This window comes from Polaribacter sp. Z022, assembly GCF_023555495.1.
GTDB lineage: Bacteria > Bacteroidota > Bacteroidia > Flavobacteriales > Flavobacteriaceae > Polaribacter.
Genome location: NZ_JALCZO010000001.1, coordinates 691,937 through 807,279 on the forward strand (window position 1 = coordinate 691,937; position 115,343 = coordinate 807,279).

The window sequence follows — 115,343 nt, forward strand, 5'->3', positions numbered from 1 at the left end:
TTACAAAATGTTCCAATTTTTGATGAAAATCAAAATCAAGTATCATCAATCTCTCTTCCTATTAAAGGTTTAAGAGTATCAGATGCTGCTCAAACAACTGCTGCTTTAGGTATGTTATATAAATTTTGGGATAAAACAAGTATTACTGTAGATTATAACTATTTTGCAGACTTATATGCTCAAATAGATGTATTAGATTATGCTAATGCTTCTACAAGACCTTCAGATTCTTGGAAAGCACCTAACTATAGTACTGTAGATGCTAGTTTACGTCATGGTTTTAACCTTGGAGAATTTGATACAACTGTTACTGCTCGTGTAAATAACTTATTTAACACAGAATATGTAGCTGATGCTTTAGATGCTGCTGACCCATTAGTATGGTTTGGATATGGTAGAACATTTAGTTTAAGTGCAAAAATTAAATTTTAAAAACATTAAAAAATGAAAAAAATATTTTATTCTTTCGCAATTCTTTCGTTGTTGTTTACAGCATGTAACCCAATGGAAGATATTTATGAAGAAATTGACGCTATAGAAACAGTAATTTCTGGTGAAGCAAAAATAACGCTTTCAGAAACTGACTATACAGATGATGTAGAAGATGGTGGTTTAGGATTAAGCTTTCCTAACTTTAGTAGTTTAGATGATGCAAAATCTATGTTACCAGCATTTTTAAAAGCTAAATATCCAGCTTGGGGTAAAGAATCTTTAGCAGAAGTAACTTTTCAGTTATACAACAAAAAAAATGACGAAAAAAGTTTAGCTATTTATGAAGTAACTGATGCAGATTATACAGATAATGGTCATACATATGGAAACTTTGATAGCTTTTCTGATATTTCAGACTTTTTAAATGTAAAATATCCTACTGCAGAACCAAGATTATTAGTTTCTTTAACTTACAAATATTATTCAGGAGGTACTACTTATACTCTTAATAATGGTTTTATAAACAATTATGGAACTTGGGAAATGTCTACAGGAATTTCTGATGACGAATATGCTGCAATGGGTGAAGGTAGAGCTCAGTTTTCTTACGAAGATGAAGCTTATGAAAAAATACCAACTTTCTTATTAGATAAATTTAAGTATGATGGTAAAGAAGCTGGAGATATTGAAGGTGTAATGTATAAATTATATGTTACAGATACTCAAGATATTGATGGAGATGGTAGAACAGATGATAGTGCTGTTTATAGTTTTGTAGCTTTCTTTATTTATGATGGTGCTACTTGGACTAAGTATAACAACGTAATAGATGAAACTATTAAATTTGGTCATGATGGTGCAAACTGGGTTCCAGATAATACTATTAAATATACTTTAACTGCAGCAGATTATGCTTTAGTTGGTAATGATAGATATGGAAACTTTGATGTAAGATCTGGTAAAGATGAAGAGTTAGAGTCTGTTCGTGTAGAAAAAATTAGTACAATTTTATTAAACAACTTCCCTTCTGATGCAGAAGGACAAAAATACATTGTTTCTTATAATATTTATAATGGAGCAAATGGAGTTTGGAGTTTAGCTGTAATCAAAGAAGGATCAGCTTACGTTAAGCAATAATTTCTTTTTAATAGAAAATTTTAAAAACCACCTCATTTGAGGTGGTTTTTTTGTTTTTAAAATTAGTAACTTTACAGCCTAACTAAACTAACTAAAAGCATGAAAGATATACACTCATATTGGGCATACATTGTTTTAGCAATTTTAATTTTTACAGTTATTAATGCAATTATTGGTCTAAGTCAAAAAAAGAAATTTACAGACAAAGATTTAAGACTAGGGTTATTTACACTTATAGTATCTCATATACAGTTGTTAATAGGCTTGGGTTGGTATTTTATGTCTCCTTGGTATAAAGCACTTAAAGATAGTGGTGCAGAAGTTATGGCAGATAAAGGAGCTAGATTATTAGCTGTAGAACACCCACTTATGATGATTATTGCTATTGTTTTAATTACAATGGGATGGTCAAAACACAAAAAAAAGACAGAAGATACTGCAAAATTTAAAACTTTTGCTATTTTCTATGGTCTAGCATTATTGTTAATTCTTTCAAGAATCCCTTGGACTAACTGGTTTTAATAAATGAAAATTTTAAGCTATATATTATCACCAATCTTTGTAGTGGTGTATTTTTTATTTTTGATTATTTTTCACCCATTACAATGGTTAGCTTTAAATATTTTTAATCAAAAAACTCAAGGAAAAGTAGTTGATGTATTAAATTTCTTCTTGGTAAAAGCCATGTTAATACTAGGAATTTCTGTTCGTTTAAAAAATGAACATAAAATACCAGAAAATACATCAATAGTTTTTGTTTCAAATCATCAATCTACATTTGATGTTGCTCCCTTAGGATGGTTTTTTAGAAAACATTACCCTAAATTTGTAGCAAAAAAAGAATTAGGAAAAGGATTGCCAAGTGTTTCATTTAATTTAAAACATGGAGGAGCAGCCTTAATAGATAGAAAAGATCCTAAACAAGCAATAGGAGCTTTAATAGAATATTCTAAAAGAATTAAAGCAAATAAATGGGCTGCAGTAATTTTTCCAGAAGGAACTAGAAGTAGAAATGGAAAACCTAAAAGGTTTGCTACAAACGGTTTAAAAGTAATTTCAAAATTTAATAAAGAAGGGTATGTAGTACCTGTAACTATAAATAATTCTTGGAAAGTTTTTAAATACGGAAAATTTCCTCTAGGTTTAGGTAGTCCAATTACAATTGAAGCTCATAAACCAATTAAAATAAATTCATTACCTTTTGATGAATTGATGGAACAGACAGAATCTGTTATAAAAGAACACATAAAATAATACTATGTCTATATACAATGTTAGAAAAGAAGTAATGCTAACTTTAGAAAAAAGCATGCAAACCTTTGTGGACAAATTTTTAATTCCTGCAGAAAAAATTTGGCAACCTACAGATTTCTTACCAAATTCTCAAAAAGATTCTTTTATTACTGAAGTAGAAGAAATTAGAGAGTTATCTAAAGAATTACACGATGATTTTTGGGTAGTTTTAGTAGGAGATACAATTACTGAAGAAGCATTACCAACATACGAATCTTGGTTATTAGATTTAGATGGAGTTTCTCAAGACCCAGATAATAGTTGGGCAAAATGGGTAAGAACTTGGACAGCCGAAGAAAACAGACATGGAGATGTGTTAAACAAATATTTATATTTATCAGGTCGTGTTAACATGCGTGAAGTAGAAATTACAACACAACATTTAATTACAGATGGTTTTGATATAGGAACATCTACAGATCCGTATAAAAACTTTGTTTATACAAGTTTTCAAGAATTAGCAACCTATATTTCTCATAATAATGTGGCTAAAATTGCACGTAAAAAAGGGCACAAAGCGTTAGCAAAAATGTCTAAAATTATTGCAGGAGATGAAATGCGTCATCACCAAGCATATGCACATTTTGTTAAAGAAATTTTTAAAATAGACCCTAGTGAAATGATGTTGGCTTTTCAACATATGATGAAACATAAAATTGTAATGCCTGCAATGCATTTAAGAGAGTCTTATGGAGAAAAAGGAAGTTTATTCGATGATTTTTCTACAGTAGCTCAAAGAGTAGGAGTATACACAGGTTTTGATTATGTAGATATAATTAAGAAATTAAATACAATGTGGGAAATAGATAAGATTACAAATCTTACTCCAGAAGCAGAAAAAGCTAGAGATTATCTTATGAAGTTACCAGACAGAATGTACAGAATTACAGAAAGAATTGTGGTTCCAGACACAAAGTTTAACTTTAAATGGATGTTACCAGCATAAACAAATTAAAAACCCTTCAAATTTAAATTTTGAAGGGTTTTTATTTAAAATTAATGTTTAAGTATTCTGTTTTAAGATGTAATAAAAGTCTTTATAAATCAATTTTAAAAGAATCTCTATCATTTAAAAAGCCTAATTTTTTACGAATTAAATCTTGTGCTGTTTTATTTAAAGTAGCACTTAAAATATTTGTTTCATTTTTTTCTAAACTAGATATCTCTTCACCCAAACAATCAATTATTAAAGAGTTTCCAGAATATTCATAATTATTAGCATCTTTTCCTGTTCTATTTACACCAATAACATAACTTATATTTTCTATTGCTCGTGCTTTTAAAAGAGTGTCCCAAGCTTTAATTCTTGTAACAGGCCAATTAGCCATAAAAATTAAAAGGTCGTAATTATCTGTATTTCTTGTCCAAACAGGAAAACGTAAATCATAACAAATTAAGGGTTTAATTTTCCATCCTTTAAAATTGACAATTACTTGTTTTTTGCCAGAAGTATACACTTTATCTTCTCCAGCCAATGTAAAAGAATGTCTTTTATTATAAGTTTCAATTTTACCAGAAGGATGCACAAAAACTAAACGATTACAATATGTATTATTCTCTTTAATAACCAAACTACCAACAAGCGCAATTTTATTAATGGTTGCCATTTTTTGCATCCATAAAACTGAGTTTCCATTCATTTGTTCAGCAATATTTTCAGGATTCATGGTAAAACCTGTTGTAAACATTTCTGGAAGTACAACTAAATCTGTATTTTTAGGTAAAGAACCAATTTGTTCTTCAAAATAAGCAAGATTTTTTTCTGGGTTTTCCCAAACTAAATCTGCCTGAATACCCACAACATTTAATTCATTTTGCATTAAAAAATAATTTAATGATTAAAGATGTATAAATGTAAGTTTTTGTAATTTAGAAAACCAAAAAAAAGCTATGCAATCTTTTATTTCTAATACTTTAGATGATATTTTAAAAACTACTAAATCTTTTCAAGATGTTGTTTTTGTATTGCCATCTCAAAGGTCAAAAGTATTTGTAAAACAAACCTTTAAAGATAAAATTGCAGTTGGGTTTTTACCAGAAATTATAAATGTTGAGCAATTTATAAATGAAGTTTCTGGTATAGAAAAAGCAGATGGAGTACAATTACTTTTTCATTTTTATACAATTTATAAAGGTTTAGAAAAAGCACCTGTAACCTTTGATGTCTTTTCTTCTTGGGCATTTACCGTAATTCAAGATTTTAATGAAATAGACCAACATTTAATAGATACAAAACAAATATTTGTTTATTTAAGAGACATTCAACGTTTAAAAAAATGGTCTGTTAAAGGAGAGTTTAAAGAAACCGAATTAATGAAAGATCATTATTCGTTTTTAGAAAAATTAAACGTTTACTATGATGCGTTTTATCAATTTTTATTAGAAAATAATATTGGTTATCAAGGGTTGATTTATAGAGAATCTTGCAAAAAAATAGATCCTTATTTAGAGAAGAATTCTAATAAAAAATTCTTTTTTATAGGTTTTAATGCCCTAAATACTGCAGAAGAGTTTCTGTTTCAAAAAGTTTTAGAAAATAAGAAATCAGAAATATATTGGGATTTAGACGAAGCTTTTTTTAAAGGAAACCATCAAGCAGGTAGGTTTATTAGAAGGTATAAGAAAGAATGGAAATATTATGAGAAAAACGAAATAAAGACTTTAAGTAATAGTTTTTCTGAACTTAAAAATATTGAAGTTATAGGGGCTTCTAAAAACACAACTCAAATAAAATATGCTGGAGAAATTTTAGAAAATATTACCGATTTTAAAAATACAGCTTTAGTTTTAGCAGATGAAACTTTGTTACCAATAACATTAAATTCACTGCCTAAAAACATAAATGCAATTAATATAACAATGGGATATCCCTTAAAAGATGTTCCTACAACTAGTTTGTTGTTTTCAATATTTCAGTTATTTATTTCTCAAGAAAAATTACAAAAAGCAGCAGAAAATGAATTTTATTATAAAGATGTAATTCGCTTTTTAAAACATCAATCTGTATATAAATTAATTCCAGAAATAGATGTCTTTTCAAATGATGTTGCTAAGCATAATCAAACATTTATTAATATAAAACATATAGATAAATTATTAGAAAACAGTAATTTAAAATTAAAAAAAATTTTTGTAGCAATCTTTAATTCGTTTGCTTCAATAGAAGAATTTATAGATAGAATTTTAAATTTAATTGATTACTTAAAAGAAGATGTAACAGAATTAGAAAAAGAATACCTATTCAGATTTTATACAACCTTTAACCAATTAAAAACATTACAAAACGAGTTTAAATATTTTCCAGATTTAAAAACATTAGCATTATTTTTTAGACAATTAATAGCTTCAGAAAGTTTATCTTTTCAAGGAGAACCTTTAAGAGGTTTACAGTTAATGGGAATGTTAGAAACACGTGTTTTAGATTTTGAAAATATAATTTTAGTATCTACAAACGAAGGTGTTTTACCAGCAAGTAGCCAGCAAAATTCTTTTATTCCTTTCGATGTAAAAGTAGATTTTAAATTGCCTACTTACAGAGAAAAAGATGCTATTTTTTCATATCACTTTTTTAGATTAATGCAAAGAGCAAAGAATGTTTTTATAATTTATAACACAGAACACGATGTTTTTGGTAGTGGAGAAAAAAGCAGATTTGTTACGCAGTTAGAAATGATGAGAACAGATGTAATTCAAAAAACGGTTGCTCCAAAAGTAATAACTCAAAAAATTGAATTAAAAGAAATTAAAAAAGACGAATCTGTATTAAATAAATTAAAAGAATTGGCTCAAAAAGGAATATCTCCTTCTGCTTTAACCAATTATTTGTACAATCCAATATCGTTTTATAAACAGAAAATTCTAAAACTAAAAGAATTTGAAGATGTAGAAGAAACAGTAGCTTACAATACTTTAGGTACTGTTGTGCATGAAACTTTAGACGAATTATATACACCTTTTGTAGGTAAGTTTTTGCAAGTAGAAAATATAGATTCTATGAAAACAGAATCTAAGAAACTTGTTAATAAACATTTTAAAAAAGAGTTTAAAAACGGAGATCTTTCTACAGGTAGAAATCGATTAATTTTTGAAGTTGCAAATCGTTTTGTTCTTAATTTTTTAGACCAAGAAAAAGAATTATTAAAAGACAAAAACAATCAATTAAAAATTTTAGCAACAGAAGAAAATTTAGCTACTCAAATAGAAATAGAAGGAGTTGACTTTCCAATAAAAATTCATGGACAAGTAGATAGAGTAGATGTATTAAATGGTGTTTTAAGAATTATAGATTACAAAACAGGCATGGTAAGTAGTGCTAACTTAAAAGTGCTAGATTTTGAAAAGTTAAGAGAAAAAGAACAATACAAAGCAATTCAGGTATTGTTATATGCTTATTTGTATACAAAAAGTAAAAAATACGATTTTAAGAAACCTTTAGAAGCAGGAATTTACTCGTTTAAAAACCTAAATAGTGGCTTTTTGTCTGTCAATTTTTCATCAAATTACAGAAAACCAGATTTAGAAATTACAGAAGAAAGATTAGAAGAATTTATACAGACAATTAAAACCTACATCAAAGAAATTTATACACTTGATGTAGATTTTATTGAACCCGCAGATTTAAAATATTAATCTATTCTCCCTTTAATATCAATAAAGGAATAGGAGCATGAAATTCTTTTTTAAGAATAATATTCTTTTCCCATAATTTTTTAAAGAAACCTCTTTTTCTTTTAAATACACATAACATATTAGGGTTGTGAGTTTTAAAATGTTCTAAAACTCCCTGAAAAGTAGTAGCATTTTCTGTAGTTAAAAAAGAAGTTTGTAAAGCAGTCAAACCTTCATTTATTTCACCATCTTTTTCAGAAAAATCAGGAGTTTTAACCAACAGAGAATTTACTTCTGGTTTAAATTTTTCAACAATAAGTTTTAAAGGATTTAAAGCTGTGTTTCTATTAATAATTCCAGATTTAAAAGCCATTAAAACACTTTTAATTGGTGTATAAACATAATTTTCTGGTACAGCTAATACAGCTATATCAGTTAATTTTACTAAACCACCAGCAGTACTTCCTAAAAACGTACTTTCTTTAAAAGAGTTACTTTTAGCACCAACAATTATTAAATCTATTCCTATTTCTTTATCAATAGCTTCAACGCTTTCAATAACATTTCCTTTAGATGAAATTAATTTTACATCCACATTTTTTCTATCAACGCTATTCACCATTGTACGTAAGTATAAATTTGTTTCACGCTCAATAATTGCATTCATATTAACCATACTTCCTGCTTTAGATTTTGCTTTATAAGCTCTAAAAACAGATACATCAGCATTTATTTCTGATGCAAAATCTATTGCATATTGTAAGGTAGTATGTGCTGTTTCTGTAGATCCAATTGGTACTAAAATATGTTTCATAACTATGTTTTTAAGATTACAAAGTTACATATTTTTTTTGGGCGTTACCACAAAGGGCAGGTTTTACGTTGTAAGTCTTCGTTCATTCTTCACTGTGGGCTTATAATTTATCTTGAGCGTAATCTAAAGGCTACAAACCTTAATCAAATCTAGTTATCTTTGCAAAATTTAGAAATGAAGACAAATATTACTTTAAAATCCATTAATAAATTAGCAATTCCAGCTTTAATTGCAGGTATTGCAGAACCTTTATTGTCTATTACAGATACTGCTATTATTGGTAATATTAATGAAAACGCTACAGAAAGTTTAGCGGCTGTTGGTATTGTTGGTGCTTTTATTTCTATGTTAATTTGGGTTTTTGGTCAAATTAGAAGTGCAATTTCTTCAATTATTTCTCAATATGTAGGTGCCAATAAATTAGAAGAAGTTAAAACATTACCTGCGCAAGCAATTGCTATTGTGGTTTTAGGCAGTTTTATTGTTTTGGCTATTTCATATCCGTTTGCAAAACAAATTTTTCAATTTTACAATGCATCAGGAACTGTATTAGAATATTGTATTACCTATTTTAAAATCAGAATTTTTGGTTTTCCATTTTCGCTTTTTGTTTTTGCTGTTTTTGGTACATTTAGAGGCTTGCAAAACACATTTTATCCAATGATTATTGCCATTATTGGAGCATTGTTAAATATAGTATTAGATCTTGCTTTTGTTTACGGAATAGAAGGTTTTATTCCTGCAATGAATATAGAAGGAGCAGCTTACGCAAGTGTAATTGCACAAATAACAATGGCAATTATTGCAGTAGTTTTATTGTTGAAAAAAACAGATATTACTCTTAAAATAAGTTATCCTTTTCATAAAGAAATTCCACGTTTGTTAGGTATGATTGCAAATCTTTTTGTGAGAACAATTGCCTTAAATACTGCTTTGTATTTTGCAACTTCTTATGCTACAGACTATGGTAAAGAATACATTGCTGCTTATACCATTGGTATAAATATTTGGTTGTTAGGTGCATTTATGATTGATGGATATTCAAGTGCAGGAAATATTTTGTCAGGTAATTTTTTAGGAGCAAAAGATTATAACTCTTTAGTAACATTAAGTAATAAATTGTTTAAATACGGATTAATTACAGGAATAATTATTGCAATTATTGGAGCAGTTTTTTACAATTTCATTGGTCAAATTTTCACTAAAGATGCAGCTGTTTTAGAACAATTTTATCATGTTTTTTGGATTGTTCTTTTAACACAACCTATAAGTGCTATCACTTTTATTTTTGATGGAATGTTTAAAGGAATGGGAGAAATGAAATATCTTAGAAATTTGCTAATTCTTTCAACCGGATTTGTCTTTATTCCAACTTTATTAGTTTTTGATTATTACGATTTAAAACTAACTGCCATTTGGATTGCTTTTACACTTTGGATTATTGCAAGAGGATTACCATTGGTAATTAAATTTAGAAGACAATTTTTGCCTCTTGTAGAAAATAAATAATTTTACTTGTCATTGCGAGTTTACAAAGCAATCTCATATTAGATTTCTCAATCTACTAAAAAGTCTCATTTCGAAATGACATTCAGAATAAAATCTACTATTTTTACAAAAAGAAGATTCATTTATGACAACCACAAGAAAAAACGGTAGTTTATATACCAATATTCAAAATAGTATTGCAACTGTAGAATTCGGACATCCAGCAAGCAACTCTTTTCCTGCAGAATTATTAGATAGATTAACTAAAGAATTAGAATCTTTAGGAAATAATAATTTGGTTTCTGTAATTATTTTAAAATCTGAAGGAGAAAGAGCTTTTTGTGCAGGTGCTTCTTTTGATGAATTGGTGGCTGTTTCTAATTTAGAAGAAGGAAAACAATTTTTTACTGGTTTTGCCAATGTTATTAATGCAATGCGTACTTGTGGAAAACTAATTATAGGACGTGTTCAAGGAAAATCTGTTGGTGGAGGTGTTGGTTTAGCAGCTGCTTGCGATTATGTTTTGGCTACAGAAAATGCTTCTATAAAATTATCAGAATTTACAATAGGAATTGGTCCTTTTGTAATAGAACCTGCAGTAACTCGTAAAATTGGAGTAGCAGGAACTGCAGAATTAACTTTAGATGCGACCTCTTGGAAAAATGCTTATTGGGCAAAAGAAAAAGGACTGTTTGCAAAAGTTTTTGAAACTAAAAAAGAGTTAGATGATGAAGTAGTTCTTTTAGCAGAAAAATTAGCTTCTTATGATCCTGAGGCTTTAGCTGAAATGAAAAAAGTTTTATGGAAAGGAACTGAAAATTGGAATAATTTATTAGCAGAAAGAGCTACAATTTCAGGAAAGTTAGTTTTGTCTGATTTTACTAAAAAGGCGTTGTCAAAATTTAAAAAATAGTTTTATGAAAATTGTTTCAATCAATATTGGTGAAAAAAAAGAAATAAATTGGAAAGGAAAAATAGTAACAACAGGTATTTTTAAATATAGTGTTGATGAACCAATTTTTTTAGATACAGAAGATGTAAAAGGTGATGCTATTTGTAATAGAGAAAATCATGGTGGTATTTTACAAGCAGTATATGGTTACTCTTTAAAACATTATGCATATTTTAAAGATTTATACTCAAACTTAGCTTTTGAAATGGGCATATTTGGAGAAAACCTAACCATTGATGATTTAGATGAAACCAAATTACACCAAGGAGATACATTTAAAGTAGGAGAAACTATTTTAGAAGTTACTGTACAAAGAAACCCTTGTATGAAATTAGGTGTTCGTTTTAATGATATGAAAATTGTTAAACAATTTTGGAATACTACTTTTTGTGGTGTGTATTTTAAGGTATTACAAACGGGTTTTGTAAAAGCAGGTGATGTTTTTGAGCAAATTAAAAGTTGTCCAGAAAACCCAACCATTGCAGAATTGTACGTTGCTAAGAGAATTGCAAAAGGGATGTAAATTTTTATGTATTTGTCATTTTGACTCAATCTGTCATTTCGACCTTGTGGAGAAATCTAAAGATAACAATAATTTAGATTTCTCAATTCCACTACGTTTCATTCGAAATGACAAAGACATTGTTATTTTGACCTTGTGGAGAAATCTTATTGTAGAATTTATGTTTTTCGACTACATTTTATTTCGCTCAAAATGGCATTCAGTTTGTCATTTCTATTTTATGATGAAAATTCATAATATAAAAAGTTAAGATTTCTCAATTCCACTATGTTTCATTCGAAATGACAGAGACATTGTCATTTCGACCTTGTGGAGAAATCTTATTGTAGAATTTTGGTTTTTGACTAAATTTTATTTCGCTCAAAATGAGATTTAGTTTATCATTTCTATTTTATGATGAAAAATTCATAATATAAAAAGTTAAGATTTCTCAATTCCACTACGTTTCATTCGAAATGACATTCAGTTTGTATTTTTTTCCATTTGGAGAAACCTCAAAAAATAATTAAGAGATATAGTTTGTCCTAAAATAAATATACTGGCAAACAAGTTTAGCCCAGATTGAAACGGCATCCTTTTTTCTGTCAGTTCGAGTGAATTTTGAAGAATGAAAAATTTGTATCGAGAACAGAAGAAAAAAGATATAGTGAAAAGCTGGAAATAGCTTCTAAACAGTTTCTTCTTTTTTATGTAAAAAACGAGTTAATTTCATAGATAAATCTAACAAAATAATTTTTGCATTTCCATTTCTTTCTATGTGATAGATAGCTTCATTGAGCTCTTTTTCTATTTCTAAAATGTTTCCTCCATGTACAAAAGGAGCAAATTTAGAGATGTCAAACCCAGTTTTGGTTTCCATAAAAACTAAGTTTTCAGACTTATAATTAAGCAACATGGCTTGTCTAAAAAATTGCAAACAATAATCTAAAAAACGCTTTTGAGTTTCGCGTCCGGTTTTTGCAATAGAATCAGACCATTCTATTAATTGTTGCACAACAGCAGCATTTCCTTTGGCTCTAAAAGCTGTTCTTATCCAAGCAATAAACCATTCTTCAAAAATTAAATCTGAAGAATCGTTGTGTAAAAAATGCAATGCTTTGTTAAAATTACCTTCTGCTTGATGTGCTAATTTTGCAGCTTCATTATCTGAAACCTGATGATTTACAATTAATGCATTAGAAATATCTTGCTCGCTTAAAGCTGGAAAATGTAATGCCTGACAACGAGATTTTATAGTATTTATAATTTGTTCTTCGTTTTCTGTAATTAAAATGAAAACTGTTTTTTCTGGCGGTTCTTCAATTAGTTTTAATAATTTGTTGGCAGCAGCAATATTCATTTTTTCTGCCATCCAAATAATCATTACTTTAAAACCACCTTCGTAACTTTTAAGTTTTAGTTTTTTTACTACTTCTTCTGCTTCATCAACCCCAATAATTCCTTGTTTGTTTTCTACACCAATATGTTGCAGCCAATTAAACAAACTTCCATAAGGTTGTGTTTCAATAAAAGTTCTCCAATCTTCTAAAAACAAACTACTAATAGGGTGTTTTTTTACGTTTTCGTTAGAAGTAACAGGAAAAGCAAAATGCAAATCTGGATGTTGAAGTTTATCACACTTTAAATTACAGATATCAACATTATCAGAAAAATTACACAATAAAAATTGAGCGTAAGCAATTGCCATTGGTAATGTGCCACTACCTTCTTTACCTACAAATAATTGTGCATGAGGTATTCTGCCATTTTCAGCAGATACTTTTAAATGTTTTTTAATATGTTCTTGACCTATAATTTGGTTGAAAAGCATAAGCAAATATAAAATTTGTTTATCATTAATTCATTAATTTTAGATAGCAATCTTTTTATTTGTGTATTACTTACAAGAGATACATTTATCTTCGAAAACGTTGTATTGATTTTTAAGTTTTCTCCCTTAAAAAGAGCAAATAAAAAGGTATTTTTGTACAAAATAGATTTAATAAAAGATGAAAACACTAAAAGATTTTAATTTCAAGAATAAGAAAGCGTTAATTCGTGTAGATTTTAATGTGCCTTTAAATGATAAATTAGAAGTAACAGATGCTACAAGAATTCAAGCTGCAAAATCTACAATTATAGATATTTTAGAAGATGGTGGTAGCTGTATTTTAATGTCTCATTTAGGGCGTCCAAAAGGATTTCAAGATGAGTTTTCTTTAGGAAACATTGTAGAAAAAGCTACAGAAATTTTAGGAGTTAAAGTTAAGTTTGTTGCTGATTGTATTGGAGATAAAGTAGAAGAAGCTGTTGCAAACTTAGAATCTGGAGAAGTTTTATTATTAGAAAACTTACGTTTTTATGATGAAGAGAAAAAAGGTGATGTTGCTTTTGCAGAAAAACTAGCAAAATTAGGAGATATTTATGTAAACGATGCATTTGGTACTGCTCACAGAGCACATGCTTCTACTACAATTGTAGCTCAATTTTTCTCTGAAAGTAAATGTTTTGGAAACTTATTAGCTAAAGAAATAGTTAGTATAGATAAAGTATTAAACAATTCTGAAAAACCAGTATTGGCAATTTTAGGTGGTGCAAAAGTATCATCAAAAATTACAGTTATTGAAAATATTTTAGACAAAGTAGATCACTTAATTATTGGTGGTGGAATGAGTTTTACGTTTGTAAAAGCACAAGGAGGAAAAATTGGAAATTCAATTTGTGAAGACGATAAAATGGAATTGGCTTTAGAAATTTTAAAGCAAGCAGAATCTAAAGGAGTACAAGTTCATATTCCTGTAGATGTTATTGCTGCAGATGATTTTAGTAACGATGCAAATACACAAGTTTGTGATATTAATAACATTCCAGAAGGATGGGAAGGTGTAGATGCAGGTCCAAAATCTCAAGAAATTTTTGATAAAGTTGTAAAAGAATCTAAAACTATTCTTTGGAATGGTCCTTTAGGTGTTTTTGAAATGGAATCTTTTGCAGGTGGAACTATTGCTTTAGGTCATTCTATTGATGCATCAACTCAAAATGGAGCCTTTTCTTTAGTTGGAGGTGGAGATTCTGTTGCTGCTGTTAAACAATTTGGTTTTGCAGATAAAGTTAGTTACGTTTCTACTGGAGGTGGAGCAATGTTAGAAAGTTTAGAGGGTAAAACATTACCAGGTATAGAAGCTATTTTAAAATAGTATTCTTATAAATTTTATTGATAAGCGTGTAATTTTTTAAAATTACACGCTTATTGTTTTTACAACTTTAAGTTTTATTTTCGTTGAAAGTTTTTATAACTTTTTTCGATTAATATAAGGCACATATAAATTATAATATGAAGTACACAACATTACCACATACAGATATTAAAGTTTCTAAAATTTGTTTAGGAACCATGACTTGGGGAAAACAAAACACCCAACAAGAGGGTTTTGAACAAATGGATTATGCACTAGAACAAGGTGTAAATTTCTTTGATACTGCAGAGTTGTATTCAGTACCTGCAACACCAGATACATATGGTTCTACAGAAAAAATTATAGGTAACTGGTTTCAAAAAACAGGAAATAGAGATAAAGTTGTACTTACTAGTAAAATTTGTGGACCAGGACCTTATACTGCTCATATTAGAGAAAATGGTTTTGCCAAAGAAGCAATTATTGAAGCTGTAGAAGGAAGTTTAAGTAGACTGAAAACAGATTATATAGATTTGTACCAATTGCATTGGCCAGAACGTGGAGTAAATACTTTTGGTTTAAGAGATTATCCTTATAAAACATCTAGAAAAGAAGCAGAAAATCATGTTGAAATTTTAGAAACTTTAGATGCTTTAATAAAACAAGGAAAAATAAGACAAGTTGGTTTGTCTAATGAAACTCCTTGGGGAACTTTACAATATTTACAAGCTTCTAAAGAGTTAAACTTACCAAGAATGATTACCATGCAAAACTCTTATTCTTTAGTACATAGAAGTTATGAGTATGGAATGTCTGAAGTTTCTATGAGAGAAAATATAGGTTTATTAGCGTATTCTCCTTTAGCACAAGGAGTGTTAACTGGTAAATATTTAAGAGGTCAAAAACCTGCTGATGCAAGAGGAATTTTATTTCCTAATTATATTTTAAGATACCAATCTGATTTGGTACAAGAAGCAGTTTTAAAGTATGAAGCAATTGCAAAAAATGCAGGAATTACTTTAACAGAATTGTCTTTGGCTTACATAAACCAATTACCATTTGTAACTGCAAACATTATTGGAGCAACAAAAATGAGTCAGTTAAAAGAAAATATAAACTCTATAAATGTTGAATTATCTGAAGAAGTTTTGGCAAAAGTAGAAGCAGTTCATAAATTGATTCCTAATCCAGCTCCTTAAATAGAAGAAAGTTTATTTATAAAAAAAAATCCGAAGTAATTTACTTCGGATTTTTTAGTTTTATATAAATTAAAATTTTAATCTAATAAGTTAATTTTAGTAGCAACAAACTTTTCATTTTCAATAATTCCAGCAATTTCTCCTTTTCTAATTTTGTTACAAAGACCTTTTTTAAGATCATGAGCGTCACCAAAATCGTCAATTCCAAAACCATCAACATAATACGCTTTATCGTTTACACGAACTGCTAAATTGCAACCACCACCTTCTAAATCAAACTGACATTGTCCACAAGAAATTTTGGCTACTTGTTTAATCTCTTGTTTCTTGTTTGAACAAGAAAACCCTATAAATAAGATTGCTAATAATAATATTTTCTTCATAATTTTAAAAACTAATTACTTCTTTGCCCAAGAATCTCGTAATCCAACTGTTTTGTTGAACACTAAATTTTCTTTTGTAGAATCATTATCAACATTAAAATATCCTAAACGTTGAAACTGAAAACGTTCTCCAATTTCTGCAGTTTGTAAACTAGGTTCTAAATAAGCTTCTATAATTTCTAAAGAATTCGGATTTACAAATTCCATATAATCTTTGTCTTTATGCGCATCTGGAGCTTCATCTAAAAACAATCTGTCATAAGCTCTTACTTCAGCTTTAACAGCATGTTTTACAGAAACCCAGTGTAAAGTACCTTTAACTTTACGTTTGCTTTCTTCTGTTCCACTACCAGATTTTGTTAGCGGATCATAAGTACATTGTATTTCTGTAATATTTCCATCAGCATCTTTAGTACAACTATTAGCAGTAATAAAGTAAGCATTTTTTAAACGTACTTCTTTACCAAGTTTTAGTCTAAAAAATTTCTTATTTGCTTCTTCCCTAAAATCTTCACGCTCAATATAAATTTCTCTAGAAAAAGGTACTTTTCTACTTCCAAAACCTTCTTCATAATCGTTATAATTAGCGTCTAATAATTCTTCTTCTCCTTCAGGATAATTGGTAATTACCACCTTTACAGGATCTAAAACAGCCATTACTCTTTTGGCAGTTTTATTTAAATCTTCTCTAATTTTAAATTCTAAAAGAGCAACATCAATTACATTTTCACGTTTAGAAACCCCAACAGTTTCTACAAAACTTCTAATTGCAGCAGGTGTGTAACCACGTCTTCTTAAACCAGAAATTGTTGGCATTCTTGGGTCATCCCATCCAGATACAATTCCATCTTCAACCAACTTTAACAACTTACGTTTACTCATTATGGTATAACTTAAGTTTAAACGAGAAAACTCACGTTGTTTTGGTGGATTTGGGTATTCATTTCTACTATAATCAAGAACATTGTCACGAAACCAATTGTATAATTTTCTGTGAGGTTTAAATTCTAAAGAACACAAAGAATGCGATATTTGCTCAATATAATCACTCTCACCATGTGTCCAATCATACATTGGGTAAATACACCAATCATCACCAGTTCTGTGGTGAGATTTGTACATAATTCTGTACATTAAAGGATCACGCATTAACATATTGTCATCTGCCATATCAATCTTTGCACGCAAAGTATGTTCCCCTTCTTTAAATTTTCCATCTTTCATTCCTTGAAATAATTCCAAGTTTTCTTCAACAGATCTATTTCTAAAAGGACTATTTGTTCCAACTTGTGTTGGTGTACCTTTTTGCTCACGCATTTCTTCAGATGTTTGGCTATCTACATAAGCTTTACCATCTTTTATCAATAAAACAGCCCAATCATACAACTGCTGAAAATAATCTGAAGAATAACATTCGTTTGCCCATTGGTAACCCAACCAAGAAATATCTTCCTTAATTGCATCTACATACTCTTGCTCTTCTTTAGCAGGATTTGTATCGTCAAAACGTAAGTTAACAGGTGCGTTATAATCCAATCCTAAACCAAAACTTATACCAATAGCTTTAGTGTGCCCAATGTGTAAATAACCATTAGGTTCTGGTGGAAAACGAAAACGCAAATTTTCTTTTGGCATTCCATTTGCCAAATCTTCTTCTATAATGTGCTCTATAAAATTGAGCGATTTATTTTCTTCAGACATAATTTACATGAAAAATTAAGCCGCAAAATTACGGAAAATAACTCGTTTTTTATCCTTTTTTTGGTGTTCCTTTATACTGAAAGCATTCAGTATTAAAGTCGTGCTTTCCACTATATCTTTTTTCATTCTTCAAAAAGGATGCCGTTTTAATCACTAACACAGCCACATTTATCTACTAAAGTTTTTAAGAACCATTTTTGTACTTATTTATTATCGTATTTTTACAAAAAATTAAACAATAATGGCAACTTTTGCATTAGACCATATTGCAATTTCTGTAACAGATGTAGATGCTTCAGTTGCATTTTATAAAAAGGTTTTAAAACTTAAAGAAATAGAAAACACTGCATCAAATTCTAAAACTAGATGGATGAGATTAGGAGATAACAAGCAATTACATTTAATTCCTCGTCCAGATTTTGAAGTTATTACAAATAAAGCTGTACACTTTGCACTTTCTACTAACGATTTAGATGCTTTTTTAAAGCATTTAACAGAATTAGAAATAGAATATTCAGATTGGAAAGGCACACCAAACAAAGATTATGTAAGAAAAGATGGTGTAAATCAGTTTTATTTTCAAGATCCAAATGGTTATTGGATTGAAATTAACAATGCAGTTTAATTAAATTTAAAAAATAAAAATGGGTGTAATTCAAGTAAATAATATTAGACTATTTACAAATCATGGGTGTTTAGATGAAGAAGCTAAAATTGGTTCTGAGTACAGAGTAGATGTAGAGGTAAAAGCAGATTTAAAAAAATCGGCAAAGTCAGATAAGTTAGCAGATACTGTAGATTACGTTCATTTAAATCATATTGTAAAAGAAGAAATGGCCATTCGTTCTGAGTTATTAGAAGAAGTAGCACAACGTATTTTAGATCGTTTTTTTAAAGAAATTCCAATGATAAAAAAAGCCAAAGTTGCTGTTGCAAAAATTAATCCACCAATAGGTGGAAATGTAGCAGAAGTAGTAATTATTCTTACAAAAAAGCGATAAAGTTAAAAAAGGCTTGCAGAAATTGTAAATTTACTTAAATTTGCAGTCCTTAATACAATAAGGTGTCGTGGCCGAGTGGCTAGGCAGTGGTCTGCAACACCATCTACAGCGGTTCGAATCCGCTCGACACCTCAAAAAGTCTCAATAATAAATTGAGACTTTTTTTTCTTTAAAAAATAAAATAGGATAAAAATATCTTTTTTTCTTATTTATGATATTTGTCATGTTTCAAACTATTTGATGAAACTATTTTTGTTATATCTTTATGAGAACCAATTGGTGTAACAATTATAATTTGAAAAAAATATTTAACATATTACCAGAAGAAGCTAAATGGAGAAAGACGGCTTTATTTTTTATTGCCGTAATTATTGGTTTAGGTTTATTTATGGCTAAAGAGTCTAAAGTAATCTCTTATTTGTCAGATGATCCTCAGGCATGTGTAAATTGTCATGTTATGACACCTGTTTATAATAGTTGGATGCATAGTTCTCACAGAGAATGGGCTAAATGTAATGATTGTCATGTGCCACATGATAATGTGTTTAACAAATACTATTTTAAAGCAAAGGATGGTTTATATCACGCATCCGTGTTTACAGCTAGAGCTGAACCAGATGTGATAGAAATGAAAGAAGCTTCTCAGAAAGTTGTTCAAGATAACTGTATTAGATGTCATGTGCAGCAAGTTACGCAAACTAAATATGATGGTTTTTTAGAGGGGCATAAAGAGAGTAGAACAACAAGAAAATGTTGGAGTTGTCATAAACAAGTTCCTCATGGTAATATTCATGGATTAATGACAATTAAATTTAATGTTGCTCCATTACCAACAGATCAAGAAGAAGTTGTAATTCCTTCTTGGTTAGCAGATAAAGTTAAAAAATAAATTTATTAAAGATGAAAAATAAAGTACTATTTGTTATAACAATTTTAGTGGTATTTTTACTAGGCTTATTAGCTTCAAGTATTGTAAATAGAAAAACTGAAGCAAAGTATAAGTATGTTCCTCAGGTTAATATTTCTGAAAATGAACCAAGAAATGAAGTTTGGGGAGAAAATTTTCCTTTAGAATATCAATCTTCATTACAAACATTAGATACTACTTTTTCTTCGTTTCAAGGAGGTTCTGCTATGCGTGATGTTTTAGAAGAAGATCCTAATTTAGTAATTCTATTTGCTGGTTATGGTTTTTCTAAAGATTATAATCAAGGTAGAGGTCATGCATATGCTATAGAAGATATTCAAAATTCTTTAAGAACTGGTGGACCAAAAGGTAAAGGTGATGGGCCAATGCCTGCAACTTGTTGGACATGTAAAAGTCCTGATGTTCCTAGATTAATGAACGAGCATGGTGTAACTGAATTTTATTCTGGAAAATGGGCTGATAAAGGATCTGAAGTTGTAAATAATATTGGTTGTGCAGATTGTCATAATCCTAAGACTATGAAATTACAAATTTCTAGACCTGCTCTTGTAGAAGCTTTTGATTCTATGGGTAAAGATATAAACAAAGCAACTCATAATGAAATGAGATCTTTAGTGTGTGCTCAATGTCATGTTGAATATTATTTTGATAAGAAATTGCCAGGTAAAGAAGGAGTTCCATATTTAAAATTCCCTTGGAAAAATGGAATGACAGTAGAAGCTATGGAAGAATATTATGATAATTTAGAGTTTAAAGATTGGACTCATAAAATTAGTAAAGCTCCAATGTTAAAAGCACAACACCCTGGTTATGAAACATTTTTAACAGGAGTTCATGCAGATAGAGGCGTTTCTTGTGCAGATTGTCATATGCCTTATAAGAGTGAGGGAGGTCAGAAATTTACAGATCATCACATTCAATCTCCTTTAAATAATACTTCTAATGCTTGTCAAGTTTGTCATAGAGAAGATTCTAAAAAGTTAATTGCTAACGTATATGAAAGACAAAATAAAGCGAAAGAAAATAGATTAAAATTAGAAGACTTATTAGTTAGAGCTCATTTAGAAGCAAAAAAATGTTGGGATTTAGGAGCAACAGATGCACAAATGAAAGATATTTTGTTAGATATTAGACATGCTCAATGGAGATGGGATTATTCTGCTGCTGCACATGGTGCTTCTTTTCACTCTCCTGTAGAAACTGCTAGAGTAATTGGAGGAGGTTTAGTAAAAGCACAAGATGCTCGTTTAAAATTAGCTAGATTATTGGCTACATTAGGACATAACAAACCTGTTATAATGCCAGATATTTCTACAAAAGAATTAGCACAGAAATACATTGGTTTAGATATTAAGAAGTTAGAGAAAGAAAAGGCAGAATTTAAGAAAAATTTATTGCCAAAATGGTTAGAAGACGCTAAAAAAAGAGAAGATAAAATGGAGGTTAAAACAACTTCATCTATAGAAAAATAATAAGTTAGAATTAAAAATAAAAGATACCTTTTTTTATAGAAAGGTATCTTTTTTATTAATACCAATTACCAAATGAAAAGAATAATTAAAATATTTTCATCTTCTACATTAGCAGTATTATTATTGCTTGTTTTTGGATTTTCGATGGCAATAGCAACGTTTATAGAAAATGATTTTGGAACAGCAACTGCATGGAAAGTAATATACGATGCTTGGTGGTTTGAAATGGTAATGTTAGGTTTAGGTCTTAGTTTTATATTTAATACTTTTAAATATAACCTTTGGACATTTAAAAAATGGGCAATTTTATTATTTCATATTTCATTTATAATTATTTTAATTGGAGCTAGTATAACTCGTTATTCATCTTATGGAGGAATTATGAGAATTAGAGAAGGGGCATCATCTAATGTAATAATATCAAGTAATAAATATTTGCATATTCATTTATCTGATGGAGAAAAAACCAAATCTATTAGTAAACAAATAAGTTTTTCACCAATAAGCGATAATTACTTTAGTATAGAAGAAGAATTTAATAATATTCCTGTAAAAGTTTCTTATAATAACTTTATTGCAGATGCAGTTCCAGAAATTGTAGAAGATGATAAAAACGGAAAAGCTATTATTCAAATGGTGGTATCTGCAGGAAGTGGAAGAGAAACTGTATTCTTAGAAAAAGGAGAAGTTGAAGCTATTGGTGCTCATCAACACAAAGTTGGTTTTGAAGCTGAAGAAGAAGGCATAATCAACATTACTGAAAAAGATGGGGTTTTTAAGATTTTATCTCCAAGAAACTTAAGCTCTTTTGTAATGGCAACAGAAAAAGCTGGAACAATTTTAAAAGATAGTCTACATGATTTTCAATTAAGAACTTTATATAGAGATGGAGATGCTTCTTTTGTGCCTTTATCATATCATCCAAAAGGAAAAATTGATTTGGTTTCTGGAGCAGAGAAAGTAAAAGATAATGATGAGTTAAAAGATGATGCTTTAGTTGTAGATGTTTCTATCAATGGAGAGGTTAAAGAATCTACAATTCTTTATAGAGATGGATTTATACCAACAGAACATAAATTAGATTTTAATGCTATTAAAGTTTCAATTTCTTATGGATCAAAGGCAATACAAACGCCATTTTCAATTCATTTAGATGATTTTCAATTAGAGCGTTATCCAGGTTCAACAAGTCCATCTGCTTATGCAAGTGAAGTACAAGTTATAGACAATGGAGAGCGTTTTTTACATAGAATTTTCATGAATAATGTACTAGATTATAAAGGATATCGTTTTTTTCAGGCAAGTTATGATACAGATGAATTAGGTACAGTGTTAGCCGTAAATCATGATGCTTTAGGTACAAATGTTACTTATTTAGGATATTTATTAATGATAATTGGTATGTTTTTTACCTTATTTGGTAAAGCTTCTCGTTTTACTTTAATTAATAAAAAATTAAAAAAATTGAAAGAAAAAACAACAATGTTAGTGTTGTTGTTATTAATGATTTCTGGAACTGCTTTTTCGCAAAAAAAGAACCCTGATATTAATATTCAAACCATAAAACAACAAACTGTAGATGTTCAACATTCAGAATTGTTTGGGCGTTTAATGGTGCAAGATTTAGATGGAAGAATTAAACCATTAAATACATTAGCTTCAGAGTTTTTAAGAAAACTAACAGGTAAACCATATTTTAAATATGTAAAAGATGGAGAAAGTGCTAGGTTAGATGCTAATCAAACTTTTTTAGCAATGCAATCTGCAGCTAATGTTTGGCAATACATTCCGTTAATTAAAATTGATAAGAAAAAGGGAGGAGAATTATTTTCTGAATTAAAAATTAGCGAAAATAATATGATTTCTTTTATTGATTTATTAGATGAAAAAGGAGATTATAGGTTAGGAAAAGTTGTTGAATCTGCAAATAAAAAGAAACCAGCAGAAAGAAGTGAATTAGATAAAGAAGTTTTAAAAGTTGATGAAAGATTTAATATTTTGTTTAATGTTTTTTCTGGAAATTACTTAAAAATATTTCCTAATAGTAATGATGAAAATAACAAGTGGCATAGTCATTCTCATCATTTTGAAGATTTCCCTAAAGATGATGGCGATTTTGCTAAAACTATAATTCCTATTTATTTTAAAGATGTAAATGAAAAAAAATGGGTAGCAGCAAGTGAAAAATTAGAGTATATTAAAAAGTTTCAAGATGTTTTAGGAAAAGAAATTATACCAAACAGACAAAGAATAGAAGCAGAATTGTGGTACAATCAATTAAACTTAAATTTTTGGTTGTTTCAAGTGTTTTTTGTTCTAGGTTTAATTCTTTTAATATTGTCTTTAATTAAGATATTTACAAAAACAAAGCTTACAGAATTTGTTTGGAATTCAATAATCATTTTAACCTTAATAAGTTTTTTATTCTTTACAGGGAATATTATTTTAAGATGGTATGTTTCTCAACATGCACCTTGGAGTAATGGTTATGAAATGTTGGTTTTTGTAGCTTGGGTATTATTACTTTGTGGATTATTAACATTTAGAAAATCAGATTTTTCTTTACCACTATCTACTCTGTTTTCAGGCGCACTTTTATTTGTAAGTTATTTAGATTGGTTAAGTCCAGAAATTACCAATTTAATGCCTGTTTTAAAGTCTTTTTGGTTAAAAGTTCATGTGGCAACAATTGTTAGTAGTTATGCACCTTTAGCTTTATCTGCAATTTTAGGTTTTATGGCATTGTTATTAATGATTTTTAAAACTAAAAACACCAAAAAAGTTATAGATATAAGAATTAAAGAACTTACTTATATCAACGAAATTTCTATGACAATAGGGTTGTTTGTTTTAACAATTGGTACTTTCTTAGGAGGTGTTTGGGCAAATGAATCTTGGGGGCGTTATTGGGCTTGGGATCCAAAAGAAACTTGGGCTTTAATTAGTATTATTGTTTATACAATTGTTTTACACTTACGCTTAATACCTGCTTTAAAAGGAAATTATATTTTAAATATGGTAAGTGTTTTTGCTTTTGGATCTATTATTATGACCTCTTTTGGAGTAAATTATTATTTATCAGGATTGCATAGTTATGCAGCAGGAGACCCAGTTCCAATTCCAACATTTATTTATGTTTTAACGGCTATTGTAATTATTATTTCTGTTATTGCTTATTATAGAAATAAGAGATTTAAAAAATAAAGAGCACTTGTTTTTATAGTTTTTTACGAATTCTAAACATTTAGTTACGAATTCTATATTGATTAATTTAATGGTAATTAAATCGTTAAATTTGAGTTGTGAACTTAAATAGCGCAACTATGAAAACAAAATACCTTTTTTCTGCTCTTGTAATTTTTTTATTAATTTCTTCTTGTAAAAAAGAGGTTGTTAAAACAGACAATATATACAAGTTTAAAGAATATGTAAGTTATACAAGTTCTGGTATTGTATCAATCCAAGAAAAAATAAGAATAAATCTTGCAAAAGAAGTTAAAGGTTGGGAAGCTAATCAAGAAATTTCTGCGGATATTTTATCAATAAAACCATTTGTAAACGGAAAGATAAAAACAGTAAATAAACATGCATTTATGTTTATTCCTGATGAAGATTTAGATTCGGATACAGAATATACAGTTTCAATAAAACTGAATGAAATTTATAAAGAAATTCCCGAAAATTTTAAAAATTATACTTTTCAATTTAAAACAATAACACCAAATTTTAGGATTCAAACAGCATCTTTACAATCGTATTCTAAAGAATTTCAATATTTAGAAGGTGTTGTAAAATCTGCAGATGTAATTTCTTTAGAAAACGCTAAAAAACTTATAGAAGCTAATCAAAAAGGAGTTAAAAAAAATATTGTTTGGAACGAATCCTATGATAAAGGAAAAGTTTTTGAATTTAAAATTGATAGTATTCAACGTTTTATAGAAGATACAAAACTTAAAGTTTCTTGGTATGGAAAAGCTATAAAAGCTGAAGCTAAAGGTGAAAATGAAATTATAATTCCAGGTAAAAATAATTTTAAGGTTGTTAGTTTAGAAGTAAAAAACACAAATGAACAATACATTTCAATCAACTTTTCAGATGCGCTTAAAAAACAACAAAATTTTGATGGGTTGGTTGCCATTCAAAATGTAAAAAAACCAAGATTTATTGTAAATGGAAATGAATTAAAGGTTTTTTCAGAAAACAAATTTCAGGGTAATATTTTAGTTTCTGTTTTTCAAGGAATTAAAAACTCAGATGATTTTAAATTGAAAACATCATTTAAAGAAACTGTAACTTTTGAACAGAAAAAACCACAAATTAGAGCAATTAGTAGCGGAACTATTTTGCCAAACTCTAAAGATTTAAAATTCAATTTTGAAGCAATAAATGTTAAAGAAGTAGATGTTAGAATTATAAAAATTTATGAAGATAATGTGCTGCAATTTCTTCAAGAAAATAACATTAACAGTAATAATAGTTATGCTATTAAAAGGGTTGGACGTAGAGTTGCTAAAGAAACCATTACACTTATTAAAAATACAGAAAACAATACTCAAAAGTGGAAAGCATATAGTATTGATATTTCTAAAATGGTAGCAACAGAACCTGGAGCAATTTATAGAGTTGAGTTAAGTTTTAATAAAAAACAGACTTTATATAATTGTTCACAAGGAAATTTTGCATCTAAAAACACAGACAATTTAGAAGATTACCAAAGTTTTAATGAAGTTGAAGACGAAGATACAAGAGAAGAAATGTATTGGGATAATAAATTATATAGTTATAAAAATTATAGATATAATTGGCGCGAAAGAGAAAACCCTTGTCATGATGCTTATTATTATGAAAACAGAATGGTTGCTCAAAATTTATTGGCATCTAACCTTGGTGTAATTGCAAAAAAAGGGAATAATAATGAGTATTTCTTTGCTGTAACTAACATTATAAATACCAATGTAGAAGTAGGTGCAAGTATAAAACTATTTAATTTTCAGCAAAACGAAATTGCTTCTGGTGTTACAAATTCAGAAGGAATTGTTACTATTAATTCAGCTAAAGAAGCTGCATTTGCAATTATTTCTAAAGGAAAGAATGCTGCTTATATTAAATTGTTTGATGGTAATTCTTTGTCATTAAGTAAGTTTGATGTTTCTGGGAGCAAAACTCAAAAAGGTTTAAAAGGATATATTTATGGAGAACGTGGTGTTTGGAGACCTGGAGATGAAATGTATTTAACTTTTTTGTTGAATGATGCAGATAATAAATTGCCAAAAAATCATCCAATAAAATTGGAAGTTACAGATCCAAGTGGAAAATTGGTGTATAAAAAAGTAACATCAGAAAATCTTAACAACTTCTACAAGTTTACCGTTAAAACTACAACCGAATTTAAAACAGGAAACTATTCTGCTAAAATTTCTGTTGGTGGAGCAAAGTTTTATAAAAATTTAAAAGTTGAAACAGTAAAACCTAATCGTTTAAAAATTAAGGTAGATTTTAATGATAAAATTCTTACAAGTAAAAAACCTATTAATGGAGTTTTAGATGTAAAATGGTTGCATGGTACACCTGCAAAGAATTTAAAAGCAGAAATAAAAGCTAAAGTTTCAGTCACTAATTACGGGTTTAAAAATTACAAGAATTATATTTTTTCAGATCTATCAAGAAAATTTTCTTCAGAAGAAATAAACATTTTTGAAGGTAAATTAGATAAAAATGGAATGGCAAAAATCAATAGTAAATTAACTATTGGTAAAAATGCCCCAGGTATGTTAAATGTTCAGTTTTTGGTAAGAGCATTTGAAAACGGAGGAGATTTTTCAATAGATGCTTTTTCAAAAAAATACGCACCTTTTAATTCTTTTGTAGGTTTAAAATCGCCAAAAGGAAATAGATATGGATCTTTTTTTACAGATGAAAATCAAACATTTTCTGTTGTTTCTGTTGATGAAAATGGAAATCCTAAATCTAATAGAGAATTAGAAGTTGAAGTATATCAAATTCAATGGCGTTGGTGGTGGAGTTCCTCATCAGATAATTTATCTAGGTATACTTCTAGTAGTTACCATAACAAATATAAAACCATAAAAGTTAATACAAATTCTAAAGGAAAAGGGAGTTTTAAATTAAATATTCCAGAGAATGATAGAGGTCGTTTTTTAATTAGAGTATTAGATAAAAAAAGTGGTCATGCAACTGGAAGAACAGCTTATTTTTATAAAAATTGGTGGCAAAATGCTACTTCTGGAGACAAAGATGCTGCAAAAATGTTGGTTTTTTCTGCAGATAAAGAAAAGTACAATGTTGGTGAAACTGCAAAAATAACTTTTCCTTCAGGAAGTAAAGGAAGAGCTTTAATTAGTATAGAAAACGGAACAAAAGTTTTAGAAACAAAATGGGTAAAAACTAAGAAAGGAACAACCTCTTTAGAAATACCAATAACAAAAAACATGACACCAAATGTTTTTGTAAATATTTCTTTGTTACAGCCTCATCAAGTTTCAGAAAACGATTTACCAATTCGTTTATTTGGTGTAATTCCTATTTTGATTGAAGATAAAAACACCAAGTTAGAGCCTCAAATATCTATGTTAGATGAGTTGCAACCCGAAAAAGAATTTACGGTAAAGGTTACAGAAAAAAACAAAAAATCTATGACCTATACTTTGGCTGTTGTAGAAGAAGGTTTGTTAGATTTAACACGCTTTAAAACGCCAAATGCATATTCAGAATTTTACAAAAGAGAAGCTTTAGGTGTAAAAACTTGGGATATTTTTGATGATATAATTGGTGCTTATTCTGGTAGTGTAGATCAAGTTTTTGCAATTGGAGGAGATGGTACTTTATCAAAAGGAAAAAATAGAAAAGCAAATAGATTTAAGCCAGTTGTAAAATATTTAGGTCCATTTTATTTAGAAAAAGGGAAAACAAATTCGCATAAAATAACGCTGCCTAATTATATTGGTTCTGTTAGAACAATGGTAATTGCTGGCGATGTTACTAAAGAAGCTTTTGGTAATGCAGAAAAAGCAGTTCCAGTTAAAAAACCATTGATGGTTTTGGCTACTTTACCAAGAAAATTATCGCCTAAAGAAAAAGTTACGTTGCCAATTTCTGTTTTTGCAATGGATAGAAAAGTGAAAGATGTAAAAATTCAGGTTAAAACTTCAAATGGAATTACTGTTATCGGTAATAAAATTCAAAACATCAATTTTACAAAGCCAGATGAAAAAATGGTGTATTTTAAATTGGATGTTTTAAAAGCAAATGGTATTAATACTGTAGAGGTTATTGCTACAGGAAATGGAGAAAAATCTACTTATAAAGTAGAATTAGATGTTGTAAATCCAAACCCAATTACATCAAAAATAATAGATAAAAATATAGAAGGAAAACAAACACAAACTATTGCTTTAAACACGTTTGGTATAGCAGGTTCTAATTCTGCAATTTTAGAATTATCTACAATTCCGCAGATAAATTTTTCTGGTAGATTAGAGTACTTAATACAATATCCTCATGGTTGTGTAGAGCAAACTACATCTAGTGTTTTTCCTCAGTTGTTTTTAAATGATTTGTTTGATTTAACATCAGATAAGAAGCAAAAAATTCAGAATAATATAGAAAAAGGAATTGCACGTTTAGGAAATTTTCAGAAAGCAAATGGAGGTTTAAGTTATTGGATGGGAGAAGGAGTAATTAGTGATTGGGGAACAAGTTATGCAGGTCATTTTTTATTAGAAGCAGAGAAAAAAGGATTTGTTTTACCTCTAACTTTTAAAAGTAATTTTATTAGATATCAAAAACAAGCTGCAAGAAATTGGAGGCCAAATTATAGCTCTAATTATTCTAGAGATTTATCTCAAGCATACAGATTGTACACCTTAGCTTTAGCTGGAAGTGCAGATTTATCTGCAATGAATAGATTACGTGAGTTTAAACAAATATCTAATGAAGCAAAATGGCGTTTGGCTGCAGCTTATGCTTTAGTTGGTCAAAAAGAAGCTGCAGAAGAAATTATACAAAATGCAACTTTAACTTTTTCAGGTTATAATTATTACAATTATGGTTCTGTTGCTAGAAATAGAGCAATGGCTTTAGAAACAATGTTATTAACTAATAATATTAAAGCAAAAACTATGGCTAAAAAAATTGCTAAAGATTTATCTAGTGATAATTGGATGAGCACACAATCTACAGCCTTTAGTTTATTGTCTATTGGTAAAATGGTACTTAAAAACGGAGGAAAAGCTATTAATGTAAGTTATACAAATAATAGTAAAACAGAGAACTTAAAAACTACAAGTTCTATGATTCAAAGAAATTTAAAAATTAAGAAAGGCAAAAATGTCATTAAAATTAATAATAATGAAAGCAATATTGTTTTTGCAAGAATTATAAATTCTGGAAAATTACCATTAGGAGATGAAATTTCTGAAAGTAGAGGTTTAAGTGTTTCTCTGCAATACAGAGATTTAAAAGGAAAAATAATTGATGTAAATAATTTAAAACAAGGACAAGATTTTGTAGCTAAAATTACGGTTAGTAATCCTAAAAATGAAACTGTAAAAGACATTGCATTAACGCAGATTTTCCCTTCTGGATGGGAAATTGTAAATACTCGTTTTACAGATTTTGGGTCAACTACAAAAAGTGAAGCACGTTATACAGATATTAGAGACGATCGTGTAAATTTTTATTTTGATTTAAATGAAGGAAGAAAAAAAGCAGAAACAAAAACATTTACAGTTTTGTTAAATGCTGCTTATTTAGGAAACTATTATTTACCAGGAGTTCAGGTTGAAGCAATGTATGATAACGATTATTTGGTAAGAACAAAAGGACTTTGGATTAAAGTTGTGAAGTAATATTATTTTCAAAAATTATGAATAGCTACAAGAATCTGATATTTTACTTTGTAATGATAGGTTTTTTTATTTTGTTAAAGTTTGGTTACACACTTACAGAAACAAATCACTTAACTTTTTTATTAAGTCCTACAAGCAAGTTAGTTGAGTTTGTAACAGGTTTTCAATCAATTTATGCAGATAGCAAAGGTTATTATTTTCAAGAATTGAATATTGTAATTGATAAATCTTGTGCTGGTTTTAATTTTTGGATTTTGAGTTTTTTAATGTTAACCTTTTTATCATTAAAGTATTTTGAAAAGATTAATGATAAAGTTATCGCAATCATTATTTCGTTTTTTGGCGCTTATTTATTTACAGTATTAATCAATAGTTTTAGAATTAATGTTGTTGTGATTTTTCAAAATAAAATTGAACTATTAACTAATTTAAGAAAAGGAATCATTCACGAAAGTATTGGTATAACAATCAATTTAACTTTTCTTGTTCTGATTTATTTAATAACAGAAAAAATTCTAAATTTTAAAAAAAGAAATGGGAAACTTACTTAATCCGAAATGGATTTTTTTATTCAATTCATTACCAACAGCAATATTATTTTTCATTTATTATGGAGAGTTTCAAGTAATTAAAACGCTGTTAAATGACGAAAGTATTAGCCTATGGAAATCTTTTGGTTTGGCTTTAGTTATACTTGCAATTTTAAATCTTGGATATGGAGTATTTTTAACAATTAAAAGAAAAAAAGTTTCAATCCTTTATGGTGTTTTGGCTCTTGTGTGTTATGTCTCATTTATATATTTATATGGCTACTATTCATATGAAATCATTCCTTTTTCTATCCCACAATGGATGATTCCTCAGCGAATTGAATTATATGTTGGTACTTTTTTAATGCCAACACTGGCATTTTCGATGTTTGTTTTAGTTGCACATTTTACACCAGAAACGAAAAAACATAAAGCTTGGGTAAGTTTTTTAATTTCAATAGCAATACCAATTATTTGGTTTTTGTTTTCTCAAGTAATTTTTCCTTTATGGAAACCAATAGAAAGTAATTTTAACATTCACGTATTATTAATTTTTATAATTATTGGTACGCTAGTTTTTCTTTTCTTTTTAGTTCGTACTATTTTAATACTTGCAACCAAGAAAGCTATGATATGGAAAAAACATGAATTATTATGGAAAATACCAATAACCATATTATTTCCTATAGTAGGACTATTAGTTAACAATGGATATCTTTTTAATGATTTTGTAGTTAATGATTCTGGTATTTTTGGAAACTTTAATAGCTATTGGTTTTACATTTTTGCAACTTTAAGTGGGGTGTTATTATGTTTACCAAACCTTGATAAGAAACAGTATCGTCTTCTTTTATTTATAGGTAGAAGTATTACATTTACTTATACTTTTTATTTTTTCATTGTTTTTCTTCCTTTTTTACCTTTATCTATTATTGCCATTGTAGCTATAGGAATTGGGTTTTTAATGTTAACTCCATTGCTTTTGTTTGTAGTACATATAAATGAGATTACAAAAGATTTCAATTTTTTAAAATCAAATTTTTCGAAAAAAAGGATTTGGACTATATCAATAATAAGTTTTTGTGTAATTCCAGTTCTTATAACCCTAAATTATTTGAACGATAGAAATACATTAAATGAATCTCTAGAATATCTCTATAGCCCAGATTATTCTAAAAATTATGAGATAGATAAACGTTCACTAAAAAAGACGCTTGATGTCGTTATTGGGCATAAGGATAGTAGAGGTTTTTTTTCTAGCAAACAAAAACCTTATTTATCATCATATTTTAATTGGTTAGTTTTAGATAACCTAACATTATCTAATTCTAAAATTGATAATATAGAAGATGTTTTTTTTGGGTTAAAGCCAAAGGATAGATCAACATTTATAAATAATCAAAATAAGAATGTAGAAATTACCAAAATTGATACAAAAAGTACATACAATGAATCTGAAAAAACGTGGAAAAGTTGGGTTGAATTAGAAATTACAAATCAGAATGAAAATGATAGATTTTCTGAATACGCTACAACTATAGAGATACCAGAAGGATGTTGGATTAGTGATTATTATTTATATGTAGGAGGTAAAAAAGAAATGGGAATTTTAGCAGAAAAGAGAACTGCTAAGTGGGTGTTTTCAAATATTAGAAATGAGAATAGAGATCCAGGTATTTTATATTATCTAACAGGAAATAAAGTTGCATTTAGAGTTTTTCCTTTTGCGAAAAATGAAGTTAGAAAAACAGGAATTGAATTAATTCATAAAGAACCTTTTCAGTTTAAAATAGATAAAGAAACAGTAATACTTGGTGATTTTAAAAAGAATGAAGAGAAAGTATATGAGAATAAAAATATAATATATATATCAGCAGAAGGTAAACAGAAGCTAAAAAAGGTTAATAGAAAACCTTATTTTCATTTTATTCTAGATGCAACTAATAAAGATTCTTTAGCTACTTATAAAAATCGATTAGAATCATTAGTGAAGAACAATAAAAACTTATCAGAAAATGCTAAAATAAGTTTTGTTAATAGCTATGTAAATACAACTCCTCTTATTAACGGTTTTCAATTAAATTTGAAGAAAATTAAATTTGAAGGAGGTTTTTATCTTGATAGAGCTATAAAATCGATACTATTTAATTCGTATAAATCTCAAACAAATTATTACCCTGTAATTGTTGTAATTACAGATTCTATAAAGGAAGCGATAATTAATAAAGATTTTTTAGATTGGAAATTTACTTTTCCAGAAAGTGATTTGTTTTATAATCTGAATAAGAAAGGTATTTTAGAATCACATTCTTTAATATTGAATCCTTCAAAACCCGTAAATGCCAGTGCTAATTTGTCTTTTGATAAAACCGTTTTAGAATATAAATTAGAAGATAATTCTGTAAAATACCTTTCAGATAATAACAAACCAACCATCATTTTAAAAACGGATGTATTTAAAATTGAAAATAAAGAGATAAACAAAAAAAGTTGGAATTCTGGTTTGCTTATGCAAGCAAAATGGAGGTCACAAATATTGCATCCAGAGAACTCAGATACAGAGTGGTTAGATTTAGTGAGAAATAGTTTTACATCTCATATTATGATGCCAGTTACATCTTTTTTAGTTGTAGAAAATGAAGCTCAAAAAGCAATATTGAAAAGAAAGCAGCAACAAGTTTTGTCAAGTAATCAATTATTAGATCTTGGCGAAGAAGCAGAAAGTATGAGTGAACCAGGTTTTGTTGTAATGTTATTTTTACTAGGTTTTATATTTTGGTTTAGAAGTAAAAGAAATGGAATTAAGCAATGTTTAAAAAAATAAAAAACTACATAAAACGTCATAAAAAGAAAACAATATTACTTGTTGTTTTGCTGATTTTTTATGCTTTTTGTTTGCCAAAAAAGTTATTTACAAAGCCAACGTCAACAGTAATTACAAGTAATAATGATGAGTTATTAGGTGCTTTAATTGCTAATGATGGTCAATGGCGTTTTCCTTATAATGATGCTGTTCCTAATAAATTTAAAAATTGTTTAATTCAGTTTGAAGATGAGTATTTTTATAAACATCCAGGATTTAACCCTATTTCAATTTTGAAAGCTTTAAAACAGAATTTACAAGAAGGAAGCGTAAAAAGAGGAGGTAGTACAATTACACAACAAGTTATTAGATTATCTAGAAACGATAAACCAAGAACGTATTTTGAAAAATTTAAAGAACTCATTTTAGCAACACGTTTAGAACTTAGAACTTCTAAAGAAAAAATTTTAACGTACTGGAGTTCTAATGCCCCTTTTGGCGGAAATGTAGTAGGTTTAGATGCAGCTTCTTGGAGATATTTTAACAGAAAATCTTCAGATTTATCTTGGGCAGAATCTGCAACTTTAGCAGTTTTGCCAAACGCACCAAACTTAATTTATCCAGGAAAAAATCAACATAAATTATTAGCAAAAAGAAATAGATTACTAAAAAAGTTATTATTAAAAAATGTAATTGATTCTTTAACTTTTGAATTATCAATTTTAGAAGAATTACCACAAAAACCTTATGCGCTTCCACAAATTACACCGCATTTATTACAAAGAATTAATAAAGAAAAAAAGGGTGAAGTTGTAAAAACTACTATTGATAAACAATTACAAAATCAAACAAACACAATTGTTAAAAATCATTACAATCTATTAAGTAAAAACGGAATTCATAATATTTCTGTTTTGGTTTTAGATGTAAAAACAAGACGAGTTTTAAGCTATATTGGTAATTCTCCAACTTCTAAAAAACATCAAAAAGATGTAGATGTAATAGACAAACCAAGAAGTACAGGTAGTATTTTAAAACCATTTTTATATGCTGCTATGTTAGATTCTGGAGATTTATTACCAAATACCATAGTTGCAGATGTACCAACAAATTTTGGTAGTTATAAACCCGAAAATTTCGACAAAAAATATGCAGGAGCAATTTCTGCAAAATTAGCATTGTCTAAATCTTTAAATGTACCAACAGCTAGAATGTTGCAAAGTTTTGGATTGGATAAATTTCATAATTATTTACAAAAATTAAAACTCAGAGGTTTAAAAAATAATCCAGATTATTATGGTTTAACCTTAGCTTTAGGAGGAGCAGAAAGTAACTTGTGGGATTTATGTAAAAGTTATGCATCCTTAGCATCAACAGTAAATCATTTTTCAGAAAACTCTAGTAGATATTTTAAAAATGAATTTACAGAACCAACTTTTTATGCTGATAAAGAGGTTGATTTTGGAGAAAAAACCTCAGAAAAAATTGTTTTAGATGCTGCATCAATTTATTTGACTTTAGAAAGTTTAAAAGAAGTAAATAGACCAAATGTAAATCAGAACTGGGAGTATTTCGATTCATCTAAACAAATAGCGTGGAAAACAGGAACTAGCTTTGGTTTTAGAGATGCTTGGGCAATTGGTGCTACAAAAGATTATGTTGTTGGTGTTTGGTGTGGAAATGCAGATGGAGAAGGAAGACCTGGTTTAGTTGGTGTACAAGCTGCAGCTCCTATTTTATTTGATGTTTTTGATAAATTACCAAATTCTGAATGGTTTGAAAAACCTTTTGATGAAATGACAGAAATAGAAATCTGTAGAAAAAGTGGTTATAGAGCAACTGATATATGTGAAAACAAAAATGTTGAGTTTATACAAAATGCTGGGTTAAAAACGGCTCCTTGCCCTTATCATATTTTAGTAAATATAGATTCCTCAGAAAATTATCAAGTAAACACATCTTGTGAAAAATTAGAAAATATTAAGCAAAAATCTTGGTTTGTTTTACCACCTTTAATGGAATATTATTTTAAGAAAAAAAATCCGTTTTATAAGTCGTTACCTAAGTATAGAGTTGATTGTTTGGGTGACTCTAAAAACGCAATGAAATTTATTTATCCAACAGAAAACAGTACTATTTTTCTTCCTAAAGATTTTAAAGGTAAAAAAAACGAAGTTGTTTTTAGAGTAGCACATTCTAATTCAGAAGCTACATTGTTTTGGTATGTAGATAATATTTATTGTGGTACAACAAAAAGAACGCACGATTTTTCTATGAATTTAGAAATTGGAACTTATAATGTTTCTGTAACTGATAACTTTGGTGGCGTAATTGCACAAAAAATATCGGTAACAGAGTAGTTAATTAAAGGGTTGTTTAGGTTTATTCGTCGAAAGTAATGTATGAATTATCGAAAAAGGATTCATAGAAATAAAGTTTACGATTACCTTTGGTAGACAAACTGAAACTTTTGTCATCATGTTTTTACAAATCTTACCACCAGATAATATAGCAACAGAGCACTCTAATTATGATAACCAATTGTTATTAGTAGTATTAGGTTTAGCCTTTTCAGTTTTTGTTATTATAAGATTGGCAAAATTGTTAAGTAAATTAAAAATAAACTAACTTTTTATTTATTTAAATGTTTTGTTTATAAAGGTTTTAAATAGACAACCTTTAGATTTTTTTAACAAAAAATTATATATTTTTCTACATCTTTGTTTCCTTGTACTTTTTTAAAAGTATTATAAGTATTTTGATTCTTAATTAGTTATTTTTATAGATAATTTTTTTTGATTTTAATTTATATAGAATGAAGATATATCCTATTGAAACTGGTAATTTTAAACTAGATGGAGGGGCAATGTTTGGTGTTGTTCCTAAAACTATTTGGCAAAAAACAAATCCTGCAGATAATAACAATCTAATAGATATGAGTATGAGAAGTATACTTATAGAAGATGGGGATCGTTTAATTTTAGTAGATACTGGTTTAGGAGCAAAACAATCCAATAAATTTTATAGTTATTATTATCTTTTTGGCGATTTTTCTTTAGATACTTCTTTAGCCAAACATGGTTTTCATAGAGATGATATTACAGATGTTTTTTTAACACATTTACACTTTGATCATTGTGGAGGTGCTATAGAATGGAATTCTGATAGAACTTTCTTACAACCTGCATTTAAAAATGCAAAATTTTGGTCTAATGATAAACATTGGCAATGGGCAACAGAACCAAATGCAAGAGAAAAAGCTTCGTTTTTAAAAGAAAATATCAATCCAATTAAAGAAAGTGGTCAATTAAATTTTATACACAGTAATTATAAAGACCAAATAGGTTTTGATGTTTTATTTATGGATGGACATACAGAAAAACAAATGTTACCCATGATAAAATATCAAGGAAAAACAATAGTTTTTATGGCAGACTTACTTCCAACTGTTGGTCATATACCTTTACCATATGTTATGGGTTATGATACAAGACCATTGTTAACAATAAAAGAAAAAGCAGCATTTTTAAATCAGGCTGCAGATAAAGAATTTTACCTTTTTTTAGAACACGATTCTTACAATGAACTTTGTACAGTTAAACATACAGAAAAAGGAGTTAGACTTAAAAGTACACACAAATTTATAGATATATTTAATTAAGATAAGAAAAGATTATGAAGATTTTAAAACCCGTTTTTTATACAGCTGTTGCTGGTTTATTACTTACAAGTTGTAAGTCAATTTCTAGTTTACCTGTACCTGTAGGATCTGATGTAGTTGTAAATGCAACTGCTAAAAAAGGAAAACTATCAGACACAGAAAAAGACAATTGGCAACATTTAGATTTGGTAACAGACTCTATACCAGGAATGAGTGTTAATAAAGCTTATGAATTTTTAAAAGGTAAAAAAGGAATTGAAGTTATTGTTGGTGTTGTAGATTCTGGTACAGATTTAAAACACGAAGATTTAATAGATGTAGCTTGGGTAAATAAAAAAGAAATTCCTGGAAATGGAATTGATGATGATAAAAACGGATACATTGATGATATTAATGGATGGAATTTTTTAGGTAGCTCTTACAAAGAACATTTAGAGTACGAACGTATTTTAATGAATCCATCAATTACAGATGCAGAAACTTTAGCAGAAGTAAAAAAATATTACAAAGAAAAAGTTGATGGTGCTAAAAAAGCTAATGAAAAATTAGTGCAAAATAAAACCAGATATGAGCAATTATTACAAGGTGTAAATAATGCTGATGCTGCTTTTGCTAAACATTTTGGTAAAAAAGATTATACAACTGCAGAGATAATTTCTTTAAAAACTGAAGATGCAGATTTGTTAAAACATGTTCAAGTTGCAAAATCAATTTTTGGTTTTGGTTTGCCTTCTTTAACTGTAGCTAAACAAGAAATAGAAAAAGGAGTTAACTATTTTATTAAACAATTAGCTAATAATAAAAAGTTAATTGATGGAGATAATTTAAAAACAGATTATAGACTTGAGGTTGGTGACAATGCTTATGATATTAATGATAAACCAGGTTCTGGAGACGCAAATACAGGTCATTCAGTTAAAAGTGAAGCTCATGGTTCTCACGTATCAGGAATAATTGGTGCTACTAGAAATAATGGAAAAGGAATGAATGGAGTTGCAAATAATGTAAAAATTATGGCAGTTCGTTCTGTTTCTGATGGAGATGAGTATGATAAAGATGTTGCTTTAGGAATTAGATATGCAGTAGATAATGGAGCAAAAGTTATTAATACTAGTTTCGGAAAAGCTTTTTCACCAAATAAAGAATGGGTTTATGAAGCAATATTATATGCAGAAAAACACGATGTTTTAATTGTAAATGCTGCAGGAAATGATGGTGCTAATATTGATGTAACTAAAACATTTCCTAATGATTCTAAAGATTTAGTTTCAGAAATTTCTGACAATGTTTTAACAATTGGTGCAATGAGTGCTAATTATAATGAAAAATTACCAGCAAGTTTTTCTAACTATGGTAAAATTAATGTAGATGTTTTTGCTCCAGGAGTACAAGTAAACTCTACAACACCAGAAAATGGTTATGCTAAATTTAGCGGAACTTCTATGGCAGCTCCATCTACAGCAGGTGTTGCAGCTTTAATTCGTTCTTATTACCCTAAATTATCAGCAAGTCAAGTAAAACACATTTTAATGAATTCTGGAACAAAAATTGATTTAGAAGTTATTAAACCAGGTACTAGAGATGAAAAAGTTCCTTTTGCAGATTTATCAGTTTCTGGAAGGGTTGTAAACGCTTACAACGCTTTAAAAATGGCAGATAAAATTGTAAACAGAAAATAATAATTAGTAAAACAGCAATTTTTTAATTGCTGTTTTTTTTTATCAACTTAAATAAATATATATGAAGAAAATATTCTTATTAGGATTGTCACTTATTACATTAGTTTCTTGTAAGGTTACAAAAGATACAACATATGTGGCAAAAGACACTTATTGGCAACAACATGTAGATTACACTATGGATGTTGATGTGGATGTAAACAAATATCAATACAAAGGGAAACAAACTTTAGTTTATACAAATAATTCTCCAGACGATTTAGATAAGGTATTTTATCACTTATATTTTAATGCATTTCAACCAGGGTCTCAAATGGATGTTAGATCTTTAAATATTAAAGATCCAGATAGAAGAGTTAGAGATAGAATTAGTAAGCTAAAACCAGAAGAAATTGGTTATATAAAAGTAAATTCTTTAAAACAAAATGGAGTGGCAGTTTCACACGAAACTGTTGGTACTATTTTAGAAGTACAATTAAATCAACCAATTAAATCAGGAGAATCTGTAACTTTTGAAATGGATTTTGATGCACAAGTGCCACTTCAAGTTCGTAGATCTGGTAGAACAAGTAAAGAAGGAGTTGCGTTATCTATGTCTCAATGGTATCCTAAATTAGCAGAATACGATTTTCAAGGTTGGCATACACCACCTTATATTGCAAGAGAATTTCAAGGAGTTTGGGGTAATTTTGATGTAACAATTCATATTGATAAAAACTATACTGTTGGTGGTACTGGTTATATACAAAATCCACAAGAAGTTGGTCATGGATATGAAGATGCAACTAAAGAATTAAAACTACCAAAAGGAGATAAACTAACATGGCATTTTAAAGCTCCAAAAGTTCATGATTTTATGTGGGCTGCAGATAATGAATATATTCATGATGTTTTAAAAATGGAAAATGGAATTGATTTGCATTTTTTATACAAGAAAACTCTAGAAGATAAATATTTAAAAAGTTGGAAAGATGTTCAGCCAAAAACTGCTGAATTAATGACTTATTTTAGTGAAAATGTTGGTCAATATCCTTATAAACAATACTCTGTAATACAAGGAGGAGATGGAGGTATGGAGTATGCAATGTCTACTTTAGTTACTGGTAAAAGAAGTTTTAGAAGTCTTTTTGGGGTTACATCTCATGAAATGGCACATACTTGGTTTCAATTTTTATTAGCTTCTAATGAAAGCTTACACCCATGGATGGATGAAGGTTTTACGAGTTATATTTCTACAAAAGCTTCTTATGATATTTTTAAAAAAGAAGGTAAAAATCCAAATGCAGGACCATATAGAGGTTATAATAGAATGGTAAAATCTGGTACAGAAGAGGTGCTTACTACACATGCAGATAGATATCATACAAATAGAGGATATAGTTTTGCAAGTTATGGTAAAGGAAGCATGTTTTTATCTCAATTAGAATACATAATAGGTGCAGAAAATACAGCTAAAGGATTAAAAAAATATTTCACAGATTTTAGTTTTAAACATCCAACACCAAATGATGTAAAACGTTCAATGGAAAAAGTTTCTGGTATTCATTTAGGATGGTATTTAAACGAATGGACGCAAACTTTACATACTATAGATTATGGAATTAAATCTGTAGAAGGAAATAAAATTACTTTAGAAAGAATTGGTCAAATGCCAATGCCAATAGATGTAGAAGTTACTTTTACAGACGGAAGCAAGGAAAGTTTTAATATACCTTTAGAATTAATGAGAGGTAGTAAACCAACAGATGCAACTGTATTAAAAGATTGGGGTTGGGCATACCCAACTTATTCTTTTAATACATCTAAAACTATTAAAACAGTAGCTATAGATAAAAGTTTATTAATGGCTGATGTTAACTTAGAAAATAATGTATTTGAAGTGAAATAATTTGAAACATACAGTATAAAAAAAGCGAGGTTTTTACCTCGCTTTTTTTATTGTATTAATTCATCTATACTTTCATTGGGTATAAAACCTTTAAGCATTAAAAAGACTCCGCATATTAGTAAAATAATACCCATTATTCTTTTTAAACGATAAATAACAAGAGGAGTTAATCTGCTTTTTAATTGTTTTGCTAGCAATATTTTTCCTAAATCTGTAACTGCATAACCTAAAATTATAGTTGCAAAATACCAAAAAATTGCATTTTCATCCATTTTTAAAGTTGGGCCAATTACTAAAACTGTTCCTAACCAAAAAGCTAAAACTCCAACGTTTATAAAATTTAAAAAATAACCTTTAAAAAACAATTTTACGTAATTGTTTTTAATGGGTACTTCTACACTTTTAGCGTCTTCTAAAGCTTCCTTTTTGTTTTGTTTATCAAAGTAGGTTATTAAACCGTAAATAATAAGAACAAGGCCTCCAATAAAAAATAAACGAGGGTCGTCTTTAATTTTTTCTAGTAAAGATCTACTTCCATAATAAGCAATTAGTATAAAAGAAATATCGCCTAAAATAACACCTAAATCAAAAGCAATTGCTGCCCTAGCACCTTTTAAAATACTGATTTGAATTAACATAAAAAAAACAGGTCCTATCATAAAAGCCATGAAAAAACCTATTAAAAAAGCATCTCTAAAGTGAAATAAATCCATTCTATAAAAATAATGTTTTTAAAATTAAGAGAAAAAGAAAGGATGGTAAAACCATCCTTTTTATTAAATAAAATATTTATTATAATTGATTAAACATCGTCAAAATCAATTGTAATTTTTGGTGTTGTTGGATATGCTTGACATGCTAAAATTAAACCTTCATCAATTTCATCTTCAGATAAAATAGAGTTTTTAACCATTACAGCTTTTCCTTCTGTTACTTTACACATACAAGAACTACAAACTCCACCCTGACAAGAATAAGGAGCATCTAAATCGTTACGTAAACTAGCTGCTAAAATATCATCTGTTTGGTTCATTGTGAAGGTAGTTTCTTCATCATCTAATAAAACAGTAATTTCTGTAGTTCCTTCTTTAATATTAGAAGTAGCTTCTTCATCAATAGATGCAGTAAATAATTCGAAATGGATATTTTCATTCGAAAAACCGTTTTCTAAAAGTGTTTCAGATACTACATTAATCATTTCTTCTGGACCACAAAGATATGCAGCTTCAAAAGTTGTATTTTTATAATTACTTAGATAAAAATTAGTGTTTTCTTTATCAATTCTTCCAAATAATGAATCTTCTAATTTTTCTCTACTGCAAACGTAATGAAGATTAAAACGATCAGAATTTGCTTCTTTTAGAGCATCCAATTCAGTTTTAAAAATGATATCATTAACGGTTTTGTTTCCGTAAATTAAAGTAAAAGTAGATGTAGTTTCGTTTGTTAAAACATCTTTTATCATTGATAATATTGGCGTAATTCCAGAACCTGCAGCAAAAGCAATATAATTTTTGTTAGAAGAAGGCTCTAAGATAAATTTACCTTCTGGTTCAGAAATTTCAATAAAATTTCCTGCTTTTAATTCTGAAGTAGCATACGTAGAAAAAGTACCATTTTCTACAGCTTTAATAGCTACTTTTAAATAATTATCAGTAGGAGAAGAACAAATAGAATATGCTCTTCTTACTTCTTTACCATTAATTGTTTTTTTAAGTGTTAAGTATTGACCTGAGTGAAAAGCAAAATTAGATTTTAAATTTCCAGGTATATCAAATATAAGAGAAACCGCATCTGCGGTTTCTCTTATCACTTCTTGTATGTTTACTTTGTGAAATGTTGCCATTAAAAAAATGTATGTTTTACACCAAATTATTTTCTACTAAATATTCGGCAATTTGAACTGTGTTTGTAGCAGCACCTTTACGTAAGTTGTCTGCAACTACCCACAAATTTAATGTATTTTCTTGAGATTCATCTCTTCTAATTCTACCAACAAATACTTCGTCTTTATTATGTGCATTAACTGGCATTGGGTAAACGTTATTTGCTAAATCATCTTCAACAATAACACCTGGAGTATCGTTTAAGATTTGACGAACTTCAGCCAAATCAAAATCATTTTCAAACTGAACATTTACTGCTTCAGAGTGTCCACCAGCTGTAGGTATTCTAACAGCAGTTGCAGTTACAGAAAAAGAATCATCACGTAAAATTTTCTTAGGTTCTTTAACTAATTTCATTTCTTCTTTAGTGTAACCGTTTTCTAAGAAAACATCACAATGAGGTAATGCATTTCTACCTATTTTATGTGGGTATGCCATTTCTCCATCTATACCAGCTTCTTCATTATCTAATTGTTGAACCGCTTTTACACCTGTTCCAGAAACAGATTGATAAGTAGAAATAACTACACGTTTCATGTTGTATTTTGCGTGTAAAGGTGCTAAAGCCATTACTAACTGAATTGTAGAACAGTTTGGATTAGCAATAATTTTATCATCAGCAGTTAAAACATCTCCATTAATTTCTGGTACTACTAGTTTTTTAGTAGGATCCATTCTCCAAGCAGAAGAATTATCGATTACAGTTGTACCTACTTCTGCAAATTTTGGTGCCCATTCTAAAGAAGTATCTCCACCTGCAGAAAACAAAGCTACATCTGGTTTCATGGTAACAGCGTCTTCTAAGGTAACAACGGTATAATCGTTTCCTTTATATGATAATTTTTTACCAGCAGATCTTGCTGATGCAACAGGTATTAATTCTGTTACAGGTAAATTACGTTCTTCTAAGACTTTTAACATTACTGTTCCAACCATTCCAGTTGCTCCAACTACAGCTATTTTCATCAGTATTTATATTTAATGATTTTTATTATGATGCAAAGATGCTAAAAAAAAGGATGAACTAAATCACTTAAAGTCTTATAAGTCAACCAAAGTTTAAAAATTTAGCAAATAAATTTCTAATGTTTAAATTTAAACGAGTTGATATAATTTTAAATAAAAAAGAAAAACCATTCAGTTATTAATACTGAATGGTTTTTATTATAGTTATTTGTTTGCTGTTATTAAGTAGCCATACTTAATTCTTTTTCTTTTTTCTTTTGAGATTTTATGATAGAAATTTTCATCATAATAGATACAATTAAAGCTATTACAAATAAGCCTGCAAATATTACTAGTGTAGTATCTAAAGAGCCAGTTTGTTCTTTTACCATGTCGTAAATTGTAGGTCCAATTACACCTGCTAAACCCCAAGCAGCTAATACCATACCATGTATTGCTCCTAATTGTTTTGTTCCAAATAAATCTCCTAAGAAAGCAGGTAAAGTAGCAAAACCACCACCATACATTGTAATAACTGTAAATAATACAATTAAGAAAACGCTTTCAACTCCAATTTTTGGTAAGAAATAAAAGGCTAAAATTTGAAAGGCAAAGAATAAAATAAATGTATTTGCTCTTCCTAAATAATCTGATAAAGTAGACCACATTATTCTTCCTAATCCATTAAATACTCCAATAAAACCTACAATTGCTGCAGCTTGCATTGGTGTATAACTTAGTTTTTCTTGCATCATTGGACTTGCAGCTGAAATAATTGCAATACCACAAGATATGTTTATAAACATCATAATCCAGATGTAATAAAAACGAGGAGATTGTAACGATTCAGTAGCAGTTATATTAGAAATATCTTCTTTAATTTTACCACCTTCACCTTCTTTATAACCTGCAGGAGCATATCCTTCTGGTGGTCTTTCTATATATCTTGCAGAAGATAAAATTAAAACCATGTAAATTACTCCTAAAATATAAAATGCATTAGAAACACCAACAGTTTCAAATAGTTTAGCCATTACAGGACCAAAGATTAAGGCAGCAAAACCAAATCCCATAATTGCCATTCCTGTTGCTAAACCTCTTCTGTCTGGAAACCATTTTACTAATGTACTTACTGGGGTAATGTATCCTAAACCTAATCCTATACCACCTATAACTCCATAACATAAATAGAATAACCAAAGCGATTCCATTTGTACTGCTAATCCAGATCCTAAAATTCCTATTCCGTAAAATAATCCTGCTGTAGTACCACTAATTTTTGGACCAACTTTTTCTACCCATCTACCTAAAAATGCTGCTGATAAACCTAATAATAAAATGGCAATTTTAAACGCCCATTTTATTACAGATCCTTCTACGTCAAATACATCTTTAACAGGATTTGTCATTACTGAATATGCATATACAGACCCAATTGAGATATGTATACCTACTGCAGAAGCTGCAATTAACCATCTATTTTTTAGTTTTGGTGCACTCATTTTTTAATTCTTTAATTTATTTTTACTTTTTTAAAGTAGTTGCTTAAAATTTTTGATGCTTCATCTAATTCTTCTTGAGTATTTTCTCTAGCATCTTTAAGTTCATACTCCCAACCTAACGTATCCCATTTATGGATACCTAATTTATGATAAGGTTGTAATTCTATTTGTTCTATTGTTTTGTAATCTTTGAAATAGTTTCCTAATTCATGTAGCAATTCTGGAGTATTAGTAATACCCGGAATTAATACATAACGTAACCACATTTTTTTTCCTGATGCTTCTCTATGTTTTGCAAAATTAAAAGTGGTTTCTTTATTTTTTTTTCCGGTAATTTTTTGAAAACCATCTTCTCTCATATGCTTAATGTCAAGCATTACTAAATCAGCATAATTATCAATTAACTCAACAGCAGGATGGTTTAATAAGCGCCCATTTGTGTCTAAGTTGGTATGTATACCTTCTTCTTTTAATCTTTTAAATAAAGGAATAAGATTATGAGCTTGTAATAATGGTTCTCCACCAGAAACGGTTACACCACCTTTACCACCATAATAAGATTTCATTTTTAAAGCTCTTTGTACTAAATCTTCAATATGGTGTTCTTCACCTCCATGAGTATCAATAGTATCTGGGTTATGACAATATTGGCATTTTAATTTACAACCTTGTAAAAAAATTACCATTCTAATTCCTGGACCATCATGGGTTCCAAAAGACTCTATAGAATGTACGTTTAATATGTTTTCTTTAGTTTTAATAACTGATAAATTTTAATGAATAAAAAAAGGGATTCGAAAAAATAAAACTAATACTTTCTTAAAAAGTAGGCTCTAAAAAGAGTCAATTTTATTTTTTGAATCCCTTATTAATACATAAAAAGGACTACATAGATTCGTGGAAAGAACGCGAAATAACTTCCATTTGTTGTTCTTTTGTTAATCTAATGAAATTAACTGCATAACCAGAAACTCTAATTGTTAATTGAGGGTGATTTTCTGGATGTGCCACTGCATCTAATAAAGTTTCTTTGTCTAATACATTTACATTTAAATGTTGTGCTCCGTGCTCAAAGTAACCATTTAAAGTAGCAACTAAGTTGTCTATTCTGTCTTCTTGAGTAGAACCTAAAGATTTAGGAACAATAGAGAATGTATTAGAGATTCCATCTTGAGAATCTTTATAATCAATTTTTGCAACTGAGTTTAGAGAAGCAATTGCACCATTTGTGTCACGCCCATGCATTGGGTTTGCACCTGGAGCAAAAGGAACACCTAAAGCTCTACCATCTGGTGTTGCACCGGTTTTCTTACCATATACAACGTTAGATGTAATTGTTAATACAGACATTGTTGGTTCTGCATCTTTATATACTTTTAACTTTTTCAATTCATTATTAAAATCTTCAACACCATCGTGAGCAAAAATATCTACTCTATCATCATCATTACCATATTTAGGGAATTCTCCTTCAACTTTAAAGTCTACTGTTAAACCTTCTTCGTTTCTAATTGGTTTAACTTTTGCATATTTAATTGCTGATAAAGAATCTGCTAAGATTGATAAACCAGCAATACCATAAGCGATATTAATATCTGGGTTAGTATCAATTAAAGCCATTTGAGCTTTTTCGTAGTAATATTTATCATGCATGTAGTGAATAATATTCATTGCATCATTATAAACTTTTGCTACTTGTTTCATGGCAATTTTGTAGTTAGCCATTACTTTGTCAAAGTCTAAATACTCGCTATTATCTGGCTCAATACCATCAACCATTTGAGTTCCAGTAATCTCACATTTACCACCATTAACAGCTAATAATAATGTTTTAGCTAAGTTTGTTCTTGCTCCGAAAAACTGAATTTGTTTTCCAATTTCTTGGTAAGATACACAACAAGCAATACCATAATCATCAGAACCTCTTAAGTTTCTCATTAAATCATCATTTTCAAATTGAATAGATGAAGTATCAATAGAAACTTTTGCACAGAAGTTTTTAAAGTTTTGAGGTAATAATGGAGACCATAAAACAGTAATATTTGGTTCTGGTGATGGTCCTAAGTTGTATAAAGTATGTAAGAAACGGAATGCAGTTTTAGTAACTTTTGTTCTTCCGTCATTTAACATACCACCAATTGCTTCAGTTACCCAAGTTGGATCTCCAGCAAAAATTTCGTCATAAGCAGCCATACGTAAGTGACGTACCATTCTCAATTTCATTACAAATTGATCAATGTATTCTTGTGCTTCGTTTTCTGTAATAGTCCCGTTTTCTAAATCTCTTTCAATAAAGATATCTAAGAAAGTAGAAACGTTACCTAAAGACATTGCAGCTCCATCTTGCTCTTTTACAGCAGCTAAATAAGCCATGTAAGTCCATTGTACAGCTTCTCTTGCAGTTTCTGCAGGACGATTTAATTCTAAATCATAATGGTTACCCATTACAATCATATCTTTTAAAGCTTTGATTTGCTCAGATACTTCTTCTCTTAAACGAATAACAGCATCAGACATTGGTCCTTCAATGTTTGCTAAATCTGCTTTTTTTGCTTCAATTAATTTATCAATACCATATAAAGCTACACGTCTGTAATCACCAATTATTCTACCACGTGCATAATTATCTGGTAATCCAGTTAAAAATCCTAATGAACGGAATTTTCTAATTTCTGCATTATATGCATCAAAAACACCATCATTATGTGTTTTTACATATTTAGAAAATAACTCATTAATTTCTTCACTTGGTTTTAAACCATGTTCTTGTAAAGCTTTTTGAACAACTTTATAACCTCCAAAAGGTTTCATTGCTCTTTTTAATAATCCATCAGTTTGTAATCCAACAATTGTTTCATTTTCTTTATCAATGTAACCAGCTCCAAAGCTAGCAACTCCAGAAATAGTTTCTGTATCTACAGAATGTACACCATTATTCTGTCTTTCTTGTTGCATTCCTTTTTTACAAACTTCCCAAAGTTTTTGTGTTTTTTCACTAGCACCAACTAAAAATTGGTCATCTCCATAGTAAGAGATAATGTTTTTTACAACAAAATCTCTAACGTTAATAGATGTATTCCAAACACCTTGTGTAAACTCTCTACTTGTCGGTTTTTCTAAGATTAATTCTTCTAATTCCATTAGTTTATGTATTTAAAATTTTATGTATTCTTTTTTATGTACTACAAATTTACAGTCAAAGCTTTTTTTAAAACATGATAAAAGTTAGGTTTTGCAATTATTTAAGAAAACGTTGTAGTTGTTTTTGGTTGATTATCAAAGAGATAAAAAACGATATTTAATATTAACTATTATTTAAAAAAAGAGTAATTTTGCAGAATATTTGTAAAATTTTTGTTTATAAATATGTAAAAACTGAAATGAGTTCAGTTTAAAAATTAACGTTAAACTTAAAAAGTATAGCATGCAACTGTACAACAAGTTAAGCGCAAAAGAGCGCGCTGCATTAATTGATGAGGCAGGTAAAGACCGTCTTACAATTTCATTCTATCAATATTATAAGATAGAAAATCCACAATTATTTAGGAATAAATTATTCTTAGAATGGAATGATTTAGATGTTTTAGGAAGAATTTATGTTTCTTACGAAGGTATTAATGCTCAACTTTCTGTTCCTGCAGAAAATTTTTTAGAGCTAAAAAAACAGTTAGATAGTATTTCTTTTTTAAAAAACATTCGTTTAAACGTTGCTGTAGAGCAAGACAATAAATCGTTTTTAAAACTAAAAGTTAAGGTTAGAAACAAAATTGTTGCAGATGGTTTAAATGATGAGACGTTTGATGTAACCAACAAAGGTGTGCATTTAAATGCTAAAGAATTTAATGAAATGTTGGCAAATCCAAATACGGTTTGTGTAGATATGCGTAATCATTATGAAAGTGAAATTGGTCATTTTGATGGTGCAGTTACTCCAGATGTAGATACTTTTAGAGATTCATTAGATATTATAGAAGAAGATTTAAAAGACAACAAAGAAGATAAAAACTTATTAATGTATTGTACTGGCGGAATTCGTTGCGAAAAAGCATCTGCTTATTACAAACACAAAGGGTTTAAAAATGTTTTTCAGTTAGAAGGAGGTATTATTGAATATACTCGTCAAGTAAAAGCAGAAGGAATTGAAAATAAATTTATAGGTAAAAATTTTGTGTTTGATCATAGAAGAGCAGAACGTATTACAGATGATGTAGTTTCTAACTGTCATCAATGTGGTAAAGCTTGTGATACTCATACAAATTGTGCAAATGAAGCTTGTCATTTATTATTTATACAATGTGATGAATGTGCAGAAAGTACAGAAAACACGTGTTCTACAGATTGTCAAGAAATAATAAAACTTCCTTACGAAGAGCAAAAAGAGCTTAGAAAAGGAAAAGGAAACAGTAATAAAATATTTAAAAAAGGACGTTCAGAAGTTCTAAAATTTAAAAAATAACAGCATGCAGAAAATCGAATTAATGGCGCCAGCAGGTAATTTTGAATCTATGCAGGCAGCTTTAGATAATGGTTGTGATTCTATTTATTTTGGAGTAGAACAACTAAATATGAGAGCAAGAGCTTCTATCAACTTTACTTTAGATGATTTAGAAGAAATTCAAAGAAGATGTTCAGAAAAGAATGTTCGTACTTATTTAACGCTGAATACTATTGTTTATGATCATGATTTATCAATTGTAAAAACATTGATAAAAAGAGCAAAAGAAGCAAATATTACAGCTGTAATTGCTATGGATCAAGCAGTAATTGCAATGGCGAGAGAACTGCAAATGGAAGTTCATATTTCAACTCAAATTAATATTACAAATATTGAAACTGTAAAGTTTTATGCAATGTTTGCAGATACAATTGTGTTGAGTAGAGAATTGAGTTTGCGTCAAGTAAAAAAGATTACAGAAGATATTGAAAAACACGAAGTAAAAGGCCCTTCAGGAAGATTGGTTGAAATCGAAATTTTTGGTCATGGAGCTTTATGTATGGCAGTTTCTGGTAAATGTTATATGAGTTTACATTCTGCAAATTCATCAGCAAATAGAGGAGCTTGTAAACAAAATTGCCGAAAAAAATATACAGTTATCGATCAAGAAACTGGTTTTGAAATGGAGTTGGATAATGAATACATTATGTCTCCAAAAGATTTGTGTACTATTGATTTTTTAGATCAAGTTGCAGATGCAGGTATTAAAGTTTTAAAGATAGAAGGTAGAGGTAGAGCACCAGAATATGTTGCAAAAGTGATAAAATGCTACAGAGATGCCATTGATAATTTAGCAGCAGGAACTTACGATAAAGAGAAGGTGATTTCTTGGATGCAAGAATTAGAAAAAGTATATAATCGTGGTTTTTGGAACGGATATTATCTAGGTCAAAAATTAGGAGAATGGAGTAAAGAATCGGGTTCTCATGCAACACAAAAGAAAGTCTTTTTAGGAAGAGGTGAACATTATTTTGACAAAGCAAAAATTGGTCAGTTTAAAATTGATGCTTATGATGTAAATGTTGGTGATACTATTTTAATTACGGGTCCAACAACTGGAGCTCAAGAAATGGAATTAAAGCAGATGTTTGTTAATGATAAGCCATCAGAAAAAGCTACAAAAGGAGATGAAGTTACCATAAAGTTAGACTTTAAAATTAGAAGATCAGACAAGTTGTACAAGATTGTTAAAACAGAATTTGCAGAAAACTAATGGTAGTAATTACGTTACAAAGAAATAAATGTATTGGTTGTAATTATTGTGTTGAGGTTGCACCAAATCAGTTTCAAATGTCTAAAAAAGACGGAAAATCTGTGCTACTTCATTCTACAGAAAAGAAAGGTTTTTTTACAATAAAATCTTTTGATGAATCTATTTACGATTGTTCTGTTGAAGCAAAAAAAGCATGTCCTGTTAAAATTATTGAAGTAAAACAGGTGTAGTTTTTTACGAATTCTAAATTAATAATAGCAAATTCTAAATAGCTTAAATATGAACTAAATATTTAAGCTATTTTTGATATAGAATCTAAATAAAAGTAGTTCTAAGAACTTTAATTTTGATGTTTTTTCATTCTTCTAGAATGCTTATATTTACAGATTAGAGAAGATTGGGTTTATTTTTTGTATAAACCTGATAATCAATTTATGAATCATACGTTTTTTATAATTTATACTTTGTTTTAACAAATTAAATCATAAAAACTATATAATATATACTTACATGGCATGTGGAAGTTGTGGTACAACAGAAAATGGAGTACCAAAAGGTTGTAAGAGTAATGGTAATTGTGGTACAGGAACCTGTGGAAGTGGTAGTAATAAACTTGCTGTTTTTGATTGGTTGTCTAATATGACATTACCTAGTGGTCAAGAAAAATTTAACATTTTCGAAGTTCGTTTTAAAAACGGAAGAAAGCATTTTTATAAAAACCCTGATAATTTACCAGTAACAATGGGAGATATTGTTGCTGTAGAAGGAAACCCAGGACATGATATTGGTACTGTTTCTTTAGCAGGTGAGCTTGTAAAAGTTCAAATGAAGAAAAGAAAAATTACAGCAGATAGTGAAGATGTTAAGAAAATCTACAGAAAAGCAAGTAAAAGAGATATAGATATTTGGCAACAAGCAAGAGCTAAAGAAGAAGAAACGCAACGTAGAGGAAGAGAAATTTTAGGTCGTTTAGGATTGCAAATGAAATTATCTGATGTAGAATATCAAGGAGATGGAAACAAAGCTACTTTTTATTATACAGCAGATGCACGTGTAGATTTTAGACAATTAATTAGAGATTTGGCAAGTGCTTTTTCTATTCGTGTAGAAATGAAACAAGTAGGTGCAAGACAAGAAGCAGCACGTTTAGGAGGAGTTGGTTCTTGTGGTAGAGAGTTGTGTTGTTCTACTTGGTTAACAGATTTTAGAAAAGTGACAACATCTGCAGCACGTTATCAGCAATTATCATTAAATCCGTTAAAATTAGCAGGTCAATGTGGTAAACTAAAATGTTGTTTAAATTTTGAATTAGATACGTATTTAGATGCTTTAAAATCATTTCCAAAACAAGATGTGGTTTTAAAAACAGAAAAAGGTGATGCAGTTTTTGTAAAGATGGATATTTTTAAAAACCATCTTTGGTATACCTACAAAGAAGAACGTTTTAAGTGGTTTAGGTTAACATTAGATCAAGTTTTAGAAATTATTGATTTAAATAAAAATAATGAAAAATCTGCAACGTTAGAAGAATATGAAGCAGATGTAATTATACCAGAAAAAGTAGATTTTGAAGATGCTGTTGGTCAAGATAGTTTAACTCGTTTTGATGCACCAAAAACAAGTAAACGTAAAAGAAATAACAGAAACAGAAATAGAAAAAAACCAGTTGCTGTAAATGCTAACAGTAACAATAAACCAAAACCAACTCAAAAGCAAAATCCTAACCAAAAAAGAAAACCTCAAGCTAAAAAGCAAGGTAACCAACAGAATAAACCAAATCAAAAACCGAAGCAAAATCCTCAGAAAAAAGCGAAAGTAAATCCTAATCAGAAACCAAAAACGCAGCCAAACCAAAAACCCAAACCAAAATCACAGGGTCAAAATCAAGGAAATGCTAATCAGCCAACAGGTGAGGTAAAAAAGGTAAATAAACCTAGAAGAAATAATAGAAATCGTAAAAATAATAAACCAAAAAATGACAACAACACTGAAAAAAAATAGTTTTTTAATTATTTTATTTTCTCTCTTTTTAATGTTTTCTTGTAATGATAAAACAGATTTTAACGTTTATAAACCCATAGACAATAAAGGTTGGAAAGCAAGCGAAAAAATAGTGTTTGAGTTTGATGTAACTGATACGATTTCACCTAAGAATCTTTTTATCAATATTAGAAATAATAATGATTATAAGTTTAGTAATTTATATTTAATAACTGAGTTAATTTTTCCTAATGAAACTGTTGTTATAGATACTTTACAATACGAAATGACAGATGTTACAGGTAGGTTTTTAGGAGAAGGTTTTACTGAAATAAAAGAAAACAAATTATTTTACAAAGAAAATAAGGTATTTCCAATATCTGGAAAATATATGTTTAATGTCCGTCAATCTATGAGAAAAAATGGCGAAGTAAATCCTATTGAATTTTTAAAAGGAATTCAAGATGTAGGTTTTAGTATAGAAAATTAAATTAGATTCCCGTTTTTAAGGGAAAGACAAATTATTGAAATCTCAATTTAATTGAGAAGCAGTTTAGTATTATGAAAAAAAAGAAAACAACTAATTTTAAAAAGTATATCAAGTGGTTTTGGGGAATTATCCTTGGAGGAACTTCATTATTGATATTAATATTTTTGTTTGCATCTTGGGGCTTTTTAGGTGCATTACCAACTTTTGAAGAGTTAGAAAACCCAGAAAACAATTTAGCAACAGAAGTTATTTCTGCAGATGGAAAAACTTTAGGAAAATATGCTAAAGAAAATAGAACTCCTATAAAATATAAAGATTTACCACAAAATATAGTTAATGCATTAGTAGCAACCGAAGACGAACGTTTTTACGAACATTCTGGTATCGATTTTTATAGTACAGCAAGAGCAGTTTTAAAACCAGGTAGTGGAGGGGCAAGTACAATTACTCAGCAATTAGCAAAAATGTTATTTACTGGTAGAGCTTCTAGAAATATCTTTTTAAGATTGGGTCAAAAGGTAAAAGAATGGGTGGTTGCAACTAAATTAGAAAGACAATATACCAAAAATGAAATTCTAACAATGTATTTAAATAAGTACGATTTTTTAAATCAAGCAGTTGGTATTCGTTCTGCAGCACGTATTTATTTTGGTAAAGAACCTAAAGATTTAGATGTAGAAGAATCTGCAATGTTGGTTGGTATGTTAAAAAACTCGTCGCTTTACAACCCTTTACGTAGAGCAGAAAGAGTAAAACAACGTAGAAATGTAGTTTTAAAACAAATGAATAGAAGTGAGTTTATTACACTTCAAGAAAAAGATTCTTTGCAAAAATTAGACCTTGGTTTAGACATTCATAAAGAAGGACATAGTGATGGTTCTGCAACATATTTTAGAACCCATTTACAAAAGGTTTTAAGAAAATGGGTACAAGAAAACCCAAAACCAAATGGAGAACAATACAATATTTTTAGAGATGGTTTAAAGATTTATGTAACCATAGATTCTCGCATGCAAAAATATGCAGAAGAAGCTATACAAGAACACATGTCTAATTTACAAGGTTACTTTTTTAAAGAACAAAAAAGAAACAGAACAGCACCTTTTTACGATTTAGAAAAAGATCAAATTAAAAATATCTATGAAAGAGCTAAGAAAAACTCTGAAAGATATAAGCGATTAAAAATTGCAGGAAAATCTAAAAAATATATTGATGAAGTTTTCAATAAAAAAACCAAAATGAGTGTTTTTTCTTGGAAAGGAAACATAGATACAATTATGTCTCCAAACGATTCTTTAAAATATTATAAGCATTTTTTACGTTCTGGATTATTGTCTATAGAACCACAATCTGGTCATATAAAAGCTTGGGTTGGTGGTATAGATAACAAACATTTTAAATACGATGCAGTTGCACAACAAAAAAGACAAGTAGGTTCTACATTTAAACCATTTGTATATGCAACAGCTATCAATCAATTAAAATTATCTCCTTGTGATGAGTATCCAAATACTCCTTATACTATTCCTAAAGGAAAATATGGGATTCCAGAAGAATGGACACCTAAAAACTCTGATGATAAATACGGAGGTATGCTAACCTTAAAAGATGGTTTAGCAGGTTCTGTAAATACAATGTCTGCAAGATTGGTAGATATGGTTTCTCCAGAAAATGTTACTCGTTTAGCAAAATCTGCAGGAATTGAAAGTGAAATTCAAGCAAATCCATCAATTGCTTTAGGAGCTGTAGATTTATCATTAATAGAAATGGTTGGTGCTTATGCTACTTTTGCTAACAAAGGTTTACGTGTTGAGCCTATGATTTTAACAAGAATAGAAGATAAAAACGGAACTGTATTACAAGAATTTACTCCAAAAACAAAAGAAGTTTTAAGTGAAGAATCTGCTTATGTTGTGTTAGATTTATTAAAAGGAGTTACACTTTCTGGTTCTGGTGTACGTTTACGTTTACCTTGGGCTAAACCTAAATACGTAACTGGTCATCCTTATAAATTTACAAATCCAATTGCAGGAAAAACAGGAACAACTCAAAATCAATCTGATGGTTGGTTTATGGGGATTGTACCAAATTTAGCAACTGGTGTTTGGACAGGAGGAGAAGATAGAGCAACACATTTTGCAGGAATAACTAAAGGACAAGGAGCAACAATGTCTTTACCTTCTTGGGCATTATATATGCAAAAATGTTATGCAGATAAAACATTAAATATTAGTCAAGAAGATTTTGAAAAACCAGAGAATCTTTCTATTCGTATTTTATGTGATGATGAAACTGAGAATAAAGAAGATGAAAAGAAAGAAGTAATAGAAGAGGAAGAAGATACAGATTTTTAAAATAGAATAAATGACTTGGAGTCCAAGTAAAGAAATTATTAATAATTCTAATATTGGTAAAATGATGCAAAAGCATTCTTTTACCAATTATTATGATTTTTGGAAATGGACTGTAGAAAATAAAACTACCTTTTGGGAAGACACTGTAAGTAATTTAAACATTGTTCAATCTAAAAAATACAATCAAATTTTAAACACTGATGCAGGTGTTGAAAATGCAAAATGGTTGTATGGTGCAAAATTAAATATTGTAGATTCTTGTTTTCAGAATGATAATGATGCTACAGCAATTATTTTTCAAAAAACGAATGAAGAAATTCAAAAAATATCTCAAAAGGAATTATTAGAATTTGTAAATAAAATTGCCAATAGTTTTCAATCTTTTAATGTAAATATTGGCGATACAATTGCAATAGATTTACCAATGACTATTGAGGCAGTAGCAATTTATTTAGCTGCCATAAAAGCAGGAATTAAAGTTGCCACTATTGTAGATAGTTTTTCTGCAAAAGAAATTGCAGTTAGATTTAACATTACCAAGCCTAAACTAGTTTTTACCCAAGATGTAATAAAAAGAGGAGCAAAAACAATACCTCTTTACACAAAGGTTTTAGAGGCAAATCCAGAAAAGGTAATTGTAATAAGTATCGATAATATTAAACCTTCAATTAGAAAAGAAGATGTTTTTTGGACAGATTTTTTATCAAATAATTCAGAATTTGAGTCTATAAAACAATCTCCAGAAGAAGTTGCCACCATTCTTTTTTCATCAGGAACCACAGGAGAACCCAAAGCAATTCCTTGGAATCATACAACACCAATAAAATCTGCTTCAGATGGATATTATCATCATAATATTCAACAAAATGATGTGGTTTGTTGGCCAACAAATCTTGGATGGATGATGGGACCTTGGTTGGTTTTTGCAGCCTTAATTAATAAAGCAACAATAGCTTTATATTATGATTCTCCTTTAGAAACAGGTTTTGGTAGGTTTGTACAAGATGCAAAAGTTACCATGCTTGGTATTGTACCAAGTATTGTAAAACAATGGAAAAGCAATAAAAATATGGAATTGTTTAATTGGAATGCAATTAAATGTTTTAGCTCAACAGGCGAAGTTTCTAATGCTACAGAAATGAAATATTTAATGGAATTAGCCAATAACAAACCTGTTATAGAGTATTGTGGAGGTACAGAAATTGGGGGTGGTTATATTACAAGTACAGTGGTTCAAAAAAATATTGCCAGTAATTTTTCTACCAAAGCTTTAGGTGGAGATTTTGTAATGTTAGATGAAAACGAAGAAGAATCTACAAAAGGCGAAGTGTTTATGATTCCTCCAGTAATGGGATTATCAACATCATTGTTAAATAAAGATCATCATAAAGTATACTATAATAATACTCCGAAATTTAAAGTAAAATTAAGACGTCATGGAGATGAGGTTGTTCAGCTAAAAAACAACTATTATAAAGTTTTAGGACGTGTAGATGATGCTATGAATTTAGGCGGAATAAAAGTTAGCGCAACTCAAATAGAAGAAATTTTACAAGAATTAATATTTGTAAAAGAATGTGCAGCAATTGCAGTTTCTCCTAAAGATGGAGGTCCTAGTAAATTAATTGTATTTTATGTAGATAGTAATTTAGATAATGCTACATCAGATAAATTACAAGAAGCAAAACAAATAATAAGAAAAGAATTAAACCCACTATTTAAAGTTTCAGAATTGTTAGAAATTGATGTTTTACCAAGAACTGCATCTAACAAAGTTATGAGACGAAAATTAAGAGATATTTATAATCAATGAAAATAATATCATACAACGTAAACGGAATTAGAGCAGCCTTAAAAAAAGGATTTATTGAATGGTTAAAAGCTGCAAAACCAGATGTAATTTGCATACAAGAAACCAAAGCACATAAAGAGCAATTAGATGTTTCTGTTTTTGAAGCAGCAGGTTACCCTTATCATTATTGGTTTTCTGCACAAAAAAAAGGATATTCTTCTGTGGCTGTTTTTTGTAAAGAAGAACCAAATCATATAGAATATGGTACAGGAATTGAAACTATGGATTTTGAAGGAAGAAATTTAAGAGTAGATTTTGATGAAGTTTCTGTTATGAGTATGTATTTACCTTCTGGTACAAATTCTGAAAGATTAAATTTCAAATTTAATTATATGGATGAAATTTTAGAATATGCTTCAGAATTAAGAAAAACAATTCCTAATTTAGTAATCTGTGGAGATTATAATATTTGTCATGAAGCTATAGATATTCATAATCCAAAAATGAAAGGAGTTTCTGGGTTTTTACCAGAAGAAAGAGAGTGGTTATCTAAGTTTATAAATAGTGGATTTACAGATAGTTTCCGTTTTTTAAATCCAGAAAGACAAGAATATTCTTGGTGGAGTTACAGAGCAAACTCTAGAGCTAACAACAAAGGTTGGCGTTTAGATTATGCAATGGTTGCAGAACCGTTAAAAGACAAAATTAAAAGAGCTTATATTTTACCAGAAGCAAAACATTCAGACCATTGTCCAATTGTTGTTGAGTTAGATATTTAAAATAGATGATTAAAAAACTAATTATATTCCTCCTATTAACTAGTACTGTTTTTTCTCAAGAGAAAAAAGATAGTAGTTCAGTAATAAAAAAAGACACTATTTTTATTGCTAAAGACTCTATAACAAAATCGCTAAAAAAGGAGTTGTTTACAGACGAAGACTTAAAGTTAATTGATAGCCTTTTAGTAAACGAAAAATTCAATTCTGCATTAATAGATACTTTAGTTTATGTTATAAATGATAAAGACATAACAGGAAATGTTAAAACTTCTGTTACTACAGATTTATTAAAAGAAAGACTCACTTCTCTAAACAAAACAACACCTTTTAATTTGGCATATAATCCTGCTTTAGAAAAGGTTATTAATAGTTATTTATTATATAGAAAAAAGTATTATCCAGCTTTAATGGCAAAGGCAAAATACTATTTTCCAATGTTTGAACAATATCTAGATCAGTATGATATTCCTTTAGAAATGAAATATCTAGCAATTGTAGAATCTGCATTAAGACCAAGAATTAAATCTAGAGTGGGTGCAACAGGTTTGTGGCAATTTATGTATGGTACAGGTAAACAATTCGATTTAAAAGTAAGTTCTTATGTAGATGAACGTCAAGACCCTGTAAAAGCAACCATTGCAGCATGTAAATATTTAAGTCAGTTGTATAATATTTTTGGTGATTGGGATTTGGCTTTAGCAGCATATAACTCAGGACCAGGAAATGTAAGAAAAGCCATAAAAAGATCTGGAGGGTATAAAAATTATTGGAATATTAGACCCTATTTGCCAAGAGAAACTGCAGGTTATGTACCAGCGTTTTATGCAACTATGTATATTTTTGAATATGCAAGTGAGCATAATATTTATTCTGATTTACCAAAATATTTTAATTTTCAAACAGATACTGTTCGTATAAAAAGAACCATAAGTTTTGATCAAATTTCTGAAAAAATAAATGTAGATGAAGAAGTTTTATCAACATTAAACCCTTCTTATAAACTAGATATTATTCCGTTTATAAAAGAAAGAAATTATGCAGTAAGATTACCAAGTAATAAAGTTGTTGAGTTTTTAGATAAAGAAAAAGAAATTTATGCATTGGCTAATGCAGATGATTCTCTTAGAGAAAAACCATTGCCAAAATACTTTGAAATGGACAAACGAATCCGTTACAAAGTTAGAAGTGGAGATTTTTTAGGAAAAATTGCAAATAAATTTGGAGTAAGAGTTAGTGAAATAAAACGTTGGAATCGTTTAAAAAGTAGTCGTTTAAGTATTGGACAAAGGTTGTATATTTATCCTAAAAAGATAGCATTTTCAGTACCTAAGCCATCAAAAAAGAAAGAACAAATATCAATCCCAAAAGGAAAATATCAAATATATACTGTACAAAAAGGAGACTCTCTTTGGAGTATTTCTCAAAAATTTAAAAATGTTTCTGTAGATAATATTAAAAAATGGAACAATATTTGGAGTGCTAAAGGATTAAAACCCGGAACTAAACTTAAAATTTTTAAAAGTTAAAAATCATGAAAAAATTATATAGCCTAATTGCAATTGCTTTTCTTTTAACTTCATGTGGAGGAAATGATAAAGTTCTTTTACGAAATTCTATTGGTAAAGTTAACAAAGTAATGGTTGTTACAAAATCTAGCGATTGGAATGGAGATATTGGTAAAGCAATAAGAAACTCTTTTGGAGAGTTAATGGTTGGTTTGCCACAACCAGAATCACTTTTATCTGTATCTCAAGTTGCTCCAAATGGTTTTGGAACAATGATGAAAGTTAGTAGAAATATTTTAGTAATTGGAGTTGGAGATAAAGAAGAGTACTTTGTAAGAAAAAACGTTTATGCACAACCACAAACTATTGTATATGTTTATGCAAAAGATGATGAAGGTGTTGTAAAAATGTTTAATAAACACCAAAAAGAAATTATAAAAGAATTTAAAGATTCTGATATAAAAATGACTTTAAGCTTGTTTAATAAGAACAAAATAGACGATTCTCAGTATAAAACTTTAAAAAATTTAGGGGTTTCATTAACAATTCCTAACAAATTTAATACTGTAGATGATACTGGAGATTTTTTATGGTTACGTAATCATTTATCTAGTGGAATTGCAAAAACTGGTAGCAATAATATTTTAGTTTATTCTGTTCCTTTGTTAGATGAAACTAAAGTGGCAGATAGTATTGTAGCTGTAAGAAATAAAATTGGTAAAAAATACATACCAGGTTCAGATCCAGAAACAATGCATATGATAACTGAAGAAGCTTATACACCTTTTACTTTTAATGCTACTATAGATGGTAAAACAGCCTATGAAACTCGTGGTAAATGGGAAGTTTTAAACGATTTTATGGCAGGTCCATTTTTAAATTATACTGTAGTTGATAAAAAGAATAACAGATTGGTTGTTTTTGAAGGATTTACCTATGCACCTTCTGTTAACAAAAGAGCATTTTTATTTGAGTTAGAAGCAATTGCAAAGTCATTGAAAATACATTAAACAAAAATAAAATATTGTATAAAGCCAAAAGGATTTCCTTTTGGCTTTTTTATGCTTAAAACCCATCAATTTCAGATTTCTTATATTTGATATTCAACCAAAAACTTTTTTATCATGGAAATGAATTTTTACATTTTACTTATTGCAGCAATTATACCAATGATAATTGGATTTGTCTGGTATGGTCCTTTGTTCGGAAATGCTTGGATGAAAGAAATGGGGTTTACTAAAGAATCTTTAGAAGGACAAAATATGGCTAAAATATTTATATTAAGTTATATCTTTAGTCTTTTAATCGCTTTCTTTTTACAGTTTATTGTTATTCATCAAGGAGGTGTGTTTTCATCAATTTTAGAGCCTGGTTCAACAGAGTTACAAGGTGATGCTCTCACTTATTTTCAAGATTTTATGGCTAAATATGGTAATAATTACAGAACTTTTAAACATGGTGTCTTGCATGGTGTTTTATCTGGAGTCTTTTTTGTGCTTCCAGTTTTGTCTATTATTGCAATGTTTGAGAAAAAATCATTTAAATATGTTGCTATTAACGCTGGTTATTGGATCGTAACTTTAGCAATTATGGGAGGAATTATTTGTCAATGGTTATAATGCAAGATATAGGTATAAAAAATAAAACCACGCTAATTGCGTGGTTTTTTTATGATTTTAAAATAAGTTTAGTACCCTATTTTTGTTCTAACTCTTTTTAAAACTTCTTTAGCTACAGTAGAAGCTTTTTCTGCTCCAATTTCTAAAGCAGCATCAATTTCATGTTTGTTTTCCATAAAATGATGATAACGTTCTCTAATTGTAGCAAATTTTTCTAAAATTAGTTCATATAGTGCTTGTTTAGCATGTCCATATCCATAATTTCCACCTTCATAATTTGCTCTCATTTCAGCAATTTGAGTTTCAGAAGCTAATAATTTATACAAAGCAAAAACATTATCAGTGTCAGGATCTTTAGGTTCTTCTAAACCTTTACTATCTGTTTTAATACTCATTATTTGTTTTCTTAGTTTTTTATCAGCCAAGAAAATATTGATAATGTTATTTCTAGATTTACTCATTTTTTCACCATCAGTTCCAGGAACTAATTTAGTGTGTTCTTGAATTTTTGCTTTAGGAGCTACTAAAGTTTCGCCTACAATATTGTTAAATCTATTTGCAACATCTCTAGACATTTCTAAATGCTGTAACTGATCTTTACCAACAGGTACAATTTCTGCATCATATAATAAAATATCTGCAGCCATTAACATTGGATACGTAAATAAACCAGTGTTTACGTCTCCTAATCTATCAGCTTTATCTTTAAAACTATGAGCTAATGTTAATCTTTGGTAAGGAAAAAAGCAACTTAAATACCAAGTTAACTCTGTAGTTTGAGGCACATCACTTTGTCTGTAAAAAACAGTTTTACTAATGTCTAATCCACAAGCCAACCAAGTTGCAGCAGTGCTATAAGTGTTTTCTCTTAATTCATTTCCATCTTTTATTTGAGTTAAAGAATGCATATCTGCAATAAAAAGAAAGGCCTCGTTTTCTGGATTGTTAGCCATTTCTATAGCAGGTAAAATGGCACCTAATAAATTTCCTAAATGTGGAGTTCCTGTACTTTGAACACCTGTTAAAATTCTTGACATTAAATTGTTTTTATCTTTTATAAAAAAAAGAGTAAGTTACTTACTCTCTTTGAGAGCACAAAAATAAGGTTTTATAGGCTAAAAAAGAACAACAAAAAGATTATTACTACATTTACCCACAGAGTAGAATTTAATTGTGCTACTTTTTTATTTTAAATGATAAATAATTAAAATTGACTATAAACGTTTGTTAGTATTGTGAAGTATATTAAAATCCCTTTTCTTTTAATTTGGCGTTTATGGTTTTACGTTTTAATGTTTGTAACTATCATTTTAATGTCTCCTTTATTGCTAATTCTTACCCTTAAAGAAGAGTATTATCACATTATGTGGAAATTGGTTAGAATTTGGTCTAAAGTTTTAATTTACGGAATGGGTTTTGGGTTAAAAATTCAGTTAGATGAAAAAATAGAACCTAATAAAAGTTATATGTTTTGTCCAAATCATGCGTCTTTTATGGATCCTTTTGTTTTGGTTGTTTTAAGTAAAAATCCAATTGTTTTTGTAGGAAAAAAAGAGTTGGTTAAAATTCCAATTTTTGGTTTTTTCTACAAAAAAGTAGTAATTATGGTTGATAGAAACAATCCAGAAAGTAGAAAAAGAGTATTTGAAATGGCTAAAAAAAGATTGCAAAATGGAGTTAGTATGGCAATTTTTCCTGAAGGATTAGTGCCTACTGAAGATGTGATTTTAGCACCTTTTAAAAAAGGAGCTTTTAGTTTGGCTATTGAGTTTGATATACCTGTTGTACCTCAAGTATATTATGATTGTAAAAGATTATTTTCTTGGGATTTTTTTAAAGGAGGATTTGGAGTTTTTAGAGTTCGTCAGCATAAATTTATACCAACAAAAAATTTAACTTTAGAAGATGTAGACCATTTAAAAGACAAAACGTTTGATGTTATTTATAATGATTTAGCAAACGATACAAAGTATATGAAAGACACAAACAGAAAAAAATGAAAGAAAAATTAAATCATACGTATTCTGAGTCTGAAGAAAGATTAAATGTTTGGTCTCATGGTTTAGGTTTATTAGCAAGTATTGTTGCACTTCCTTTTTTGTTGATGAAAGCTTTTTCTTATTCAGAATTTTGGAACGTTACTAGTTTTATTATTTATGGATTTAGTTTAATAATATTGTATGCAGCTTCTACATTTTACCATGCAGCAAAAAATCCGAAGAAAAGAAGAAAACTAAATATCTTTGATCATGCAGCAATTTATGTGCTAATTGCAGGTAGTTATACACCTTTTTGTTTGGTAGGTTTAAACTCTAAATTAGGCTGGTATATGTTTATTGCAGTTTGGGTTTTTGCCTTAACAGGTGTAATACTTAAATTGTTTTTTACAGGTAAATTCGATAAAATTTCTACAGCAATGTATCTTTTAATGGGGTGGCAAGTGGTGTTTTTTATTAAACCTTTAATAAATGAATTAACAAGTTTTAGTTTAAATTTATTATTTGCAGGTGGTATTTTTTATACAATTGGTGCAGTTTTGTATTCAATAAAAAAAATGCCTTACAATCATGCAACGTTTCATGTATTTGTACTTTTAGGTAGTATAAGTCACTTTTTAGCTATCTACTATTTGTAGTTTCAACATTGATTTTACTAGGTTAAACCTCTAAAAAGTAATAAAATAGAAGATAATTTGACATTCCCATAAAAAAAAATTACTTTTGTGCTGCTTGATAATTATAGCTTAGGTTATTTTTATTGAGTATTATAAATCTTATTTAGGGGGTAGGTTTATTAAATTTCCTCGAACTTTTGTTCGAGGTTTTTTTATGCCCAATTTTTAAAAGGATTTTTACTAATGCTAGAGTTGTAATATTTAACATCACCAGTAACCTCTTTTCCTAACCAGTTAGGTTTTTTAAAGCTTTCATTTTCAGTGTCTAATTCTATTTCAGCAATAGTTAAACCAGCATTGTCTCCATAAAATTCATCAACTTCAAAAATATGATTATCAGCTTTTATTAAATATCTAGTTTTTTCAATTATTGTTGGTTCGCAAAGTAAAAGTAAATCTTCAGCATCTGATTTTTTAATTTCTTTTTCCCATTCAAACCTTGTGGTACCTGCTAAATTAGAAACACCTTTAATTGTAATAAATGCTTTATCATCTGCAATACGTATTCTTACCACTCTATTTTTATCAGAATTTAAAAACCCTTGTTTTATATACTTTTTAGCGTAACTTTCTTTTTTATAATTATTGTTTTTAACTAAAAATTTTCTTTCAATTTCTACACTCATAAAATCTTTTGATTTTTGTACTAATGTAAGGTGATTTATCGTTATTGTAACAATAAATAAATATCTTTGATATTCAAAATTAAATAATGAAGAAACTCTTTTTACTTTATATATTATTTTTTTCAACGTTTTTTTCAGCTCAAACAGACTATAGTAATTCTTGGGAAGATTTTTATTCTTACAATAATGTAAAAGATTTTATTAAAGTAGATGATGTTATTTATGCGTTGGCAGATAATGCTGTTTTTACTTATAATGTTGCATCTGGCGAAATAAATAAATTATCATCTGTTCAAGGTTTATCTGGCGAAACAACAACATCTATACATTATAGTGCTGCTTTTAAAAGATTGGTTATTGGTTACGAAAATGGTTTAATAGAGGTTGTAGATGAAGATGGATTTATTACAATCTCTTCAGATATTGTAAATTTTACTCAATCTGGAGAAAAAAGTATTAATCATATTAAAGAAAGTAACAATAAATTGTATTTATCAACTCCTTTTGGAATTGTTGTTTATGACATAGATAAATTAGAATTTGGCGATACTTTTTTTATAGGAAATGGTTCTAGCTCAGTAAAAATAAATCAAATTGAAGTTTTTAACGGACAAATTTATGCTGCAACAGAAACTGGAATTTTTTCTGCAGATATTACTAGTAATTTATTAATAGATTTTAATAATTGGACTCAAAATTTTTCAGGTAGAAATTTCACAAATATTGCTCTTTTTAATAATCAAATTTATTGTACAGAAGGAAATGCTTTACATAGTTTTGATGGTGTTACTTTAAGTTCTATTAGAAGTTTTTCACAACAAATTTTAGCAATAAAATCATCTCCCTCTAATTTATCTATAACATTAAAAACAGCTGCTATTGTTTTAGATGCTTCAATGAATCAAGTATATCAACTTTTGCCAAATGCAGATTTTAATTTTACTTTAAATAATTCATATTTCGAAAATAATGCGGTTTTTTTGGCTAGCAATGAATTCGGAATTTTAAATACAACATCAAGTCAACTAACTAGTTATACAGAAATTCATCCAGAAGGGCCACTATCTAATGATGTTTTTTCTTTAGCTTCGAGCAATAACAACCTTTGGGTGGTTTATGGGGGTTATGATGATGTTTATACACCAATTAACAATAAAAAAGGATTTAGTCATTTTAATGGAGAAAATTGGATAAATACTAAATACAATCCTGCTCTTCCTTTTTCAGATTTAAATCATGTTTCTATAGATCCTAATGCAGAAAACAGAGTGTTTATTAGCTCTTTTGGAGACACAAGAAGTGTAAATTCTGTTGCAACAGGAGGTTTGTTAGTTGTAGAAAATGATGAAATTAAAACCTTTTATAACCATTTAAATAGTCCTTTAGAAGATATTGTAGCAACCATTGCAGATAGAGTTACTATAAGGGTAAGTTCTTCTGCTTTTGATTCTCAAGGAAATTTATGGATTGCTAATATTGGTTTAGAAAACGAATTAAAAAAACTATCTTCTAGTGGACAATGGTCTAGTTTTGATATGAGATCAGTTGAAACTAATGTTGCATTTGGTTTAAGCGAAGTTGCAATAGACAGAAATAATAGTGTTTGGTATGGTTCTAGAGGAAATGGAGTGTATGTTTTTAACGAAAATGGAAACAGAAAAAAAGCATTAATTGCAACACCTAATTTAGGAAATTTACCAGATTTAAATGTTAGAACAGTTGCAATAGATGCAAATAATAGAGTATGGTTAGGTACAAAATCTGGTTTGGTTGTATACGCTAATGCTTCTGGAGTTTTTGATGATTCTACACCAAATGCCAATAATGTGGTTATAAATGGAAATGATGAAGGATTTGGAGAAAGACTTTTAGGAGACCAAACTGTAAACTCTATAGTTATTGATGGTGCAGAAAATAAATGGTTTGGTACAGATAATGGAGGTGTAATTTATACAAATCCTAATGGGCAAACAACATTGGCTAATTTTAGCAAGCAAAACTCTCCTTTACCTTCTAATAAAATTATAAAAATTGCAGTAGATAAAAGTACAGGTAAAGTATTTTTTGCAACTAATAAAGGTGTTGTTGCTTACAACAGTAAAGTAGCACCATTTGGAGATGTTTTAGGAGATGTGTATGCATATCCAAATCCTGTTTTAAAAAACCATGAAACTGTTACTATAGATGGTAGAAATGGAACACATTTACCAAAAGGTACAAATGTAAAAATTATTGATGTTGCTGGTAATTTAGTTTATGAAACAAATGTTGTAGAAGGTCAAGAATTACAAGGAGGAAAAGTTGTTTGGAACAAAAAAAACCTTGCAGGTACTAAAGTAGCTTCTGGTGTTTATATAGTTTTACTATCTAATGATGATGCTACAGAAACTGCTGTTACTAAAATAGCAATTGTAAACTAATGGCAATTATATCTACAAAAGCAATAGTTTTAAATTCTTTAAAATATAGTGATACAAGTTTAATTGTAAAGTGTTATACACAAGAAGAAGGTTTAAAATCGTATTTAATTAGAGGGATTTTAAATGCAAAAAAAGGGGGATTAAAAATAGCTTACTTTCAACCATTAACTCAATTAAATATAATTGCAAGCCACAGTAATAAAGGGTCTTTAAATTCTATAAAAGAAGTACAAGTTTCTAATCCTTATAAAACTATTTATAAAGACATTGTAAAACAATCTGTTGTTATGTTTTTGTCTGAAGTTTTATCTTTTTCAATTAAAGAAGAAGAAAAAAATAACGGCCTTTTTAATTATTTAGAAACAGGTTTAATTTGGTTAGATATACATGATAAAATTGCAAATTTTCATTTGTTGTTTTTGTTGAATTTAACCAGATTTTTAGGGTTTTATCCAGATTTGTCTGAGAAAGATAAACAAGGTTTCGATTTGTTAGAAGGTAATTTTTCTGATTATACTTCTCAAAAAAATGTTATATCAGGCAATAATTTTTATCAATTTAAAAAGCTGTTAGGCATAAATTTTGATGCAATAGAAGAGGTGTCTTTTAATAAAAACGAAAGACAAGTTGTTTTAAAAATTATAATTCGATATTTTGAACTACATTTGGACGGTTTTAAGAAACCAAAATCATTACAAATTTTAGAAACTGTTTTTAGTTAATGAAAAATATACTTTTCATATTCGTTTTTTTATTAAGCAGCATTACTTTTTCTCAAAAAGTAAAGATTTTAGATAAACAAACTGGTAAAATAGTTAAAAATGTTACCGTTTTTAATGATGCACTTACTATTAATTTATCTTCAAATAATAATGGTTTTGTAGAGGTTTCAGATTTTAAAGAAAATGAAACAATTGTATTTTCTCATATTTCATACGCTCTTTTTAAAGTTAAAAAATCACTTTTAAAAAGTAAAAATTATACTGTTTTTTTAACAAAACAATCAGAGCAACTAAATGAGGTTGTTTTATCTGTTTTTAAGAAAGCAGAAAAAACAGAAAGAATAGCAGAACAAATAGCAGTTATTTCTGCAAAAGATATACAAAAAGTATCGCCTCAAACATCTGCAGATTTATTGGCTACAATACCAGGAATTAAAGTGCAAAAATCTCAATTTGGTGGTGGTAGTCCTGTAATTCGTGGTATGGAATCTAATAGAGTTTTATTGGTGGTTGATGGAGTAAGAATGAACAACGCTATTTATAGAAAAGGACATTTACAAAACTCAATTAGTGTAGCACCAAATATGCTAGATAAAACTGAGGTTGTCTTTGGTCCATCATCTGTAGTATATGGTTCTGATGCTTTAGGAGGAGTAATTCATTATTACACAAAAACACCAAAATTATCAGAGAATAATGAAGTTAAAAGTCAATTATTTTCACGCTTTTCATCTGTAAATCAAGAAATAACTACCAATGTTTCTACAGAATTAAGTTTTAGTAATTGGGCTTCTTTTACTAGTATTTCTTACAGTGATTTTAACGATTTAAAATCGGGTTCTAACAGAAATCATGGGTTTGATAATTGGGGTAAAGTTTTTTACTATTCAGATAATTTAAATGGTAATTATACAGAGAATCCAACTAAAAACTCTAACCCATATTTATTAAGAAACACAGGATATAACCAAACTGATGTTTTACAAAAATTCTTTGTTCCCTTATCAAAAAACACAGATTTAAAAGTAAATTTACAGTACTCTACATCATCAGATATTCCTAGGTTTGATAGGTTAGCAGAGTTAAATGATGAAACAGATGTTTCAGATTTAAAGTTTGCAGAATGGTATTATGGTCCTCAAAATAGATTGTTAGTATCCTCTCAATTGCTAATTAATCCTAATAAAAGATGGTTAGAAGATGGTGTTATTACTGCAGCTTACCAAAATTTAAAAGAAAGTAGAATTCAGAGAAGATTTGGAAGTTTAGAACGTTCTTATAGAAAAGAAACTGTAAACGTTTTTAGTGTAAATGGAGATTTTTCTGTGTCTTTAACTAAAGATAAAAAGCGAGCTATTTCTTACGGATTTGAATTTGCTTATAATGATGTAGATTCTGATTCTTATGGAAAAACTTTAGATGTTTTAAATGATAAAATTATTGGTTTTACTAATGATTTTAAAGTCCAATCTCGTTATCCAGATGGAGGAAGCAGCTATACTAGTTCTGCAGTTTATATAGATTATAGGCAAGATATAAACAGTAAATCTACCTTAAATACGGGTGTGCGTTTTACAAATACTAATTTAAATGCAACTTGGATAGATCAATCTTTTATTCAATTATCAGATACAGACATTTCAACAAATAATTCTGCAATAACAGCAACTTTAGGGTATGTTTATAGACCGAGTAAAAATTGGCAAATAAACAGTGTTATTTCTTCTGGATTTAGATCTCCAAATATTGATGATGTTGGACGTGTAAGAGAAAAAAGTGGTAATGTTACCATACCAAATATTGATGTGAAACCAGAGTTTGCGTACAATGCAGAAATTGGAATTCAGAAGTATTTTAATGATAAAAAGTTTAGGTTAGGCACAAATATTTATTACACTTTATTAGACAATTACATTCAAAGAGATTACGTATATAACTCTAATGGAAGTGTTAAACAAGTAGCGTTTGATAGTGAATTTGGAAACGCAGTTTCAAATCAAAATAAAGGAACAGCTTATATTTTTGGATATACACTAAATTATTTAGGAAAACTATCTTCTACTTTTAATACTACTGGTTTTATTACTTATACAAAAGGTAGAACTTATGATACAGAAGAACCTATGTCTTCTATACCACCACTTTTTGGTCAATTTGAGTTAAATTACAAGAAAGATAAAATTGAATTAGGTGCAAATATTAGGTTTAATAGTAAAAAAGATATTGCAGATTTTAATTTTACAGAAGGTATAGATAATCATGATTTAACACCAATTGTAGATGCAAATGCTACAAATGATATAGATAAATATTATGGTTCTCCAAGTTGGATGACTATTGGTGTAAATGGAAGTTATCTTTTAAATGATAATTTATCAGTACAGGCAAGATTAAATAATGTTTTTGACGAACATTATATAGAGTTTGCTTCTGGTGTTTCTGCTCCAGGAAGAAATTTATCAGTTTCTGTTTTGGCTAATTTTTAATTCTTCTTTTTCTTTCCTTCTTCTGTAAAGTTATCATTTAGAGCTCTTTCTGTTTTAATGATACAAACAATTACAGACAAAAATACTAAAGCCATTGGTTGCCAAGTAAGTTCTTTTGCTACAAAATTAGCTAACAATAAACCTCCTAAAAAAGAAATACCAGAATAAATAATTAAGTTTTTGGTAAAAACAGTATTCCCAAAATCCCAAATTTTTTGGTTTAGCATGGTTTTATGAGTTCTATAACCATACCAGTTATTTATTTTTTTTGGAGGAATTTTCCAAAAGATTATACTCATTAAAAAAAGCAAACCATTAGTGGTTAAAATGTATATTATTGGGCTCATGTTTATTTCTTTTTAGGTCTTAATAATCCTTCTTGTGCAAAAGAAGCTATTAATTTTCCATCTCTTGTAAAAATATTTCCTTTAGCTAATCCTCTAGCTCCAAAAGCATTTGGAGACTCTGCAGAAAATAACATCCAATCATCAAAATCAAACTCTCTAAAAAACCACATAGAATGGTCTAAACTTGCAGTCATTGTGTTTCCAAAATTATACTCACTTGCATTAGGATTAAAAGCAGCATTTAATACATTGTAATCAGATATATAAGTTAGTATTTCTTGTTTTGTTCTAAAATCCATTTCTTGTTTTTCTCCTTTTAATCGAAACCAAACTTGTTCATTTGCAGGTAAATTTTCTGGTTGTAATGGATTAGGAATTCTTACAGGTTTAAATTCTATTGGTCTTTCTACACTTAAAAAAGCTTTCATAGATTTTGGTAAAAAAGGACCAAATTGTTCTAACATATCATCCCAACTAAATAATTCTTCTGGTTGTTTTATGTTTGAATCAAAATTTGTTTGATGCTCAAAACCTTCTTCTTTTTTATGAAAAGATGCTGCTAAAATAAAAATGGTTTTATCATCTTGACTAGCTGTAACTCTTCTTGTAGAAAAACTACCTCCATTTCTCATTTCTGCAACATTATAATTTATAGGTTTTGTTAAATCTCCAGCTTCTAAAAAATAAGAATGTAAAGAGTGTAATGTTCTGTTTTCTGGTATGGTTCTATAAGCTGCATTTACAGCCTGAGCCAAAACTTGGCCTCCAAAAACATGAGGACTACCAATAGTTACACTTTTTCCACTAAAGTTATTGTTACCTAAATCTTTTAAGTTTAAAAGTGCAATTAATTCCTTACTGTTTTTCATTATTTAAATTTTTAAACGGAAATTTCTGTTGAAATGGAGTAGGTTGTACTCGTTGTAAAAATAGTTTTAAAATTTTATTTGTAATAGTTTTTTTATGACGAAGATACATGGTTAAATTTTGTGGAACTGCACCAACAGAACTTTTTATTTCACTTGCAGTTCTTCCAAAATTAACGGTGTTTAATTTTTTGTGAATTGCAATTTCTATATAATCGTACAACATTCTTTGGTAAATAGCATATTCTCTATTTAGCTGATAATCAATACCTACAAAATGAGCGTCTAAAGAAGTATTGTTAATTACACCAGAAATAAAACCTACAATTTTATCTTTTAACCAATACGTTTTTAAAATATAATTATCTCCAAATTTATCTTTTAAATCTTTATAGGTATCTAAATTAAAGTTTCCTAAATTAAAATCTGCATTCAGTGTTACTTTTTCATATAAAGAAGTCATTTTAGGTAATATTTCATCCAAATTTTCTAGAGATACTTCTTTAATTTCTATAGACGAACTTAATTTAAAAGCTTTTTTTGCTTTTACTCTAAATTTTGTTTTCATAGAAGCCAAATAATCTTCAAAATTTAACCAATTTTCTTGTATTTGAAGTTTCATATTTGGTTCTACCAAAAAAGGATGATATCTGTAATTCTTTAATTCATCTGTTATATAAAGAGATTCTTTTGCAAAATCTTTTATTAAGAAAGCATCTATTTCTTTTTTTAATGTTTTATTAGAATTTACAAAGTGATTAATACTCTCTGCTAGCTCTTTTATAATTGCTTTTTTATCTTGATTTTTTTTGATAAAAACACCATGTTCTCCACTTACAAAAGTATTTCCACAAATTAAAAGTTGTAAAGGTTTTTTATCAGGAAAAACATGTAATTTTCTTCCAATATTTTTTAAAAATTCAAAATCATTTTTAATTGATTTTAAATGAAATTCAATCATTTTTAAACTAGCAAAAGCTGTAGGCTTGTTCATTTTATCAACTAAAACTATATAAGAAAAAGTAATTTTAGGATGATTGGCTTCAATAGATTTTAAAAACCCAGGATTAAAATAAATATTTTCTGTACATCCTAAATCTTCCCAAATTTGAGAAGAAATTTCATCTATAGAAGAGAAAAAAAGTGCGGTATTTGTATTTGTACAGCAAATCAAATTAATTCATATAATGTTTTAGGTTTTCTGGACCTTCTAAAATGGTTCTTTTAACTTGCATCATTCCGTTTTCGTTTGTTATTACATGCCATTTTATAAGCGTAATTTCATTGTTTTCAATTTCTATTCCTGTAATAGATCTTGGGTGTACACAGCTTCCATCATTAAAAAAAGGAATCTCATTTTTATCAGGAAAACGTGGTCTGTGTGTATGACCAGTAATCATCATTTGGTTGTTGTTTTCTTGAATCCATTTTTCTAATTTATGTTCTACTTTTATACGTTCTTTAAAATTTTGGGCAGGACTTGTTGGGTCTGAAAAACCTAAAATTTGTAATGGTTTCCATAAAATTTTTACTAAAAAACTACTTAGTTTCCAAAAAACATAATTAAACCAATCTGCTTGATGACCATGTAACAGAAAGATTTTTTTATTTGTAATTTCATCCTCTAATACAATTGCTTCAGAAAATGACACACCTATTAGTAGTTCTTTTTTGCTATCTGTTACAGAGTCGTAATAATAGTGTAAGTTCTTACTAATTATTTTAGGGTTTTTATATTTCATGTCATGATTACCCCAAATAAAGTGTAAACGCCCTTTATCATGAAATTTTTTAAGCCACATATAAATGTGCTTATTGGCTCTAAAAATTTTTGTAAAGTTTCTGTTTTCCCATAGTTCATCACCATCACCTAACTCTATATAAGTAAAATCTTTTTTATAATAATACTCTAAAGCATGCTTAAACATATTTCTGTTTCTAGCAAAATCATCTGCAAAACTATTGTCTCCTCTATGAGAATCGCTAAATAATACAAATTTAGAATTTGCATTAAAGCATATTCTTTTTGCATTCTTAAAAGCTCTAGAAATTCTGTAATTAGAAGACATTTTTATGTTTATTTAAAATATAAAGATGCATAAAAAATGTGAATTCATAAAATTATGATTTTTTTAAGAAAAATAAGTTAGTTGCATATGCAACTAACTGTGGTTTTTAACTACTTTTGTGCCGTGAAAAACGATACTTCTTTTATAGATTTTGAGAACTCAATAGGGCCTTGGTTAGGAAGAACTGTTAAGTTGATAGATTATGTTTTGCAAGAAGCATTTGCAATTAACAATATAGATTTAACTAAAGAACAAATGGTGGTTTTAAAAAAGCTACATGATAATGATGGGTTAAATCAAAATGAGCTTGCATTTTTAACATTAAGAAACAAATCTTCACTTACTAGGTTGCTTACTAAAATGGAAAATAAAAAATACATTTTAAGATTGCAAAGTGACAAAGATAAACGTGTAAAAAACATTTTTTTAACCTCTTTAGGTAAAGAAGTTTTTACTAAATCTAAACCTGTTATTAAAGAAATGCTTACTAAAATTGAAACCAGTATTTCAAATGAAGAAAAAGAATTTATGATAAACACGTTAAAGAAAATACAACGAAATTTTAATACTAAAATTGAATCATTTTAAATAATTATGAGAAATATAATACTAGCCATACTTGGAGTTTTAACAATAGTAGGTGCAATTTTTTTGGGAAAATATTTGATTGACAAGAATCAAAAACCTAAGCCAAAATTTAAGAAACAAATTAAAACAGTGTTTGTAGAAAATATTACAAATACTGAAATACCTATTATTTTATCTGCAAATGGAAATTTAGTAGCAAAAAACAAAATAGAATTATTTTCTGAAGTTTCTGGAGTATTAAAGCCTTCTAGAAAATTGTTTAAAACGGGTACAAATTATAAAAGAGGAGAAACATTATTAAGCATAAATAGCGATGAATTTACTGCTAGTTTACAATCGCAAAAAAGTAATTTAAATAACTTAATTACTGCTATTTTACCAGATTTAAGGTTAGATTATCCTTCAGAATTTAATAAATGGGAAAACTATTTAAAAGGTTTTGATATGAATAAATCAACACCAAAACTCCCAGAATTTTCAACAGATAAAGAAAAGTACTTTATTAGTGGTAGAGGTATTTTATCTGCATATTATAATGTAAAAAATTTAGAAGTCCGTTTGTCTAAACATCAAATTAGAGCTCCTTTTACAGGTATTTTAACAGATGCTTTAGTAAGTCCTGGTACTTTGGTTAGAGTTGGTCAAAAATTAGGAGAATTTATAGATCCTAGTGTTTATGAAATGGAAGTTTCTGTAAATTCTGAATTTGCAGATTTATTAAAAGTTGGCAATGCAGTTTCATTAACTAATTTAAGTAAAACTAAAAATTACACAGGTAAAGTTGTACGTGTAAATGGTAAAGTAGATCAAGTTTCTCAAACAATAAAAGCTTTTGTAGACGTTAAGCATCCAGACTTAAAAGAAGGAATGTTTTTAGAAGCAAATTTGGTAGCCAAATCAGAAAAAGAAGCAATTGAAATTTCTAGAAAATTATTGGTAGATAATACAGCTGTTTATACAGTAAAAAATGATAGTATTCTAAGTTTGGTAAATGTAGATCCTGTTTATTTTGGTTCAGAAAAAGTTGTTATAAAAGGATTAAAAAATAATGATAAAATTTTAACACAACCATTACCTGGTGCATTTGATGGTATGATTGTAAAAATTAATAAAAAGAAATAAGCTATGAAAAAAATCATTACTTATTTTATTAAGTATCCTGTTGCTGTAAATGTAATTATCATTGCATTTATAGTTTTTGGTTTGGTAGGCGCTTTAAGTATGAAATCGTCTTTTTTTCCATTAGTAGATTCTCAATTAATTAGAATTTCACTTGCTTATCCAGGAGCATCACCTACAGAAATGGAAGAAGGTGTTGTACTTAAAATTGAAGACAATTTAAAAGGAATAGTAGGTGTAGAAAGAGTAACATCTGTATCTAGAGAAAACTCTGCTACTGTTAGTGTAGAGGTAGAAAAAGGTAAAAATATTGATGTTGTTTTATCTGATGTAAAAAATGCAGTAGATAGAGTTCCTTCTTTTCCTTCTGGTATGGAACCTGCAGTAATTGCAAAAGTAGAAAGTGTTAGATCTACAATTAGTTTTACTGTAAGTGGAGAAAATGTTTCTTTAAAAGCATTAAAACAATATGCAAGAAAAGTAGAAAATGACATTAGAGGTATAGAAGGTATTTCTCAAGTAGCATTGTCAGGTTTTCCAGATGAAGAAATAGAAATTGCAGTAAGAGAAAATGATTTACGTGCTTATAATATGTCTTTTACAGAAGTTGCTACTGCTATTAGAAATTCTAACTTATTAATTACAGGAGGTAATATAAAAACAGCACAAGAAGATTATTTAATAAGAGCAAGTAATCGTTCTTATTATGGTATTGAAATGCAAAATTTAATTGTTAGAACAGATCCAAATGGAACTATAATAAGACTAAAAGATATAGCAACAGTTAAAGATGCATGGTCAGAAACACCAGACAGATTGTATTTTAACGGAAATTTAGCCATTAATGTAACTGTTAGTAATACTAATAATGAAGACTTAGTTTCATCTGCAGATAAAATTAAAGCGTACATTCATCAATTTAATCAAGAACAACAAAATGTTCAATTAAATGTTTCTAGTGATGCTTCTATTACATTAAATGGTAGAACAAAATTGTTAATAGAGAATGGTATAGTTGGTATTCTTTTAGTGCTATTTTTCTTAGCATTATTTTTAAATCTACGACTAGCAATTTGGGTTGCTTTTGGGTTGCCAATAGCATTTTTTGGAATGTTTATTTTTGCAGCTCAATTTAGTGTGACCATAAATGTACTATCTCTTTTTGGGATGATAATTGTTATTGGTATTTTGGTTGATGATGGTATTGTTATTGGTGAAAACATTTATCACCATTATTACGATTTAGGAAAAACAAAAATACAAGCTGCTATTGATGGAACTATGGAGGTTATACCACCAATTGTTTCTGCAATTTTAACAACTATCATAGCTTTTTCAACCTTCTTTTTTGTGGATGGAAGAATAGGTAGTTTTTTTGGTGAAGTATCTACAATAGTGCTATTAACCTTAAGTGTTTCTTTAATTGAAGCCTTAATTATTTTACCAGCACACATTGCACATTCTAAAGCTTTAGATAGAAAAAGAACAGAAAGTGGAGTAATAAAAAAGAAAAATGCGATAGATACTTTTTTTAATAAAGTAAATAAATTGGCAGATGTTGGTTTATGTAAATTAAGAGATGCCTATTATGTTCCATTTTTAAAGTTTTCTTTAAAGAATAAAATATTTGCTTTTTCTATACCTATAGCCATTTTAATTTTTAGCAAACTTGCTATGGATGCTGGTATAGTTCAGTCTTCTTTTTTCCCGAGAATTGCTAGTGATAGAGTTCAGATTACATTAAACATGCCTCAAGGTACAAATGAGCAAATTACAGATTCTATTATTTCTATGATAGAAGAAAAAGTATGGTTAACAAATGTAGATTTTTCAAAAAAGCAATCTGGTAACCAACAAGTTGTTCAAAATGTAATAAAAAGAGTAGGTCCAGGAAGTGCAAATGCTACATTAACTGTGAATCTTTTACCTGGAGAAGCAAGAGATTTTTCGTCACCAGAAATTACCAATTCTATAAGAGACAAGGTTGGTAAAGTTTATGGTGTAGAAAGCTTAATATTTGGTTCTGGAGGAAATTTTGGAGGAAGTCCTGTTGCAGTTTCTTTATTAGGTAATAATATTACAGAGTTAAAAGCCGCAAAAGAAGAACTAAAATCAGTGTTAGAAAACAACCAGCTTTTAAAAGATGTTACAGATAATGATCCTGCAGGAATTAAAGAAATTAAAATTCAATTAAAAGATAATGCGTATTTATTAGGATTGAACTTACAATCTGTTATGAATCAAATTAGATATGGATTCTTTGGTTTTCAGGCACAACGTTTTCAACGTGGACAAGATGAAATAAAAGTTTGGGTACGTTATGATAGAAAAGACAGATCGTCTATAAAAAATTTAGATGATATGCGAATTGTGGCTCCAAATGGTACTAGAATTCCATTTTCTGAAATAGCTAATTATACAATTGCAAGAGGAGATATTGCAATCAACCACTTAGAAGGTAAAAGAGAAATACAAGTTTCATCAGATTTAAAAGATAAAGAAACTAGTGCAACAGACATTTTAGAAGATATAAAGAAAAATGTAATGCCAGAAATAGTTTCTAAATACCCATCTGTTTCACCTTTATATGAAGGACAAAACAGAGAAGCTGCAAAAGTTCAAAATTCTGCAGGTAGAGTAGTTTGGGTAATTTTAGGATTAATATACATTGTTATTGCATTTACTTTCCGTTCTTACAGCCAACCAATATTATTAATTATTATGATACCTTTTAGTATGATTGGTGTTGTTTGGGGGCATTATTTTCACAATTTTCCAATTGGTATTCTTTCGTTTTTAGGTATCATAGCATTAATAGGAATTATGGTTAATGATGGCTTGGTTTTAATAGGGAAATTTAACAACTATTTAAAAGAAGGAATGAAATATGATGAAGCACTTGTTGCAGCAGGAAAATCTCGTTTTAGAGCTATTTTCTTAACATCATTAACAACCATTGCAGGTTTAGCACCTTTGTTATTAGAAAAAAGTAGGCAAGCACAATTTTTAATTCCAATGGCAATTTCTATTGCTTACGGAATTGCAATTGCAACTGTTTTAACATTAATTATGCTACCATTATTATTGTCGGTTTCTAACTCAATGAAAGTAGGAATTAAATGGTTAAAAACAGATAGAGAAGTAACAAAAGAAGAAGTAGAAAGAGCAATTATAGAATCTAAATTTGAAGAAAATGAAGATCATTAAAAATAAAATATATATAGTTGTTTTATTAGCAACTTTACAAGGGTTTTCGCAAGAAATATTAACAAAAAAGGAAGCTCTAAAAATTACTTTAGAAAATAATTTTGGAATTAAAATAGCCAATAATAATTTAGAAGTAGCTAAAAATAATACCAGTATTTATAACTCTGGATTTTTGCCAACAGCAGCAATATCATCGGGTGCAAACTATAATAATAGCAACCAAAATATTACTAGGCAAGATGGTACTTCTACAAGTATTGAAGGAGCAGTTACTAAATCTTATAATGCATCTTTAAGTTTAAATTATACAATTTTTGATGGTTTAGGTAGAAAATACAATTATCAACAATTAAAAGAAACGTATAATTTATCAGAATTACAAGCAAGAGAAACTATAGAAAACACCTATTTGCAGTTGTTTACTTCTTATTTTCAAATTGCAAGATTATCTGAAAATACAGATAATTTAAAAGAAGCTTTGTCTATTTCTAAACAAAGATTGCAACGTGCAAAATATCAATATGAATATGGGCAATCAACAAAATTAGAGTTGTTAAATGCAGAAGTAGATGTAAATAACGATAATATTGCTTTAATAAATGCAGAGCAATTATTAAGCAATGCAAAAAGAAATTTAAATGTAATCTTAGGGTCTAAAAAAGATGTAAATTATAATGTAGAAACTCAGGTAGAATTTATAAATATTATGAATTTTACAGACCTAGAACAAAAAACGTTAGCTAATAATTCAGTCTTAAAACAGAATGAAAAAAATATTGCTATTAGTGAGTTTAATATTAAAATAAACAAATCTAATTACATGCCATCTTTAGGGTTAAGTACTTCTTATGGATGGAATAAAAGTGAAAATCCGGCAACTTCATTCTTAGCAGGTTCAACCTCTACAGGTTTAAATGCTGGTTTAAGTTTATCTTGGAGTTTATTTGATGGAGGAAGTACAAAAACAAGAGTAGCAAATGCTAAAATTGCTTTAGACAACCAACAAATTTTATTAGAACAGCAAAAAGTTACAATTCAGAATACTTTAAAAAATACTTGGAATACTTATCAAAGTCAATTATTTATTATAAAAGCTAATGAGCAAAATGTATTAACAACGCAAAATAATTTTGAAAGAAGTAATGAGCGTTATAAGTTAGGTCAAATAACGTCTATAGAATTCAGGCAAGCTCAAATTAATTTAATAAATTCTAAAACAGCTTTAAATAATGCAAAATTTGATACAAAATTAATTGAATTGCAATTATTACAATTAAGTGGAGATATCTTAAATGTGAAATTTTAAAAACTGATTAATGTCATATATTAATTTTATGTTAGTTTTTAACTTTACATTCAAAATAATAATAGATGAGTTATTTAGCTTTACCTCAGGTTTCTTGGATTAACGGTACCATTATGATTGGTATATTTGCCTTAGTTGTTGTGGGCTTAGTTGTTGCAGTATTCCTATTAATGAATAACGACAAGAAACGAAAAGAGTAGATAGTGTATTAGTTTAGTAGATGAAATCCGAGTTTTAACTCGGATTTTTTATTTTAATTAACTTCTATTTTATTAAATTTATACCACCAACAAAAACACCTTTATAAATGTCAGAAATTGAAAATAAATTAACAACTAATTTTGGGTATCTTTTTGAAGAAGATTTAATTTCAGAAATTATAAAACTGGGTGTTCCTAAGAGTTTTAATGAAGATTCTACTATTATTGAGGTTGGAGATTACATAAAATCTATGCCATTATTAGTTTCTGGAGCCATTAAAATTCTTAGAGAAGATGAAAATGGAGAAGAACTAGTATTATATTATTTAGAAAAAGGAGATACTTGTGCCATGACTTTATCTTGTTGTATGGGACAAACTAAAAGTAAAATTAGAGCAGTAGCAGAAACTAATGTAGAATTAGTAATGTTGCCAAAAGAAAAAATGGCAGAATGGTTAGGTAAATATAATTCTTGGCAAGCTTATATTTTACAAACTTATCATCAAAGAATGGATGAGTTATTAGAAGCCTTAGATACTATTGCATTTCTTAAAATGGATGAGCGTTTATTTAAATACCTAAAAGATAAAGCCATGGTAACTCACAATGACCTTTTGAATGTTACTCATAAACAAATTTCTGAAGATTTACATACCTCTAGAGTTGTTATTTCTAGACTATTAAAAAAACTAGAAAACGAAAGTAAAATTCAACTTTTTAGAAACAGTATAAAAGTTTTAGAACTGTAACAATTGTTACTGTTTATTATGTGTATACGTTTTATTTTTGTTTAAAAAAATAAGATGAAACCATTAACTCTTTTAATAGTACTTTCTTTTTTGTTTAGCTGTAAAGATTCTCAAAGACCATCTTACTCTAAAAAGAAAATAACAACACAAAATTCTTCAGAATATAAGGGCAAAAAGTTAATGGAAACAAACTGTTACGTTTGTCATAGTCCTACAGCTTCAGAAGAAAGTAGAATTGCTCCACCAATGATTGCTATTAAAAAGCATTATATAGGAGATAAAACTACCAAAGAAGAATTTATAAAATCAATGCAAAATTGGATTAAATTCCCAACTCAACAAAATGCAAAAATGTATGGTGCAGTAAAGCGTTTTGGTTTAATGCCAAAACAGGGTTACCCAGAAGAAACCATAAAACTAATTTCTGAATATATGTTTGATAATGAAATTGAAAAACCAGAATGGTTTGAAGAGCATTATAACAAAGAAAGAGGAAATGGTAATGGAAAAGGTAAAGGAATGGGAAATGGAAAAGGAATGAAAAGGCATTTACAAGGAAATAACTCAGAGAATTTAACAGATAGTGAAAGAGGTTTAAAATATGCACTTTCTACAAAAGCAGTTTTAGGTAAAAACTTAATGGGTACAATACAAAAAAAAGGAACTTTAGCAGCTCTAAAATTTTGTAATGTAAAAGCTTATCCTTTAACAGATAGTATGGCTATTGTTAACAATGCAACAATAAAAAGAGTTTCTGATAAACCTAGAAACCCAAAAAATTTAGCTAGTAAAATTGAAAAAGGGTACATAAATCTATTCAAAGAAAATATAAAACTAAATAAAGAGTCAGAACCAATAGTTGTAGATTCTGGCAAGAATGTAAACTTTTACTATCCAATTAAAACAAATAGTATGTGTTTACAATGTCATGGAAATCCAACTACAGACATTAAACCAAACACATTAACACACATAAATGAGTTATACCCAAAAGATTTAGCAACAGGTTATAGCGAAAATCAAATAAGAGGAATTTGGAGTATCACTTTTAATAAATAATATTTCTTAGGCATGAGCAAATTTTTAGACATCATCAATAAAGATAAACCAGTTTTAGTAGATTTTTTTGCTGAATGGTGTGGTCCTTGTAAAATGATGAGTCCTATTTTAAAAGAAGTTAAAGATACATTAGGAGACAAAGTTTCTATTATAAAAATAGATGTAGATAAGAACCAACCTTTGGCTGCAAAATATCAAGTTAGAGGTGTTCCTACATTAATTTTATACAAATCTGGAAAGCAAGTTTGGAGACAATCTGGAGCTGTACAAAAAAATGAGTTAGTTTCTATTATTAATAATTTTGGTTGATTATTATAATAGTGTTGGTTGATAAGCACTTGAGGATTCCTCAAGTGCTTTTTTGTTTATTTTATACAATCTAAACTATAAAAACCACCACAGTTTTCGGTTCTAGTTTTAGAAAATTGAGTAATTAAATATGCAGTAGTAATTAAGTTTCTTAGTTCGCATAAATCTACAGAAAGCTCAGAATGATCATACAAACGTTTGTTGTCTTCATACAACACTCTTAATTTTTTTTCTGCACGTTTTAAACGTTCATTAGAACGTACAATACCAACATAATTAGTCATAATAGTTTTTACTTCGTTTCTATCATGAGTAATTAATATTTTTTCCATGTTTTTTATAACACCACTATCATTCCAAATTGGTATGTTTTTGGGTGTTTTGGCATTTTCAAACTTTTTAGAAATGTTTAAAAAAGCTCTATGAGCATAAACAAGTCCTTCTAATAAAGAGTTAGAAGCTAACCTATTTCCTCCATGTAAACCAGTTCTTGTTACTTCACCACAAGCATACAATTTTTTAATAGAAGTTTTTGCATTCTTGTTTACATTTACCCCACCACAAATATAATGAGATGCTGGTACAACAGGTATATAGTCTTTTTCTACATTAATATTTAAAGAAGCACATTTTTCTGTAATATTAGGAAAATGGTCTTTAAATTTTTCCATATCTAAATGTGTACAATCTAGATAAACATGTGGTTTTCCACTTTTTTTCAATTCATTATCAATAGCTCTAGCTACAATATCTCTAGAAGCTAATTCTTCTCGTTCATCATATTTGTGCATAAAAAAGTTACCATTGTAATCTCTTAATTTAGCACCAAAACCTCTTACAGCTTCCGATATTAGAAAAGCAGGATATTCTCCTGGATTATACAAAGCAGTTGGATGAAATTGAATGAATTCCATTTCAGAAATTTCTGCTTTGGCTCTATAGGCAATACCAATTCCATCACCAGTGGCAACTACAGGATTTGTTGTTGTTTCATAAACTTGACCATTACCACCAGAAGCTAAAATTGTAAATTTACTAACAAAGGTTTTTACTTTTGAGTTTTTTTCATCTAAAACATAAGCTCCATAACAAGAAATTTTACTGTTACGTTTTGTTTTTTTCTTTTTTACTTGATGTTCTGTAATTAAGTCAATTGCATAATGATAGGTTAAAAAATCTATATTTGGTAATGCATTTACTTGTGCCAACAAAGCACGTTCTATTTCTGCACCTGTAATATCTGTATGATGTAATATTCTATTTTGAGAATGCCCTCCTTCACGTCCTAAATCATATTCTCCTTGCTCATTTTTGTCAAATTTGGTACCCCAATCAATTAATTCTTGCAATCTATCAGGAGCCTCTTCTACAACCATTTTAACTACTTCTTCATCACACAAGCCATCACCAGCAATTAAAGTATCATTAATATGTTGTTCAAAACTATCTACTGCTTTATTATAAACTGTAGAAATTCCACCTTGAGCATATTTGGTGTTCGATTCATTTTGTTCATCTTTAGTAACAATTGTAATTTTTGCTTCTTTAAATTTAATTGCAGTTTTTAAAGCAAAAGTTAGCCCAGAAATACCAGAACCAATTACTAAAAAATCAGTAGATATAATTTTTTTATCAGTTAACATTTCAAATGAATTATTAAGAAAGTTCTAACATTCTATTAATTGGAATAATAGCTTTTTTAGCCAATTCACTTTCTACTTCTATATTTGGTAACTCATGTTTTAAACATAAATACAATTTTTTCATTGTATTCATTTTCATGTATGCACATTCACTACAAGCACAAGTATTGTCTTCTTTTGCAGGTGCAGGAATTATAGTTTTATCAGGATTTTCTTGCATCATTTGAAACAAAATACCTGCTTCTGTAGCTACAATAAATTTTTCTTTTTTACTGTTTTTTACATGGTTTAATAAACCAGAAGTAGAGCCAATATACTTGGCAACTTTAAGCATATGAGCTTCAGATTCTGGATGCGCAATTAATTCTGCATCTGGATGTTCTTTGTACAAATCAATCAATTTTTCCATAGAAAAAGCTTCATGAACCATACAAGCTCCATCCCAAAGTAACATTTCTCTACCAGTTTCTTTGTTTAAATAATCTCCTAAATTTCTATCTGGAGCAAAAATTATAGGTTGATCTTCTGGTATAGAATCAATAATTTTTCGTGCATTAGATGAGGTACAAACATAGTCACTCAATGCCTTTATTTCTGCAGAACAGTTAATGTAAGTAACTACCAAATGATCTGGATGTTGTTTTTTAAAAGCTTCAAAACTATCTGGAGGACAAGAATCTGCTAAAGAACAACCTGCTAATAAATCTGGTAATAAAACCTTTTTATCAGGATTTAAAATTTTAGCTGTTTCTGCCATAAAATGTACTCCAGCAAAAATAATCATATCTGCATCAGTTTTAGCAGCTTGTTGTGCTAAAGCTAAACTATCTCCAACAAAATCTGCTATTTCTTGAATTTCATCAATTTGATAATAATGAGCTAAAAGAACAGCATTTTTTTCTTTTTTTAATCGAAGAATTTCTTCTAAATAGTTAATGTTAGAAGTGTCTATATCTAAAAATCCTTTTTCATTAAGATTTTTCTTTGCAGTAGCTAAAGTTTCCATAAAAAATGTTTATTTTGAACTAGAATGCAAATATAAACTCTATTTTTTTGGTAGGGAAATAATGGAGGTTATTCTATGAAATTATAACTATAATATTAGAAATGTTGAATTTATCGGAAAGTTTTTGGGAAAATAAGTATAAAACAAACAAAATTGGATGGGATTTAGGAGAGGTGTCTCCACCTTTAAAAACTTATTTTAATCAATTAACTAATAAAGAGCTTAAAATACTGATTCCTGGTGGTGGAAATTCTTATGAAGCAGAGTACCTTTTTAACCTCGGATTTAAAAATGTGTATGTAGTAGATTTAGCAAAATCTGCATTAACAAATATTAAAGAAAGAATTCCAAATTTTCCTGATGAGCAATTAATTTTAGGTAATTTTTTTGATTTAGAAAATGAATTCGATTTGATTATTGAACAAACTTTTTTCTGTGCAATAAACCCAGAGCTAAGAAAAAAATATGCTTCAAAAATGAATGATTTGTTAAAGAGTAAAGGAAAGTTAGTTGGCTTACTTTTTGATGCAAAATTAAATGAAGATCATCCACCTTTTGGTGGAAATAAAGAAGAATATATTTCTTATTTTAAAGAATATTTTTCAATAGAAACTATGGAAAAATGCTACAATTCTTATCATAATAGAGATGAAATGGAGTTGTTTGTTAAGTTTCTAAAGAAATAAAAAAAGAGCGAATAAATAGTATTCGCTCTTTTTTAGATTAAAACTTATACTGTAAAAAAGCAGAGAAATTACGACCAGGTTCTGTAACTGGTGTTCTTCCAAAATTTGCTTGATTTGTAAATGAAAAGTTTAAATGGTTGTTATAACCTTGGTTAAAAACATTTAAAACAGCAACTCCTAAAGTTACATTTTTAAGAGGTTTTCCTCCAAAGCGTAAATCTAAAGTTTGATAACCTTTAGTAGTTGTTTCTCCAAAACTAGCAGAAATATTATCTTGTTTAGAAACTAAATTATATTGTGCATTTGCCCATAAATTTTCTTTTTCAAAACCAAAAGATAATTTGGTTGTAAAAGGTGGAGTTAATGGTAAAGATTCGTCTAAATCTTTATTTTTAGTATCCACATAAGAAAACGCTGTTTTAAAATTATAGTTTTCTAAAAAGTTTAATTGTAAGCTTGCTTCAAACCCCATTTTATAAGCATTGTCTAAGTTTTGAAAAACTTTTGGGTTTACTGGGTTAACAGTTGGCATAAACTTTCTTGTTAATGTATTATCTACAATACCAACAATGTAGTTTTCGAAATGAGAATAATAAACAGAAGTTTCAAATTGGAAGCTATCAAATCCGTTTTTTAATTCTTCAAATCCTTTAATTCCTATTTCAAATTGATTGTTAACTTCTGCTTTTAAATCTGGATTTCCAATATATTCATAAGGATCTTGCCCTACTGTAAAATGATTAATATAACGTTCTATCATGTTTGCAGTTCTTGTTCCACGACCATAAGCAGCTTCTAAAACATAGTTTTCTGAAAGCATTTTTTTAATAGAAACTGTTCCACTAAAAGTATGCTCTGTACGTTTATTTAAATTGTACATAGTTGCAAAATCTGCTTCAGGATCTTTTATGTCTGATGTTACATTATCATAACGAATTCCTGCAGTAAGAATAGATTTTTCACTTAAATTATATTTTGCTTCTGTAAAAAAACCAAGATCTGTAATGTAAGAATCTTGCCAAACTTTATCGTTAAAAGTCATAGGAGTAGGCAACGTATTTCCGTTCATAATTTTAACAACTCTTACTCTTCCACCATCTCTAGAAATGTTCATTACATCAATTCCAGAAAAAAGATTTAGTTTTTCTGTTGGTTGCCAATTCATTTCAATTTTACCACCTATAGTTGTAGCTTCTACTGCAGATTCTGCTTCCATCATCATAAAAGAAGGTCTGTTAAAATTGGTCATTAAATGATCTACATAACTATGGTAACCTTTTACTGAAATAGATTTTATTACGTCTGCAATATTATCAATTTTATAATCTACAGAAAGTATACTGCTGTTATCATATTCAGTATCCATAGGTAATGCAGCGTGTAAAACATCGCGTCCAAAAGATTGTCTCCAATCTAATTTTAAACGTTGGTTTTTAGTAAAGTTGTAACCTAATTTAATTCCATAATCAGAACTACTAAAAGAAGATGGAATTTCAGTTCCAAAACCATCTTTATAATTTCCAAAATCTCTGTAACCAACATTGGCAACAATGTCAAATTTCTCTGTTATATATTGCAATTCTGCTAAGTTTACTAAAGAGTTTCCATTGCTTTCAAAACCTGCAGAAACTTTACCATGAAAACCATAATCTTCATAATTAGGTTTTTGAGTAACTAGGTTTATAATTCCTCCAAAAGTGGCCCCATATCTTACAGTATAAGGTCCTTTTATAATTTCAATTTTCGAAATTTCTTCAGGAATAATATGTGTTGTAATGGGATCCATTCTGTTAGGACACGCATGCATTGCTTTTGTACCACCATCATATTGAATGTTTAATTGCTCATATTGAGAAGCTCTAAAAGACGGATCTATAGCATAGTTACCTCTTTTAATAACAGAGAAACCATTAATGTTGTTAAATAAATCTGCAACGTTTTTTGGTTGCACAATTTTTTTAGCATATTTATTTGCGATTGAGCTAAAAACTGGATCTTTTTTTAGTTTACCAGTAACAATAACTTCATCTAATTTTATTGATTTTTGTTTTAAGCTATCTTTTTTAATCTTTTCTTTTTTTTGACTAAAAGACGCAGCAGAAATTAGCGTGCATAAAAGCACACTATAAAATATTTTCATTTGTAAATGTTTTATATGTAAGTATTTATTTGTTTTATAGAAAATCTATAAACTAAAAAAACAATTACGCATTTGGTGGATGAAAATGAGAATCTATTAACTTAAAACTATAAAGATTTAAGTAATAAAAATTAGGTTTCTTAAGAAGTGTGTTCTTATTTATTTTATGAGAAGAAATTTTTTGATTGTACAGTAAAATGTCTTTAAAATCTATAAGTTGTATAGGTTTGTTTTGCTCTTCGTTAGTAGTTTGTGTAATCTTTTTTAAATGACATTTACCATTACATTGCATTTCTGGAGTATCTTTATTTTCACACAACTCTTCTATAAATCCTATAGGATCTACATTATAATAAATATACGTAATAGATACTCTTAAACTATTATAAAGTATAAGAGTGCTAAAAATTAAAGAGAAAAATAATTTCCAGTTTTTCACAGGTACAAAAGTACTAACTACAAATTTTCTAATCCTAATTTTTAATTAAATTCTTGTTACTTTTTTAATATTTATTACAATAAAGTAACCAATGTTACACACTAAAAAAAGATTGAATTTTAATTTTACAACTTAAAAAAATAACATTTTAAAAATAGATTTAAAACTTTTTTAAAGTATTTTTAATTTTTAAAATATAGAATATGGAAGACATGCTCTTTTATGATAGAATGCAGTTTGCATTTACTATCACATTTCACTATTTATTTCCGCAATTAACAATGGGTTTATCATTGATGATTGTATATTTTAAATGGAAGTTTTTAAGAACAGAAATTGTAAAATACAATGATGCAGCAAAATTTTGGATGAAAATTTTTGCTCTCAATTTTGCTATGGGAGTTGTAACTGGTATTCCTATGGAGTTTCAATTTGGTACAAATTGGGCTAAATTTTCTGAATTAACAGGCGGAATTATTGGTCAAACTTTAGCCATGGAAGGAATGTTTTCTTTCTTTTTAGAATCGTCCTTTTTAGGACTTTTTTTATTTGGAGAAAAGTTGTTAGGACATAAACTTCATTTTGTAACTGGTTTTTTAGTTTTTTTAGGCTCTTGGGCAAGTGGTTATCTAATCATTGCAACACATTCTTGGATGCAATATCCTGTGGGTTATGAAATTTTAGAAAACGGAAAATTTGTATTAAATAATTTTGGAGCTTTATTTTCTAATCCTTGGTTATTACCTTCTTATTTACATAATCAGGCTGCATCTTTAGTTACATCGTCTTTTGTAGTTGCTGCTATTGGTGCGTTTTATTTATTGAATAATAAGCATCATGAATTTGGAAAAATGTTTGTAAAAACTGGTGTTATTTTTGGGTTGATTTCTAGTTTATTAGTAGCTTTTCCAACAGGAGATTTAGTTGCAAAAAACGTAGTAAAATATCAACCTGCAACTTTTGCAGCAATGGAAGGGATTTTTGAAACAGAAGAAGGGGGTTCTGAAATTGTTTTAATTGGGCAACCAAATATGTTAGAAAAGAAATTAGATAACAAAATTGCGGTTCCTAATATTCTAAGTTTTTTAACCTATCAAGAATGGGATGCTCAAATAAAAGGTTTAAATGAATTTGATGAAAGTGTACACCCAACAAATGTACCAGGTTTGTATTATTCATATCACATTATGGTAGGTTTAGGGACTATTTTTATTGGGTTAATGTTATTAGCAGCGTTTCAACTTTATAGAAGAAAATTATACAAAACCAAATGGATTTTATGGGCTTTAATGTTTATGTTGCCTTTTCCATACATTGCAAATACCACAGGTTGGTACACTGCAGAATTAGGAAGACAACCTTGGTTGGTTTATAATATGTTAAGAACAGCAGATGGAGCATCACCAACAGTATCTTCTGGTAATACACTTTTTACCTTATTAGGTTTTATAGGTTTGTATTTACTTTTAGGGATGTTGTTTTTATTGTTAGCAGGTAAAATTATAAACAAAGGTCCAGAACCAGAAACACACTAAGAACTATGGAATTATTTTGGTATATCGTTTTAATGACAATGTTGGCTGTTTATGTAATTTTAGATGGTTATGATTTTGGTGCAGGAATTATTCATTTATTTTTTGCTAAAAAAGAAAAAGATAAAAAAGCAATAACAAATGCAATTGGCCCTTTTTGGGATGCTAATGAAGTTTGGTTAATTGCTTCTGGAGGCGTTTTGTTTTTTGCTTTTCCTACTTTATATGCATCTTCTTTTAGTGGTTTTTATTTGCCGTTAATGATGATTTTATGGTTGCTAATCTTTAGAGCTATTGGTTTAGAATTAAGAGGGCAAATTCATAATAAAATGTGGGAGTCTATTTGGGACAAAGCTTTTGGAATATCTAGTTTATTATTGGCTCTATTTTTTGGTGTTGCCTTGGGTAATGTGGTAAGAGGTGTAAATTTAGGTAATGTTGTAAATGGGGTTTCTACTCAAGAAGCTCACTATTTCTTTTTACCACTTTGGAACCCAACTTTTAGTCCACAAACAGAACAATTAGGAATCATAGATTGGTTTACTTTATTACTAGGTATTATTGGTGTTGTTGCTTTAACTATACATGGTGCAAATTGGATTATTTTTAAAACCAATTCTGATTTAAATGAAAAGTTAAAAAAAGTTGTTTTTAACCTTAATTTTGTGCTACTAGTTTTAGTCATTGTTTCACTTTTTGTTTGGCATATTATAGAGCCTAAACCATTTCATAATTTTATAGACAAACCTTGGTTGTTTATTTTTCCTATCATCACTTTTGTTGGTTTATTTGGATTGTTTAAAGTGAAATCTTTCAAAAAACACGGAAAAGGCTTTTTATTTTCATCGTTGTTTTTATTTGGAGGGTTAACATCAACAGTTGCATCAATTTTTCCAAAAGTATTACCATCAACAAATAATATTAATCCAGATTTAACTTTGTACAATGTTGCTGCAGACGAATATGGATTGTCTGTTGGTGTTTATTGGTTTGCAATTGCTGCAGTGTTAGTAGCTGCTTATATGGTAATTCAATACAGAGTTTTTAAAGGAAAAATGGATGATGTTGGTTATGGAGAGCATTAATTAAAAGTAATGTTATGACAGGTACTTTAATTTCATTAATAAGTATTTTTATAGGAATTATTGGTGCTAACTTATTTGGTTTTTTTAAAAAGAAATACTCCTTTGGATTTACAGGAAATACTTTAATTGGTGTTTTTGGAAGTATATTATTTATCAAATTGTTTGGTAAATTAGGTTTTGATCCTTGGTCTATAATGCAAAATCAATCTTTTAATCTTTTACTATTTATAGTTAATTGTATCGTTTCTTTTTTAGGTGGAGTTTTAGGACTCTTTTTTGCAAAAATGATTTATAACAAATTAAATAATAATTAATTAGCTGTTTATCTTTTATGTAACTTTTGTAACTGTGTAATTTTCTAACATTATTGATATTTGATAAACAATATAAATTAGAAGATTATGAAAGACTTAAAGAATATTTTTCCGGTAATTATCGTATTTTTTTCACTAGTGTTTTTTACGGCTTGCAATAAAGAAGACACTAATGAAACATTAAACCAAAACAATACTGAATTTTTATCTGAAGAAGATAAAAAGGCTCTATTGTTTATGTTAGAAGAAGAAAAACTAGCAAGAGATACCTATACATATTTGAATAACTTATGGAGTATAAATCAATTTAAAAACATAAAAAATAGTGAGCAAACTCACATGGATGCTGTTGAAAAATTATTAATTAAATATAACATTGATTATACCATTTTACCAGTTGGACAATTTGATAATAAAGAGTTGCAAGATTTTTATAATCAATTTAAAATAGATGGATCTGTTAGTAAAGAAAATGCATTTCAAATAGGTGCAACTATAGAAGATTTAGACATTGTAGATTTACAAGAGTTCATTGCTGCAACATCAAATACTACTTTAATTGATGTTTTTGAAAACTTAGTATGTGGCTCACGTAATCATTTAAGAAGTTTTGTTAAAGGTGTAACAAACAGTGGTAGTGTTTATACCCCTCAATTTCTAACTCAAGAGGAATATAACAGTATAATTACAAGTAGTCAAGAACAATGTAATTAAGCATTTAAATTATAAAGCATTTTAAAAAAGCACTTTTATTTATAGAAGTGCTTTTTTATTTAAAGTGTTTTTGTGTCAGTAACATAGGTTACAGACTACCATTTATTCTCAACTTACTTTTGTACCAGATAATTAAAAATATATATGAAAACCACATTATACTTATCAATTCTCTCTTTGTTTGTAGGAAACTTGTTTGTACAAGCACAAGAAATTAAAGAGATTTCTAAAAATGATGTCTTATTAAAAGTAAGAGAAAACAATACAAGTATTAAAATTTCTAAAGAAGAATTTAATGCTGCAAAAGCAGATTACAAACAAACCAATGCCGTTTTTTTACCAAATATTACTGCAAGTCATACTGGTATTTCAACAACAAACCCTTTAATGGCTTTTGGATCAAAATTAAATCAAGGAATTTTAACACAAAACGATTTTAATCCTGCTTTGTTAAACGACCCAACAACAACTCAAAATTTTGCTACAAAAATAGAAGTTCAACAACCTTTAATTAATGTTGATGGTTTCTTTAAAAGAAAAGCAGCAAAATCTAAAATGGAAGCTATGTCTTTAAAAACTGAAAGAACACAAGATTATTTGGTTTTTGAAGTAGAAAAAGCATACATGCAATTGCAATTGGCTTATAAAGCTGTTAATGTTTTAGAAAAAGCATTAGAAACTGCAAATGCTAATAAAGAAATGGCAAACAATAGTTTTAAACAAGGGTATTTACAAAGAGCAGATATTTTAAATGTTGATGTTAGAGTTACAGAAATTAAAAATCAGTTACATACAGCTAAAAGTAATGTGCAAAATGCTTCAAATTACTTGTCTTTTTTAATGAATGATAAAGACTATGTTGTATACAAACCTTTAGAAACCTTAACAATTTCTACACTCAATATTGATGATAAAAGTATTTCTGAAAATAGATCAGATATTAAAGCAATGCATTTAGCTTCTAAAGCTTATGAGCAAATGAATAAAGCAGATAAAATGGCTTTTTTACCAAGATTAAATGCTTTTGGAAGTTATGAAATGTATGACAATAAAATATTTCAGGGTGGAGCTAATGGTTATTTAATTGGAGCGCAACTAAGTTGGGATATTTTTCAAGGTTCAAAGCGTTTTGGAAAAGCTCAAAAAAGTAAAGCTGAATTAGAAAAATCTAAGTTAGAATACAATCAATATATATCTAAAAGCAATTTAGAATTAAACAAAGTAAAACGTCAGTTAGTAGATGCAAAAAACAAATTAGAGTTAACAAGTTTAGCAGTACAACAATCTAAAGAATCTTTAAGAATAAGAAAAAACAGATTTAAAGAAGGTCTAGAAAAAACTTCAGATTTGTTACAAGCAGAAACAAAGTTTTTACAAAAGCAATTAGAATACAATCAAACAATTTTTGAGTACAATTTTACCCAAACTTATTTAGAATTTTTAACCAAAGAATAGAAAAGTAAGTAGTAAAAAGTCTCAGTTTTCAGTAACAAAATAAAATAAAAAATGTCAGGTTGAGCGCAGTCGAAACCTAAAAATAAAACGAATTAAAATGAAAAAATATATCTACATAATTACTTTAATATCAGCTTCATTATTTATTACAAGTTGTGGTAGTGAAGACAAAAAAGCTGTTGTTGATAATACACCAGCAATTAAAGTTACAGTAAGTAATATTACAGAAAACAGTAACAATCCGTTTTTGTCTGTAAGTGGAAAAATACAAGCTTCTAATAGTGCAGATTTAAGTACAAGAATGATGGGTTTTGTTACCAAAGTTCATGTAAATGTTGGCGATAAAGTTAACAAAGGTCAGTTGTTAGTTTCTATAAATAATAGCGATTTAGAAGCAAAAAAAGCACAAGTTAATGCAGGAATTGCCCAAGCACAAACTGCATTTAATAATGCAGAAAAAAACTACAAACGTTATAAAAACTTATTTGCAAGCAGTAGTATTTCTAAAAAAGAAATGGAAGATATGACTGTAAATTTCGAAATGGCTAAAGCTGGTTTAGAAACTGCCAAACAAATGAAAAACGAAATTAACGCACAATTTACATACAGTAATATTACTGCACCTTTTAGCGGTGTAATTACAAGTAAAAATATTGATAATGGAGATATGGCAAATCCTGGAATGCCTTTAATTAGCTTAGAAACTCCTAAGGATTTTGAAGTAATTGCAATGGTACCAGAATCTGAAATTTCTAAAATAAAAAACGGAACTGAAGTTAATGTGTTGGTAAAATCTATTAACAAAACAATAAAAGGTAAAGTAAGTGAAGTAAGTAGTTCTGCAAAAAACACAGGAGGGCAGTTTTTAGTAAAAATAGATTTAGAAAAAACAAACGCTTCTATTTTGTCTGGGATGTTTTCTACAGTTCAATTTCCTGTTGAAAAATCTGCTTCTTCATCTATGGTTTTAATTCCTGTAGAAGCACTTGTTAAAAATGGGCAATTATCTGGTGTTTATACAGTAAGTCAAAGCAATACAGCTTTATTAAGATGGTTGCGTTTAGGAAGAACTTATGGTAATCAAGTAGAGGTATTATCTGGTTTATCTGCCTCAGAATCTTATATACTTTCTGCTGAAGGAAAATTATATAATGGTGCTAAAATTACAATTCAATAACTAATTAGTTGCGTTAGGGATTGACGTGGAAATCCTTTTTTTGCTGCCATTTATGGCAAAAAAAGATTGAAACAGAAAGCCTGTTAAAACGCCCAAAAATAGAAAAGATATGAAAGAAGGTTTAGCTGGAAAAATTGCAAAAGTCTTTATAAGCTCTAAATTAACAGTGTTGCTAATGATCGTTTTTATGGTGATTGGTGTGTACAGTTCGTTTTTAATACCAAGAGAAGAAGAGCCGCAAATAGATGTGCCAATGGCAGATATTTTTGTGGGTTATCCTGGAGCGAGTCCTACAGAAATTGAAAATAGAGTTGTAAAACCTTTAGAGAAATTAATTTCGAATATTAAAGGTGTAGAGTATGTGTATTCTACTTCTATGAACGAAAAAGCAATGGTTATTGTTCAGTTTTATGTGGGCGAAGATATAGAGCGTTCGTTTGTAAAATTATACAACGAAATTAACAAACATATGGATCAAATGCCACAAGGTGTTACACTTCCGTTAGTTAAAACACGTGCAATTGATGATGTACCAATGTTGGGTTTAACATTGTGGAGTGAAAACTACAATGATTATCAATTAAGCCAAATGGCGCAAGAATTAGAAACCGAAATTAAAAAGGTAAATGATGTTTCTATAACTCATAAAATTGGAGGAAGAAACCGTCAGTTAAGAGTGGTTTTAGACAAAGACAAATTAGCTGCTAGTGGATTGGATTTCTTATCTGTTTCTGAAATGATAAAAGCCAATAATTCCCAATTAACTTCTGGTAGTTTTGATAAAAATGATACTGAGTTTTTGGTTAACACAGGTAAGTTTTTAGCTTCTGTAACAGATGTAGAAAATTTGGTAGTTGGTGTGCAACAAAATCAGCCTATTTATTTAAAACAGATTGCAACAATTGTTGATGGACCAGAAGTACCGCAAAATTACGTGTCTTTAGGTTTTGGAAAAGCAAGTGAAAAATCTGCAAATTATAAATCAGAATATCCAGCAGTTACTATTTCTGTTGCAAAAAGAAAAGGAGCAGATGCAATGAAAATTGCAGAAGTTATTTTAGATAAAGTAGATCATTTACGCACAACTTTAATTCCTGATGACGTACATGTAGAAGTAACTAGAAATTATGGTGAAACTGCTTCTCATAAAGTGTCTGAATTATTATTACACCTTATAGGTTCTATTTTTGCAGTTACACTTGTAGTTATGTTAGCTATGGGTTGGAGAGGAGGATTGGTTGTGTTTTTATCTGTACCAATTACGTTTGCTTTAACATTGTTAAGTTACTACATGTTAGATTATACCTTAAACAGAATTACTCTTTTTGCATTAGTTTTTGTAACAGGTATTGTGGTTGATGATTCCATAATTATTGCCGAAAACATGCACAGGCATTTTAAGATGAAACGTTTGCCTTTTAAACAAGCTGCATTATATGCAATTAATGAAGTTGGTAACCCAACAATTTTAGCAACATTTACTGTAATTGCTTCTGTTTTACCAATGGCTTTTGTATCTGGTTTAATGGGACCTTATATGGCACCAATGCCAATTGGAGCATCAATTGCAATGATTTTATCTTTGTTTGTAGCCTTAACAATTACACCTTATTTAGGATATATTTTTTTAAGAGAAAAAGATAAAAAAGGAGCTGAGGAGAAAAAAGAAAAGCCTTTAGAAGAAACTTTAATTTATAGAATTTATAATAAATTAGAAAGGCCTTTATTAGAAAACGGAACAAAAAGATGGTTGTTTTTAGGAGGAACATTTTTATTATTAATTGCAACTATGGGATTATTTGTTACCAATTCTGTTGCTGTAAAAATGTTACCATTTGATAATAAAAATGAGTTTCAGGTAGTAATTGATATGCCAGAAGGAACAACTTTAGAAAGAACAGGAGTTGTTACTCAAGAAATTGCTCAGTATTTATCTACAAGACCAGAGGTGGTTAATTATCAAAACTACGTAGGTACTTCTGCACCTATAACTTTTAATGGGTTAGTACGTCATTATGATTTACGTGGAGGTTCTAATATGGCAGATATTCAAGTGAATTTGGTTGATAAAGGAGAACGTTCTATTCAAAGTCATGGAATTGCAAAATTACTAAGACCAGAAATTCAAAAAATAGCTAAAAAATATAATGCAAATGTTAAGTTAGTAGAAGTTCCACCTGGACCACCAGTATTATCTACGATTGTTGCTGAGGTTTATGGTCCTGATTATGAAAAGCAAATTGAAATTGCCAATAGCGTTCAAATTATTCTTAAAAATACAGATGATGTTGTAGATATAGATTGGATGGTAGAAGATGATCAAAAAGAATATCAATTTGAAATAAACAAAGAAAAAGCAATGTTATATGGTGTTGCTCCACAACAAATTGCTTACACAATGAATATGGCTTTGTCTAACAGAGCAATTACAACTTTATATGATGAAGCAGCTGTAAATCAGGTTGGTTTGGTGTTGAGTTTAGATGAAAAAGAAAAATCTACGATTTCTGATATTTCTCAATTAAAAGTAAAATCTAAAATGGGAACAATGATTCCGATTGCGGATTTAGTAGAAATTAAAAAAACAATTGCAGCTAAAAGTATCTTTAGAAAAAACCAAAAACGTGTAGTTTATGTTATGGCAGATATGGCTGGGGAATTAGAAAGTCCTGCATATGCAATTTTAGGAATGGAAGAAAAATTGAACAAAATTGAACTTCCTGAAGGATATAAAATTAACGAAATGTATTTAGGTCAGCCAGATTTTGAAGATGATTATACTGTAAAATGGGATGGAGAATGGCAAATTACTCTAGAGGTTTTTAGAGATTTAGGAATTGCGTTTTTAGGAGCCATTATCTTAATTTATATTTTAATTGTAGGTTGGTTTCAAAACTTTAAAGCACCAGTTGTAATGATGGTTGCTATACCATTATCGTTAATAGGAATTATTTTAGGACACTGGATGATGGGTGCTTTCTTTACAGCAACTTCTTTTATTGGAATGATTGCATTAGCAGGAATTATGGTAAGAAACTCTGTTTTGTTGATTGATTTTATCAACCTAAGAACCTCTGAAGGAGTGCCATTAAAACAAGCAGCAATTGAAGCAGGTGCTGTTAGAACAACTCCAATTTTATTAACTGCAGGTACAGTTGTAATTGGTGCCTTTGTAATTTTATTTGATCCTATTTTTCAAGGATTGGCAATATCGTTAATGGGCGGAACAATTGTGTCTACAGTATTTACTTTGTTAGTTGTGCCTTTGGTGTATTATATGATTGAAAAGAAAAATTATAAATAGTTTTTTGTTACGCTTAGAATAATTTAAAAAATTAAACAATGAAATTAGTTTTAGTTACAGCAGTAGAAGAGTATGAAAAAGAGGTTTTAGAAATATTTAAGAAAGCAAATATTAAAAACTTTAGTAGTTCAGATATTGATGGTTATAAAAATGTTCCTTCAATTCTAATGGCTTCTAATTGGTTCTCAGCTGGAAAAAGTGGAAATGAATCTACAATGTTTTTTTCATTTACTAATAAAGAAAAGATTGATGGTTTGTTTGTTTTGATTGAAGAATTCAATAATAATTTAGAAACTAACAATCCATTAAAAGCAGTTGTAGTTCCAATAGAAAGATATATATAAATTTAAAAAAAGATAAAAAATGTTAAATAAATATTTTAGAGTAATAGTTGGGTTTATGGTTTTATTAATGGTTGGCTTAACATATTTTGTAAGTATTAATTGGTTGTGGTTTGGTGTATTTATTGGTTTAAATATGATTCAATCTGCCTTTACAAAATGGTGTTTATTAGAAGTTATTCTTTTAAAATTAGGTGTAAAAAAAGAAGGTAGTTCTTGTTCATCTTGTTAATTTAAGATAAAACATTTCCCCCTAAAAAAGAAAGAGGTTGTAATCTGTAAAAAGAGCAACCTCTTTTGAGATTATAAAACTACTGTTTATTATTTTTATTTATTCTAAATAAAAATATATCTTTGCACGATAATTATAATAAATGATTGTTTTTTATACTGAAAAAAAGGCTTTAGTATCTATTGCAAATGCTACTGCTGTTTGTGATAAAGTTTGTACATCTAACTGTTTAAGTGCTAAGAGTAAGTGTTGTAATAAGTACAAAAAAAAGGGCATCAACTGTAAGCGATGCCCTAATATATTGCTAAATTAAATTAGCTGTTTTAAAAAAATTATTTTCTACATAATGGATCTACACCAATAGTTCCATTTAATTGTTCTAAGTAATCTTCAGATTTTACTTCTGTTAAATGTTGTTTAGCTTCTTCTAAACGATCTTTAATATTCATTTCTGCTACTAAATTTGTATTACTAGAGTAAGAAATAAAATCTTCTAAGTATTGAATTTGTCTAGAGTAAAAAGCAATATCTTTTTGTTGCTTTAATTCTAATCTTTCTTTATACCAATCACTATTTACTACATATTCTCTATCAAAATACTTTCTTAATTCAGGATCACTAATATCTTTACCTTCATAAGTTCCATAAGCCATAATGTTTAAAAGAATTTTTAAAGGAGGAATTGCAGCTTCTACACTTCCGTCTTCAAAATAATTTAAAGCAACTTTTTGTTGTGCCTCACAAATGTTTTTAATACCATCTACATAGTCTTCTAAACCTTGTAATTCTGGTTTTAACATTCTTTCATTAAATACAGCTGTTGGTTCATCAAAAATTCTACTCATACATCTGTAAGCGAATTTTTTAGTAATTCTATAACCTAATCTACTAGCTAAGATAGTTTCTCCTTCAAATTCAAAATCTTCAATTTTTTCAAGAGCTCCTTTTTTAATTAAATAGTTAGGGTCTCTATCTTTAGTTTCTAATCTTGCCCAAATTTCTGGAATTAATAAACTAACATCATGATCAATTTTGTTTTCTGCACCTACATAACCTGCTGCAGTACTAAATCCATTAGATTCTGTTAAGATATGAGATAATAAAGCATTATTTAAATCTGTTGTTGGAGTTAACATATTAAATGGTGCTTTTGTTAAAGCTCCTTCAGAACCTGCTCCTGTTGTTGATGGAGATTTACCTGTTAAACTACAGATAAAGTCCATAAATAATTCTGGAGTTTCTTGGTAATGAATAGGGTTATAAACCGCTAATGGTCTTATTCCTGCTGCTTTATCTACTGGGTTGTTTCTTCTTCCTGGTAAAACTGCATTTACAACATGGTTTAGAGGGTCTTTTAAAGACATTTTTCTAACCAAACGTACACCTATATCTGCTAAATAACTAGCTTCAGTTTCTTCTTTAAATCTATTAGGCTCTAAATAACGAGGATTTTTGGTAGGTTCTCCATTTACTATTCTAGTATGAGAAGGAACAACAAAATACTCTTCTTCTTTATCGCTTTTAACTATAGATTCTATAAAATCTTGAACAGGTTTTGTATACTTATCAAAGTTAATAGTGTCTTCATATAAAGCAACAGCATCTTCTTTTTTAAGTAATTCGTAATTTGTTAAAAAACGTCCATCTGTTACTAAATCTAACTCTGCTCCTTTATCATATCCTCTAACTACAGCTTCATCTGGTCTTTGAAATAAATGAGCTTCACAGTTTGTAAGAACTTTTAAACTCTTGTTAGTAAACTCTGGGTTTAAGTGAGATAATCTGTTTCTTGGTATTGTAATAGAAGCAGTAATATCATCTTCTGTTTGAATTTTTTCACTTGGAGAAAAATCTGAACGTAATTTGTTTAACATCCAATTTCCTTCTGGGTTAAATCCAATACGAACATAACTACCAACAACTGGAGTGTTTTGATATCTTACACCTGTACCTTTTTGACCGTTAATAATTTCTACAGTCATGTACTCTTTCCAGTTTAAACCTCCATGAGCTTGTCTGTATAAACGTTTTACAAATAAAACTAAAGAACGAATATGAACAGGAATGTTTTTTAACATCTCATTATACTCATCTGAGTTTTGTTCTGATGGAGTTAATAATCTTACAGCAGAACTTAAAGTTCTTTTTTCACTTAAGAAAGATCTAGAAATTGGTCTGTTAGGATCTTTAACTTTCCAACGATTAGAATATACATACTCTATAATTTCATCTGCTTTTTTGAAATCTTCTTCAATGTTTTGAATGTTAAAACTACTATAAGTAATTGCATTTTGCATTGATTTAGAAATTTCAGATTTTCCTCCACCAGAAACCGTACATGGTTTATGACAGAATACTCCTTCTGCAAATGTGTCTACAATTCTCCATAAATCTATAGATTTATGTTTTTCTAATTTAAATTTATTTCCTGTAGGGTGCACATATGTTTTGTAAGGAGATAAAGTTAACTTTTGCTCTTTACTGTTATGCATCCAAGTAATACTGTTTGTATTGGTATTTACGTAAGCAAACTCTGGAATATAAATAATGTTTGGATATTTTTTGTCGATAGCATAATTTTCAGGCATCACTTCAATAGTATCACCTAAAAGCTCTTTTACGCCTTCAAAAGTATGTTTAAAATTATGGAATTCAGAATAGTCTTTACCATCTAAAGTATCTCCCATAACTCTTCTTGCAAATGCAATTGCACCACCTGCATGTTCTTCTTCTACTAAACCAAATAAGTTAGCAGAGTAACTAATTTGAGTTTTAATTTCTTTTTTAGAATAACCATAGTAATTGTCTGCAATCAATGTAATTACAACACCTCTGTCATCTCTACAAGTAATTTTAAACGCACCTCCATTGTTATAAAGTTCGTTTTCATCTTTCCAACACATTCCGTCTTTTCTTTGACGTTCTGTAGCATCATCAAAATGAGGTAAACCAACTTCTTTCTTCTTCAGTTTTAATAATTGAGGAGCTAAAACAATACAACCTGTATGACCAGTCCAATGTTCTGTATCTAAAGCAGCATCATTATGAGCTAAATTTGGGTCTCCTGCATTACCAAAAATTGATTCTACGAAATCTAAGTTACTAACTAAGTTTCCTGGTACAAAAAATCTTACTTCTAAAGATTTTTCAGAGATTACACCTTTTACTTCTGGACAAACCACAGGTCTTAATAACATAGAAGCCATTACTTTAGCTTGGTCTTCTTGACTAGATGTAAATGGTAATATTTTTAATTCATCACTTGGATTAAAAGCTGCGTTTAAAAAGTGAGCAAATACTATTTTTGGTACTTCAAACTTATCTAATGGCACAGGTAAATCTCCTTCTACAATATGAAAAGTTCCTTTTGTAGTTCTTTTATCATGTAAAGGATTGTTTAAAATACCTTGTTTAACTCTGTTTGATGTAACTAAGTTACTTTTAAAAGAATCTCCATCTGGTGGTAAACTTACTTCTCTAGCTTGTCCTTTTTTAGATAGTATCAAAGTGTCATTTGGTACTATAATAGGTTTGTCTATAGAGACATCTTTTAAATAGTCATTAATAAATTGTTGAATTCTCGCATCTACAGGAGAATGATGATTAGATAATAATCTTGATTTTTCTTTTAAACTTCTTATAAGCCCTCTTGTTAGTTCTTCAAATTTAGGATCTAAAAACTTATCAGTACTATCTGGTTTGTCTTTAAATGTTGGTTGTCCTAAAGACGCTAAACGTAAATTAATAAACTGAACAATGTCTTTTCTACTTTCTTGCATGGTGTTTCACTTGATTAAGTTAGTATTATTCCATGACAAAATTAAAACATGGATTATTTAAAAAACCTAATAAATATCATGTTTCAAGTAAATTTTAACGAATACGATTGAGGAGGGTGAAATTTTTTATTTAAAAGCATTTAAGCCAGTTACGTCTAATCCTGTAATTAATAAATGAATATCATGTGTTCCTTCATAAGTTATAACACTTTCTAAATTCATCATATGTCTCATTATAGAATACTCTCCTGTAATTCCCATTCCTCCTAACATTTGTCTTGCTTCTCTAGCTATTTTTATAGCCATTTCTACATTATTACGTTTTGCCATAGAAATTTGTGCAGAGGTTGCTTTTCCTTCATTTTTAAGAGTACCTAATCTCCATGCTAAAAGTTGAGCTTTGGTAATTTCGGTTATCATTTCTGATAATTTTTTTTGTTGTAATTGAAATTTACCAATAGGTTTGCCAAATTGTACTCTTTCTTTACAGTAACGTAATGCAGTATCATAACAATCCATAGCAGCACCAATTGCTCCCCAAGAAATTCCATATCTAGCAGAATCTAAACAACCTAAAGGAGCTCCAAGTCCAGATTTGTTTGGTAATAAATTTTCTTTAGGAACTTTTACATTGTCAAAAATTAATTCTCCTGTAGCAGAAGCTCTTAAAGACCATTTGTTATGAGTTTCTGGAGTAGAAAAACCTTCCATTCCACGTTCTACAATTAATCCATGAATTCTGCCTTCTTCATTTTTTGCCCAAACCACAGCTACTTGAGCAAATGGAGCATTAGAGATCCACATTTTGGCACCATTTAAAAGATAATGATCGCCCATATCTTTAAACTTAGTTTCCATACCAGAAGGATTAGAACCATGATTTGGTTCTGTTAATCCAAAACAACCTAACCATTCTCCAGATGCTAATTTTGGTAAATATTTATTACGTTGTTCTTCATTTCCATAAGCATAAATAGGATACATAACTAAAGAAGATTGTACTGAAGCTGTAGATCTAACACCAGAATCACCACGTTCTATTTCTTGCATAATTAATCCGTAAGAAATTTGATCTAAACCTGCACCTCCATATTCTTCTGGAATATAAGGGCCAAAAGCACCAATTTCTGCTAAACCATTAACTATTTGTTTAGGGAATTCTGCTTTTTGTGCATATTCTTCGATAATTGGAGAAACATCACGTTTTACCCAATCTCTAGCAGTATCTCTTATTAGTTTGTGTTCTTCAGTTAGTAAATCATCTAAATTATAATAATCTGGAGCTTGAAATAAATCTGGTTTCATATGGTTTATTTGTGATAAATTTTAACAAATCTATTAATTATTGTTTAATTTTTAACAATTATATCGTGAAAAATATGTGTTAAAAATATATAACTTTTTAAAGTTAGCAGTTATAAAGTTGTAGTTTTCTATTAAGTTTGTAATAATGAAATATACTTTAGGAAAAGAAGAGCGTTTAAAGAGCAAAAAACTTATAGAAAAACTTTACAAAGGAAGAAACTCTGTAAAGACATTTCCTTTAAGGATGATTTTTTTGCAAACAGAACATACATCAGAATTTCCTGCTCAAGTTGGGTTTTCGGTTCCAAAAAGAAATTTTAAGTTAGCTGTAGATAGAAATCGCATTAAAAGATTAATGCGTGAAACCTATCGTTTACAAAAGGAAATTGTCTATGAAAATTTAGATAAATCATATATTTTTATGATTTCGTATATTGGGAAAGAAGAATGGACGTATGAAGAGCTATATTCTAAGATGGAAAAGCTTTTAACATTATTCATAAACGAAACAAAAAAAAATAAAAATGATAAAGCTTAATATTTCAAAAAAAACGATAATACTTCTTTTAGTTGGATTCGTTTTTTTATCGTTTTCATTTAAATCTAAATTTTTTGAAGTTGCCAAACAAATAGAAATTTATACTACATTATTTAAGGAATTAAATATGTATTATGTAGATGAAGTAAATCCTGCAGAACTTACTAATAAGGCAATAAAAAACACGCTAAAAGATTTAGACCCTTATACAAATTTTTATAATGAGCAAGATGTTGAAGATGCTAGAATTAGAAGAGAAGGTGAGTATGGAGGCATTGGAGTTTCTGTTTATTATTCTAAAAAAGGGATAGAAATTAATGAAATTTATAAAGGTTTTTCTGCAGATAAAGCAGACTTAAAAGCAGGAGATATTATTGTTTCTGTAGATGGGCAATCTGTTAAAAACATGGAAAGAGACCAACTTTCTATGTATTTAAAAGGTACACCAAATAGTAAATTTTCTGTTGAAATTGAAAGACAAGGTAAGATTATTAAAAAAGAAATAATTAGAGATAAAGTAATTGTTAACCCTGTTCCATTTGCTAAAATGATAGATCAAGAAACAGGTTATATAATTCTTACTCGTTTTAATAATAAAGCATCATCTGAAGTAAAAAAGGCTTTTAGAAAGTTGAAGAAAGAGGGAATGAAAAAGTTAGTTTTTGACTTACGTTCTAACCCTGGAGGTTCTTTGCTAGAGTCTATAAGAATATCTAACTTTTTTCTTCCAAAAGGAAAAAAAATAGTAAGTACAAAGGCTAAAGTTAAAAAATGGAGTAATACATACAAAACTACAAATGAACCTTTAGATTTAGAAATACCTATTGTTGTTTTAATTAACGGAAGTTCTGCTTCTGCTTCAGAAATTGTTAGTGGTTCATTACAAGATTATGATAGAGCTGTAATTATGGGACAACGTTCTTTTGGTAAAGGACTTGTGCAACGTTATAGAGAGTTAACTTATGGAACTCAATTAAAAGTAACAATTTCTAAATATTACACACCAAGTGGAAGATGTATACAAGAATTAGATTATGCCAATAGAGATAAAGATGGTAAGGTTCCTAAGTTTTCTGATAAAGGAATAAACGAATTTAAAACAGCAAATGGAAGAACAGTTTATGATGGAGGAGGAGTTTTACCAGATGTAATAATTAAAACATCAGAAAGAACAGAAGCCACAAAAAAGTTATTAAAATCTAGAGCAATATTTAATTTTTCTACCAATTATTTTTATCAAAATAAAAATATTAAAAGTGTAGATGATTTTGATTTTAAAGACTCAGAATTTAAAAAGTTTACTACTTATTTAAAATCCGACACAACCTTTGTTACAAAGCAAGAATCTTTATTTAAAGAAGCTTACAAAGAGTCTGAGATTAAAAATATTACCAATGAGTATAATAAAATTAAAGAAAAATTAGTTGCTTATAAAATTGATGAAATTTCGAAAAATAAAGATATTTTAAAGAGAATTTTAAAAGAAGATATTCTAAAAAGATATTTTTATAAAGAAGGAGTTTATAACCATAATTTACAAAACGATTTGGTTATAAAACAAGCAGTTAAATTATTAAAAAATCAAGAAAATTATAAACAGATTTTATCTGTTAAATAATTTTATCTTTGAAGATTAAAATTTAGAATGATTAAAGCAAAAAAAATAGATAGAACAAGAGCTCAAGAATCTACAAATGCTATAGAAAAATTATACATTTCTATGCGTCATTTGTTTAGTAGAGGTTTTTACAAACCAATGGGTGTTTCTGGAGAAACTTTAAGAAAATCATTACTTTCTTTAAGACCAGAAATTTATGGTTCTATAGCAGAAGATAGAATAGAACTTAATGGGTTAATTTATGTTATAGAAAGGCTGCCTAAAGGAATTGAAGAATGTCAATTTATAAATTTAACTGCAGAAGAAGGTTATAGTGATTCTCATTTTGAAACAATAATTCCTCCTAAAAGAAGAAGAAATTGTTATAGAATAGATAAAGACCAAATGAATATAGAAATTACTCGTGGAAGATCTGAAATCTACGATATTCTTACACATTTAACTTTTTTATTTATTGAGTCTCATAAAATACAAGAAAGAGTAACTATAAATGAAGGGAAAGATTTTATTAGAGAATGGAAATATTTAGAAGATATTGTTATTTATAATAAAAAAATTACTGAACAAGAAAGAGAAGTTGCAATAGCTCATTTAGGAAATATTTTAGGAAGAACCTTTGATGAAGTTTTAAGTACACATAAATCTTTACAAGTAGAGGAGAATATAGATCGTTTTTTTCACTTAATTTATTGGTTAGGTAAGTTGGCTATAAATGAAGTATTAGAAAACAAAAAAAGGAAAATAACTTTTAGTTCGGTTTTAATTAAAGAAATTGGACACCATATTTATGGAGATGTTTGGGCTAATAATATTAAAAAGGTTTTAAAAGAAAACAAACTTTTAAATAGACCAATTCATATTATAAGCGCAAATATGCATAGTGTTTTAAACTCAATTTATGCAAAAAGTGCTTTACCAAAAGAAGCAGAAGAATTTGAAGGTTTTGAGTTGTATCAACTTTTAAGTAATGCAAATAGTAAACCTTTACAGAAGAGAGTAAAAGAGTATGCTTCTAAAAACGGTTTAATTTATATTAAAGACACTTCAGGTACAAATATTAATGTACAAGTTATTGATACAGATAAAATAGATTTTGAAAATTCACCTTTCCAAAAAGTAAACTCTTTAGATAAAAACCCGGTTATAATTGTAATGGATTATGCTTTTGGAGAGCAAGCATATGAAACTATGGATGAACTTTTAAAACCTTATAAAAACAACAAAAAGAAAAATCATTTAGTTGTTAAATCTATATCTATAATGGGTAAAGCAGGTATTTTAGAAGGAGGTAAAGGAGATATTATGATTCCTTCTGCACATATTTTTGAAGGTACTGCAGACAATTATCCTTTTAAAAATGAGTTATCTAAAGAAGATTTAGAAGGTTTTGGAGTAGAAGTGTTTGATGGTTCTATGATTTCAGTACTTGGAACATCATTACAAAATAAAGACTTATTGAAGTTTTTTCATGATTCTACATGGAATGTCATTGGTTTAGAAATGGAAGGAGCTCATTATCAAAAAGCAATTCAATCTGCATCTAAAATAAGAGGTAATATCTCTAAAAAAGTAAAAGTTAGATATGCTTATTATGCTTCAGACAATCCTTTAGAAACAGGAGCAACATTAGCATCTGGAGGATTAGGAATGACAGGTGTAACTCCAACATATGCTATTACCCAAAAAATATTAGAACAAATTTTTTAACCAAACTAAAAAAATGTCAACAAATCAACATAATAACGAAGAAGAAGTAGATTTAGGATCTTTATTTGTAATAATAGGAAAAGGTTTTACTAAGTTTTTTAATTTTATAGGAAATATTTTTAAAGGTATTTTTCATTTTTTTATTCTTATTCTTCTTTTTATAAAAAAGAATATAATTAAAATAGCAATTGCTACTATTATAGGAGGTGTAATAGGAATTTTTCTAGAAGTTAAAAAAACAGATACCTTTAAGTCTGAATTATTATTAGAACCTAATTTTAAGAGTGCTAGTCAATTATACGAAAATATTAATTATTACAATAATTTAGTTAAACAAAAGGATACATTAGGGTTAGAGAAAACTTTTAAGCTAGATAAAGAATCTGCAGCAAGTCTTAAAAGTTTTGAAATTGAACCTATTGTTACAGAAAATGATATAATTAATTCTTATAATAGATTTGTATTAGCTGTAGATACAACAACTGTAAAGAGTTATGCTTACGAAGATTTTAAAGCTTCATTTGACGATCTAGATTATAGAGTTCATAAAGTTACTGTAACATCTAATAAAAATGATATTTTTAATAAATTGGATGATGTAATAATAGGCTCAGTAGTTAAAAACAAGTATTTCAATAAACTTAAAAATCTTACCAATAAAAATTTAAATAGATCCGATTCTTTGTATCAACAAAATTTAACACAGATAGATTCTTTAAGAAAGGTTTATATGTCTGTAATGATAGAAGAAGCTAAAAAACAAACTAATGGTACTAGTATTGATTTAGGTGGGGAAAAAAGAACTACAAAAGAATTAGAATTATTTGAGACAAACAGAAAAATAAATGCAGATTTAAAAAATATTACTACTGAAAAAGCAACTAAATATGAAGTAATTAATGTGCTTTCAAATTTTCAACCTATAGGAACAGAAATAAAAGGAGTAACAAAAAATTATACATTCTTGTTATCAATTTTAGGAGCAGTATTAATGATAATATTTTTACTGTTAAAAGAATTAAATACTTATTTAAATAAGTATAAAAAGTAATAATTTATTAAATCTATAATGATAGTAAAAGAAACAAAATTAAAAGGGTGTTTTGTAATTGAACCTACTTTTTTTAAAGATAATAGAGGTTGCTTTTTATTAGAGTATAATAAAAAAGAGTTTCAAGAAAAAACAGGTTTTACAGGTGATTTTGTACTTGGAAACCAATCAACATCAGAATATGGAGTTGTTAGAGGTTTGCATTTGCAAAAAGGTGAATTTTCACAAGCTAAATTAGTAAGGGTAGTAAAAGGAAAAATTTTAGACGTAGCAGTTGATGCACGAAAAAATTCTAATACATATGGAAAAGTTTTTTCTGTGGAATTATCTGCAGAAAATAATAAACAGCTATTTGTGCCTAGAGGTTTTTTACATGGTTTTTCTGTTTTAGAAGATGATACTATTGTGTCTTATAAATGTGATAATTATTATAATTTTGAATCAGAAGATGGTGTTATTTATAACGATAAAGACTTAAATGTTGATTGGAAAATACCTCAAGAAAAAATTATTTTATCTGAAAAAGATACTAAGTTAAAAAGTTTTAAATTGTTTTAGAAAATTGAATTTAATTTTTAATAATATTCTAATTAGATAATAATAGGATTGAAAAAAATATGAAAAAAAAAATTTTGATAGTGTTCGGCACAAGACCTGAAGCTATAAAAATGGCTCCCTTAGTTAAAGAGTTTAAGGCTAATTCAGAAAGTTTTGAAACAAAAGTATGTATAACTGCTCAACATAGAGAAATGCTAGATCAAGTATTACATTTTTTTGAAATTGAGCCTGATTATGATTTAGATTTGATGAAACCAAATCAAAATTTACATTCTTTAACAGCAGATATTTTAACTAATTTAAAACCAATATTAGATGGTTTTAAACCTGATTTTATTTTTGTTCATGGAGACACTTCAACTGCAATGGCTTCTAGTGTTGCTGGTTTTTATTCGGGTGTAAGGGTTTGTCATGTAGAAGCAGGTTTAAGAACGTTTAATTTAAAATCCCCTTTTCCAGAAGAAATGAATAGGTCTGTAATTGGTGTAGTATCAGATATTCATTTTGCGCCTACAATTGTTGCTCAACAAAATTTGATTAAAGAAAATAAGAAAAAAGAAAGTATTATTATTACTGGAAATACTGTAATTGACGCTTTGTTATATAGTGTAGATAAAGTAAACTCAAATTTCAAAGATAAAGAAATTGAAAATTTGAAGAGCATTATTGATCAAAATAAAAGAATAGTTTTAGTTACTGGTCATAGAAGAGAAAATCATGGTGCTGGTTTTATAAATATATGTAAAGCATTAAAGAGAATTGCAGAAAACAATACGGATTGTGATATTATTTATCCAGTGCATTTAAATCCTAATGTTCAAAAGCCTGTTTATAATCTTTTAAAAGGTATTAAGAATATAAAACTTCTTACCCCTCTTTCATATCCAGCTTTTGTTTGGTTAATGGAAAAATCATATTTAATAATTACTGATAGTGGTGGTATTCAAGAGGAAGCTCCAAGCTTAGGGAAACCAGTTTTAGTAATGAGAGATACTACAGAAAGACCAGAAGCTGTAAAATCTGGTACAGTAGTTTTGGTTGGAGCAAATACTAATAAAATAGTGGAAGAAACAAATAAACTACTTAATGATAAAGAAGCATATAATTCAATGAGTTTGTTACATAACCCTTATGGAGATGGAGATTCTTCAGAGAAAATTGTAAATCATATTTTAAGTATTTGTTAAAATATATATGAATAAAATTATTAAAGGTTTTGGATGGAATTTTATAGCACAAGCTTATAAAGTTTTATTTTCTTCCCTAATCTTAGTTGTTTTAGCTAGATTAATTGATGTTGAAGATTTTGGTATTATTGGAATGGCAACTGTTTTTGTGTTGTTTTTCAATACAATACAAAATATTGGATTTGATAGTTCAATAATTTATTCTAAAACCTTTAAAGAGAATCATTTATTTTCTTTACTAATATTAAATGTAACGATTGGAGTTTTTATATGCTTAATTGGTTACTTTTTATCACCTTTTCTATCTTCTTTTTATCGTAATGAAGAAGTCGAAATTATCTTTAGATCACTTGTGTTAACAGTTTTTCTATCTAGTTTTGGGATCGTTTCTAAAGGGTATTTACAAAAAAAATTGAATTTTAAAAAATTAGCTATTGTAGAAATTGTAGCTATCTCTTTTGCTGGTGTGATATCAATTTTTTTAGCATTAAAGGACTATGGTTATTGGTCTTTAGTAGTACAACAGCTAGTAACAGTAGGTTTAACTTCATTTGGTTTTTTAATTGTAACTTTTAAAAGTATTTTTAAAGAGAGTTTTTTTTCTTTTCTAATAATAAAAGAACATTTAAAATTTGGGTATAATGTATTTATATTTAATGTTATAAATTTCTTTGCTCAGCAATTAGATGTTTTGCTAATTGGTAAATTACTTGGAGAAAAACAAGTAGGAATCTACTTATTGGCATTTAATTTAATTATTAAACCAATATCTTTATTAATACAAATTTTTAATAAAACTATTTATCCAGTTCTAACAAAAATTAAATCAACGTACGTAAGAAAAAGTTATATAAATTTCACTTATTCTTTTTTCTTTTTCTTAACCCCAATGATTATTTTATTAGTTTCTATTAGCCAGATTTTAATACCTGAATTATTAACTAATAAATGGATTGAAACTTTACCTCTTATTCTAGTTTTTGGTTATCAATGTATAAGGATGATAATTGCTTCTCCATCAGGGTTACTTTTTTTAATTACTGGAAATCCAAATAAACAATGGAAATATGCAGTGTTTATTTCTATTCCACTAAGGTTTATTGGGGTTTTACTTGGTTATTATTTCTTTAGAACAGCAATAGGAGTTGCAATAGGTGTAAATTTCTTTGCAACAATAGAAATGTTTGCTGGGTTTTATATTACATTTAAATTAATAGATTTAAAAATATCTAACTATTTTGAATGTTTTAGAATCTTTTTTTTATCTTTATTTATACTGGTTTTACTATTACTTATTATTAATTATTTTATTACCTTAATATGGTTTTCTTTGGCATTACAAATTATTACATTTATACTATTTGTAATATTTAAAAAAAATGAAATAATATTAAATATAAAAAAAATCAAAGAAATTATATGAGAAAAATAGGAATAGTAACTACTTGGTTTGAACGAGGAGCTGCTTATGTCTCTAAACAATTTAAAGAAATTTGGGAAGAAGAAAATGAAGTGTTTATTTATGCTAGAGGAGGTGAAGATGTTGCTCTAAACGATCCTAAATGGCAATGTAAAAATATTACTTATGGTAAAAGGTATTCTTATACAAGAATAGATAAAATTGAAATTAAACATTTCGAAAATTGGATTAAAACTAATAATTTAGATATAGTTTTTTTTAATGAACAGCACATATGGGACCCAGTTCTATTATGTAAGAATTTGGGAGTAATAACTGGTTCTTATATAGATTATTATACAAGTAAAACAGTACCATTATTTGGTATTTATGATTTTTTAATTTGCAATACTAAAAGACATTACAGTGTTTTTAAATGGCACCCACAAGTTTTTCATATTCCTTGGGGTACGGATCATAGTATTTTTAATAACTCCCAAAAAAAAGAAACCAAACTAAATGAAATAGTGTTTTTTCACTCTGCAGGTATGAATCCTTATAGAAAAGGAACTGATTTTTTAATAAAAGCATTTAATCAAATAGAAAACAATTCATCAAAATTAATAATTCATACTCAGGCTAATATTTTTAACTTTTTCCCAAAATTAAAAAGTACTTGTGATAATTTAATAAAGAGTAATAAGTTAGAAATAATAAAAAAAACAGTTTCTGCTCCAGGGTTGTATCATAAAGGTGATGTTTACGTTTATCCAACAAGGTTAGAAGGTATAGGTTTATCAATAGCTGAGGCTGGTAGTTGTGGCATGCCAGTAATAACTACAAATGAAGCTCCTATGAACGAATTTATTATTGATGGTGAAAATGGAAGCTTAATAGATGTTTCTATTAGAAAACAAAGAAAAGATGATTATTATTGGAAAGAAAGTTATGTTAATGTAGAGCACTTAACTTTTTTATTACAAGACTATATTACAAATTCTTTAAATTTAGATGAAAGAAAAAATAAGGCAATAAATCATTCATTAAAAAATTTTAATTGGTCTCATAACGCAAAAGAAATATTACCAATTGTTAGAAAAGTTGTAAAAATTAAATTTGACAAAGAACTTTACAATAAAATATTTACTTATGAACAATCTAGAGGTTTAAAGTTTTATGTAAGTAATTTGGTGATTTATGATAAATTTAAAAGAATTATTAAAAGCTATTTTATAAAGTAATTTTTTTTTGCATGAAAATTTCAATTATAAATACATTATATCCACCTTATACTATTGGAGGAGCTGAAAAATCTGTACAAGCTTTAGCAGAAAATTTTTTGTTATTAGGTCATGAAGTTTCTGTAATTACATTAGGTGAAAAGACATCTGTAAAGGAGATTAATAATGTGTCTGTAAATACATTAAAAATAGAAAATATTTATTTCCCGTTTAAAGAAGGTGCAAAAAGTACAACTCAAAAAATAATTTGGCACACTAATGATGTGAATAACAAAAAATATGATAAAAATATTACTGCTATTTTAAAATCATTTAACCCAGATGTTCTTTTTACAAATAATATAAGTGGTTTTTCTACAAGAGTTTGGAAAATTGCACGAAAAATGAATATTAAAACTATTCATACCTTAAGGGATTATTATTTACAATGCCCAAAAACAACTAAATTTAAAAATAAAAAAAATTGCGACAAACTTTGTTTTGATTGTAAGTTGTTATCAATAAGAAAAAAGGAAGACTCTCATAATGTAGATTTTTTGATAGGAATAAGTAATTTTATTTTAAAAGATCATATTTGTAATGGTTATTTTAAAAATGTGCCTAATAAAGTAATTTATAACGGTTTTGATTCAAATGTATTTAAAGATAAAAGCCCAAAAAATACTATTGTATTTGGTTATATTGGACAAATTAATAAGTCTAAAGGAGTAGAGTTGTTGCTTAAAAGCTTTTTAAAATTAAATAAATATAAATGGAAACTTTTGATTGCAGGAAATATAGACCAAGATTATTTAAATTATTTAAAAACAATTAACAATTCTAATAATATTGAATTTTTGGGCTACGTAAAGAGTGATTTATTTTATGATAAAATAAATGTTTTAGTTGTTCCTTCCTTATGGAATGAACCATTTGGAAGAGTAGTATTAGAATCTATAATTAATAATAAACCTGTATTAGGTAGTAATAAAGGCGGTATTTCAGAGCTTTTATCAAATAACAAAGATTTTCTTTTTTGCCCAAATGAAAACGAACTAGCAAATTTGCTAAAAAAAACTATTTTAAATACTAGTTTTTTAAGTCTCTTTAAGTTCGATGAAAGTTTTATTGAAAATTTTATGTTAAAAAATACAGTAAAGCAATATTTAGATGTTTTCAATGAAGTTATAAAAAATAATTAATGAAAATAAAATTAAATAAGCTTTTTTTCTCGGCTATTATTTTATCAATAATATCAACTCAAGGGGTCTTAACTTTTATAATATTTAAGTCAATGGGTAATTGGGAGTTAAAAAAACTTATACACCCTTTATCATTTGTTATAGTTTGTTTTCTTTTTATGTTTAAAAAGATTAAAAAAGTTACAGTTACAATTGTAGATCTCTTATTTATAATATATTTTCTTTTACTATTTGTACTATTATTATTTAATAGTAATAGTTTTCAATCATTATACATTTCGTTTAGAGAGGTTTATTTTTTGTTTATCCTAATTTTTATTTATGAAAAAGTAGAATTGGATGAAAGTAAATGGTTTAAACTAGTTAATTTTCTTTTTTATTTATTGGTACTTAATATTTTATTTATTGGACTAACGTATATTTTAGGTCCAGAAAAATATATGAAATTAATAACAGGTCGTTATAATTGGGGAATTGATCCTGAATATAAATTTCAAATTACAAATTTTTCTAAATTTTGGAGGTCTCCAGCCCTAATTGGAAACTCAGCTTCTGTAGGTTTTTTTAGTGTATTAACGTATTTTTTAATGGATCAAAATAAAAGATTTAAGAAAAAAAAATATTTAACGTTAATACCTTTAGTGTTTTCATTTGTTAGAAGTGCATATTTAATTTTTATTATTTATGAAATTTTAAAGTTTTTCACAAAGAAAAAAAATTTAAAAAAATTAATTTTAGTATTTAAAATAGGGATTCCTTTAACATTGTTAACTTTATTTTTTTTAGCTAAAAGTAATGTATTATCAATGACATCATTATATGAAAGAGTACGTCTTTGGAGTACTAAAACAATTGTTGATTATAATGTTTTTTTTGGTGGAGCTATTGGTAATGTAGGAGGAGGAGCAAGAGGTCAAGGGTTTATCGAAACTCTTGATAGTTATTGGCTTTTTCTTCTATTTTCTTCAGGGTTATTAGGAATATTACTAGTTATGGCTTTTTTATATCTAAAAGCAAAAAATAATAATAAATTTATATTTATATTAATAGCTTTCTTTTTATGTGGTTTTGTAGTAAATCTTAGTCAGAGTATTGTGTTTATAACTATATTCCCATTACTTTTTTTAAGAATAAAGAAAAGTGAATTAACAACCGAATTATAAATATGAAATCAACTTTTTTATATAAAAGTTTTCTTAGCTTAACATTTCTTTTAGTAACTTTTCCTATTCTTACATTTGGAACACGTAGTGTGGTAACTATAGTTTGGAGTTTTATTGGTATTTTCTTTTTTTTTAAAGAAAATACATCAAAAATTAAATTGAAAAAAGAAATATGGTTGATTTTAATACCATATTTTTTTCTAATAATTTCCTTAATTAATTCTATAAACTTTACAGAAGGTTTGCAATATTTAATTAAAATGCTCTCTTTTGTAATAATACCAATTCCATTTTTTTTAAATAGAAATATTTTCGGTAATCAAATCCTACACAGGATTTTTTATGTTTTTTCTTTTTCTATTGTCCTTTTTGTATTTTATCACATAATAGTTGTTTTTTTAAATCAAGATTTTCTCTTACAAAAGTTAACAGATTTAGAAATTAAAAACAATGGGTTTACATCAATTAGAGAAATTTCTGAAGAAGTTATTTCAAAAATAAAATTACGAAGGTTTAGAAACTATGTAATAACAATTTCAAATACTCATACTACTTATCAAGGGTTATGGATTTCTTTTGCAGTATTGTTTTTTTGTATAGAGTTCTATAAGAAAAAGAAAAAACCAATTAGAATAATTTTGTTTTTTTTAATACTTGTTTTAATAGGTTGGTTGCTTCTTATTTCTACAAGAATGCCATTATTTTCTCTATTAATTTCTAGTATTAT

91 protein-coding genes and 1 tRNA gene (2 of these 92 running past the window's edge) are annotated in these 115,343 nt (G+C 28.3%); 69 read left to right on the top strand and 23 right to left on the bottom strand.

Annotated features, from left to right (window positions below):
* The 5 genes from MPF13_RS03000 to MPF13_RS03020 all read left to right on the top strand — a co-directional run.
* A protein-coding gene (locus MPF13_RS03000) for a TonB-dependent receptor (RefSeq protein ID WP_249980832.1) crosses the window boundary here: on the top strand, window positions 1-432 show its end. The gene continues 2,103 nt to the left of window position 1, outside the view; the window shows 432 of its 2,535 coding nt (coding positions 2,104-2,535); its start codon lies beyond the left edge, outside the window; it ends in the stop codon at window positions 430-432.
* Between the two features lie 12 nt (window positions 433-444).
* The gene (locus MPF13_RS03005; RefSeq protein ID WP_249980833.1) at window positions 445-1,569 is read left to right on the top strand and encodes a hypothetical protein; all 1,125 of its coding nucleotides are present in this window, start codon (window positions 445-447) and stop codon (window positions 1,567-1,569) included.
* 99 nt (window positions 1,570-1,668) lie between these two features.
* Window positions 1,669-2,091 (top strand): hypothetical protein, encoded by a 423-nt coding sequence (locus tag MPF13_RS03010; protein ID WP_249980834.1) that lies wholly within the window; start codon window positions 1,669-1,671, stop codon window positions 2,089-2,091.
* Window positions 2,092-2,094: 3 nt separating this feature from the next.
* Window positions 2,095-2,823 carry a lysophospholipid acyltransferase family protein gene (locus MPF13_RS03015; protein ID WP_249980835.1) on the top strand — a complete coding sequence of 243 codons (729 nt, stop codon included), beginning with the start codon at window positions 2,095-2,097 and terminating at the stop codon, window positions 2,821-2,823.
* Window positions 2,824-2,827: 4 nt separating this feature from the next.
* Complete coding sequence (locus MPF13_RS03020) at window positions 2,828-3,808, top strand: acyl-ACP desaturase (protein ID WP_249980836.1); 981 nt, start codon at window positions 2,828-2,830, stop codon at window positions 3,806-3,808.
* A gap of 91 nt (window positions 3,809-3,899) precedes the next feature.
* Here the strand turns inward: MPF13_RS03020 and MPF13_RS03025 are convergent, their stop codons facing one another.
* Complete coding sequence (locus MPF13_RS03025) at window positions 3,900-4,682, bottom strand: amidohydrolase (protein WP_249980837.1); 783 nt, start codon at window positions 4,680-4,682, stop codon at window positions 3,900-3,902.
* Between the two features lie 70 nt (window positions 4,683-4,752).
* On the opposite strand from MPF13_RS03025, the gene MPF13_RS03030 reads away from it, so the two are divergent.
* Complete coding sequence (locus MPF13_RS03030) at window positions 4,753-7,491, top strand: PD-(D/E)XK nuclease family protein (RefSeq protein ID WP_249980838.1); 2,739 nt, start codon at window positions 4,753-4,755, stop codon at window positions 7,489-7,491.
* Window position 7,492: 1 nt separating this feature from the next.
* Here the strand turns inward: MPF13_RS03030 and MPF13_RS03035 are convergent, their stop codons facing one another.
* Entirely contained in the window at window positions 7,493-8,284 is a 792-nt protein-coding gene (locus MPF13_RS03035; protein WP_249980839.1) for a universal stress protein, read from the bottom strand.
* 174 nt (window positions 8,285-8,458) lie between these two features.
* Here MPF13_RS03035 and MPF13_RS03040 point away from each other — a divergent pair, with 174 nt between their 5' ends.
* From MPF13_RS03040 to MPF13_RS03050, 3 genes are all read left to right on the top strand, one after another.
* The gene (locus MPF13_RS03040; protein ID WP_249980840.1) at window positions 8,459-9,793 is read left to right on the top strand and encodes an MATE family efflux transporter; all 1,335 of its coding nucleotides are present in this window, start codon (window positions 8,459-8,461) and stop codon (window positions 9,791-9,793) included.
* A 124-nt stretch (window positions 9,794-9,917) separates the two neighbouring features.
* A complete protein-coding gene (locus tag MPF13_RS03045; protein ID WP_249980841.1) occupies window positions 9,918-10,685 on the top strand; it encodes an enoyl-CoA hydratase/isomerase family protein in 768 nt (255 codons plus the stop codon).
* A 4-nt stretch (window positions 10,686-10,689) separates the two neighbouring features.
* Window positions 10,690-11,247, top strand: coding sequence for an MOSC domain-containing protein (locus MPF13_RS03050; RefSeq protein ID WP_249980842.1), 558 nt, complete (start codon window positions 10,690-10,692; stop codon window positions 11,245-11,247).
* 667 nt (window positions 11,248-11,914) lie between these two features.
* On the opposite strand, the gene MPF13_RS03055 is transcribed toward MPF13_RS03050, so the two are convergent.
* The gene (locus MPF13_RS03055; RefSeq protein WP_249980843.1) at window positions 11,915-13,057 is read right to left on the bottom strand and encodes a DNA polymerase III subunit; all 1,143 of its coding nucleotides are present in this window, start codon (window positions 13,055-13,057) and stop codon (window positions 11,915-11,917) included.
* A gap of 178 nt (window positions 13,058-13,235) precedes the next feature.
* Here MPF13_RS03055 and MPF13_RS03060 point away from each other — a divergent pair, with 178 nt between their 5' ends.
* The gene (locus MPF13_RS03060; protein ID WP_249980844.1) at window positions 13,236-14,423 is read left to right on the top strand and encodes a phosphoglycerate kinase; all 1,188 of its coding nucleotides are present in this window, start codon (window positions 13,236-13,238) and stop codon (window positions 14,421-14,423) included.
* Between the two features lie 137 nt (window positions 14,424-14,560).
* Window positions 14,561-15,601, top strand: coding sequence for an aldo/keto reductase (locus tag MPF13_RS03065; protein ID WP_249980845.1), 1,041 nt, complete (start codon window positions 14,561-14,563; stop codon window positions 15,599-15,601).
* Between the two features lie 77 nt (window positions 15,602-15,678).
* On the opposite strand, the gene MPF13_RS03070 is transcribed toward MPF13_RS03065, so the two are convergent.
* Window positions 15,679-15,984 (bottom strand): DUF6370 family protein, encoded by a 306-nt coding sequence (locus tag MPF13_RS03070; RefSeq protein WP_249980846.1) that lies wholly within the window; start codon window positions 15,982-15,984, stop codon window positions 15,679-15,681.
* Between the two features lie 15 nt (window positions 15,985-15,999).
* Window positions 16,000-17,685, bottom strand: coding sequence for a glutamine--tRNA ligase/YqeY domain fusion protein (locus MPF13_RS03075; RefSeq protein ID WP_249980847.1), 1,686 nt, complete (start codon window positions 17,683-17,685; stop codon window positions 16,000-16,002).
* A 241-nt stretch (window positions 17,686-17,926) separates the two neighbouring features.
* Between MPF13_RS03075 and MPF13_RS03080 the strand changes: the two genes are divergently transcribed.
* The 14 genes from MPF13_RS03080 (at window position 17,927) to MPF13_RS03145 (ending at window position 40,514) form a co-directional block, all read left to right on the top strand.
* Window positions 17,927-18,310, top strand: a complete 384-nt coding sequence (locus tag MPF13_RS03080) for a VOC family protein (RefSeq protein WP_249980848.1) — start codon at window positions 17,927-17,929, stop codon at window positions 18,308-18,310.
* A gap of 19 nt (window positions 18,311-18,329) precedes the next feature.
* Window positions 18,330-18,686: a dihydroneopterin aldolase gene (folB, locus tag MPF13_RS03085; RefSeq protein ID WP_249980849.1), complete on the top strand. Its 357-nt coding sequence runs from the start codon at window positions 18,330-18,332 to the stop codon at window positions 18,684-18,686.
* A 61-nt stretch (window positions 18,687-18,747) separates the two neighbouring features.
* A tRNA-Cys gene (locus MPF13_RS03090) sits at window positions 18,748-18,818 on the top strand.
* A gap of 163 nt (window positions 18,819-18,981) precedes the next feature.
* Window positions 18,982-19,575 (top strand): cytochrome c nitrite reductase small subunit, encoded by a 594-nt coding sequence (nrfH, locus tag MPF13_RS03095; RefSeq protein WP_249980850.1) that lies wholly within the window; start codon window positions 18,982-18,984, stop codon window positions 19,573-19,575.
* Between the two features lie 11 nt (window positions 19,576-19,586).
* Window positions 19,587-21,086, top strand: coding sequence for an ammonia-forming cytochrome c nitrite reductase (gene nrfA / locus MPF13_RS03100; RefSeq protein ID WP_249980851.1), 1,500 nt, complete (start codon window positions 19,587-19,589; stop codon window positions 21,084-21,086).
* A gap of 72 nt (window positions 21,087-21,158) precedes the next feature.
* A complete protein-coding gene (locus tag MPF13_RS03105; protein ID WP_249980852.1) occupies window positions 21,159-24,290 on the top strand; it encodes a cytochrome c biogenesis protein CcsA in 3,132 nt (1,043 codons plus the stop codon).
* Between the two features lie 119 nt (window positions 24,291-24,409).
* Window positions 24,410-29,953: an alpha-2-macroglobulin family protein gene (locus MPF13_RS03110; RefSeq protein WP_249980853.1), complete on the top strand. Its 5,544-nt coding sequence runs from the start codon at window positions 24,410-24,412 to the stop codon at window positions 29,951-29,953.
* Window positions 29,954-29,970: 17 nt separating this feature from the next.
* Complete coding sequence (gene xrtK, locus MPF13_RS03115; protein ID WP_249980854.1) at window positions 29,971-30,504, top strand: exosortase K; 534 nt, start codon at window positions 29,971-29,973, stop codon at window positions 30,502-30,504.
* A complete protein-coding gene (locus tag MPF13_RS03120) occupies window positions 30,488-33,307 on the top strand; it encodes an MSEP-CTERM sorting domain-containing protein (RefSeq protein ID WP_249980855.1) in 2,820 nt (939 codons plus the stop codon). The genes xrtK and MPF13_RS03120 overlap by 17 nt, the downstream gene beginning before the upstream one ends.
* Window positions 33,292-35,646 carry a penicillin-binding protein 1C gene (gene pbpC, locus MPF13_RS03125; protein WP_249980856.1) on the top strand — a complete coding sequence of 785 codons (2,355 nt, stop codon included), beginning with the start codon at window positions 33,292-33,294 and terminating at the stop codon, window positions 35,644-35,646. Before MPF13_RS03120 ends, pbpC begins: the two co-directional genes overlap by 16 nt.
* Window positions 35,647-35,764: 118 nt before the next feature.
* Window positions 35,765-35,914, top strand: coding sequence for a hypothetical protein (locus MPF13_RS03130; RefSeq protein ID WP_249980857.1), 150 nt, complete (start codon window positions 35,765-35,767; stop codon window positions 35,912-35,914).
* Window positions 35,915-36,101: 187 nt separating this feature from the next.
* On the top strand, window positions 36,102-36,947 hold the full coding sequence (locus MPF13_RS03135; protein WP_249980858.1) for an MBL fold metallo-hydrolase: 846 nt from the start codon (window positions 36,102-36,104) through the stop codon (window positions 36,945-36,947).
* 14 nt (window positions 36,948-36,961) lie between these two features.
* Window positions 36,962-38,626 (top strand): S8 family peptidase, encoded by a 1,665-nt coding sequence (locus MPF13_RS03140; protein WP_249980859.1) that lies wholly within the window; start codon window positions 36,962-36,964, stop codon window positions 38,624-38,626.
* A gap of 61 nt (window positions 38,627-38,687) precedes the next feature.
* On the top strand, window positions 38,688-40,514 hold the full coding sequence (locus MPF13_RS03145) for a M1 family metallopeptidase (protein ID WP_249980860.1): 1,827 nt from the start codon (window positions 38,688-38,690) through the stop codon (window positions 40,512-40,514).
* A 47-nt stretch (window positions 40,515-40,561) separates the two neighbouring features.
* On the opposite strand, the gene MPF13_RS03150 is transcribed toward MPF13_RS03145, so the two are convergent.
* From MPF13_RS03150 to pflB, 6 genes are all read right to left on the bottom strand, one after another.
* A complete protein-coding gene (locus tag MPF13_RS03150) occupies window positions 40,562-41,227 on the bottom strand; it encodes a LysE family translocator (RefSeq protein WP_249980861.1) in 666 nt (221 codons plus the stop codon).
* 89 nt (window positions 41,228-41,316) lie between these two features.
* Complete coding sequence (locus tag MPF13_RS03155; protein WP_249980862.1) at window positions 41,317-42,360, bottom strand: ferredoxin--NADP reductase; 1,044 nt, start codon at window positions 42,358-42,360, stop codon at window positions 41,317-41,319.
* Window positions 42,361-42,376: 16 nt separating this feature from the next.
* Entirely contained in the window at window positions 42,377-43,366 is a 990-nt protein-coding gene (locus tag MPF13_RS03160; RefSeq protein ID WP_249980863.1) for an aspartate-semialdehyde dehydrogenase, read from the bottom strand.
* Window positions 43,367-43,587: 221 nt separating this feature from the next.
* Window positions 43,588-44,847: an L-lactate MFS transporter gene (locus MPF13_RS03165; RefSeq protein ID WP_249980864.1), complete on the bottom strand. Its 1,260-nt coding sequence runs from the start codon at window positions 44,845-44,847 to the stop codon at window positions 43,588-43,590.
* 11 nt (window positions 44,848-44,858) lie between these two features.
* Window positions 44,859-45,608 (bottom strand): pyruvate formate-lyase-activating protein, encoded by a 750-nt coding sequence (gene pflA, locus MPF13_RS03170; protein WP_349666018.1) that lies wholly within the window; start codon window positions 45,606-45,608, stop codon window positions 44,859-44,861.
* A 124-nt stretch (window positions 45,609-45,732) separates the two neighbouring features.
* Window positions 45,733-47,988: a formate C-acetyltransferase gene (pflB, locus tag MPF13_RS03175; protein WP_249980866.1), complete on the bottom strand. Its 2,256-nt coding sequence runs from the start codon at window positions 47,986-47,988 to the stop codon at window positions 45,733-45,735.
* Window positions 47,989-48,271: 283 nt separating this feature from the next.
* Between pflB and trhO the strand changes: the two genes are divergently transcribed.
* From trhO to MPF13_RS03230, 11 genes are all read left to right on the top strand, one after another.
* A complete protein-coding gene (trhO, locus tag MPF13_RS03180; protein WP_249980867.1) occupies window positions 48,272-49,303 on the top strand; it encodes an oxygen-dependent tRNA uridine(34) hydroxylase TrhO in 1,032 nt (343 codons plus the stop codon).
* 4 nt (window positions 49,304-49,307) lie between these two features.
* Entirely contained in the window at window positions 49,308-50,555 is a 1,248-nt protein-coding gene (locus MPF13_RS03185) for a peptidase U32 family protein (protein WP_249980868.1), read from the top strand.
* Window positions 50,555-50,785, top strand: coding sequence for a ferredoxin (locus MPF13_RS03190; RefSeq protein WP_249980869.1), 231 nt, complete (start codon window positions 50,555-50,557; stop codon window positions 50,783-50,785). The genes MPF13_RS03185 and MPF13_RS03190 overlap by 1 nt, the downstream gene beginning before the upstream one ends.
* Window positions 50,786-51,065: 280 nt before the next feature.
* Window positions 51,066-52,556 carry a regulatory iron-sulfur-containing complex subunit RicT gene (locus tag MPF13_RS03195; protein ID WP_249980870.1) on the top strand — a complete coding sequence of 497 codons (1,491 nt, stop codon included), beginning with the start codon at window positions 51,066-51,068 and terminating at the stop codon, window positions 52,554-52,556.
* The gene (locus tag MPF13_RS03200) at window positions 52,531-53,025 is read left to right on the top strand and encodes a gliding motility lipoprotein GldH (protein WP_249980871.1); all 495 of its coding nucleotides are present in this window, start codon (window positions 52,531-52,533) and stop codon (window positions 53,023-53,025) included. The genes MPF13_RS03195 and MPF13_RS03200 overlap by 26 nt, the downstream gene beginning before the upstream one ends.
* Window positions 53,026-53,096: 71 nt before the next feature.
* Complete coding sequence (locus MPF13_RS03205; RefSeq protein WP_249980872.1) at window positions 53,097-55,379, top strand: transglycosylase domain-containing protein; 2,283 nt, start codon at window positions 53,097-53,099, stop codon at window positions 55,377-55,379.
* Between the two features lie 10 nt (window positions 55,380-55,389).
* Window positions 55,390-57,192, top strand: a complete 1,803-nt coding sequence (locus tag MPF13_RS03210; RefSeq protein ID WP_249980873.1) for an AMP-binding protein — start codon at window positions 55,390-55,392, stop codon at window positions 57,190-57,192.
* Window positions 57,189-57,950, top strand: a complete 762-nt coding sequence (locus tag MPF13_RS03215) for an exodeoxyribonuclease III (protein ID WP_249980874.1) — start codon at window positions 57,189-57,191, stop codon at window positions 57,948-57,950. Before MPF13_RS03210 ends, MPF13_RS03215 begins: the two co-directional genes overlap by 4 nt.
* Window positions 57,951-57,955: 5 nt before the next feature.
* Complete coding sequence (locus tag MPF13_RS03220; RefSeq protein WP_249980875.1) at window positions 57,956-59,476, top strand: lytic transglycosylase domain-containing protein; 1,521 nt, start codon at window positions 57,956-57,958, stop codon at window positions 59,474-59,476.
* Window positions 59,477-59,481: 5 nt separating this feature from the next.
* Window positions 59,482-60,465, top strand: coding sequence for a DUF4837 family protein (locus MPF13_RS03225; RefSeq protein WP_249980876.1), 984 nt, complete (start codon window positions 59,482-59,484; stop codon window positions 60,463-60,465).
* A gap of 114 nt (window positions 60,466-60,579) precedes the next feature.
* Window positions 60,580-61,074, top strand: a complete 495-nt coding sequence (locus tag MPF13_RS03230; RefSeq protein WP_249980877.1) for a DUF1761 domain-containing protein — start codon at window positions 60,580-60,582, stop codon at window positions 61,072-61,074.
* Window positions 61,075-61,142: 68 nt separating this feature from the next.
* Here the strand turns inward: MPF13_RS03230 and trpS are convergent, their stop codons facing one another.
* Window positions 61,143-62,111, bottom strand: a complete 969-nt coding sequence (gene trpS, locus MPF13_RS03235) for a tryptophan--tRNA ligase (protein ID WP_249980878.1) — start codon at window positions 62,109-62,111, stop codon at window positions 61,143-61,145.
* Between the two features lie 198 nt (window positions 62,112-62,309).
* On the opposite strand from trpS, the gene MPF13_RS03240 reads away from it, so the two are divergent.
* Window positions 62,310-63,074, top strand: coding sequence for a lysophospholipid acyltransferase family protein (locus MPF13_RS03240; RefSeq protein ID WP_249980879.1), 765 nt, complete (start codon window positions 62,310-62,312; stop codon window positions 63,072-63,074).
* Window positions 63,071-63,709, top strand: coding sequence for a PAQR family membrane homeostasis protein TrhA (gene trhA, locus MPF13_RS03245; RefSeq protein ID WP_249980880.1), 639 nt, complete (start codon window positions 63,071-63,073; stop codon window positions 63,707-63,709). Before MPF13_RS03240 ends, trhA begins: the two co-directional genes overlap by 4 nt.
* 191 nt (window positions 63,710-63,900) lie before the next feature.
* On the opposite strand, the gene MPF13_RS03250 is transcribed toward trhA, so the two are convergent.
* Window positions 63,901-64,374, bottom strand: a complete 474-nt coding sequence (locus tag MPF13_RS03250) for a CYTH domain-containing protein (protein ID WP_249980881.1) — start codon at window positions 64,372-64,374, stop codon at window positions 63,901-63,903.
* A gap of 86 nt (window positions 64,375-64,460) precedes the next feature.
* Here MPF13_RS03250 and porZ point away from each other — a divergent pair, with 86 nt between their 5' ends.
* Genes porZ through MPF13_RS03265 form a run of 3 tightly spaced genes read left to right on the top strand, consistent with a single transcriptional unit; the run spans window position 64,461 to window position 70,002 of the window.
* Window positions 64,461-66,794 (top strand): type IX secretion system anionic LPS delivery protein PorZ, encoded by a 2,334-nt coding sequence (gene porZ / locus MPF13_RS03255; protein ID WP_249980882.1) that lies wholly within the window; start codon window positions 64,461-64,463, stop codon window positions 66,792-66,794.
* Window positions 66,794-67,516: a DNA repair protein RecO gene (recO, locus tag MPF13_RS03260; protein ID WP_249980883.1), complete on the top strand. Its 723-nt coding sequence runs from the start codon at window positions 66,794-66,796 to the stop codon at window positions 67,514-67,516. Before porZ ends, recO begins: the two co-directional genes overlap by 1 nt.
* On the top strand, window positions 67,516-70,002 hold the full coding sequence (locus tag MPF13_RS03265; protein ID WP_249980884.1) for a TonB-dependent receptor plug domain-containing protein: 2,487 nt from the start codon (window positions 67,516-67,518) through the stop codon (window positions 70,000-70,002). Before recO ends, MPF13_RS03265 begins: the two co-directional genes overlap by 1 nt.
* Here the strand turns inward: MPF13_RS03265 and MPF13_RS03270 are convergent.
* Genes MPF13_RS03270 through MPF13_RS03285 form a run of 4 tightly spaced genes read right to left on the bottom strand, consistent with a single transcriptional unit; the run spans window position 69,999 to window position 73,284 of the window.
* Complete coding sequence (locus MPF13_RS03270) at window positions 69,999-70,349, bottom strand: SdpI family protein (RefSeq protein ID WP_249980885.1); 351 nt, start codon at window positions 70,347-70,349, stop codon at window positions 69,999-70,001. The two genes, MPF13_RS03265 and MPF13_RS03270, sit on opposite strands and share 4 nt — an antisense overlap.
* 2 nt (window positions 70,350-70,351) lie before the next feature.
* The gene (locus MPF13_RS03275) at window positions 70,352-71,218 is read right to left on the bottom strand and encodes an acyl-CoA thioesterase (RefSeq protein ID WP_249980886.1); all 867 of its coding nucleotides are present in this window, start codon (window positions 71,216-71,218) and stop codon (window positions 70,352-70,354) included.
* The gene (locus MPF13_RS03280) at window positions 71,205-72,389 is read right to left on the bottom strand and encodes a GNAT family N-acetyltransferase (RefSeq protein WP_249980887.1); all 1,185 of its coding nucleotides are present in this window, start codon (window positions 72,387-72,389) and stop codon (window positions 71,205-71,207) included. The genes MPF13_RS03275 and MPF13_RS03280 overlap by 14 nt, the downstream gene beginning before the upstream one ends.
* Before the next feature lies 1 nt (window position 72,390).
* Window positions 72,391-73,284, bottom strand: coding sequence for a metallophosphoesterase family protein (locus MPF13_RS03285; RefSeq protein ID WP_249980888.1), 894 nt, complete (start codon window positions 73,282-73,284; stop codon window positions 72,391-72,393).
* A gap of 123 nt (window positions 73,285-73,407) precedes the next feature.
* Here MPF13_RS03285 and MPF13_RS03290 point away from each other — a divergent pair, with 123 nt between their 5' ends.
* The 7 genes from MPF13_RS03290 to trxA all read left to right on the top strand — a co-directional run bounded on the left by MPF13_RS03290 (window position 73,408) and on the right by trxA (window position 81,821).
* Entirely contained in the window at window positions 73,408-73,872 is a 465-nt protein-coding gene (locus MPF13_RS03290) for a MarR family winged helix-turn-helix transcriptional regulator (protein ID WP_249980889.1), read from the top strand.
* A gap of 6 nt (window positions 73,873-73,878) precedes the next feature.
* Window positions 73,879-74,994 carry an efflux RND transporter periplasmic adaptor subunit gene (locus MPF13_RS03295; RefSeq protein WP_249980890.1) on the top strand — a complete coding sequence of 372 codons (1,116 nt, stop codon included), beginning with the start codon at window positions 73,879-73,881 and terminating at the stop codon, window positions 74,992-74,994.
* A 3-nt stretch (window positions 74,995-74,997) separates the two neighbouring features.
* The gene (locus MPF13_RS03300; protein ID WP_249980891.1) at window positions 74,998-78,198 is read left to right on the top strand and encodes an efflux RND transporter permease subunit; all 3,201 of its coding nucleotides are present in this window, start codon (window positions 74,998-75,000) and stop codon (window positions 78,196-78,198) included.
* Window positions 78,185-79,504: a TolC family protein gene (locus MPF13_RS03305; RefSeq protein WP_249980892.1), complete on the top strand. Its 1,320-nt coding sequence runs from the start codon at window positions 78,185-78,187 to the stop codon at window positions 79,502-79,504. Before MPF13_RS03300 ends, MPF13_RS03305 begins: the two co-directional genes overlap by 14 nt.
* Before the next feature lie 307 nt (window positions 79,505-79,811).
* On the top strand, window positions 79,812-80,453 hold the full coding sequence (locus tag MPF13_RS03310; protein ID WP_249980893.1) for a Crp/Fnr family transcriptional regulator: 642 nt from the start codon (window positions 79,812-79,814) through the stop codon (window positions 80,451-80,453).
* Between the two features lie 54 nt (window positions 80,454-80,507).
* A complete protein-coding gene (locus MPF13_RS03315; RefSeq protein ID WP_249980894.1) occupies window positions 80,508-81,512 on the top strand; it encodes a c-type heme family protein in 1,005 nt (334 codons plus the stop codon).
* Window positions 81,513-81,524: 12 nt separating this feature from the next.
* Window positions 81,525-81,821, top strand: a complete 297-nt coding sequence (trxA, locus tag MPF13_RS03320; RefSeq protein WP_249980895.1) for a thioredoxin — start codon at window positions 81,525-81,527, stop codon at window positions 81,819-81,821.
* 56 nt (window positions 81,822-81,877) lie between these two features.
* On the opposite strand, the gene nadB is transcribed toward trxA, so the two are convergent.
* Window positions 81,878-83,464: an L-aspartate oxidase gene (nadB, locus tag MPF13_RS03325; RefSeq protein ID WP_249980896.1), complete on the bottom strand. Its 1,587-nt coding sequence runs from the start codon at window positions 83,462-83,464 to the stop codon at window positions 81,878-81,880.
* A 13-nt stretch (window positions 83,465-83,477) separates the two neighbouring features.
* On the bottom strand, window positions 83,478-84,470 hold the full coding sequence (nadA, locus tag MPF13_RS03330; protein ID WP_249980897.1) for a quinolinate synthase NadA: 993 nt from the start codon (window positions 84,468-84,470) through the stop codon (window positions 83,478-83,480).
* 104 nt (window positions 84,471-84,574) lie between these two features.
* Between nadA and MPF13_RS03335 the strand changes: the two genes are divergently transcribed.
* Window positions 84,575-85,156, top strand: coding sequence for a methyltransferase domain-containing protein (locus MPF13_RS03335; RefSeq protein WP_249981000.1), 582 nt, complete (start codon window positions 84,575-84,577; stop codon window positions 85,154-85,156).
* Window positions 85,157-85,193: 37 nt separating this feature from the next.
* Here MPF13_RS03335 and MPF13_RS03340 read toward each other — a convergent pair whose 3' ends face one another.
* Together MPF13_RS03340 and MPF13_RS03345 are read right to left on the bottom strand one after the other, a co-directional pair.
* Window positions 85,194-87,296 (bottom strand): TonB-dependent receptor domain-containing protein, encoded by a 2,103-nt coding sequence (locus MPF13_RS03340; protein WP_249980898.1) that lies wholly within the window; start codon window positions 87,294-87,296, stop codon window positions 85,194-85,196.
* A gap of 64 nt (window positions 87,297-87,360) precedes the next feature.
* The gene (locus MPF13_RS03345; protein ID WP_249980899.1) at window positions 87,361-87,735 is read right to left on the bottom strand and encodes a hypothetical protein; all 375 of its coding nucleotides are present in this window, start codon (window positions 87,733-87,735) and stop codon (window positions 87,361-87,363) included.
* Window positions 87,736-87,938: 203 nt separating this feature from the next.
* Here MPF13_RS03345 and MPF13_RS03350 point away from each other — a divergent pair, with 203 nt between their 5' ends.
* The 9 genes from MPF13_RS03350 to MPF13_RS03390 all read left to right on the top strand — a co-directional run bounded on the left by MPF13_RS03350 (window position 87,939) and on the right by MPF13_RS03390 (window position 97,889).
* On the top strand, window positions 87,939-89,270 hold the full coding sequence (locus MPF13_RS03350) for a cytochrome ubiquinol oxidase subunit I (RefSeq protein WP_249980900.1): 1,332 nt from the start codon (window positions 87,939-87,941) through the stop codon (window positions 89,268-89,270).
* A gap of 5 nt (window positions 89,271-89,275) precedes the next feature.
* Window positions 89,276-90,352 carry a cytochrome d ubiquinol oxidase subunit II gene (gene cydB / locus MPF13_RS03355; RefSeq protein ID WP_249980901.1) on the top strand — a complete coding sequence of 359 codons (1,077 nt, stop codon included), beginning with the start codon at window positions 89,276-89,278 and terminating at the stop codon, window positions 90,350-90,352.
* Between the two features lie 14 nt (window positions 90,353-90,366).
* Window positions 90,367-90,666: a hypothetical protein gene (locus MPF13_RS03360; RefSeq protein WP_249980902.1), complete on the top strand. Its 300-nt coding sequence runs from the start codon at window positions 90,367-90,369 to the stop codon at window positions 90,664-90,666.
* Window positions 90,667-90,753: 87 nt separating this feature from the next.
* Window positions 90,754-91,380 (top strand): DUF2202 domain-containing protein, encoded by a 627-nt coding sequence (locus MPF13_RS03365; protein ID WP_249980903.1) that lies wholly within the window; start codon window positions 90,754-90,756, stop codon window positions 91,378-91,380.
* 144 nt (window positions 91,381-91,524) lie between these two features.
* The gene (locus tag MPF13_RS03370) at window positions 91,525-92,835 is read left to right on the top strand and encodes a TolC family protein (RefSeq protein WP_249980904.1); all 1,311 of its coding nucleotides are present in this window, start codon (window positions 91,525-91,527) and stop codon (window positions 92,833-92,835) included.
* Between the two features lie 97 nt (window positions 92,836-92,932).
* Window positions 92,933-94,012 (top strand): efflux RND transporter periplasmic adaptor subunit, encoded by a 1,080-nt coding sequence (locus MPF13_RS03375; protein WP_249980905.1) that lies wholly within the window; start codon window positions 92,933-92,935, stop codon window positions 94,010-94,012.
* A gap of 109 nt (window positions 94,013-94,121) precedes the next feature.
* Entirely contained in the window at window positions 94,122-97,316 is a 3,195-nt protein-coding gene (locus MPF13_RS03380) for an efflux RND transporter permease subunit (protein ID WP_249980906.1), read from the top strand.
* A 38-nt stretch (window positions 97,317-97,354) separates the two neighbouring features.
* Entirely contained in the window at window positions 97,355-97,660 is a 306-nt protein-coding gene (locus MPF13_RS03385) for a hypothetical protein (RefSeq protein WP_249980907.1), read from the top strand.
* 19 nt (window positions 97,661-97,679) lie between these two features.
* Window positions 97,680-97,889 (top strand): YgaP family membrane protein, encoded by a 210-nt coding sequence (locus MPF13_RS03390; protein WP_249980908.1) that lies wholly within the window; start codon window positions 97,680-97,682, stop codon window positions 97,887-97,889.
* A 332-nt stretch (window positions 97,890-98,221) separates the two neighbouring features.
* On the opposite strand, the gene MPF13_RS03395 is transcribed toward MPF13_RS03390, so the two are convergent.
* Window positions 98,222-101,668, bottom strand: a complete 3,447-nt coding sequence (locus MPF13_RS03395) for a PPi-type phosphoenolpyruvate carboxykinase family protein (RefSeq protein WP_249980909.1) — start codon at window positions 101,666-101,668, stop codon at window positions 98,222-98,224.
* 126 nt (window positions 101,669-101,794) lie between these two features.
* A complete protein-coding gene (locus MPF13_RS03400) occupies window positions 101,795-102,973 on the bottom strand; it encodes an acyl-CoA dehydrogenase family protein (protein WP_249980910.1) in 1,179 nt (392 codons plus the stop codon).
* Window positions 102,974-103,118: 145 nt separating this feature from the next.
* On the opposite strand from MPF13_RS03400, the gene rnpA reads away from it, so the two are divergent.
* From rnpA to MPF13_RS03455, 11 genes are all read left to right on the top strand, one after another.
* Window positions 103,119-103,511 (top strand): ribonuclease P protein component, encoded by a 393-nt coding sequence (rnpA, locus tag MPF13_RS03405; RefSeq protein ID WP_249980911.1) that lies wholly within the window; start codon window positions 103,119-103,121, stop codon window positions 103,509-103,511.
* Window positions 103,498-105,129 carry a S41 family peptidase gene (locus tag MPF13_RS03410; RefSeq protein WP_249980912.1) on the top strand — a complete coding sequence of 544 codons (1,632 nt, stop codon included), beginning with the start codon at window positions 103,498-103,500 and terminating at the stop codon, window positions 105,127-105,129. Before rnpA ends, MPF13_RS03410 begins: the two co-directional genes overlap by 14 nt.
* Before the next feature lie 27 nt (window positions 105,130-105,156).
* Window positions 105,157-106,836, top strand: a complete 1,680-nt coding sequence (locus MPF13_RS03415) for a DUF6909 family protein (protein WP_249980913.1) — start codon at window positions 105,157-105,159, stop codon at window positions 106,834-106,836.
* A gap of 13 nt (window positions 106,837-106,849) precedes the next feature.
* Window positions 106,850-107,887, top strand: a complete 1,038-nt coding sequence (locus tag MPF13_RS03420) for a hypothetical protein (RefSeq protein ID WP_249980914.1) — start codon at window positions 106,850-106,852, stop codon at window positions 107,885-107,887.
* 18 nt (window positions 107,888-107,905) lie between these two features.
* Entirely contained in the window at window positions 107,906-108,445 is a 540-nt protein-coding gene (gene rfbC, locus MPF13_RS03425; RefSeq protein WP_249980915.1) for a dTDP-4-dehydrorhamnose 3,5-epimerase, read from the top strand.
* Between the two features lie 59 nt (window positions 108,446-108,504).
* Entirely contained in the window at window positions 108,505-109,632 is a 1,128-nt protein-coding gene (gene wecB, locus MPF13_RS03430; RefSeq protein WP_249980916.1) for a non-hydrolyzing UDP-N-acetylglucosamine 2-epimerase, read from the top strand.
* Window positions 109,633-109,639: 7 nt separating this feature from the next.
* Complete coding sequence (locus tag MPF13_RS03435; protein WP_249980917.1) at window positions 109,640-111,055, top strand: lipopolysaccharide biosynthesis protein; 1,416 nt, start codon at window positions 109,640-109,642, stop codon at window positions 111,053-111,055.
* The gene (locus MPF13_RS03440) at window positions 111,052-112,272 is read left to right on the top strand and encodes a glycosyltransferase family 4 protein (protein WP_249980918.1); all 1,221 of its coding nucleotides are present in this window, start codon (window positions 111,052-111,054) and stop codon (window positions 112,270-112,272) included. The genes MPF13_RS03435 and MPF13_RS03440 overlap by 4 nt, the downstream gene beginning before the upstream one ends.
* Before the next feature lie 11 nt (window positions 112,273-112,283).
* Entirely contained in the window at window positions 112,284-113,453 is a 1,170-nt protein-coding gene (locus MPF13_RS03445) for a glycosyltransferase family 4 protein (RefSeq protein ID WP_249980919.1), read from the top strand.
* Between the two features lie 440 nt (window positions 113,454-113,893).
* Window positions 113,894-114,616 (top strand): hypothetical protein, encoded by a 723-nt coding sequence (locus tag MPF13_RS03450; protein ID WP_249980920.1) that lies wholly within the window; start codon window positions 113,894-113,896, stop codon window positions 114,614-114,616.
* Between the two features lie 2 nt (window positions 114,617-114,618).
* Window positions 114,619-115,343: the 5' portion of an O-antigen ligase family protein gene (locus MPF13_RS03455; protein ID WP_249980921.1), read on the top strand. 586 nt of this gene lie beyond the right edge of the window; the window shows 725 of its 1,311 coding nt (coding positions 1-725); it begins with the start codon at window positions 114,619-114,621; its stop codon lies beyond the right edge, outside the window.

What these genes read in the sequence shown, in the direction of transcription:
- MPF13_RS03005 (WP_249980833.1), top strand. Translation starts at nt 445, where the DNA reads ATGAAAAAAATATTTTATTCTTTCGCAATTCTTTCGTTGTTGTTTACA.
- MPF13_RS03010 (WP_249980834.1), top strand. Translation starts at nt 1,669, where the DNA reads ATGAAAGATATACACTCATATTGGGCATACATTGTTTTAGCAATTTTA.
- MPF13_RS03015 (WP_249980835.1), top strand. Translation starts at nt 2,095, where the DNA reads ATGAAAATTTTAAGCTATATATTATCACCAATCTTTGTAGTGGTGTAT.
- MPF13_RS03020 (WP_249980836.1), top strand. Translation starts at nt 2,828, where the DNA reads ATGTCTATATACAATGTTAGAAAAGAAGTAATGCTAACTTTAGAAAAA.
- MPF13_RS03025 (WP_249980837.1), bottom strand. Translation starts at nt 4,682, where the DNA reads ATGCAAAATGAATTAAATGTTGTGGGTATTCAGGCAGATTTAGTTTGG.
- MPF13_RS03030 (WP_249980838.1), top strand. Translation starts at nt 4,753, where the DNA reads ATGCAATCTTTTATTTCTAATACTTTAGATGATATTTTAAAAACTACT.
- MPF13_RS03035 (WP_249980839.1), bottom strand. Translation starts at nt 8,284, where the DNA reads ATGAAACATATTTTAGTACCAATTGGATCTACAGAAACAGCACATACT.
- MPF13_RS03040 (WP_249980840.1), top strand. Translation starts at nt 8,459, where the DNA reads ATGAAGACAAATATTACTTTAAAATCCATTAATAAATTAGCAATTCCA.
- MPF13_RS03045 (WP_249980841.1), top strand. Translation starts at nt 9,918, where the DNA reads ATGACAACCACAAGAAAAAACGGTAGTTTATATACCAATATTCAAAAT.
- MPF13_RS03050 (WP_249980842.1), top strand. Translation starts at nt 10,690, where the DNA reads ATGAAAATTGTTTCAATCAATATTGGTGAAAAAAAAGAAATAAATTGG.
- MPF13_RS03055 (WP_249980843.1), bottom strand. Translation starts at nt 13,057, where the DNA reads ATGCTTTTCAACCAAATTATAGGTCAAGAACATATTAAAAAACATTTA.
- MPF13_RS03060 (WP_249980844.1), top strand. Translation starts at nt 13,236, where the DNA reads ATGAAAACACTAAAAGATTTTAATTTCAAGAATAAGAAAGCGTTAATT.
- MPF13_RS03065 (WP_249980845.1), top strand. Translation starts at nt 14,561, where the DNA reads ATGAAGTACACAACATTACCACATACAGATATTAAAGTTTCTAAAATT.
- MPF13_RS03070 (WP_249980846.1), bottom strand. Translation starts at nt 15,984, where the DNA reads ATGAAGAAAATATTATTATTAGCAATCTTATTTATAGGGTTTTCTTGT.
- MPF13_RS03075 (WP_249980847.1), bottom strand. Translation starts at nt 17,685, where the DNA reads ATGTCTGAAGAAAATAAATCGCTCAATTTTATAGAGCACATTATAGAA.
- MPF13_RS03080 (WP_249980848.1), top strand. Translation starts at nt 17,927, where the DNA reads ATGGCAACTTTTGCATTAGACCATATTGCAATTTCTGTAACAGATGTA.
- folB (WP_249980849.1), top strand. Translation starts at nt 18,330, where the DNA reads ATGGGTGTAATTCAAGTAAATAATATTAGACTATTTACAAATCATGGG.
- nrfA (WP_249980851.1), top strand. Translation starts at nt 19,587, where the DNA reads ATGAAAAATAAAGTACTATTTGTTATAACAATTTTAGTGGTATTTTTA.
- MPF13_RS03105 (WP_249980852.1), top strand. Translation starts at nt 21,159, where the DNA reads ATGAAAAGAATAATTAAAATATTTTCATCTTCTACATTAGCAGTATTA.
- MPF13_RS03110 (WP_249980853.1), top strand. Translation starts at nt 24,410, where the DNA reads ATGAAAACAAAATACCTTTTTTCTGCTCTTGTAATTTTTTTATTAATT.
- xrtK (WP_249980854.1), top strand. Translation starts at nt 29,971, where the DNA reads ATGAATAGCTACAAGAATCTGATATTTTACTTTGTAATGATAGGTTTT.
- MPF13_RS03120 (WP_249980855.1), top strand. Translation starts at nt 30,488, where the DNA reads ATGGGAAACTTACTTAATCCGAAATGGATTTTTTTATTCAATTCATTA.
- pbpC (WP_249980856.1), top strand. Translation starts at nt 33,292, where the DNA reads ATGTTTAAAAAAATAAAAAACTACATAAAACGTCATAAAAAGAAAACA.
- MPF13_RS03130 (WP_249980857.1), top strand. Translation starts at nt 35,765, where the DNA reads ATGTTTTTACAAATCTTACCACCAGATAATATAGCAACAGAGCACTCT.
- MPF13_RS03135 (WP_249980858.1), top strand. Translation starts at nt 36,102, where the DNA reads ATGAAGATATATCCTATTGAAACTGGTAATTTTAAACTAGATGGAGGG.
- MPF13_RS03140 (WP_249980859.1), top strand. Translation starts at nt 36,962, where the DNA reads ATGAAGATTTTAAAACCCGTTTTTTATACAGCTGTTGCTGGTTTATTA.
- MPF13_RS03145 (WP_249980860.1), top strand. Translation starts at nt 38,688, where the DNA reads ATGAAGAAAATATTCTTATTAGGATTGTCACTTATTACATTAGTTTCT.
- MPF13_RS03150 (WP_249980861.1), bottom strand. Translation starts at nt 41,227, where the DNA reads ATGGATTTATTTCACTTTAGAGATGCTTTTTTAATAGGTTTTTTCATG.
- MPF13_RS03155 (WP_249980862.1), bottom strand. Translation starts at nt 42,360, where the DNA reads ATGGCAACATTTCACAAAGTAAACATACAAGAAGTGATAAGAGAAACC.
- MPF13_RS03160 (WP_249980863.1), bottom strand. Translation starts at nt 43,366, where the DNA reads ATGAAAATAGCTGTAGTTGGAGCAACTGGAATGGTTGGAACAGTAATG.
- MPF13_RS03165 (WP_249980864.1), bottom strand. Translation starts at nt 44,847, where the DNA reads ATGAGTGCACCAAAACTAAAAAATAGATGGTTAATTGCAGCTTCTGCA.
- pflB (WP_249980866.1), bottom strand. Translation starts at nt 47,988, where the DNA reads ATGGAATTAGAAGAATTAATCTTAGAAAAACCGACAAGTAGAGAGTTT.
- trhO (WP_249980867.1), top strand. Translation starts at nt 48,272, where the DNA reads ATGCAACTGTACAACAAGTTAAGCGCAAAAGAGCGCGCTGCATTAATT.
- MPF13_RS03185 (WP_249980868.1), top strand. Translation starts at nt 49,308, where the DNA reads ATGCAGAAAATCGAATTAATGGCGCCAGCAGGTAATTTTGAATCTATG.
- MPF13_RS03190 (WP_249980869.1), top strand. Translation starts at nt 50,555, where the DNA reads ATGGTAGTAATTACGTTACAAAGAAATAAATGTATTGGTTGTAATTAT.
- MPF13_RS03195 (WP_249980870.1), top strand. Translation starts at nt 51,066, where the DNA reads ATGGCATGTGGAAGTTGTGGTACAACAGAAAATGGAGTACCAAAAGGT.
- MPF13_RS03200 (WP_249980871.1), top strand. Translation starts at nt 52,531, where the DNA reads ATGACAACAACACTGAAAAAAAATAGTTTTTTAATTATTTTATTTTCT.
- MPF13_RS03205 (WP_249980872.1), top strand. Translation starts at nt 53,097, where the DNA reads ATGAAAAAAAAGAAAACAACTAATTTTAAAAAGTATATCAAGTGGTTT.
- MPF13_RS03210 (WP_249980873.1), top strand. Translation starts at nt 55,390, where the DNA reads ATGACTTGGAGTCCAAGTAAAGAAATTATTAATAATTCTAATATTGGT.
- MPF13_RS03215 (WP_249980874.1), top strand. Translation starts at nt 57,189, where the DNA reads ATGAAAATAATATCATACAACGTAAACGGAATTAGAGCAGCCTTAAAA.
- MPF13_RS03220 (WP_249980875.1), top strand. Translation starts at nt 57,956, where the DNA reads ATGATTAAAAAACTAATTATATTCCTCCTATTAACTAGTACTGTTTTT.
- MPF13_RS03225 (WP_249980876.1), top strand. Translation starts at nt 59,482, where the DNA reads ATGAAAAAATTATATAGCCTAATTGCAATTGCTTTTCTTTTAACTTCA.
- MPF13_RS03230 (WP_249980877.1), top strand. Translation starts at nt 60,580, where the DNA reads ATGGAAATGAATTTTTACATTTTACTTATTGCAGCAATTATACCAATG.
- trpS (WP_249980878.1), bottom strand. Translation starts at nt 62,111, where the DNA reads ATGTCAAGAATTTTAACAGGTGTTCAAAGTACAGGAACTCCACATTTA.
- trhA (WP_249980880.1), top strand. Translation starts at nt 63,071, where the DNA reads ATGAAAGAAAAATTAAATCATACGTATTCTGAGTCTGAAGAAAGATTA.
- MPF13_RS03250 (WP_249980881.1), bottom strand. Translation starts at nt 64,374, where the DNA reads ATGAGTGTAGAAATTGAAAGAAAATTTTTAGTTAAAAACAATAATTAT.
- porZ (WP_249980882.1), top strand. Translation starts at nt 64,461, where the DNA reads ATGAAGAAACTCTTTTTACTTTATATATTATTTTTTTCAACGTTTTTT.
- recO (WP_249980883.1), top strand. Translation starts at nt 66,794, where the DNA reads ATGGCAATTATATCTACAAAAGCAATAGTTTTAAATTCTTTAAAATAT.
- MPF13_RS03265 (WP_249980884.1), top strand. Translation starts at nt 67,516, where the DNA reads ATGAAAAATATACTTTTCATATTCGTTTTTTTATTAAGCAGCATTACT.
- MPF13_RS03270 (WP_249980885.1), bottom strand. Translation starts at nt 70,349, where the DNA reads ATGAGCCCAATAATATACATTTTAACCACTAATGGTTTGCTTTTTTTA.
- MPF13_RS03275 (WP_249980886.1), bottom strand. Translation starts at nt 71,218, where the DNA reads ATGAAAAACAGTAAGGAATTAATTGCACTTTTAAACTTAAAAGATTTA.
- MPF13_RS03285 (WP_249980888.1), bottom strand. Translation starts at nt 73,284, where the DNA reads ATGTCTTCTAATTACAGAATTTCTAGAGCTTTTAAGAATGCAAAAAGA.
- MPF13_RS03295 (WP_249980890.1), top strand. Translation starts at nt 73,879, where the DNA reads ATGAGAAATATAATACTAGCCATACTTGGAGTTTTAACAATAGTAGGT.
- MPF13_RS03300 (WP_249980891.1), top strand. Translation starts at nt 74,998, where the DNA reads ATGAAAAAAATCATTACTTATTTTATTAAGTATCCTGTTGCTGTAAAT.
- MPF13_RS03305 (WP_249980892.1), top strand. Translation starts at nt 78,185, where the DNA reads ATGAAGATCATTAAAAATAAAATATATATAGTTGTTTTATTAGCAACT.
- MPF13_RS03310 (WP_249980893.1), top strand. Translation starts at nt 79,812, where the DNA reads ATGTCAGAAATTGAAAATAAATTAACAACTAATTTTGGGTATCTTTTT.
- MPF13_RS03315 (WP_249980894.1), top strand. Translation starts at nt 80,508, where the DNA reads ATGAAACCATTAACTCTTTTAATAGTACTTTCTTTTTTGTTTAGCTGT.
- trxA (WP_249980895.1), top strand. Translation starts at nt 81,525, where the DNA reads ATGAGCAAATTTTTAGACATCATCAATAAAGATAAACCAGTTTTAGTA.
- nadB (WP_249980896.1), bottom strand. Translation starts at nt 83,464, where the DNA reads ATGTTAACTGATAAAAAAATTATATCTACTGATTTTTTAGTAATTGGT.
- nadA (WP_249980897.1), bottom strand. Translation starts at nt 84,470, where the DNA reads ATGGAAACTTTAGCTACTGCAAAGAAAAATCTTAATGAAAAAGGATTT.
- MPF13_RS03340 (WP_249980898.1), bottom strand. Translation starts at nt 87,296, where the DNA reads ATGAAAATATTTTATAGTGTGCTTTTATGCACGCTAATTTCTGCTGCG.
- MPF13_RS03350 (WP_249980900.1), top strand. Translation starts at nt 87,939, where the DNA reads ATGGAAGACATGCTCTTTTATGATAGAATGCAGTTTGCATTTACTATC.
- cydB (WP_249980901.1), top strand. Translation starts at nt 89,276, where the DNA reads ATGGAATTATTTTGGTATATCGTTTTAATGACAATGTTGGCTGTTTAT.
- MPF13_RS03360 (WP_249980902.1), top strand. Translation starts at nt 90,367, where the DNA reads ATGACAGGTACTTTAATTTCATTAATAAGTATTTTTATAGGAATTATT.
- MPF13_RS03365 (WP_249980903.1), top strand. Translation starts at nt 90,754, where the DNA reads ATGAAAGACTTAAAGAATATTTTTCCGGTAATTATCGTATTTTTTTCA.
- MPF13_RS03370 (WP_249980904.1), top strand. Translation starts at nt 91,525, where the DNA reads ATGAAAACCACATTATACTTATCAATTCTCTCTTTGTTTGTAGGAAAC.
- MPF13_RS03375 (WP_249980905.1), top strand. Translation starts at nt 92,933, where the DNA reads ATGAAAAAATATATCTACATAATTACTTTAATATCAGCTTCATTATTT.
- MPF13_RS03380 (WP_249980906.1), top strand. Translation starts at nt 94,122, where the DNA reads ATGAAAGAAGGTTTAGCTGGAAAAATTGCAAAAGTCTTTATAAGCTCT.
- MPF13_RS03385 (WP_249980907.1), top strand. Translation starts at nt 97,355, where the DNA reads ATGAAATTAGTTTTAGTTACAGCAGTAGAAGAGTATGAAAAAGAGGTT.
- MPF13_RS03390 (WP_249980908.1), top strand. Translation starts at nt 97,680, where the DNA reads ATGTTAAATAAATATTTTAGAGTAATAGTTGGGTTTATGGTTTTATTA.
- MPF13_RS03395 (WP_249980909.1), bottom strand. Translation starts at nt 101,668, where the DNA reads ATGCAAGAAAGTAGAAAAGACATTGTTCAGTTTATTAATTTACGTTTA.
- MPF13_RS03400 (WP_249980910.1), bottom strand. Translation starts at nt 102,973, where the DNA reads ATGAAACCAGATTTATTTCAAGCTCCAGATTATTATAATTTAGATGAT.
- rnpA (WP_249980911.1), top strand. Translation starts at nt 103,119, where the DNA reads ATGAAATATACTTTAGGAAAAGAAGAGCGTTTAAAGAGCAAAAAACTT.
- MPF13_RS03410 (WP_249980912.1), top strand. Translation starts at nt 103,498, where the DNA reads ATGATAAAGCTTAATATTTCAAAAAAAACGATAATACTTCTTTTAGTT.
- MPF13_RS03415 (WP_249980913.1), top strand. Translation starts at nt 105,157, where the DNA reads ATGATTAAAGCAAAAAAAATAGATAGAACAAGAGCTCAAGAATCTACA.
- MPF13_RS03420 (WP_249980914.1), top strand. Translation starts at nt 106,850, where the DNA reads ATGTCAACAAATCAACATAATAACGAAGAAGAAGTAGATTTAGGATCT.
- rfbC (WP_249980915.1), top strand. Translation starts at nt 107,906, where the DNA reads ATGATAGTAAAAGAAACAAAATTAAAAGGGTGTTTTGTAATTGAACCT.
- wecB (WP_249980916.1), top strand. Translation starts at nt 108,505, where the DNA reads ATGAAAAAAAAAATTTTGATAGTGTTCGGCACAAGACCTGAAGCTATA.
- MPF13_RS03435 (WP_249980917.1), top strand. Translation starts at nt 109,640, where the DNA reads ATGAATAAAATTATTAAAGGTTTTGGATGGAATTTTATAGCACAAGCT.
- MPF13_RS03440 (WP_249980918.1), top strand. Translation starts at nt 111,052, where the DNA reads ATGAGAAAAATAGGAATAGTAACTACTTGGTTTGAACGAGGAGCTGCT.
- MPF13_RS03445 (WP_249980919.1), top strand. Translation starts at nt 112,284, where the DNA reads ATGAAAATTTCAATTATAAATACATTATATCCACCTTATACTATTGGA.
- MPF13_RS03450 (WP_249980920.1), top strand. Translation starts at nt 113,894, where the DNA reads ATGAAATTAATAACAGGTCGTTATAATTGGGGAATTGATCCTGAATAT.